88 protein-coding genes and 8 pseudogenes (1 of these 96 running past the window's edge) are annotated in these 115,343 nt (G+C 71.4%); 42 read left to right on the top strand and 54 right to left on the bottom strand.

Features of this window, described 5'->3' with window-relative positions:
• Positions 1 to 504: the 3' portion of a DUF305 domain-containing protein gene (locus tag ACFVT1_RS27440; RefSeq protein WP_389800125.1), read on the top strand. It extends 183 nt beyond the left edge of the window; the window shows 504 of its 687 coding nt (coding positions 184-687); its start codon lies beyond the left edge, outside the window; the stop codon is at positions 502 to 504.
• Between the two features lie 270 nt (positions 505 to 774).
• Here ACFVT1_RS27440 and ACFVT1_RS27435 read toward each other — a convergent pair whose 3' ends face one another.
• The 5 genes and pseudogenes from ACFVT1_RS27435 to ACFVT1_RS27415 form a co-directional block, all read right to left on the bottom strand.
• Positions 775 to 1,155: an ArsR/SmtB family transcription factor gene (locus tag ACFVT1_RS27435; protein WP_389800124.1), complete on the bottom strand. Its 381-nt coding sequence runs from the start codon at positions 1,153 to 1,155 to the stop codon at positions 775 to 777.
• 149 nt (positions 1,156 to 1,304) lie between these two features.
• Positions 1,305 to 1,721, bottom strand: a complete 417-nt coding sequence (locus tag ACFVT1_RS27430) for an acyl-CoA thioesterase (protein ID WP_389800122.1) — start codon at positions 1,719 to 1,721, stop codon at positions 1,305 to 1,307.
• Positions 1,722 to 1,948: 227 nt separating this feature from the next.
• A complete protein-coding gene (locus tag ACFVT1_RS27425; RefSeq protein WP_389800120.1) occupies positions 1,949 to 3,046 on the bottom strand; it encodes an NADH:flavin oxidoreductase/NADH oxidase in 1,098 nt (365 codons plus the stop codon).
• Between the two features lie 110 nt (positions 3,047 to 3,156).
• Complete coding sequence (locus ACFVT1_RS27420; protein ID WP_389800119.1) at positions 3,157 to 3,537, bottom strand: hypothetical protein; 381 nt, start codon at positions 3,535 to 3,537, stop codon at positions 3,157 to 3,159.
• Between the two features lie 424 nt (positions 3,538 to 3,961).
• Positions 3,962 to 5,116 (bottom strand): annotated as a pseudogene (locus tag ACFVT1_RS27415) (glycoside hydrolase family 3 C-terminal domain-containing protein); the annotation flags it as partial.
• A 91-nt stretch (positions 5,117 to 5,207) separates the two neighbouring features.
• Between ACFVT1_RS27415 and ACFVT1_RS27410 the strand changes: the two are divergent.
• Positions 5,208 to 5,390, top strand: a pseudogene (locus tag ACFVT1_RS27410) (GNAT family N-acetyltransferase); the annotation flags it as partial.
• Positions 5,391 to 5,491: 101 nt separating this feature from the next.
• Positions 5,492 to 6,580, top strand: a complete 1,089-nt coding sequence (locus ACFVT1_RS27405; protein WP_389800117.1) for a WD40/YVTN/BNR-like repeat-containing protein — start codon at positions 5,492 to 5,494, stop codon at positions 6,578 to 6,580.
• 326 nt (positions 6,581 to 6,906) lie between these two features.
• Here ACFVT1_RS27405 and ACFVT1_RS27400 read toward each other — a convergent pair whose 3' ends face one another.
• Positions 6,907 to 7,584: a uracil-DNA glycosylase gene (locus tag ACFVT1_RS27400; RefSeq protein WP_114243183.1), complete on the bottom strand. Its 678-nt coding sequence runs from the start codon at positions 7,582 to 7,584 to the stop codon at positions 6,907 to 6,909.
• Between the two features lie 230 nt (positions 7,585 to 7,814).
• Between ACFVT1_RS27400 and ACFVT1_RS27395 the strand changes: the two genes are divergently transcribed.
• Both ACFVT1_RS27395 and ACFVT1_RS27390 read left to right on the top strand, forming a co-directional pair.
• The gene (locus tag ACFVT1_RS27395; RefSeq protein ID WP_389800183.1) at positions 7,815 to 8,939 is read left to right on the top strand and encodes an N-acetylglucosamine kinase; all 1,125 of its coding nucleotides are present in this window, start codon (positions 7,815 to 7,817) and stop codon (positions 8,937 to 8,939) included.
• Between the two features lie 11 nt (positions 8,940 to 8,950).
• Positions 8,951 to 9,874 (top strand): sirohydrochlorin chelatase, encoded by a 924-nt coding sequence (locus tag ACFVT1_RS27390; RefSeq protein WP_389800115.1) that lies wholly within the window; start codon positions 8,951 to 8,953, stop codon positions 9,872 to 9,874.
• A gap of 140 nt (positions 9,875 to 10,014) precedes the next feature.
• On the opposite strand, the gene ACFVT1_RS27385 is transcribed toward ACFVT1_RS27390, so the two are convergent.
• The 4 genes from ACFVT1_RS27385 to ACFVT1_RS27370 form a co-directional block, all read right to left on the bottom strand.
• On the bottom strand, positions 10,015 to 11,085 hold the full coding sequence (locus tag ACFVT1_RS27385) for a lactonase family protein (RefSeq protein WP_389800182.1): 1,071 nt from the start codon (positions 11,083 to 11,085) through the stop codon (positions 10,015 to 10,017).
• 143 nt (positions 11,086 to 11,228) lie between these two features.
• Positions 11,229 to 12,734, bottom strand: coding sequence for an FUSC family protein (locus tag ACFVT1_RS27380; RefSeq protein WP_389800113.1), 1,506 nt, complete (start codon positions 12,732 to 12,734; stop codon positions 11,229 to 11,231).
• 690 nt (positions 12,735 to 13,424) lie between these two features.
• Positions 13,425 to 14,585, bottom strand: a complete 1,161-nt coding sequence (locus ACFVT1_RS27375) for an acyltransferase (protein WP_389800111.1) — start codon at positions 14,583 to 14,585, stop codon at positions 13,425 to 13,427.
• On the bottom strand, positions 14,578 to 15,081 hold the full coding sequence (locus ACFVT1_RS27370) for a hypothetical protein (protein WP_389800109.1): 504 nt from the start codon (positions 15,079 to 15,081) through the stop codon (positions 14,578 to 14,580). Before ACFVT1_RS27370 ends, ACFVT1_RS27375 begins: the two co-directional genes overlap by 8 nt.
• Before the next feature lie 231 nt (positions 15,082 to 15,312).
• On the opposite strand from ACFVT1_RS27370, the gene ACFVT1_RS27365 reads away from it, so the two are divergent.
• The 5 genes from ACFVT1_RS27365 (at position 15,313) to ACFVT1_RS27345 (ending at position 22,602) form a co-directional block, all read left to right on the top strand.
• Positions 15,313 to 15,798: an Lrp/AsnC family transcriptional regulator gene (locus ACFVT1_RS27365; protein ID WP_362206624.1), complete on the top strand. Its 486-nt coding sequence runs from the start codon at positions 15,313 to 15,315 to the stop codon at positions 15,796 to 15,798.
• A 25-nt stretch (positions 15,799 to 15,823) separates the two neighbouring features.
• Entirely contained in the window at positions 15,824 to 16,549 is a 726-nt protein-coding gene (locus ACFVT1_RS27360) for an HAD family hydrolase (RefSeq protein WP_389800107.1), read from the top strand.
• A gap of 328 nt (positions 16,550 to 16,877) precedes the next feature.
• Complete coding sequence (locus tag ACFVT1_RS27355) at positions 16,878 to 18,125, top strand: serine/threonine-protein kinase (RefSeq protein WP_389800180.1); 1,248 nt, start codon at positions 16,878 to 16,880, stop codon at positions 18,123 to 18,125.
• Positions 18,126 to 18,312: 187 nt separating this feature from the next.
• Positions 18,313 to 18,876 carry a hypothetical protein gene (locus ACFVT1_RS27350; RefSeq protein WP_389800105.1) on the top strand — a complete coding sequence of 188 codons (564 nt, stop codon included), beginning with the start codon at positions 18,313 to 18,315 and terminating at the stop codon, positions 18,874 to 18,876.
• Between the two features lie 243 nt (positions 18,877 to 19,119).
• Positions 19,120 to 22,602 carry a M28 family peptidase gene (locus ACFVT1_RS27345; RefSeq protein ID WP_389800178.1) on the top strand — a complete coding sequence of 1,161 codons (3,483 nt, stop codon included), beginning with the start codon at positions 19,120 to 19,122 and terminating at the stop codon, positions 22,600 to 22,602.
• A 61-nt stretch (positions 22,603 to 22,663) separates the two neighbouring features.
• Here ACFVT1_RS27345 and ACFVT1_RS27340 read toward each other — a convergent pair whose 3' ends face one another.
• Complete coding sequence (locus ACFVT1_RS27340; RefSeq protein WP_389800104.1) at positions 22,664 to 24,109, bottom strand: helix-turn-helix domain-containing protein; 1,446 nt, start codon at positions 24,107 to 24,109, stop codon at positions 22,664 to 22,666.
• 856 nt (positions 24,110 to 24,965) lie between these two features.
• Here ACFVT1_RS27340 and ACFVT1_RS27335 point away from each other — a divergent pair.
• The 4 genes from ACFVT1_RS27335 (at position 24,966) to ACFVT1_RS27320 (ending at position 29,077) form a co-directional block, all read left to right on the top strand.
• Complete coding sequence (locus tag ACFVT1_RS27335) at positions 24,966 to 25,628, top strand: DedA family protein (protein ID WP_389800102.1); 663 nt, start codon at positions 24,966 to 24,968, stop codon at positions 25,626 to 25,628.
• Positions 25,629 to 25,720: 92 nt separating this feature from the next.
• Positions 25,721 to 26,938, top strand: coding sequence for a sensor histidine kinase (locus ACFVT1_RS27330; RefSeq protein ID WP_389800100.1), 1,218 nt, complete (start codon positions 25,721 to 25,723; stop codon positions 26,936 to 26,938).
• Positions 26,938 to 27,573, top strand: a complete 636-nt coding sequence (locus ACFVT1_RS27325) for a response regulator (protein WP_389800176.1) — start codon at positions 26,938 to 26,940, stop codon at positions 27,571 to 27,573. Before ACFVT1_RS27330 ends, ACFVT1_RS27325 begins: the two co-directional genes overlap by 1 nt.
• A gap of 157 nt (positions 27,574 to 27,730) precedes the next feature.
• Entirely contained in the window at positions 27,731 to 29,077 is a 1,347-nt protein-coding gene (locus tag ACFVT1_RS27320; protein ID WP_389800099.1) for a geranylgeranyl reductase family protein, read from the top strand.
• Positions 29,078 to 29,107: 30 nt separating this feature from the next.
• On the opposite strand, the gene ACFVT1_RS27315 is transcribed toward ACFVT1_RS27320, so the two are convergent.
• Positions 29,108 to 29,881, bottom strand: a complete 774-nt coding sequence (locus ACFVT1_RS27315) for a LysR family substrate-binding domain-containing protein (protein WP_389800097.1) — start codon at positions 29,879 to 29,881, stop codon at positions 29,108 to 29,110.
• A gap of 58 nt (positions 29,882 to 29,939) precedes the next feature.
• On the opposite strand from ACFVT1_RS27315, the gene ACFVT1_RS27310 reads away from it, so the two are divergent.
• Complete coding sequence (locus ACFVT1_RS27310) at positions 29,940 to 30,362, top strand: DUF5997 family protein (RefSeq protein ID WP_389800095.1); 423 nt, start codon at positions 29,940 to 29,942, stop codon at positions 30,360 to 30,362.
• 374 nt (positions 30,363 to 30,736) lie between these two features.
• Here ACFVT1_RS27310 and ACFVT1_RS27305 read toward each other — a convergent pair whose 3' ends face one another.
• Positions 30,737 to 31,915 (bottom strand): PucR family transcriptional regulator, encoded by a 1,179-nt coding sequence (locus ACFVT1_RS27305; protein ID WP_389800094.1) that lies wholly within the window; start codon positions 31,913 to 31,915, stop codon positions 30,737 to 30,739.
• Between the two features lie 190 nt (positions 31,916 to 32,105).
• Here ACFVT1_RS27305 and ACFVT1_RS27300 point away from each other — a divergent pair, with 190 nt between their 5' ends.
• Positions 32,106 to 33,833 carry an aldehyde dehydrogenase family protein gene (locus ACFVT1_RS27300; protein WP_389800092.1) on the top strand — a complete coding sequence of 576 codons (1,728 nt, stop codon included), beginning with the start codon at positions 32,106 to 32,108 and terminating at the stop codon, positions 33,831 to 33,833.
• Between the two features lie 178 nt (positions 33,834 to 34,011).
• Here the strand turns inward: ACFVT1_RS27300 and ACFVT1_RS27295 are convergent, their stop codons facing one another.
• From ACFVT1_RS27295 to ACFVT1_RS27285, 3 genes are all read right to left on the bottom strand, one after another.
• Entirely contained in the window at positions 34,012 to 35,166 is a 1,155-nt protein-coding gene (locus ACFVT1_RS27295; protein WP_389800090.1) for a glycosyltransferase family 4 protein, read from the bottom strand.
• Positions 35,167 to 35,182: 16 nt separating this feature from the next.
• Positions 35,183 to 35,917 carry an FkbM family methyltransferase gene (locus ACFVT1_RS27290; RefSeq protein ID WP_389800088.1) on the bottom strand — a complete coding sequence of 245 codons (735 nt, stop codon included), beginning with the start codon at positions 35,915 to 35,917 and terminating at the stop codon, positions 35,183 to 35,185.
• A 327-nt stretch (positions 35,918 to 36,244) separates the two neighbouring features.
• The gene (locus ACFVT1_RS27285) at positions 36,245 to 36,457 is read right to left on the bottom strand and encodes an MbtH family protein (RefSeq protein WP_389800086.1); all 213 of its coding nucleotides are present in this window, start codon (positions 36,455 to 36,457) and stop codon (positions 36,245 to 36,247) included.
• Positions 36,458 to 36,711: 254 nt separating this feature from the next.
• Here ACFVT1_RS27285 and ACFVT1_RS27280 point away from each other — a divergent pair.
• Together ACFVT1_RS27280 and ACFVT1_RS27275 are read left to right on the top strand one after the other, a co-directional pair.
• Positions 36,712 to 37,425: pseudogene (locus ACFVT1_RS27280) on the top strand (alpha/beta fold hydrolase); the annotation flags it as partial.
• Between the two features lie 131 nt (positions 37,426 to 37,556).
• Positions 37,557 to 37,940, top strand: coding sequence for a hypothetical protein (locus tag ACFVT1_RS27275; RefSeq protein ID WP_389800084.1), 384 nt, complete (start codon positions 37,557 to 37,559; stop codon positions 37,938 to 37,940).
• A gap of 47 nt (positions 37,941 to 37,987) precedes the next feature.
• On the opposite strand, the gene ACFVT1_RS27270 is transcribed toward ACFVT1_RS27275, so the two are convergent.
• From ACFVT1_RS27270 to ACFVT1_RS27260, 3 genes are read right to left on the bottom strand one after another with little or no spacing between them, the layout of a single operon-like run.
• Complete coding sequence (locus tag ACFVT1_RS27270) at positions 37,988 to 38,659, bottom strand: response regulator transcription factor (RefSeq protein WP_362206605.1); 672 nt, start codon at positions 38,657 to 38,659, stop codon at positions 37,988 to 37,990.
• Positions 38,656 to 39,960 carry a sensor histidine kinase gene (locus ACFVT1_RS27265; RefSeq protein ID WP_389800082.1) on the bottom strand — a complete coding sequence of 435 codons (1,305 nt, stop codon included), beginning with the start codon at positions 39,958 to 39,960 and terminating at the stop codon, positions 38,656 to 38,658. Before ACFVT1_RS27265 ends, ACFVT1_RS27270 begins: the two co-directional genes overlap by 4 nt.
• A 38-nt stretch (positions 39,961 to 39,998) precedes the next feature.
• Complete coding sequence (locus ACFVT1_RS27260; protein ID WP_389800080.1) at positions 39,999 to 40,961, bottom strand: alpha/beta hydrolase; 963 nt, start codon at positions 40,959 to 40,961, stop codon at positions 39,999 to 40,001.
• A 494-nt stretch (positions 40,962 to 41,455) separates the two neighbouring features.
• On the opposite strand from ACFVT1_RS27260, the gene ACFVT1_RS27255 reads away from it, so the two are divergent.
• The 5 genes and pseudogenes from ACFVT1_RS27255 (at position 41,456) to ACFVT1_RS27235 (ending at position 45,315) form a co-directional block, all read left to right on the top strand.
• On the top strand, positions 41,456 to 41,731 hold the full coding sequence (locus ACFVT1_RS27255) for an ACT domain-containing protein (protein ID WP_389800078.1): 276 nt from the start codon (positions 41,456 to 41,458) through the stop codon (positions 41,729 to 41,731).
• Between the two features lie 103 nt (positions 41,732 to 41,834).
• Positions 41,835 to 43,667, top strand: a complete 1,833-nt coding sequence (locus tag ACFVT1_RS27250; RefSeq protein WP_389800076.1) for a serine/threonine-protein kinase — start codon at positions 41,835 to 41,837, stop codon at positions 43,665 to 43,667.
• A gap of 27 nt (positions 43,668 to 43,694) precedes the next feature.
• Positions 43,695 to 44,097, top strand: a pseudogene (locus ACFVT1_RS27245) (hypothetical protein).
• Between the two features lie 246 nt (positions 44,098 to 44,343).
• Complete coding sequence (locus tag ACFVT1_RS27240) at positions 44,344 to 45,066, top strand: alpha/beta hydrolase (protein ID WP_389800074.1); 723 nt, start codon at positions 44,344 to 44,346, stop codon at positions 45,064 to 45,066.
• Positions 45,067 to 45,090: 24 nt separating this feature from the next.
• Positions 45,091 to 45,315, top strand: a complete 225-nt coding sequence (locus ACFVT1_RS27235; protein ID WP_389800189.1) for a hypothetical protein — start codon at positions 45,091 to 45,093, stop codon at positions 45,313 to 45,315.
• Positions 45,316 to 45,340: 25 nt separating this feature from the next.
• On the opposite strand, the gene ACFVT1_RS27230 is transcribed toward ACFVT1_RS27235, so the two are convergent.
• The 4 genes from ACFVT1_RS27230 to ACFVT1_RS27215 form a co-directional block, all read right to left on the bottom strand.
• The gene (locus tag ACFVT1_RS27230) at positions 45,341 to 48,895 is read right to left on the bottom strand and encodes an indolepyruvate ferredoxin oxidoreductase family protein (protein WP_389800072.1); all 3,555 of its coding nucleotides are present in this window, start codon (positions 48,893 to 48,895) and stop codon (positions 45,341 to 45,343) included.
• 511 nt (positions 48,896 to 49,406) lie between these two features.
• Positions 49,407 to 51,107 carry an FAD-dependent monooxygenase gene (locus ACFVT1_RS27225; RefSeq protein WP_389800070.1) on the bottom strand — a complete coding sequence of 567 codons (1,701 nt, stop codon included), beginning with the start codon at positions 51,105 to 51,107 and terminating at the stop codon, positions 49,407 to 49,409.
• On the bottom strand, positions 51,104 to 51,619 hold the full coding sequence (locus tag ACFVT1_RS27220) for a VOC family protein (protein ID WP_389800068.1): 516 nt from the start codon (positions 51,617 to 51,619) through the stop codon (positions 51,104 to 51,106). The genes ACFVT1_RS27225 and ACFVT1_RS27220 overlap by 4 nt, the downstream gene beginning before the upstream one ends.
• Before the next feature lie 96 nt (positions 51,620 to 51,715).
• Positions 51,716 to 52,282, bottom strand: a complete 567-nt coding sequence (locus ACFVT1_RS27215; RefSeq protein WP_389800066.1) for a TetR/AcrR family transcriptional regulator — start codon at positions 52,280 to 52,282, stop codon at positions 51,716 to 51,718.
• A 100-nt stretch (positions 52,283 to 52,382) separates the two neighbouring features.
• Between ACFVT1_RS27215 and ACFVT1_RS27210 the strand changes: the two genes are divergently transcribed.
• Entirely contained in the window at positions 52,383 to 53,324 is a 942-nt protein-coding gene (locus tag ACFVT1_RS27210; protein WP_389800064.1) for a fumarylacetoacetate hydrolase family protein, read from the top strand.
• Positions 53,325 to 53,601: 277 nt separating this feature from the next.
• Here the strand turns inward: ACFVT1_RS27210 and ACFVT1_RS27205 are convergent, their stop codons facing one another.
• Positions 53,602 to 54,576: an NAD(P)/FAD-dependent oxidoreductase gene (locus ACFVT1_RS27205; RefSeq protein ID WP_389800062.1), complete on the bottom strand. Its 975-nt coding sequence runs from the start codon at positions 54,574 to 54,576 to the stop codon at positions 53,602 to 53,604.
• Positions 54,577 to 54,668: 92 nt separating this feature from the next.
• On the opposite strand from ACFVT1_RS27205, the gene ACFVT1_RS27200 reads away from it, so the two are divergent.
• A complete protein-coding gene (locus ACFVT1_RS27200; RefSeq protein WP_389800060.1) occupies positions 54,669 to 55,319 on the top strand; it encodes a helix-turn-helix domain-containing protein in 651 nt (216 codons plus the stop codon).
• Here the strand turns inward: ACFVT1_RS27200 and ACFVT1_RS27195 are convergent.
• On the bottom strand, positions 55,272 to 57,149 hold the full coding sequence (locus tag ACFVT1_RS27195) for a transketolase (protein ID WP_389800058.1): 1,878 nt from the start codon (positions 57,147 to 57,149) through the stop codon (positions 55,272 to 55,274). The genes ACFVT1_RS27200 and ACFVT1_RS27195 overlap by 48 nt on opposite strands.
• Positions 57,150 to 57,283: 134 nt before the next feature.
• On the bottom strand, positions 57,284 to 58,054 hold the full coding sequence (locus ACFVT1_RS27190) for a dienelactone hydrolase family protein (RefSeq protein WP_389800057.1): 771 nt from the start codon (positions 58,052 to 58,054) through the stop codon (positions 57,284 to 57,286).
• 275 nt (positions 58,055 to 58,329) lie between these two features.
• On the opposite strand from ACFVT1_RS27190, the gene ACFVT1_RS27185 reads away from it, so the two are divergent.
• Entirely contained in the window at positions 58,330 to 58,728 is a 399-nt protein-coding gene (locus ACFVT1_RS27185) for a DUF6221 family protein (protein ID WP_389800055.1), read from the top strand.
• A gap of 86 nt (positions 58,729 to 58,814) precedes the next feature.
• Here the strand turns inward: ACFVT1_RS27185 and ACFVT1_RS27180 are convergent, their stop codons facing one another.
• The 8 genes from ACFVT1_RS27180 to ACFVT1_RS27145 all read right to left on the bottom strand — a co-directional run bounded on the left by ACFVT1_RS27180 (position 58,815) and on the right by ACFVT1_RS27145 (position 75,167).
• On the bottom strand, positions 58,815 to 60,215 hold the full coding sequence (locus ACFVT1_RS27180) for an MDR family MFS transporter (protein WP_389800053.1): 1,401 nt from the start codon (positions 60,213 to 60,215) through the stop codon (positions 58,815 to 58,817).
• Positions 60,212 to 70,186: an amino acid adenylation domain-containing protein gene (locus ACFVT1_RS27175; protein ID WP_389800052.1), complete on the bottom strand. Its 9,975-nt coding sequence runs from the start codon at positions 70,184 to 70,186 to the stop codon at positions 60,212 to 60,214. Before ACFVT1_RS27175 ends, ACFVT1_RS27180 begins: the two co-directional genes overlap by 4 nt.
• Position 70,187: 1 nt before the next feature.
• Positions 70,188 to 70,973: an ABC transporter ATP-binding protein gene (locus ACFVT1_RS27170; RefSeq protein ID WP_389800050.1), complete on the bottom strand. Its 786-nt coding sequence runs from the start codon at positions 70,971 to 70,973 to the stop codon at positions 70,188 to 70,190.
• Positions 70,970 to 71,899, bottom strand: a complete 930-nt coding sequence (locus ACFVT1_RS27165; RefSeq protein ID WP_389800175.1) for a FecCD family ABC transporter permease — start codon at positions 71,897 to 71,899, stop codon at positions 70,970 to 70,972. The genes ACFVT1_RS27170 and ACFVT1_RS27165 overlap by 4 nt, the downstream gene beginning before the upstream one ends.
• A 62-nt stretch (positions 71,900 to 71,961) precedes the next feature.
• Positions 71,962 to 72,984 carry a FecCD family ABC transporter permease gene (locus ACFVT1_RS27160; RefSeq protein ID WP_389800049.1) on the bottom strand — a complete coding sequence of 341 codons (1,023 nt, stop codon included), beginning with the start codon at positions 72,982 to 72,984 and terminating at the stop codon, positions 71,962 to 71,964.
• The gene (locus ACFVT1_RS27155; protein WP_389800047.1) at positions 72,981 to 73,979 is read right to left on the bottom strand and encodes an ABC transporter substrate-binding protein; all 999 of its coding nucleotides are present in this window, start codon (positions 73,977 to 73,979) and stop codon (positions 72,981 to 72,983) included. The genes ACFVT1_RS27160 and ACFVT1_RS27155 overlap by 4 nt, the downstream gene beginning before the upstream one ends.
• Before the next feature lie 100 nt (positions 73,980 to 74,079).
• Positions 74,080 to 74,931, bottom strand: a complete 852-nt coding sequence (locus ACFVT1_RS27150; RefSeq protein ID WP_389800045.1) for a siderophore-interacting protein — start codon at positions 74,929 to 74,931, stop codon at positions 74,080 to 74,082.
• Positions 74,928 to 75,167, bottom strand: a complete 240-nt coding sequence (locus ACFVT1_RS27145; RefSeq protein ID WP_389800044.1) for a phosphopantetheine-binding protein — start codon at positions 75,165 to 75,167, stop codon at positions 74,928 to 74,930. The genes ACFVT1_RS27150 and ACFVT1_RS27145 overlap by 4 nt, the downstream gene beginning before the upstream one ends.
• A gap of 772 nt (positions 75,168 to 75,939) precedes the next feature.
• Between ACFVT1_RS27145 and dhbA the strand changes: the two genes are divergently transcribed.
• The 8 genes from dhbA (at position 75,940) to ACFVT1_RS27105 (ending at position 85,744) form a co-directional block, all read left to right on the top strand.
• A complete protein-coding gene (gene dhbA / locus ACFVT1_RS27140; RefSeq protein ID WP_389800042.1) occupies positions 75,940 to 76,770 on the top strand; it encodes a 2,3-dihydro-2,3-dihydroxybenzoate dehydrogenase in 831 nt (276 codons plus the stop codon).
• A gap of 89 nt (positions 76,771 to 76,859) precedes the next feature.
• Complete coding sequence (gene dhbC, locus ACFVT1_RS27135) at positions 76,860 to 78,074, top strand: isochorismate synthase DhbC (RefSeq protein ID WP_389800040.1); 1,215 nt, start codon at positions 76,860 to 76,862, stop codon at positions 78,072 to 78,074.
• On the top strand, positions 78,071 to 79,711 hold the full coding sequence (locus tag ACFVT1_RS27130; protein ID WP_389800038.1) for a (2,3-dihydroxybenzoyl)adenylate synthase: 1,641 nt from the start codon (positions 78,071 to 78,073) through the stop codon (positions 79,709 to 79,711). The genes dhbC and ACFVT1_RS27130 overlap by 4 nt, the downstream gene beginning before the upstream one ends.
• A 62-nt stretch (positions 79,712 to 79,773) precedes the next feature.
• Complete coding sequence (locus tag ACFVT1_RS27125) at positions 79,774 to 80,421, top strand: isochorismatase family protein (RefSeq protein WP_389800036.1); 648 nt, start codon at positions 79,774 to 79,776, stop codon at positions 80,419 to 80,421.
• A gap of 505 nt (positions 80,422 to 80,926) precedes the next feature.
• Entirely contained in the window at positions 80,927 to 82,723 is a 1,797-nt protein-coding gene (locus tag ACFVT1_RS27120) for a glycoside hydrolase family 15 protein (protein ID WP_389800173.1), read from the top strand.
• Between the two features lie 504 nt (positions 82,724 to 83,227).
• On the top strand, positions 83,228 to 84,481 hold the full coding sequence (locus ACFVT1_RS27115) for a serine hydrolase domain-containing protein (protein WP_389800034.1): 1,254 nt from the start codon (positions 83,228 to 83,230) through the stop codon (positions 84,479 to 84,481).
• A gap of 263 nt (positions 84,482 to 84,744) precedes the next feature.
• Positions 84,745 to 85,182, top strand: coding sequence for a glutaredoxin domain-containing protein (locus ACFVT1_RS27110; protein ID WP_389800032.1), 438 nt, complete (start codon positions 84,745 to 84,747; stop codon positions 85,180 to 85,182).
• A 58-nt stretch (positions 85,183 to 85,240) separates the two neighbouring features.
• Positions 85,241 to 85,744 (top strand): transposase, encoded by a 504-nt coding sequence (locus ACFVT1_RS27105; RefSeq protein ID WP_389800030.1) that lies wholly within the window; start codon positions 85,241 to 85,243, stop codon positions 85,742 to 85,744.
• 235 nt (positions 85,745 to 85,979) lie between these two features.
• On the opposite strand, the gene ACFVT1_RS27100 is transcribed toward ACFVT1_RS27105, so the two are convergent.
• On the bottom strand, positions 85,980 to 86,396 hold the full coding sequence (locus tag ACFVT1_RS27100) for a hypothetical protein (protein WP_389800028.1): 417 nt from the start codon (positions 86,394 to 86,396) through the stop codon (positions 85,980 to 85,982).
• A gap of 222 nt (positions 86,397 to 86,618) precedes the next feature.
• On the opposite strand from ACFVT1_RS27100, the gene ACFVT1_RS27095 reads away from it, so the two are divergent.
• Positions 86,619 to 87,584, top strand: coding sequence for a helix-turn-helix domain-containing protein (locus ACFVT1_RS27095; protein WP_389800026.1), 966 nt, complete (start codon positions 86,619 to 86,621; stop codon positions 87,582 to 87,584).
• A gap of 71 nt (positions 87,585 to 87,655) precedes the next feature.
• Here the strand turns inward: ACFVT1_RS27095 and ACFVT1_RS27090 are convergent, their stop codons facing one another.
• The 3 genes from ACFVT1_RS27090 to ACFVT1_RS27080 all read right to left on the bottom strand — a co-directional run bounded on the left by ACFVT1_RS27090 (position 87,656) and on the right by ACFVT1_RS27080 (position 92,005).
• The gene (locus ACFVT1_RS27090) at positions 87,656 to 88,201 is read right to left on the bottom strand and encodes a hypothetical protein (protein WP_389800025.1); all 546 of its coding nucleotides are present in this window, start codon (positions 88,199 to 88,201) and stop codon (positions 87,656 to 87,658) included.
• Between the two features lie 296 nt (positions 88,202 to 88,497).
• Entirely contained in the window at positions 88,498 to 90,741 is a 2,244-nt protein-coding gene (locus ACFVT1_RS27085) for a serine/threonine-protein kinase (protein WP_389800023.1), read from the bottom strand.
• A 649-nt stretch (positions 90,742 to 91,390) separates the two neighbouring features.
• On the bottom strand, positions 91,391 to 92,005 hold the full coding sequence (locus ACFVT1_RS27080) for a TetR/AcrR family transcriptional regulator (RefSeq protein WP_389800021.1): 615 nt from the start codon (positions 92,003 to 92,005) through the stop codon (positions 91,391 to 91,393).
• A gap of 121 nt (positions 92,006 to 92,126) precedes the next feature.
• Between ACFVT1_RS27080 and ACFVT1_RS27075 the strand changes: the two genes are divergently transcribed.
• Positions 92,127 to 92,972: a class I SAM-dependent methyltransferase gene (locus ACFVT1_RS27075; RefSeq protein WP_389800020.1), complete on the top strand. Its 846-nt coding sequence runs from the start codon at positions 92,127 to 92,129 to the stop codon at positions 92,970 to 92,972.
• 1,018 nt (positions 92,973 to 93,990) lie between these two features.
• Here ACFVT1_RS27075 and ACFVT1_RS27070 read toward each other — a convergent pair.
• From ACFVT1_RS27070 to ACFVT1_RS27060, 3 genes are all read right to left on the bottom strand, one after another.
• The gene (locus ACFVT1_RS27070) at positions 93,991 to 95,475 is read right to left on the bottom strand and encodes a DEAD/DEAH box helicase (protein WP_389800018.1); all 1,485 of its coding nucleotides are present in this window, start codon (positions 95,473 to 95,475) and stop codon (positions 93,991 to 93,993) included.
• A gap of 168 nt (positions 95,476 to 95,643) precedes the next feature.
• On the bottom strand, positions 95,644 to 95,847 hold the full coding sequence (locus ACFVT1_RS27065; protein ID WP_361458513.1) for a cold-shock protein: 204 nt from the start codon (positions 95,845 to 95,847) through the stop codon (positions 95,644 to 95,646).
• A 616-nt stretch (positions 95,848 to 96,463) separates the two neighbouring features.
• Positions 96,464 to 96,847 (bottom strand): hypothetical protein, encoded by a 384-nt coding sequence (locus ACFVT1_RS27060; protein WP_389800016.1) that lies wholly within the window; start codon positions 96,845 to 96,847, stop codon positions 96,464 to 96,466.
• Between the two features lie 296 nt (positions 96,848 to 97,143).
• Here ACFVT1_RS27060 and ACFVT1_RS27055 point away from each other — a divergent pair, with 296 nt between their 5' ends.
• A complete protein-coding gene (locus ACFVT1_RS27055; protein ID WP_389800014.1) occupies positions 97,144 to 97,728 on the top strand; it encodes a peptidase inhibitor family I36 protein in 585 nt (194 codons plus the stop codon).
• A gap of 389 nt (positions 97,729 to 98,117) precedes the next feature.
• Here the strand turns inward: ACFVT1_RS27055 and ACFVT1_RS27050 are convergent, their stop codons facing one another.
• From ACFVT1_RS27050 to ACFVT1_RS27000, 11 genes and pseudogenes are all read right to left on the bottom strand, one after another.
• Positions 98,118 to 99,245 (bottom strand): hypothetical protein, encoded by a 1,128-nt coding sequence (locus ACFVT1_RS27050; RefSeq protein ID WP_389800012.1) that lies wholly within the window; start codon positions 99,243 to 99,245, stop codon positions 98,118 to 98,120.
• On the bottom strand, positions 99,242 to 99,550 hold the full coding sequence (locus ACFVT1_RS27045) for a helix-turn-helix transcriptional regulator (RefSeq protein ID WP_389800010.1): 309 nt from the start codon (positions 99,548 to 99,550) through the stop codon (positions 99,242 to 99,244). The genes ACFVT1_RS27050 and ACFVT1_RS27045 overlap by 4 nt, the downstream gene beginning before the upstream one ends.
• Entirely contained in the window at positions 99,547 to 100,287 is a 741-nt protein-coding gene (locus ACFVT1_RS27040) for a hypothetical protein (RefSeq protein ID WP_389800008.1), read from the bottom strand. Before ACFVT1_RS27040 ends, ACFVT1_RS27045 begins: the two co-directional genes overlap by 4 nt.
• Positions 100,287 to 100,568 (bottom strand): hypothetical protein, encoded by a 282-nt coding sequence (locus ACFVT1_RS27035; protein WP_389800007.1) that lies wholly within the window; start codon positions 100,566 to 100,568, stop codon positions 100,287 to 100,289. Before ACFVT1_RS27035 ends, ACFVT1_RS27040 begins: the two co-directional genes overlap by 1 nt.
• Complete coding sequence (locus tag ACFVT1_RS27030) at positions 100,565 to 101,368, bottom strand: hypothetical protein (protein WP_389800005.1); 804 nt, start codon at positions 101,366 to 101,368, stop codon at positions 100,565 to 100,567. Before ACFVT1_RS27030 ends, ACFVT1_RS27035 begins: the two co-directional genes overlap by 4 nt.
• Positions 101,369 to 101,477: 109 nt before the next feature.
• The gene (locus ACFVT1_RS27025; RefSeq protein WP_389800003.1) at positions 101,478 to 102,272 is read right to left on the bottom strand and encodes a Crp/Fnr family transcriptional regulator; all 795 of its coding nucleotides are present in this window, start codon (positions 102,270 to 102,272) and stop codon (positions 101,478 to 101,480) included.
• Between the two features lie 66 nt (positions 102,273 to 102,338).
• Positions 102,339 to 106,790 (bottom strand): hypothetical protein, encoded by a 4,452-nt coding sequence (locus ACFVT1_RS27020; protein WP_389800002.1) that lies wholly within the window; start codon positions 106,788 to 106,790, stop codon positions 102,339 to 102,341.
• A 670-nt stretch (positions 106,791 to 107,460) separates the two neighbouring features.
• Positions 107,461 to 107,775 (bottom strand): annotated as a pseudogene (locus ACFVT1_RS27015) (hypothetical protein); the annotation flags it as partial.
• Positions 107,750 to 107,920, bottom strand: a pseudogene (locus ACFVT1_RS27010) (SseB family protein); the annotation flags it as partial. The pseudogenes ACFVT1_RS27015 and ACFVT1_RS27010, both read right to left, overlap by 26 nt.
• 137 nt (positions 107,921 to 108,057) lie before the next feature.
• Complete coding sequence (locus tag ACFVT1_RS27005) at positions 108,058 to 110,274, bottom strand: condensation domain-containing protein (RefSeq protein ID WP_389800001.1); 2,217 nt, start codon at positions 110,272 to 110,274, stop codon at positions 108,058 to 108,060.
• Entirely contained in the window at positions 110,196 to 110,729 is a 534-nt protein-coding gene (locus ACFVT1_RS27000; protein WP_389799999.1) for an AMP-binding protein, read from the bottom strand. Before ACFVT1_RS27000 ends, ACFVT1_RS27005 begins: the two co-directional genes overlap by 79 nt.
• 198 nt (positions 110,730 to 110,927) lie before the next feature.
• Between ACFVT1_RS27000 and ACFVT1_RS26995 the strand changes: the two genes are divergently transcribed.
• Positions 110,928 to 111,410: a hypothetical protein gene (locus ACFVT1_RS26995; protein ID WP_389799997.1), complete on the top strand. Its 483-nt coding sequence runs from the start codon at positions 110,928 to 110,930 to the stop codon at positions 111,408 to 111,410.
• A gap of 412 nt (positions 111,411 to 111,822) precedes the next feature.
• Here the strand turns inward: ACFVT1_RS26995 and ACFVT1_RS26990 are convergent.
• A pseudogene (locus tag ACFVT1_RS26990) lies at positions 111,823 to 112,008 on the bottom strand (IS5/IS1182 family transposase); the annotation flags it as partial.
• Positions 112,009 to 112,372: 364 nt separating this feature from the next.
• A pseudogene (locus ACFVT1_RS26985) lies at positions 112,373 to 113,071 on the bottom strand (transposase); the annotation flags it as partial.
• Between the two features lie 140 nt (positions 113,072 to 113,211).
• Between ACFVT1_RS26985 and ACFVT1_RS26980 the strand changes: the two are divergent.
• From ACFVT1_RS26980 to ACFVT1_RS26965, 4 genes are all read left to right on the top strand, one after another.
• Positions 113,212 to 113,574, top strand: coding sequence for an ArsR/SmtB family transcription factor (locus ACFVT1_RS26980; protein WP_389799996.1), 363 nt, complete (start codon positions 113,212 to 113,214; stop codon positions 113,572 to 113,574).
• Positions 113,575 to 113,576: 2 nt separating this feature from the next.
• A complete protein-coding gene (locus tag ACFVT1_RS26975; RefSeq protein WP_389799994.1) occupies positions 113,577 to 113,846 on the top strand; it encodes a hypothetical protein in 270 nt (89 codons plus the stop codon).
• A gap of 286 nt (positions 113,847 to 114,132) precedes the next feature.
• Positions 114,133 to 114,399, top strand: coding sequence for a hypothetical protein (locus tag ACFVT1_RS26970; protein WP_389799993.1), 267 nt, complete (start codon positions 114,133 to 114,135; stop codon positions 114,397 to 114,399).
• Positions 114,400 to 114,508: 109 nt separating this feature from the next.
• Positions 114,509 to 115,219 carry a DUF4097 family beta strand repeat-containing protein gene (locus ACFVT1_RS26965; RefSeq protein WP_389799991.1) on the top strand — a complete coding sequence of 237 codons (711 nt, stop codon included), beginning with the start codon at positions 114,509 to 114,511 and terminating at the stop codon, positions 115,217 to 115,219.
• The last annotated feature ends 124 nt before the right edge of the window (positions 115,220 to 115,343 follow it).

The following is a 115,343-nucleotide window of genomic DNA, read 5'->3' as shown; positions in this document are numbered from 1 at the left end:
GAGCCCGCGCGGACCCTGTCCGCGGAGGAGGCCGTGGAGGCCGCCGGGGACGACACCCCCAACTCGGCCGACTTCCGCTACGCGCAGATGATGATCCAGCACCACGCCCAGGCGCTGGAGATGGCCGGACTTGCCCCCGCACGCTCCGACTCCACCGCCCTCAAGCGCCTCGCCGAACGCATCGTCGCGGGCCAGAAGCCGGAGATCGGCGCCATGGAGGGATGGCTCAAGCATCACGGCGGAGAGAAGCGCGAGAACGGCCACGATCACTCGGCGATGCCCGGGATGGCGACCCCGGCGCAGCTGGAGCAGTTGCGGACGGCGGACGGCGCGGCCTTCGACAGGCTCTTCCTGAAGCTGATGATCACCCATCACCAGGGGGCGGTCACGACGGCGACCGACGTGCTCTCGCAGGGGAACAACGTGCAGGTGGAGGAGATGGCCGGGGATGTCGTCGCCCAGCAGACGGTCGAGATCGGCAGAATGCGCGCGATGTCGTCCTGACGACGCCGCGGCGCTCGCCGCGCACCCGTGGGCGCCTGCCCCGGGGCCGCATTGCGAGCGCCGGGAAGGGCGCCCGGTGAGGGTTGGGCGGCCGGCTGCTGTGCGTCGTACGGGGAGGCCGCGCCGAAGCCGGAGGCCGGTGAGGGTCCCGGGCCGGTCGGGGCCGCCGAGCGCCGCGCGGAGTGGCGATCGGCGCGGACCATGAGCCGACGGGCGTGGAGCGCGAGACGACAGGCTTGGACCGCGAAACGACAGGCGTGGACCGCGAGGCTATCCGCCCTCGCCGACGCGCCGTGCCTGCCGGTTCGCGGCATCGAGGATGCTGTCGAGAAGCCCGGGGAACAGCGCTTCCAGATCGTCGCGGCGCAGCCCGTTCATCTTGGCCGTACCGCGGTAGACCTGCTGCACGATGCCGCTCTCGCGCAGCACCCGGAAGTGGTGTGTGCTCGTCGACTTGGACACCGGAAGGTCGAAGCGGGAGCAGGTGAGCTCCGCGTCGGCGGCGGCCAGCTCGCGGACCACGCGCAGCCGCATCGGGTCGGAGAGCGCATGGAGCACTCCCTCGATGCGGATCTCGTCCCGCGCGGGGTGGTCGAGCGCGCGGCCGCCGACCGCAGCTGCGCTGGCGGCGGGGGCGCCGGCTGGGGTCACGAGGGCTCCACTTCCTGGTACGGTCCGACCTCCCATAATACGAGATTCATCGTAGTTCGAGCTTCACCATGCGCCGGATTCGGCCCGAGCTGCGGCAAGGTCACCGCACCGGCACCGGATCCGGCGCCGAATAGCCGTCCGGGGACCGGTCAGCCGCTGAGCAGGTCCGGGTTCTCGGAGAGCGAGGCAAGGTGCCCCGCAGGATCCTCGACCAGTTTGCGGGCCTCCAGGTCGAGCATCCCCACCACGCCCGTGACCTGCGCCGCGACCGTGCCGTCCTCCTTGAGGATCTGCTGTGCGACCTTGAACGTCTTTCCCTCGCCGTATACGAACTGACAGGTCACCCGCACCCGGTCCCCGCCCCGGAGTTCCCGCAGGAACTTCACCGTCGTTTCGAGGGCCACCGGCCCCACGCCACTGGCCAGCAGCTTCTCCTGCGGCAGACCGGCGGCGCGCAGCAGTTCCCAGCGTGCGTGCTCGGCGTACTGCAAATAAACGGCCTGGTTCAGATGCCCCTGGGTGTCGAGCTCGTAGCCCCGGACGGTCACATCAACAGAAAAGGTCATGGACGTCCCAACATCACGGAGGATTCCGCCATTCCCCGCGCCCGGGGTCGCGGACGATCCGGGCCCGCGTCCGCCCAGGAGCCGTCGTGGGTACGGCCGTTGCTCTCCTGCACCACGGAGCCGGGATCGCCCTGCCACACGACCTCTTCCGCGCCCGGCGCCGTTCCCGACCGCGCTCACGGCTCGGGAACGGCGCCGCGGCCCCCGGTCGCCGCGGCGCCGCCTGGTCAGACCGCGCGGAGGTACTGCTCCGGTGTGCGGAGCTCACCGCCCAGTTCGCGGGCCGCGTACTGGGCCCACGACGGGCTCCGCAGCAGTTCGCGGCCGAGAAGGACCGCGTCCGCGCGGCCCTCGGTGATGATCTTCTCGGCCTGCTGCGGCTCGGTAATCAGGCCCACGGCCGCCACGGGCAGCGAGGTCTCCGCCTTGACCCGCGCGGCGAAGGGAACCTGGTAGCCCGGCCCGGTCTCGATGCGGGCGCGCGGGGCGTTTCCGCCGCTGGAGACGTCCAGCAGGTCGACGCCATGGGCCTGGAGCTGTTCGGCAAGTCGCACGGTCTCTTCGACCGTCCAGCCCTCGCGCTCGTCCTCGTCGTTCTCCGTGAGCCAGTCCGTCGCGGAGATCCGGAAGAGGACGGGCAGTTCCTCCGGCCAGACCTCCCGCACCGCGTCGACGACCTGCAGTGCGAAGCGGACGCGGTTCTCGAAGCTGCCGCCGTACTCGTCGTCACGCCGGTTGCTGTGCGGGGAGAGGAACTGTCCGATGAGGTATCCGTGGGCCCCGTGCACCTCGGCGACTTCGAAGCCCGCGTCGAGCGCGCGGCGCGCGGCCTCGCGGAACTGGTCGACGACGCCCTGGATCTCGTCCGCCGTCAGCTCGTGCGGCACGGGGTGGCCGTCGTCGAACGGCAGCGGGCTGGGCGCGACGGGCGTCCAGCCGTGCGCGTCCGGGCCGACGGGGCCACCGCCGAGCCAGGGGGCCGCGGTCGACCCCTTGCGCCCGGCGTGGGCGAGTTGGATGCCCGGAACCGATCCCTGCCCCTTGAGGAAATCGGTGATCCGCCGGAAAGCCGCCACCTGCGTGTCGTTCCAGATGCCGAGGTCCGCCGGGCTGATCCGGCCCTCGGGGCTGACGGCCGTCGCCTCGGTGAGGACGAGTCCGGTTCCGCCGATGGCGCGTGCCGCGAGGTGCGCGAAGTGCCAGTCGGTCGCGACACCCGCGTTCGGCCCCACCGGTTCCGCGCTGTACTGGCACATCGGCGCCATCCACACCCGGTTGGGAATGACGAGCGACCGCAGGGTGTAGGGCTCGAAGAGGGCACTCACGTCGGACTCCGTTTCGACGGGTACGGAAGAATCGCTAGTACGATACATCTCGTACTACGACGTTCGTCAAATTACGACGTCCCTCGTACAAGAGTGCCGCCGTACGCGGTTCAACCGCGCCGCCTGAGCGTGAGGGCGGCGTCCGCGTCGTACCCCTGGGTCCAGCTGCGTCCGGCGCCCGACTTCCAGGTGACATGGGCGGTCGCGCCGTCGACCCTGACGCTCTCCACCGTCATGGCACGGTCGCCGTCCCGGACATCGCCCCGGCGCAGCTCGCCCGCCTTGACGGTGACGGGCTCCGTCGACTGCGCGCTCTCGGCCTCGTCCGCCGCCAGGGCGAGAGCCTCGGCCAGTTCCCGGGCGCGGGCAGGGGTGCAGACCACGGTGAGCTCTCCCGACGGTGCCACACCTCTGATCTCGACCCCTGCCCCGACGGCTGTCACCTCCAGGGCCGCGCTGCCTCCGTCGCGGTCCTCGATCTCATTCGTCATCGCTCTGCTCTCCCCTTTCGTCCACCCGGCCGCACTCTCCGGCTCGGCGCAGCCGGAGACTCTCCGGCGGGCCCGGACGGCCGGAGCCGGGACCGCCGGCGCCGGCCACCGGGCCCCGCAGCACCACCGCCGGGCCAGCCATCCAGAATTTGAGCACATCCACACCGGGCCGGCCGATCCGGTGCGTGGTTCACCGACGGAAGCGGGCCCCCGGGAAGGGCGGTCGGCCCCTGCCGGAGAAGGGCGGCCCCGACCGGGGCCGGCCCGTGTCGGATGCGAGGGTGCGGAACGGGGGGCTCGACACGGGACGCCGAAAGTTTCGAGAACCTTCCGCGCCGCCGACGGGAAGGCCGGACTTCCGCGCGGGGAGGCTCTCGGAACGGGAAAGGACGGCGTGCCAGTTCCCCGACGGGGCCTGAGCCGCCTCCTCGACGGCGGTTTCGCAGACCAGCCGGCGCCGGTGATCGACCGTGCGCTCGGGCCCGGCGAGCCTCAGCCGTACCGTGTGCCGGATGTCACGGACGGCACTCGACGCGGCGAGCCGCAGTTCCAGGTCGCCGGGTTCGACGACCCGTCGGCCGCCGATGCCGGTGAAGGACACCAGATCGGCATGGAATCGGAAGCGGACCTTCCGGGCCTGCCCGGCCGCGGGTTCCACCCGGGCATAACCGGTCAGCCGGGCCTGCGGACGGGTGGTCTGGGCGACCGGGTCGTGTACGTAGAGCTGCACGGCCTCGGCCCCTTCGCGGTCGCCGGTGTTGCGTACGGTGACCTCGATGTCGGCGGAGCCGTCGGTGGGGATCGCGGCCGGAGCGGGCTCGCCGGGCTCCCAGGAGAAGCTGGTGTACGAGAGCCCGTGCCCGAAGGGGTGGAACGGTGTCGGGTCCAGACCGCTGACCTCGTTCGCCAGGCCGAGCAGCGGCTGGAGGTACGTCCATGGCTGGCCGCCCGGACCGTACGGGACGCCGACGGGCAGCCGCCCGGAGGGGTTGACCCGCCCGGAGAGCACACCGGCCGGCGCCGGGCCGCCTTCCTCCCCCGGGAAGAACGCCTGCACCGTGGCAGCCGTCCGGTCGTCCCAGCGCGTACGGACGTCCCGTCAGCAGAACCAGGATCACCGGCGTTCCGGTGGCCAGCAGCGCGTCCAGCAGCTCGCCCTGGACGCCGGGCAGGGACAGGTCGGCGGTGTCGCAGCCCTCGCCGGAGGCGCCGCGGCCGAAGAGTCCGGCCCGGTCGCCGAGCACGGCGACGCAGACGTCCGCGCCCCCCGGCGAGCGCCGCGGCGGCCGGGATGCCGGAGGCGTCCGTACCGTCCGCCTCGCAGCCCTGTGCCCGAGGACAGCGTCGCCCCGGGGAGCTCCGCACGCAGCGACTGGAGCACGGTCGGGATGTCGATCCCCATCGGCGTCCCGGAGTGAGCGAGACCGACGTGGCTGGGGAAGGAGTAGCAGCCGAGCATGGCCAGCGGGTCGTCGGAGCGCGGCCCGACGACCGCGATCCGGCCGTCGCCGCGCAGCGGCAGCGCCCCGGCGGGGTTGGCGAGCAGCACACATGCCTCTTCCGCCGGCTTCCTGGCCACCAAGCTGGTGGTGCGCAGCAGCACCGCCCCCGGCCGCCGACCCCTCCCGCCCGCGCCCCGCTCACCCGGTCCGGCCCGCGCCTCCATTGCGTTGCGGGCCGGACCGGCCCCGGCTACCGTCCCGCGCACCGGGCGGCTGCTCCTGGAGCCGTACACACCCGCAGACGAGGACGGCTTCGTGGCGCTCTTCCAGGACGTCCGAGTGTCCCGGTGGACGGGTGGCGGACCGCAGACGGAGGCCGAGGACCGCTCCCTGTTCGGGCACGTCTTCACCGCAACAGGGTCCGGGTGTCCGGGCCGCCCTGCGGGCCTCTGTCAGTGGCGGGGTGCAGACTGGCCCGTATCCGGCACAAAGGCGTTTCGGGAGGTTCGGCCATGACCGACGTACTGCTCACCGTGGGCACCCGCAAGGGACTCTTCATCGGCCGCAGGCGCGCCGGCACATGGGAGTTCGGCAACCCGCATTTCAACGCCCAGGCGATCTATTCGATCGCCATCGACACCCGCAAGCGGGTGCCCAGGCTGCTGGTCGGCGGGGACAGTGCGCACTGGGGCCCCTCGGTCTTCCACTCCGACGACCTGGGCGCCACCTGGGTCGAACCGAAGCAGCCGGCCGTGAAGTTCCCGCAGTTCACCGAAGCCTCGCTGGAACGGGTCTGGCAGTTGCACCCGGCAGGTCCCGAGGCGCCCGATGTCGTGTACGCGGGGACGGAGCCGGCCGCGCTGTTCCGTTCTCAGGACGGCGGGAAGTCCTTCGAGCTGATCCGCCCGCTGTGGGAGCATCCGACGCGGTCGAAGTGGGTGCCGGGCGGCGGCGGTGAGGGTCTGCACACCATCCTCACGGACCCGAGGGACGCCCGTGCGGTGACGGTCGCGGTCTCCACGGCCGGGGTGTTCCGCACCAAGGACGGCGGTGCGAGCTGGGCTCCGTCGAACAAGGGGGTGTCGGCGGTGTTCCTCCCCGACCCGAACCCGGAGTTCGGCCAGTGCGTCCACAAGGTGGCCCGGGACGCGGTCGATCACGACCGGCTCTACCTCCAGAATCACTGGGGGGTCTTCCGGAGCGACGATTGCGGGGACGACTGGACGGACATCGGCCGCGGCCTGCCCTCCGATTTCGGTTTCGCCGTGGCCGCGCACCCGCACCGCGCGAACACGGCATACCTCTTCCCGATCAACGCCGACGCCGACCGCGTCCCGGCCGAGCACCGCTGCCGGGTGTTCCGCACCGAGGACGCGGGCCGCAGCTGGGAGCCGCTGTCGGCGGGCCTGCCCGAGGAGACGCATTACGGCACGGTGCTGCGTGACGCGCTCTGTACGGACGACGCCGACCCGGCGGGCGTCTACTTCGGCAACCGCAACGGCGAGGTGTACGCGAGCGCGGACGACGGGGACAGCTGGCAGCAGCTCGCCGCGCATCTGCCGGATGTCCTCTGCGTCCGGGCAGCGGTCATCGCTCCCTGACCACCGGCGATCGATCCGGGCGCACGCCCGGTCGAGCGGTTGGGTCGGGCCTGCCATCGCGGCGACGCGCTCGCGCCGGACCGGCACGCGACCGGACAGCCCGTCCCGTCATGGCTCAATTCCACGTCCTGGCCGCGCCGTTGCGCCCGATGCGCGGCGTGAGGCTATCCCCGGGTGGTCAGCACCGTCCTCCGGGAGCGGGGTCGCTGGGGTCCCCGGGGTGCTTGAGCAAGGCCGATGACCAGGAGGACCGTCGTGATCCGCGGGCGTGGCACCGGCCCGTGAGGAAGCCGGTGCCACCCCGGGCCGGCGGGTCGGCCTGGTTTCTACGGCAACTGCCAGTCCACCGGCTGGGCGCCCTGGCCGAGCAGGAGTTCATTGGTACGGCTGAACGGGCGCGAGCCGAAGAATCCGCGGTCCGCCGACATGGGTGAGGGATGCGCGGACTCGATCGCCGGGAAGCCGTCGAGGAACGGCCGCAGGTTGCGGGCGTCGCGCCCCCACAGGACGGACACCAGGGGCTTGCCGCGCGCGGCAAGGGCCCGGATGGCCTGCTCGGTCACTTCCTCCCAGCCCTTGCCGCGGTGCGCGCCCGGCTTGCGCGGCGCCGTGGTGAGCGCCCTGTTCAGCAGCAGCACGCCCTGGCGCGTCCAGGGCGTCAGATCGCCGTTGGACGGTCGCGGAAGCCCCAGGTCGGTGTGCAGTTCGCGGAAGATGTTCTCCAGGCTGCCGGGCAGCTGACGCACCTCGGGAGCCACCGAGAAACTCAGCCCCATCGCCATTCCCGGCGTCGGGTAGGGGTCCTGACCGACGATCAGGACCCGTACCTCGTCGAAGGGCTGCTGGAACGCGCGCAGGACGTTGGCTCCGGCCGGCAGATAGGTGCGGCCGGCCGCAACCTCCGCACGCAGGAAATCGCCCATCGCTGCGACGCGTCCGGCCACGGGGGCGAGCGCCTCGGCCCATCCGGGCTCGACTACTTCATTCAACGGTCGTGGTGCCACGGAACATCACTCTACCGGCGTACGCGACCCTCACCGCCCCGGCGTCGGCCGGGGCGGCCGGTCTTCGGCACCCCTGGCCCCGGTCAACGGAACTAGGGATAGGCTGCCGCCGTCCTTCCCCTTCTTCCTGGAGCCGGTCCATGAGCTCACGCGGGCATTCGCCGGAAAGCAGCGGTGACAGCGTGCGTCCGGGCGCGGGGACGCATACGCCGGGGCCGTTCGTCCTCGGCGTGGACTCGGGCGGTTCCGGGCTGCGGGTGGCGCTGGGCGCGCTCGGCAGGTCCGCCCCGGTGGGTACGACGGTCTGCGCCGCGCCGGTACGCACCGGACCCGGAGGGATCGACGCGGACCATCTGCTGGAACAACTGCTGCCCGCCGCCCGCCTGCTGCTCGGGCGGCACGTCAGCGGTGGCGGAAGTGGTGGTCCGGAAGACTCCGCGATCACAGCCGTGGCGATCGGCGCCGCAGGCATGGCGACGCTCGGCGGGCGGTTGCGCACCGAACTGCCCCCTGCCCTGGAGCAGGCGCTCGGGGTGCGACGGCTGGCTCTCGCCGCCGACGCGGTGACCGCGTACGCGGGTGCGGTCGGTCAGCGTCCGGGGGCGGTCGTCGCGGCCGGCACGGGCATGATCGCGCTGGGTACGGATCTGACGAGCTGGCACCGCGCCGACGGCTGGGGACATCTGCTGGGTGACAGCGGTGGCGGGGCCTGGATCGGGCGGGCCGGTCTCGATGCGGCCATGCGCGCCCATGACGGGCGGCGCGGTGGGTCCGCCGCGCTGCTGGCCCGGCTGGAGGCGGTGTTCGGACCCGCGCCGGAGCTGCCGGGGCTGCTCTATCCGCGTACCGACCGGCCTGCCGTGCTGGCCTCGTTCGCGCCCGAGGTCGCCGCGTGCGCCGGGCACGATCCGGTCGCCGCGGGCATTCTGCGCGAAGCCGCCGGACATATCGCCGAGGCGGCCGCGGCGGTCTGCCCGAAGGCCGGGGCCGACGACGAACCGTGCGAAGTGGCCTTGACGGGCGGTCTGTTCCGGATGGGCGATCCGCTGCTCGTACCGCTGCGTGAGGAGTTGGCCCGGCAGGTCCCGCAGGCGCGGGCGGTCCCCGGTTCGGGTGATCCATTGGCCGGCGCGCTGTCCATCGCCCAGGCGTTGGCCACCGGGGATCTCCTGCTGCCCCGTCATCCGACGCTGCTCTGCGTACCCGGTGACGGGCCTGCGGAGGAGCCTGGACAGGCGCTCGGCCAGGGGCCGACAGAGCAGGACAGTCAGCCGGTAAGCCTCTCATCGGATAAAAGCGGACAGATGACGCCCGACTGCCCCCTCCCCGAACGGAGCGGCACCCAAAACCAGTAGCATGCGGCGCCATGAGCACCCCCACTGGGCCCGCTTCCGGCCTGCCTGTACGAATGCCGCGACCTCGCCAGTCCGGACGGCACCGCCGCCCGGAGCCCGTGGTCGCACCCGAGGGCGCCGCCGCGCTCGTTCTCGCCGTTCCCGGTACCCCCACTTCGGCCACGCGCAGTCTGGCCGAAGAGGTGATCAGCATCGCCCGTTCCGAGCTGCCCGGCCTCAACGCCCTGATCGGCTACCTCGACGGCGACGACGCCGAGTACCCGGCGCTCTCGTCCGTACTCACCCACAGCGCCGCCGAGCGCATCGCGCGCTACGAGCAGGCGCAGGCCGCCGGCCGTGAGGTCGCCGAGCCCGAAGGCCCGGCAGCCGTCGTGGTGCCGCTGCTCGCGGGGCCGGACAGCGCCCTGATCCGGCGGATACGGCAGGCCGTGATGGACAGCGGTACGCAGGTCGAGCTGACCGACGTGCTCGGCCCCCACCCGCTGCTCGCCGAGGCGCTGCACGTACGGCTCTCCGAGGCCGGGCTGGCCCGCGCCGACCGCGCCAGGCTCTTCACCGTGGCAACGGCCGCCGACGGCATCGTGCTGGCCACGGTGGGCGGTGAGGAGGCGGTGCAGGCCGCCGGGATCACCGGCATGCTGCTCGCTGCCCGGCTCGCCGTACCGGTGATGGCCGCCGCACTCGACGTGGAGGGGTCGGTCGCCTCGATCGCCGGGCAGCTGACGGGCTCCGGCTCGGCGCAGCTCGCGCTCGCCCCGTACCTCGTCGGCCCCGAGGTGCCCGAGGGCCTGCTGGACGCCGCCGCGAAGGAGGCGGGCTGTGCGACGGCCGAGCCGCTCGGCGCGTATCCGGCGATCGGCAAGCTCGTACTGTCGATGTACACGACGGCACTCGGCATCGCGCCGGTGACGCCGCAGGGTGCTCAGGCGCACTGACCCGGTGCCGGCCCGCCCGGCAGTGCATCCGCCCCCGACCGCCGGGCGGGCTCGGTTCTCCCGGCCCGTCCGGCGGTCGCGCTGTGTGCGGCGGCATGGGCCGCGATCCCGCCCGGTCGGGATCTCACGGTGCCGGGGCGTCAGGCGAAGATCACGCAGGACGCGGCAGGGGCCTCCAGCGCGCCGGCGCGGTGCGGCACACCGGTCGCCGGGTCGACGGCGAACCAGCTGACGTTCCCGGACCGCTCGTTGGCCACGTAGAGCCATCGGCCGGTGGGGTCGAGCGCGAGGTCGCGGGGCCAGTGCCCGCCGCAGTCCACGGTCGTGACCAGGGTCGCCGTCCCACCCGTCGCGTCGAGCGCGAGGACGGAGATGCTGTCGTGGCCCCGGTTCGCGGTCCACAGGAACCGCCCGTCGTGCGAGACGACCACCTCGGACGGGTATGTCACCGTGTCCGCGCCGCCCGCCGGTTCCCCGGGCAGCAGGGACGTCTCACCGACCGGTTCGAGGACTCCCGCGGTGGCGTCCCAGCTGCACACGGTGACGGTCGGTTCGAGTTCGTTCAGGACGTAGGCGTGGCCGCCCGCGGGATGGAACGCCAGGTGGCGTGGGCCCGTTCCCGGCCGCAGGGCCGTCTCGCCGTGCAGCCGCAGCGCCCCGGTGGCCGTGTCGAGCACGCAGATCCGTACGGAGTCGGTGCCGAGGTCCACGCCGAGCACCCAGTTTCCCGTGGGGTCCGGCAGTACCTGGTGGGCGTGCGGGGCCTGCTGGCGGTCGGCGTTCGGACCGCTGCCCTCGTGCCGGAGCACCGCGGTGACGTCCCCGAGGGAACCGTCCGCCTGTACGGACAGGGCGGACACGCTGCCCGAGCTGTAGTTGGCGGTGAGCAGGTGGCCGCCCGCGAGCGCGAGATGGGTCGGGCCGCTGCCTTCGACCGGTCGGATCTCGCCGATCGGCCGCGGCACGTCGCCGGTGACGTCGAGGGCGGCGGCCGCGCCGTGCTCGGTCTCACTGACCGTGTAGAGCACCCTGCCGCCCGGCCCCGGTCCGTGCCCCAGGACGAGATACGAGGGATCGGGGACCGTGTCCGTCGCGCCGAGGAAGGTCAGCGCCCCGGTCTCCCGGTCCACGGCGGCGGCGGTGATTCCCCGCCCGCCCGCCGAGGTGAACGACCCGATGAATGCCCGCTCCGCGCCGTTGCCGTTGTCCACCGCACTGCTCGTCACCGCATTGCCCCTCTCCGCCGACTGATCACGGCGTGGTCGCCGCCGTGATCTTCCGGGGCGACGGTAGCAGTCGGACCCTCAGGTCTATACCAGAACCCTCGGCTGTCGGCAGGCTCTGCGCGACGGCGTCACACACCGATCAGCGGGGCCCGCGGATCGCTGCGCAGCGGTGCGGCGAGTTCGGCGAGCGCCCGCTCCAGACCGTGCAGATGGGCGAGGGCGGGTTCCGCGGCGGCCGAGTGCGACGGGATGCCCGGTGAACACGCCCGCTGCGGCAGGCCGCGGGCCGTCAGAGCCTCGACGGCCGCCTCGACGCGCCAGCAGGCGGCAGCGAGGCGGGCGTCGTGGGAGGCTTCCGGATCTGCGGCGACCGAGGCCAGTCCGCGCACCTCCCGTGCGCAGGTGTCCAGCAGGGCGACTACCTGTCGGGCGCGGGCCCTGCGGGCGCGCAAGGGGCTCAGCGGGTGCACCAGCGGGGCCAGGGACAGCCGTACGCGTCCGAGGAGCGCCTCCAGTTCTGCGATCCGGGGCGCGGGATCGGCGGTCGGCGATCCCGAGAGCCGCGCTGCGGCTTCCGCCGTACAGGTGTGTACGCAGCGCAGGGCCCGCTGGATCCACGCATCGGTCGTGGCGTGTGTGGTGACCGGCAGCACGAGGAGCACCGCGAGCATCGCACCGAGCGCTCCGGCGGCGGTCTCGGTGAGCCGCAGCACGAGCAGGGCCGGGTCCAGCACGCCGAGGAGTCCGTAGAGCGCTCCGGCCATCACTGTCACCGAGAACACCATCCAGGTGTAGGAGACCGCGGCGGTGTAGAAGATCCCGAAGACCCCGATCGCGACGAGGATCGCGCTGGGTACGGCGGCCCCGTGCAGCGGGACGACGGCGGCCAGGCCGATGGGGATGCCGATCAGTGTGCCCAGGATCCTGCGGAAGCCACGCACCAGGGTCTCGCCGCGCGAGGCGGTGTTCACGAAGACCCACCAGGTGGCACCCACGGCCCAGTACCAGCGCTGCTCGGACAGGAGCAGTCCCGCCGCCAGTGCCAGGGCTCCCCCGGCGGTCGCCTGAATCGCCTGGCGTGTGGTCGCGCGGGCCAGTCCCTCACCGGTCACCGGGGCGGGCACGGCGGCGGGAGGCAGCCGTCGCTCGTAGCACCACAGCCCGAAGCGCACGGTCGACGAGGCGAGCAGGGAGAGGGCGACCGCGGAGTACAGCTCGGGCAGTTGTCCCGGCAGGGTGTGGAGGAACTGCGTGGTGAAGAAGGCCATGAAGGCGAAGACGCCCAGTGAGTGACCGCGCGGCCCCCATCGCCTGGCGTACACGCCCAGGCCCATGACCGCGAGAAAGGCCATGTCCCGCACCCGCGGGTAGTCGTGCAGCCCTGCGGCGAGGGCGAGCACGGGGAAGCCCACGGCCGGCAGCAGGGCGGTGGTGATCGCCTGGGCGCGCACCGTGGTGTCCAGCACCGTGAACAGGGCCAGCAGCGCGGCGAGACCGCCGGTGATCGCCGCGACGAGGGAGTGACCGGCCAGTCCGCACACCACGACGGCCAGTCCGATGCCGAGGACGGCCCGGACACCGCTGCGCAGCCGCAGTCGGCCCGGGTCCGGGGAAACGAACATCCTCTTCAGCACGGCATGCTCCCGCTTCTGCGCACACCGGCCCTGTGCACCGGCATGAAAAAGGCGCCGCGGGGATCCGCAGCGCCATCGACGGGTACATCACAACATCCCTGTGGCCCGTGGCTCAAATCAGAGACGATTCACTGAGCCATTGGCCCAATGAATCAGTGAAGGTATGCACCAGGGGTAGGCCAACGGACCGGAATCGGGCCGGGCCGCGGCTCGGTTCTCACGTACCGGTGCGGGTCCCGCGGCTCGCGGCCGCCCGGCCCACGCAGTGCCGGCGCTCCGCCCGCGCGGCAGGCGGAGCCGGTTCAGGCCCCGGGCCAGGGCATACGGATGTCCGTCGGAAGGCCGCCGGGACCGCTCCTCGGCTGTCTGCGCCTCCTGTGCGACCAGCTGGGTACGGGCCGGCCCGAGGCCGCGCAGCGCGGCGCCGATCACCACGGCGACGACGAGGACCGCGAACCCGAGGCCGACCCGGTCGCTGTGGCACACGGGGTCGGTCGCGCCGCCGACGACACCACCCGTACCGGCCGCCACTCCGGCCGCCTCGGCCGCCCTCGGTACGGGGGCGAGTCGGCCCCCGACGTCACCAGGTCCTCGCGCAGGGTGCGCGGCAGCGCCCGCAGGGCACGGGACGACGCCCGCAGGACCTTGGCAGCCCGCTCCACCGTCTCGCCCCGCCTCGCATGCCTCGTGTCACACACGTCGCGCCGCCGACCTCGATGGGCGCCCCTTGCGGATGACCACGCTCTTCTTCGGCGACCGCCCCTGTTCATAGCCGCGGAACGCCAGCCAGCAGATCAGCAGCGCCGTGATGAACACGGGCAGCCAGGCCAGCCGGGCGAGTACCCAGCCGGGGGCGTCGGGGACGGTGTGCAGGCCCGGCAGGGTCCCGCCCACCAGCAGGCCGGTGGCGGTGACCGCGATCATCGCGGTCTGGTGCCACAGGAACACCGTCATCGCGGAGAGGTTGACCGTCGCCACCGCCGCCCAGACCGCCGGGCGCCGGAGCACCCGGCGCAGCGGACCGAGCAGCAGCAGCGCCGCTCCGCACTGGGCGAGGCCGAAGGTGACCACGGCGAGCGTCGGCGGGTCGAGGTTGGAGATCTCCAGGCCGGGCACTCCGACCATGGCCGCGGGATAGCCGCCCCAGAGGACGAGTCCGGCGGTGGCGGCGGCTCCGCCGATCAGCAGCACCCAGCCGGACCTTCGGCCGCACAGATCACCCCGGGCCCAGGCCGCGCCCAGGCAGTACGGAACCAGCCAGCCGGCCACCACGTTGAGGGAGGCGAACTCGCCGGGGGCGTCCAGGCCGAACCGGTAGAGGTCGGTGATCAGCACGACGGCGAACGGCCACAGCGGATGCAGCCTCGCCACGAGCGGGGTCGCCGCGGTCAGCACCGCGAAGACCAGCAGGAACCAGAGCGGGGACCACACGAGCTTGCACAGCGCGCGCACGGTGTCCTGGTCCACCCCCGCGGCGAGCATTGCGCATGCCACCACCGTCCATACGAGCAGCACGACGGCCACCGGCCGCAGCAGCCGGGTCATCCTTGTCCTCAGCCACCGTCCGTAGCTCTCGCCGCGCGCACGGGCGGAGGCGTAGCTCTTCGCACCGACCTGCCCGCCGACCAGGAAGAAGACGGCGAGGGTCTGGAGCACCCAGGAGACCGGGGTGAATCGGGGCATGTACTGGAGTGGGCTCGAACCGTGCATGGTGCCGCTGTCGACGACCAGCGCGGTCACCATCCAGTGGCCGAGGACGACGCCGAGGATGGCGATGGCCCGCAGGGCGTCGACGGCGCGGTCGCGGCCGGCGGGAGTGGCGGATTCGATCCGCCGGACGAAGTCACGCATGGCACTCTCCCGAGAGCTCTGCGGACGTGGCCGCTCCGGCCACGGTCCGGGCGATGTTCTTCAGCGGTTCGGAATGGGGCTTCGGGTAGTCGCGGTGGCCGCCGCCCCTCGCGAAGTCACCGGAGCCGGAACCGGGCTCGGACCCGGACCCGGACTCGGACGAAAGAGGGTTTCTGCCGAACTCGATGTCCAGCGGGACGGGTTGGAGCTCGACGCGCGGCACGTCGGCGATCCGGTCGACGCCGGCGCGGCCCGCGCGGACGGTGACCCGGGTGTGCCGGACGGTGGCGGCGCGGCCGGGGCCTGCGTACAGGACGATGTCCGCGACCCGCGGTCCGTGCGTGGCCCCGGCGCTGACGCGGGAGGCCGGGGTCGCAGAGCGCGGCTCGCGCAACTCCCCCATGGGCCCGAGCGGTTCGGACACGGCCCCGGCGGCCCGCCCCGGGGCGGCCACCAGCGCGGCGGCCAGGCGGATTCTGTGCGTTCGGGACGGCATGGCGTGGGGCTCCTTCCGTGCCGGACAGCTTCCAGCGCTTCGGATGCAGAAGCTACGGACGGAGCCCCGTAGTTCGCGTCCCGCCGGGGTGTGAACCTGTTTTGTAGCTCTGCAGGACTACGGGTATGAGACGGGGACCGGGGCTGTGCCGGACCGGCATGAATGGGCAACTGCCGGACCATTGGTACAGTCGCAGGCCCGATCGGCCTACCAGGAAGTGACCAACGGACCATGGCGGTGGATGCCCTCGACACCCGTATCCTGCGGTTGCTCATCGAGCAGCCGCGTACCAGCGTCCGCGAGTACGCGCGCATCCTCTCCGTCGCCCGGGGCACCCTCCAGGCCCGTATCGACCGGCTGGAGCGGGACGGTGTGATCACCGGCACGGGACCGGTCCTGTCTCCCGCGGCGCTGGGGCACCCGGTGCTGGCCTTCGTTCATCTGGAGGTCACCCAGGGGCATCTGGACGAGGTCGGTGAGGCGCTCGCCGCGGTGCCGGAGATCGTCGAGGCCTTCTCGACCACGGGCGGCGGCGATCTGCTGGCCCGGGTGGTGGCCCGCGACAACGGCCATCTGGAGGATGTGATCCAGCGGCTGATCCGGCTGCCCGGCGTGGTCAGGACGCGTACCGAGGTGGCGCTGCGCGAGCGGGTGCCGCACCGGCTGCTGCCCCTGGTCGAGTCGGTGGGCCGCACAACCCCCGGCCACCCGAAGTGATCACCGTATTGGCATGCTGGATGCCATGAACTCACGGCGTGATTCCGCTCCTTCGGTCCTCTTCGACCTCGACGGCACCCTGGTGGACAGCGAGCCCAACGCGTACGAGTCGGCGCGTCGGCTGCTCGAACGGTATGGCGTGGCCGACTTCACCTGGGAGCAGAACGCCCGGTTCCTCGGCATCAGCAACCGCGAGGCGCTGACGGTCCTGCGTGCCGAATACGGGCTCGGGGCGTCCGTCGACGAACTGGTGGCGGGTCAGGACGCCCTGTATCTGGAGCTGGCACGGTCGTCGACCGAGGTCTTCCCGCAGATGCGGACGTTCGTGGAGCGGCTGCACGGAGCGGGAGTCGCCATGGCGGTGGCTTCGGGGTCGTCCCCGGCGGCCATCGAGGCCGTGCTCGCGGGCACGGGACTCGACGCCTGCTTCACCCTCCGCGTCTCGGCCGACGAGGTGGCGCGCGGCAAGCCGGAGCCGGACGTGTTCCTGGAGGCGGCCCGGCGCCTCGGCTCGGCGCCCGCCGACTGCGTGGTCGTGGAGGACGCCGTTCCCGGTGCGACGGCGGCCCGTGCGGCGGGCATGCGCTGCATCGCTGTTCCCTATGTGGCCGCCACGGCCTCCGACCCGGTGTTCGCCGCGGCGGATCTACTCTTCCCCGGCGGGCAGGACGAATTCACGGCGGAGGCCGCGTACGACTGGTTGTTCCCGCGTTCCGGGTCCGTGCCCGCCCGGCCGGACCCGTCTTCCTGATCCGGCCCGTGCCGTTCACCGGGAACGCGTGGGCCGCCTCGGCCCCCGGTGTTCCCGTACGGGGACACCGCCGCCGGCATCCCGGCAGCCGGTGAGGAATCCGCGGCGCGGCGGCTCCGGGAAGCCCGCGTGAACAGCGGGGCGACCACTCGGCGTGCCACTGAGGTCCGGCGGCCCGATATCCTGATCATGCCGCGCGCCCCCCACCCCGCCCCGATCCCCATCGGGTCGCCGCCGTGGCAGTCGAAGCGGCCCACAATTCGAGATTGGTGCAAAGGTGCTGGTAGCTGGTCGGTACCGCTTGACGTCCCCCATCGGCCGTGGCGGCATGGGCGAGGTGTGGCGCGCCTCCGACGAAGTGCTCGGCCGGGCGGTGGCCGTGAAGCTGCTGCTGGGTGACCACGCGGACGAGTCGGCGACCGCCCGGTTCCGGCTGGAGGCGCAGACCGCGGCCCGCCTGAGTCACCCTCATCTGGTGGCCGTGTTCGACTTCGGGTCCTGGGAGAACCGCTTCTTCCTCGTGATGGAGCTCGTCGAGGGCAGAAGCCTGGGCGATCTGCTCGCGGCCGAGGAGCGGCTCGGGGCCGAGCAGGTCGCCCGGATCGCCGGCCAGGCGGCCGCGGGGCTCGCCGCCGCCCACCGGCAGGGCATCGTGCACCGCGACATCAAGCCCGGGAACCTGATGCTGGACGCCGAGGGGTCCGTCAAGATCGGCGACTTCGGCATCGCCCAGTTCGTCGACGATCCCTCCGCCGCGCTGACCACCACGGGACAGATCGTCGGGACCAGTCTCTATCTCGCGCCGGAGCGCGCCCTGGGCCGTACGGCCGGTGCGGCGTCCGACATGTACTCCCTCGGCTGCGTGATCTACCAACTCCTGCTGGGTGAGCCACCGTTCCGCTCCGACACGGCCACCGCGACGCTCTATCAACATGTCGACACGGCGCCCGTGCCGCTCGGTCAGCGCGGCGTCGACCTGTCCCCGGCCTTCGACTCCTATCTGCTCGGACTGCTCGCGAAGCAGCCCGAGGACCGGCCCAGCGCCCAGCAGGTCGCCGACTGGTTCCAGAGCGACGCGTGGCGGGGGCAGCCGGAGCCCCTGCCGATGTACGCCCCCACCCCTCCTCCGACCTCCCCGAGAACGCCTCGTCCCCCGGCATCCGCTGCCGCGTTCGACCCGGCCCCGGCGCCTGCCTCCGCGCAGCAGGCCGAGGGTGTGTCGACGTACCGCCTGCCGCAGACCGGTGGACACAGGCGGCGCCCGGTGGAGCGGTCCGCCCCCGTCCGGCGGCGCACCGGTGCCCGCGAGGCGATCAGGCGCCGGCCCCGGGTGGCGAGCGCCATCGCCGGTACGGTCGCCTTCCTCGCGGCCGTGTACCTGGGGATGAGCCTGTTCTCGCCGGATTCCAGCTCGGCCGGCACACCGGACACCGGCTCCACCGCGACCACCGGACCCGAATCACCGGCGCCCGACCAGCCGGCACAGAACGGCGGAAACGCCGGAAACCACGGGAACAACGGGAACAACGGAAACCACGGGGACAACGGGGACAGCGGAGACGACGAGCAGGACTGAGCCGCTCCCCGCGGCTGCCCTGCCCTGCCCTGCCCTGCCCTGCCCTGCCCTGCCCGACGACGGTACCGTCCGCTCGCGGCAGGGCCCGTCGGATGGCCGTCAAGCAGTCGTCAGGACCGGCCGTCCGGGCGTCAGCGGTTTGTCAACGGACGCCGACGGGCCGACGATCTTCCCTAACGTCGCAGCCATGGGAAGACGTGACATCCGAGCCGTGCCCGGTCCTCGTGCCAGCCGGGCTCGCCCTCCGGCCGGCACGACCGCATACGACCACGGCTGGGCCGGGGACCTGCGGTTCGCGGTCCGCTGCGCCCTGACACTCCTCGGGCTGCTCCTGGCCGTCGATGCGACGGCCGGCCACCTCGCCGCGCCGCGCGGCCTGTTGTGGACGGGCCTGGCCGCCCTGCTGCTCATGGTGCTGGTACCGCCCCGGATCCGCGCGGGTGCGGGGTGGCTCTCCTGCCGGGGCCTGGTCCGCGAACGGATCGTGCGCACCGACCGGCTGGTGTCGGTGCGCTGGTCGGACGGTGTCTCCCAGCGCCTGGTGCTCCGTGACGCGGAGGGCGGCCGGGTCGAGGTCGACCCTCAGGTGCTCGTGGCGAATCCCGCGCTGTGGCACCGGCTGGACGACGATGCGCGCGCCTGTGTGAAGCGCGGCACGCTGCGCTGCGGGGTGACGGTGCTGCGGCAGCTGGCCGACCGCATCGACCGCCGGACGGCTCGTACGGTGTTCACAATCTCCGGCCTGGAGTAGCCGGTCCGCATTCCGGAATCGTTGTGCGATCCCACCACCGCGGCTTGACCAAACTTGCCAAGTCGCCCGGCAGTCCCCGCAGTTCGTTGACGAGGCCATGACGACATGTGAGTGTTCGGTCGCTCGATCACGGACGACGGCAGTGCGGGCGGCCGACGGCGGCCGAAGCAGGTATGTCACCGTACGCCGACTGCCCGTGATCGAGGCCCCCCGACTCAAGGAGCCTCGATGAAACGCAGACCGATGACGGCCGGGACGACCCTGGCCGTCCTCGCCGGAATGCTGGTCGCCGTCAGCGGCGGGACAGCAGCTGCCGAACCGTCCCCGCCCGCCCCGACCGCGCTCTCCACCGCGGTGTCCGCCGCCGACCGGGCCGTCGCCAGTGGCCTCGACACCCTGGCGAAGGGGCCCGACGAGCGGTACGAGCGGCAGATGGTGACCCCCTGGGTCAAGGGCATGTACTCCGTCGCGTACCAGCGCACCTACCGCGGGCTCCCCGTCGTCGGCGGGGACGCCGTCGTGGTGGCCGACTCCCAGGGCCGGGTCCGCGGCACCCAGTCGGCGGTGTCCCGGCGGATCAACGTACCGACGACCCCGACCGTTTCCGCCGGGGCCGCCGAGACCACCGCCCGCAAGAGGCTCACCACCGTGAAGCGGGTGGAATCGCACCGCCTGGTGGTGCGGGCCACGGACAAGACCTCCCGGCTGGCCTGGGAGACGGTGCTCACCGGACGCAACGCCAAGGCCCCCAGCCGGCTGCACGTCTTCATCGACGCGGGCACCGGCAAGGTGCTCGACAGCTACGACGACGTCAAGGCGGGCACCGGCAACAGCCAGTGGAACGGTCCGTCCCCGCTGGCCATCGACACCACCGCCTCCGGGAGCAGCTACTCGCTGCGCGACCCGAACCGTCCCGGTCTGAGCTGCGCCGACTACAGCACGGGCAGTGTCTTCACCAAGTCGAGCGACTCCTGGGGCACCGGCAACCCTTCCAGCAAGGAGACCGGCTGCGTCGACGTCATGTGGGCGGCGCAGCACGAGTGGAACATGCTGCGGGACTGGCTGGGCCGCAACGGGCACAACGGCAACGGCGGCAGCTGGCCGGTCGAGGTCGGGCTGAACGACGTCAACGCCTACTGGGACGGCTCCTCGGTCTCCATCGGCCACAACAACGCCAACCAGTGGATCGGCGCGATGGACGTGGTGGGCCATGAGTTCGGCCACGGCATCGACCAGTACACGCCCGGCGGCGCCGACAACGAGTCCGGTCTCGGCGAGGCCACCGGCGACATCATGGGCGCCCTCACCGAGGCGTACACCAATGAGCCCGCCCCGTACGACGACCCCGACTACACCGTCGGCGAGAAGATCAACCTGGTCGGCAGCGGGCCGATCCGCATCATGTACAACCCGGGGCAGATCGGCGACCCCAACTGCTACAGCTCCTCGATACCCAACACCGAGGAGCACGCGGCGGCCGGTCCGCTGAACCACTGGTTCTACCTGCTGGCCGAGGGCTCGAACCCCGGCGGTGGCAAGCCGTCCAGCCCGACGTGCAACAGCTCCTCGGTCACCGGTGTCGGCATCCAGAGCGCCGGCAAGGTCTTCTACGGCGGGATGCTGCTCAAGACGAGCGGGATGACCTACAAGCGCTACCGCACGGCCACGCTCACCGCCGCCAAGAACCTCGACGCCGGCTGCGTGCTCTTCGACCGGACCAAGGCCGCCTGGGACGCGATCAGCGTCCCCGCCCAGAGCGGCGACCCGACCTGCACGTCCAGCGGCAACAACGACTTCACGATGTCGCTGGACCCGGCGTCCGGCTCCGTGAAGCCGGGCAGCTCGGTGACGGCGACGGTGCGGACCACGGTCAGCTCCGGGAGCGCTCAGGCCGTGAACCTCACGGCGAGCGGCCTGCCGAGCGGTGTCACCGCGTCCTTCAGCCCGTCGTCGGTGCAGTCCGGAGCGTCCTCGACGATGACCCTGTCCGCGTCGTCGAGCGCCGCATCCGGCGCGTACACCTTCACGGTGAAGGGCGACGGCACGCAGAGCCACACCGCGCAGTACACCCTGACCGTCGACAACGGGGGCGGCAATCCGGGCGGCAAGGCGCCGGACATCAGCATCGCCAACGTGCAGTCGCACCTCGCGCAGTTGAACACCATCGCCACGCAGAACGGCGGCAACCGCCGGGCCGGCAGCGCCGGTTACACGGCCTCCCTCGCCTATGTGAAGGGCAAGCTGCAGGCAGCCGGCTACACCGTCAGCGAGCAGACCTGCACCAGCTGCACGTACCGCGGGAACAATCTGATCGCCGACTGGCCGGGCGGCCCGTCCGACCAGACGGTCATGTTCGGCGCCCACCTGGACGGCGTCGCGGCCGGCCCCGGGATCAATGACAACGGCTCCGGCTCCGCCACCCTGCTGGAGAACGCGCTCGCCCTGGCACAGCAGAACCCGACCATGACCAAGCACGTCCGCTTCGCCTGGTGGAACGGCGAGGAGCAAGGGTTGCAGGGTTCCGAGTACTACGTCGGCCAGCTCAGCGCGGCCCAGCGCAGTACGATCAAGGCGTACTACAACTTCGACATGGTCGCCTCGACCAACGCCGGCTACTTCATCAACAACGTGAACTCGGCCGCCTCGGCACCGATGAAGGAGTACTGGGACTCGCTGAACCTCGCGCCGGAGGAGAACGTCGAGGGCCAGGGACGGTCCGACGACTACTCCTTCCAGCAGGGCGGCATTCCCACCTCCGGCTACGCGACCGGCGCCAGCGACACCAAGACGTCGGCGCAGGCCGCCAAGTGGGGCGGCACGACGGGCCGTTCCTACGACTCCTGCTACCACTCGTCCTGCGACACCACGGCCAACATCAACGCGACCGCGCTCGACCGCAGCGCCGACGGGGTCGCCTACACGGTGTGGAAGACCTCCGTCGGGACCACCGCTCCGGCCGACGACTTCTCCGTGTCGGTGAAGCCGGTCTCCGGCAGCGTCCAGCCCGGTGGCTCGGTCACCGCGAGTGTGTCGACGGCGACCACCGGCGGCTCCGCCCAGACCGTGAAGCTGACCGCCTCCGGGGCGCCGAGCGGGGTCACGGTCTCCTTCGACCCGGCCTCCGTGCAGTCGGGTTCGTCGTCGTCCATGACCGTCTCCGCCGGGGCCCAGGCCGCGCCGGGTACGTACACCCTCACGGTGACCGGGACGGGTACGGCCACCCACGCCACCACGTACTCGCTCGTCGTCGGTGGCGGCGGGACCTGCCAGGCGCGGCAGGCGGTCGCCAACGGCGGCTTCGAGGAGGGCGTCGCGCCGTGGACCCAGACGGACGGCGTGATCAACAACCGGACGTCGGAGAAGCCCGCGCACAGCGGCACGTACATGGCCTGGCTCGGCGGCTGGGGTTCCACGCACTCCGACACCGTCGCGCAGTCGCTGACCGTTCCGGCGGGCTGCTCGACGTACAAGCTGTCGTTCCATCTGCGCACCGACACGAATGAGTCGGCGGGCGACCCGACCGCGTACGACACGTTCACCGTCAAGCTGGGCACCAGGACCCTCGCGACGTACTCGAACGTGGACGCCACCGGCTCCTACGTCCAGAAGACCTTCGACGTGGCCGAGTTCGCCGGTCAGACGGTCCCCCTCGGGTTCACCAGCAGTGAGGACGCCTATCTGCAAACCAGCTTCGTCATCGACGACGTGGCGCTGAACGCGAGCTGATTAGCCGTCAGAACGGCGCCGGGCGGGGCGTGTACGCACACACGCCCCGCCTCCGGTGTGGTCACCGTACGACGGCCGCCAGCCGGCGGGTGAAGTCGTCGCTCTCCGGCCCGCCGCCGTGCCCCGCCGCCAACCTGCCGTGCAGGCCGCGCAGTTCCTGGCCCAGCAGCGTCGAGGCGGTCACCTCGGTGGTGTCCAGTACCGGACCGGCGATGGCGATCGCCGCCTGGGGGTCGTGGGCGCAGGCATGGGCATCGGCCATCCGCACCAGGAACAGCATCCGTGCCGAGTGCATCCCGGGCGGAAGCAGATCCAGTGCGGTACGGGTCGCCGTGACCGCGCGCAGTGCCAGCCGGCGGTCCCCGATCGCGGCGGCGAGGTCCCGCAGCGCCCCGGCGGCCCCCGACTCCACCCGCAGACGCACGGAGGCGACGGTCAGCCAGGGCGCCTCCGTCTCGTCCTGCTCACCGACCCGGTCCATCTGCGACCAGGCACGGTCGATATGGCGCAGGGTCTGCCGGGCGTCGCCGCGTACCGCATGCCCGCGCGCCTGGTACAGATCGCTCATGGCGCCCGCCCAGTACCGGCCGGCGGCCGCCTGCCGGATCGCCCCGCCGTAGGCCAGGGCGGAGGGGCCGTCGCCTTCCAGCCGCGCCAGTGTGCTCATGTCGCTGAGCGCGGCCACCTGGGTTCCGACGTGACCGGCCAGGCCCGCCCAGCCCAACGACCGGTCCAGCCAGGCCATCGCGGTCGCGTTGCGGCCCCACAGCAACCGAAGGCAGCCGGCCGACTGCGCGTACTCCGCCGCCAGTGGGGCGAGTTGGCGTTGGTAGGGCGCCGCGGGCAGGGCCATCCAGCGGAGCATCGCGTGCAGGGTGCGCTCGACCACGACGGTCGCCCCCGGCCAGGCGCGCTCCTCGTCGGCGCGCAGGCAGACGGCGAGCAGCGCCGTCAGGGCGTGCACCGTGTCGATGTCCAGCGGCGGGCACGGGACGGTGGCCGGGCCCAGGGCGCAGAAGGCGGAGTGCAGGGCGATGACGTCGGCCAGCGCCGGGACGGTGCAGCCGTCACGGCCGTGCGCCGGGCACATCAGCCCGTAGCTGGGCAGGCTCGTGGGCAGGGCGGTGTCCGGCGGCAGCATGGAGAGCAGGGCGCCGCCCGCGGGTTCCCCGGGCAGGGGTCCCGTCCGTGCGGCGGTCGCCGCAGGACGTACGGCCCCGCTCTCCCCGCCCGTACCGCCCGGCCCTTCGGCCTCGGCCGCCTCGCAGGCGTCGAGGAGGTCGCCGCCGGCCGTCAGCAGGTCGTCCAGCCTGCGGGCGAGCGGCAGTGGTGCCTTCCGGGTGCCGTGCTCCAGTTTGCTGATGGCGGTGTGGTCGTATCCGACGCGGGCACCCACCTGGGCCTGGGTGAGCCCGGCGCGCCTGCGCCACTGGCGCAGCCGGGTTCCGAAGGCTCTCCACACCTCTGCGGTACGGACGTCCGGCAGGGGGCCCATGCCCTCGGTCACCCGGAACTCCGCGGAGCCCCACCGGATCCCCCACCCGTGCCGTGCTCATGGCTCATAGCCGGGAGAATAGCGAGCGCGTGTGCGCGCTGTCCCCGGTGCGGCGGGAAGATGGCGCCTTCCCGCGCCCTGCCGGACGTTGCCACGCCCTGCGGCCCCGATCGCCCAACACCCCTTTCCGGTCTTCCGGTTGGGCGGACCGAATGCGCATGAAGGCATGGCCCACCGGGCATATGACGGGTAATCGCCAGGAGGTGGTGGCAGTGGGCCGCATCAGGATCGTTCGACGCCCCCAGCTGCCGTCGCGGCCACGGCCGCTCGACCTGCGGACCCCGTCCGGCCGCCCGCTGCCGTACTGAGCCCGCTGCCGCGACCGGCGGTCCGTGCGGAGCGCGGCGTCGAAGAGGCGGCCCCGGAGCCGCTCCGCCGGTTCGGCCGGGGCTCGCCTCCTCCGGCGCCCGCGCCGAGCTCCTCCCGGCCGTCGGCGCGGCGCCGGTCGCCCTACTGACCGCCGCGGGATCCGGCCCCTCGCCCGTGGTGCGGGGCTGCGAGGAGTACGACATCGGCCGGCCGCGGCGCAGGGCCGATTCCATGACCGCCTTCACCGGCCCGGTCGGCAGGGAGACGGCCCTGGACCCGGGCCAGGTCCGGATCGTCCGCGCGCCGACGTGGCGCGGCCGGTGCCGGTACGACCGGCGCGGGGTGCGGGAATTGTGGAAAACCGCAGGGTGACGGGTGCGGATTGCCCCATCCGGTTCGACGGCGTTCCTCGTACCGCCGCCGGCCGCGGCTTTCTAGCGTTGCCGGTGAGGCGCGACGGACTTCGCGCGCCGCTCCCCCACCGGCCAGGAGCCAGTTCATGGATTTCGTCATTCTGGGCCTCCCCCAGGAACCCGCGGGCGGTGTCGCGGGCTGGGCCGCCGATCTCGTCGACACCATGGGAGGCCCGGGAGCCGGCCTCGCCATCGCGCTGGAGAATCTCTTTCCGCCACTGCCCAGCGAGGTCATTCTCCCGCTGACCGGGTTTGCGGCGGGGCAGGGCGTCATCAGCCTGGCCTCCGCGCTCTTCTGGACCACGCTCGGTTCGGTGGTGGGCGCGATCGCCCTGTACTGGATCGGCATGCTCTTCGGCCGCGACCGCATGCATGCGATCTGGGCGAAGCTGCCGCTGGTCGGGAGTTCCGATCTGGAGCGTACGGAGCAGTGGTTCGCCGAGCACGGCACCAAGGCCGTCCTGCTCGGGCGGATGGTGCCGGTCTTCCGGAGTCTCATCTCCGTGCCGGCCGGCGTGGAGCGCATGTCGCTGCCGCTCTTCGTGACCCTGACGGCCCTGGGCAGCCTGCTGTGGAACACGGTGCTGGTGATGGCCGGGTACTGGCTCGGCGACCGGTGGAACCTGGTGGAGACATATGTCGGAGTCCTCTCCAAGGCCGTCGTCGTCCTGGTCCTGGTCGCCGCCGCCGGGTACGTGGGCCTGCGGTTGCGCTCCCGTTCCCGGGGTCAGCACCGTCGTACGTCATGAGCCTTCGGCCACCGTCCCCCACCCGTCCGGTCTCCCCCGCCCGTCAGGAACGATCTCGCCGTGTCCACGGCGTGCGGCTAGCCTCGGCACCCGTGCAGGGGGATTCCGCGGACAGTGCGACCGGCCGTCGTCCGGAGCCGTTCGGCCAGGAGTCCATGGAAGGGGGCGTACCGGTGGTGCACAGGTCCCCCTGGCACCGCAGAGTCGTCGGCGCCCTTCTCGGCTGCTGCACCGCTCTGCTCGGGCTGCTGTATTTCGTCGTGCCGGGTGTGCTGTCGGGCCCGTTCGTCCTGTGGCCCCGCACGCGCCGGCGCTCCCTCGCCGTGCTGAGTGCCGGAGCCCGTCGGCTCACGGAGCTGGAGCGCAGGCGCCGCAGTGCCTTCTTCGGCGACCTGTTCCCCGAGCACCGGGCGTCCGACCCGGAAGTCCTCCGCTACCTCGCCGTCCGCACGTGCGCGGGCGTGCTGCTCGGTGTCGTGGCCGCGTTCCTGGCATGCGGGGCCGTCCTGGCCGGACTGCTGGCCGTCGGGGTGGCCCACGCCACCACGGGCTGGCAGACCCTGCTGACCCAAGGGCTCCTGGGCGGTGTCCTCCTCTTCCTCAACCTCCAGGGGCTCTTCTCCCTGGGTGCCCTCGACGCGCGGCTGGCACGCGAGCATTTCGGCCCCTCCGAGCGGGAGTTGCTGGAGCGGCGCATCGCGGAACTGGCCGCCAGCCGTGCCGAGGTCCTCCGGGCGGTCGACACGGAGCGCAGGCGCATCGAGCGCGATCTGCACGACGGCGTGCAGCAGCGGCTCGTGGCACTGGCCATGCTGCTGGGCCGGGCCCGCCGCAACCGTACGCCCGAGCAGGCCGGCCTGCTGCTCCAGCAGGCGCACAAGGAGTCCCAGGAGGTCCTCACCGAACTGCGGGAAGTGGCCTGGCGCGTCTATCCGTCGGCGCTCGACAACCTGGGCCTGGAAGAGGCGCTCGGCGGGGTGGCCCAGCGCTGCGCCATCCCCCTGCACATCGAGTTCGATCTGCCGCTGCCGTTGCCCCGGACCGTGGAGACAGCCGCCTACTTCGTGGTGTCGGAGGCCGTGACCAACGCGGCCAAGCACTCCGGTGCCACCCGGATCTCCGTCAGTGTCAAGGGCGACGGCAGGGCGGTGTCACTGTGCGTCCGGGACAACGGCGTCGGTGGCGCGGATCCCACGGGCAGCGGACTGGCCGGGCTGCGCAGCCGGGTGGACGCGCTCGACGGCCGCCTGCACATCGACAGCCCCTCCGGGGGACCCACCACCATCATCGCGGAGTTGCTGTGCGTGTAATGCTCGCCGAGGACTCGACCCTGCTCAGGGAAGGCCTGGTCCGTCTGCTCGCCGAGGAGGGGCATGAGGTGCTCGCCGCCGTGGGCGACGGGACGTCGCTCGTCCGGGCGGCCGAGGCGGACCCGCCGGACCTCGTCGTCGTCGACATCCGGATGCCGCCCACCCACACCGACGAGGGGCTGCGGGCCGCGCTGGAGATCCGCGAGCGCCTGCCCCTGGTCGGCGTGCTGGTGCTCTCCCAGCATGTGGAGCGCAACTACGCGGTCCGGCTGCTGTCCGCGAACGCCGAGCGGGTCGGCTATCTGCTCAAGGACCGGGTGGCGCAGGTCGACGAGTTCCTGGACTCGCTGGAGCGGATCCACGCGGGCGGTGCGGCCATCGACGCCGAGGTCGTACGGCAGTTGGTGGTCCGGAGCACGCACGTCGACCCGCTGGCCAGGCTGACGCCCCGGGAGCGCGATGTCCTGGAGGAGCTGGCGCAGGGCCGCACCAACACGGCCATCGCACAGCACCTGCACATCTCGCTCAGTTCGGTGGAGAAGCACCTCAACTCCATCTTCGAAAAGCTCGATCTGGCGCGGACCACGGGGTACAGCAGACGCGTGCTGGCGGTCCTGCGCTACCTGGAGTCGTAGGCGCGGGCACAGGACCGCCGGCGGTTTCGGCTCTGCTCAGGCGGACACGGGGCAGCCGTGCCTGGTTCCGTACCGGCTCTCCCTGATCGATGATGATGCCCAGGGCCGCCGTCCTCGGTACGGCACCCGCTGTCCCAGGAACAGGAAGGGGTTCCCGATGCGGGAAACGACTCCGGACCGGTCTCCGTCGGACGACCGGTCTCCGTCGGACGATCCGGCCGTGCGCGGCCCGGACGAGGACGCCCAGGTGATCGTGGTGGGCGCGGGGCCGGCGGGCTCGGCCGCGGCCTTCCACCTCGCCAGGGCGGGCGTCGATGTCCTGCTCCTGGAGAAGTCCCGCTTCCCTCGGGAGAAGGTGTGCGGGGACGGCTTGACTCCACGGGCGGTACGCCAGCTCATCAGGATGGGCGTCGACATCGAGGCCCCGGGGTGGACGCGCTCGCGCGGGATGCGATGGGTGGCCGGGAACCATCAGGTGCTCATCGACTGGCCCGCGCTCGGGGGCTATCCGGATTTCGGCCTCTCACGCAGCCGGCACGACTTCGACGACATCCTGGCCCGGCACGCCGTCGCCGCCGGAGCCCGGCTGCGCAGCGGCGTGAAGGTGACCCGGCCCCTGACCGACCGCGCCGGCCGTATCACCGGCGTCGCCGCCACGGGCGAAGCGAAGGAACCGCTTGCCTTCCACGCACCGGTCGTCGTCGCCGCCGACGGCGCCTCCGCCCGCCTCGCACTCGCGATGGGCCTGCAGCGGGACACGAAGAGGCAGATCGCGACGGCCGCCCGCCGCTACTACCACAGCCCGGAACGTTCCCGGGAGGAGTACCTGGAGCTGTGGGCCGACCTCCGTTTCCCGGGCAGCCGTCACTACCTGCCGGGATACGGCTGGATCTTTCCCATGGGCGACGGCCGCGTCAACGTCGGTCTCGGTGCGCTGCCCCACCGACGGCACGGAAAGGCGGACCTGCGCGCGACGCTCGACGAGTGGCTGGCCCGTACCCCGGAGGCATGGGGACTGCGCGAGGAGAACGCCGAGGGCCCCGTCCGGAGCGCGGCCCTCCCGCTGGGCTTCAACCGCCACCCCCTGTACGCCCGGGGGCTTCTCCTCGTCGGCGACTCCGGAGGCATGATCAGCCCCTGGAACGGCGAGGGCATCAGCCAGGCCATGGAAGCCGGTGAGGTCGCGGCCGAGACCGCCACGCTCGCCCTCGCTCTCCCCCGGGGGCCCCGGCGGGAGCAGGTGCTGCGCGGCTACCCCGTCGAGATGAACCGCCGCTGGGGGCGCTACTACCGGCTCGGGAACACGGCCGCCGACCTCGTCTTCAGCCGCTCGGGCTTCCAGCCGTTCCTCAACCGCTACGTCATGGGATCGCCGTTCCTGCTCAACACCCTGGCCCGGCTGCTCAGCAACCTCACGGACAAGCCCTCGCACGACCTGATCGACCATCTGCTCAACGGGGCCATGCGTCTCGTGCCGGAACCGAAGGTGCGACGCCGGCGATGACGGCCCGCGGACGGCGCGGGAGGCCCGTGGCTACGACCGCCGGCGGGGCTTCCCGCGCTTGCCGCCCTTGGCGCCCCCGGAACCGCTCCGCGCGCCCTTCCCGGACGACTTGCCGACCGCCTTCCCGGCGGCGGGCTTGCGCCGTGCGGCGCCCGCATCGGGACGCTTGGCCTTCGGCTGTGCCGGGGCCTTGGGGCGGCCCCGTGAACTGTTGACGGTCCGGCCCCGGACGATCCCGATGAAGTCCTCCACCAGGTCCGTCGTCTCGTCCTCCAGCCACGACAGCGCGACGCCCGACTCGGGGGCGTCCGAAACCGGCCGGTACGTGAGGTCCTTGCGGTGGTGCAGGCGGGCGAGCGACTGCGGGACGACGAGGAGGCCCACACCTGCCGCCACCAGCTCGACGGCGTCCGCCGTCGTGGCGGGACGCTCGATCGCGGGCCGTCCCGGCCGCTGCTCCCATTCGAGGGTGTCGTCGAGCGGATGGAGCACGATGTCGTCGGCGAGATCCCCGGCGGAGACCTCGTCGACCGAGGCGACGACATGGTCCTTCGGGATCACGACGACCGTCGTCTCGGTGTAGAGGGGGATCGCGCTGAGGCCCGTCCGGTCGATCGGCAGCCGCACGAGACCCGCGTCGGCGCCGCCGCCCCGCAGCACGTCGGGCGCCTCGGCGGCCGACACCCCGATGAGGGTCAGGGGGATGTCGGGCAACCGCTCGTTCCAGATCCGCACCCACTTGGTGGGCGTCACTCCCGGAACGTAGGCGAGCCGGAACGACGGGGTTTCTTCCGAGCTTGTCACTCCGCCAGGTTACCGGCCCTGGTCAGAGGTAGCGCACATGCTCGATACCCTTGACCCCATGACGTCGCACAAGACCGCCCAGACGATGAAGCCCGCGACCGCGGCAAAGAAGCTGGGTGTGTACCTAGAGGCCACCCCCGCCGAGTTCCAGGAGGGTGTCGTCTCGCGCACCGAGCTGAACGCACTGCAGTCCGATCCGCCCGAGTGGCTGCGGGAGCTGCGACGCAACGGCCCGCACCCCCGGCCGGTGGTCGCGGCGAAGCTGGGCATTTCCATCTCGGGTCTCGCCCGTGGCGGAATCACGGACGCGCTCACCACGGAGCAGATCGAAGCGCTGAAGAACGAAAGCCCCGACTGGCTGCAGCAGGAGCGCACCACCCAGGCCGAGGTCCGGAAGGAAGCGGTGCGCATCAAGGAGAAGAAGGAGCAGAAGGAGCAGGACGCAGCCCAGGGCGAGCAGCCCCGCGGAACGCGTTCCTGACTTCTGCCCCGGCGCCCGGTGACTCCGGCCACCGCCGTGTCGGCCGGCGTCACCGCGGCCCACGGCCCGCGGCCCGCGGAAGCGCCGGCCCCAGCCGAGATCGACAGGGTGTACCGGCACGGCGCCGACGCGGTGAAGGTCTTCCGGCCGGCACGCTCGGCGCCTCCGCCGCATCGAGGAACCGCGCCCGTAGGGGCCCGGCGTTCCGCTCGCCCCGACGGGCGGAGTCACCCTCGGCAGCGCCGCCGGCCGCCGGAACGCCGGTGCCAGGTCCGGTCCCGGTCCGCGCGGGTCCGTCCTCCCAGGACCGGATTCCCGGACTGCCGCGCGCCCCGACAGGTGGCGCGAGCGGTGACCGGTCTCCGTACGCGGCGCTACCGCTCGTCGCCCGCGAGCCGCCGCGCCCGCAGGGCGACATAGAGCTCTGCGGCGTCCACCGGCCGCGTCGGGGTGCGGCCGGTCAGCTCCGCGATGCGGGTGATCCGGTAGAGCACCGTGTTGCGGTGGCAGTGGAGCCGCCGCGCCGCCTCGGCGGTCGAACCGTCCGCGGCGAACCAGGCGTCGAGGGTGCCGAGCAGAGCGGCATCGCCGCCCTCGCCGGACAGCAGTGGCCCCAGCACGCTCTCGCTGAGCTCGGCCGCGGACTCGGCGTGCGCCGCGACGAGGGTGTCGATCGGCGCGGTGCCGTAGCAGTGGACGCCCACCCCGGCCGGGGCCACGCACTCCAGGGCGATGCGTGCCTGACGTACCGCCTCCGGCGCGGCGGCGAGGACGGTGAACGGCCGGCTCACCCCCACCCGCGAGGTCGCCGCCCGCTCCACGACCCGCAGCGCCGCGGCGGACTCGGTGTCACCGGTCGGGGCGACCAGGCCCAGCCGCTCGCCCAGTTCGGTGGTCCAGACGGACGCCACATCGGCGCTCGCCAGCCGGGCGGTGATGCCGGGCAGCGGGTCCTCGCCCTTGCGCCCGACCTCGCCCGCCACCACGCGGTACGACGCCCGTTCCGGCAGGCCCAGGGCGCGCTGGATGCCTGCGGCGCTCCCGAACCGGACACCGTTCGCTCCCTCGAAGACGCTGAGCAGTGTGACCCGCCGCGACACCCGCTCCTGGCGTTCCCGGTCGTCGGCGACCTGCCGGTACGCCTCGGTCGCGGCCGTGGAGAAGCGGTCGAGCACGCCCCAGAAGTGCGACGAGCGGCGCAGCAGCGCGGCGGACTGCTCGCCGGTCGTGGCGCGGGCGATCGCCCACTCCCAGATCTCCAGTCCGCCGAGCCGGAAGGCGTGCAGCAGCGCGGGGAGCGGGATGCCGTGCTCGGCCTTGATCCGCCCGGCCCGGCGGGCCGACTCGTCGCCGAGGTCCGGGCCGCCGGTCTCCCTGCGCAGGAGGGCCTCGATGTTGGCGTGGACGATGTCACGGAGCAGGTCCGCGGGGAGCCGGCTGCGCGTGTAGAAGGACTCGTCCTCGGTGATCTTTCGGACCGTCACCTCGGTGAGTTCACCGATCGAGGCGAGGATCTCGGCGAAGACGTGTTCGCAGCCCGTGGTGTCGCGCATCTCGCAAAGGTACTCGCCCTCCTCACCTCAATTGTGCTGTCGCACAAAGCAGTTCGAGGGAACTCGCGATGCCCGCCCATAGCAAGGGGTCCTGGTATCCGTCATCTTGGTGTGGCCCCGGGCCCTTGTGCCGGGGACCAGTTCCGCAGCACGGCGCCCGTCCGTGCGGTCGCGATCCAGGGAGATCACCATGACCGCTGCAGCCCCCGCAGGCAACACCCGGAGGATGCCCGAACTCGACGCGGTGCTCTCCGAGCTCGCCGAGGGCGAGCTGCGCTGGGCGGCGACCTCGTCCGCCGAACGGGCCGCCCTCCTCACCCGGGTCCACGCCGCGGTCTCCGCCGAGGCCGAGAACTGGGTACGGACGGCCGGCCGGATCAAGCTCCTGCCGGGCGGATCCCCGCTCGCCGGTGAGGAGTGGCTCTCCGGCCCCTACGCGCTGCTGACCTCCTTGGAGGCGCTCGTCCGCACACTCAGGACGCTCGCCTCGGGGCGCGGCCCGCTCGACGCCGCGAAGCTCGGGCGAGCACCGGGCGGACGGGTGAGCGTCCCCGTGCTCCCGCTCAACACCTACGACCGCCTGCTCCTGAACGGCTTCAGCGCCGAGGTGTGGATGCGGCCGGGGGTCGACGCGGACACGGTGCGGCGCCACGCGGGTCTCGGCGCACGCCGGCCCGAGCACACCACGGGCGTCGGTCTCGTGCTGGGCGCGGGCAACGTCACCTCCATCGCACCGCTCGACGTGCTGTACGAACTGATCGCGCACAACCGTGTCGTCGTGCTGAAGCTCAACCCCGTCCTGGGGGACCTGGAGCCGGTCTACCGGCGGGTTCTCGCCCCGCTGGTCGAGCACGGCGTCGTGCGCATCGTCCCGGGCGGTGGCGATGTCGGCGAATATCTCGCCCGCCATCCGGGCGTCGCACACGTCCACATCACCGGCAGCCTCGCCACCCACGACGTCGTCGCCTTCGGCCCGGGTGAGGAGGGCCGCGCCCGCAAGGCCGCCGGCACTCCGCTCCTCGACAAGCCGATGACCAGCGAACTCGGCGGCGTCTCCCCCGTCATCGTGGTCCCGGGCGTCTGGAGCGCCGCCGACCTCCGCTACCAGGCCGAGCACATCGCGACCCAGCGCCTGCACAACAGCGGCCACAACTGCATCGCCTCGCAGGTGGTCGTGGTCAGCGGCGACTGGCCGCAGCGCGAGGCCTTCCTCGGTCTGCTCCGCGAGGCCCTGCGGACCGCCCCGGCCCGGCCCGCCTGGTACCCGGGCAGCGCGGAACGGCTCACGGACGCGGCGCGCCGCCATCCGGAGGCCGAGTGGCAGGGCGCCGAAGGATCACGCCTGCTGGTCGAACTCGGCGACGGCCAGGAGGCGGCGGAGCTGGGGACGACCGAGTACTTCGCGCCGGTGCTCGGTGTCCTCACGCTGCCGGGCACGGGTGCGGAGTTCTTGAACCGGGCCGTCGAGACCGCCAACCGCGACCTCGCCGGCACCCTCGGGGCGAACATCGTCGTCGACCCGGCCACCATGAAGCGCCTCGGCCGGGCGTTCGACGACGCGGTGACCGCGCTGCGGTACGGGACGATCGCCGTCAACGCCTGGACCGCGGTGGGCTTCCTCACCGCGACGGCTCCGTGGGGCGCCTTCCCCGGCCACACCGTCACGGATGCCCAGAGCGGGATCGGCGTCGTACACAACGCCCTGCTGATCGACGCGCCGGAGCGGACCGTCGTACGGGGTCCGTTCCGGCCCTTCCCGAGGTCGATCGCGGGAGGTGAGCTCGCGCTCTTCCCCAAGCCGCCGTGGTTCGTCACCGCGCGGAGCGCCGCCGCGACCGGCCGCCGGCTCACCCGGCTGGCGCAGCGGCGGACCTGGGCGCGGGTGCCCGCCGTGTTCGCCTCGGCCTTCCGGGCCTGAGCGGTGCCCTCGGACGCACGGCCCGCAGCTCACCTCATGCCGCGCCTCGGCCGATGGGCGGGGCGGTTGCCGCCCCTCGGTACCGGGGGGCGGCTCCCGGGTGACACCGGCGGCGCCACCACGGGGTGATGGCCGGGCCCCTCTCCGCGCCGCGCGGCACACTGCCACCGCCAGGGGCCTACTCCTGACCCGGCGCGGCCACCGGGACGCTCTCGGGGTCCAGCAACTGCGTCAGATGGCGGGCCGACGCGTCCCAGGACCAGGAATCCCGCGCCCATACACGGCCCGCGGCACCCATCTCCGCGGCCAGGTCGGCGTCGAGCAGTATCCGGGTCAGCGCACCGGCGATCGCCGTGGTGTCGGTGCCGTCGACGATGCGGCCGGTCCGGCCGTCGAGCACCGTGTCCGGAGCACCGCCCGAGTCGCCGACGACCACCGGCAGGCCGCTCGCCGCCGCCTCCAGGAACACGATCCCCAGCCCCTCCGCCTCCAGGCCCGCCTTCCGGGTACGGCACGGCATCGCGAAGACGTCCGCCGCCGCGTAGTACGCCGGCGTCTCGGTGTGCGACTTCCCGCCCACGAAGCGGACCGCCCCCTCGCCATGGCGCAGCGCCAGCTTGCGCAGCCGGGCCTCGTCCGGTCCCCGTCCGACCACGACGAGCACCGCGTCGGGCACCTCCCGGCGGATCAGCGGCATCGCCCGGATCAGCATGTCCTGGCCCTTGCGCGGGACCAGCCGGGCCATGCACAGGATCACCCGCTCGTCCCGCAGGCCGAGCTCGGTCCGCAGGTCCAGCCCGGCACCCGCGTCGGGCCGGTACACCTGCGCGTCGACCCCCGGCACCAGACGGCTCATCCGCGCACGCGGGCCGAGGGACGGCTCGATCCGATCGCGTGTGTACTGGCCGAGGTACGTGACGACGTCCACGCCCTCACCGATACGGCGCATCATCCGGCGCGCGCCGGGGGTCCTGGCCCACCAGATCTCGTGGCCGTGGGTGGTCGCCACCATGCGCCGTATACCGCTGCGCCGCAGGGCCGGCGCCATCATGGCGAGCGGTGCGGCGGCCCCGAACCAGACCCGGTCGCAACCGTGGGCCCGGATTATCTCGACCGCCCTGCGGGTGACCCGCCCGGTCGGCAGCAGCATGCCGCTGGTGTCACGCACGACAGGAAACGGGAGCGTCGCGTCGTAGGCGGCGTCACCCGGCTCGCGCGACGTGTAGACCACCACGTCGTCGTCCGGTATCCGCGTCGCCATCGCGTGCACGAAGGTCTCGATGCCTCCCTGGCGCGGCGGGAAGTCGTTGGTGATGACGAGGGTGGGGCCCATGAATGTGTTGGATCCTTCAGCTGAGTGGGGCCGAGCGGGCCGTGAAGAGGTAGTTGCGGCAGTCGTCGGTCACGTCGGCCACACGTGCCCAACCCCGGTTCTGCCAGCGGTACATGTCGTAGTCGAGTCGGGCGAGCCGGCCTACGAGGTGCTCCGCCGCCATGTCGTACTTCTCGAGATGGCGGTCCTCGATCTCCAGCAGGAGGGCGGGCCGGTGGCGCAGCAGCGTACGGCGGGCACCGGACAGCACGGCCGCCTCCGCCCCTTCGACATCGGCCTTGATGAAGTCGACCCGTTCCAGGCCCATGTGGTGGCAGAGGCCGTCCACCGTCCGCACCGGTGTGGTCACGGGGCGGGCGGTGGCGAATTCGGCGTTGGGGCCGGGGCCCGAGGCGCCGTCGGTGAGGTAGGCGCGTCCGTGGACGGGCAGCAGACGGCGCCGGGGCAGACTCATCGTTCCTTCGTGCGCCCGCTCGCCGAGGGCCATGCGGTGAACGGTGACGTTGTCGCAGCCGAGAGCGGCGGCCGCGGTCCTGAGCCATTGTGCGGGGCCGTGCAGCGGTTCGACGCTGTGCACCTTCCCCTCCGGTCCGGCCAGCGCGGACAGGCTCCAGGTGTAGAGGCCGTATTCGGCTCCGATGTCGAGGCAGACGGCCCCCGGCCGCACCAACGGGCGCAGTCCCGCCACTTCTTCTTCCACGAAGTCCCAGCGCGAGGATGCCCAGCGCAGCGCGAGCGCGACCGACCGCACGCGCAGCCCCGGCCGTGGGCGGCCGCCGGGCCGAGGGCGCGAGGGATCCGGCCGACGGGTCAACCTGCCGCTCATCAAACGCCTTTCAGCCTGCACGGGCGCACGGGTTCTGTTGCCGGAGCGACGCCACACGCGGTCGGCGTTCCATCGCATCATCGGATGCGGCGTGATCCCATCCTTCTTCAGAAGCAGATTGGCCGGCATGTCAGACCTGAGATGTACATCTCAGGTCTGTACTCGCAGGTGCGAAAACGTCACGAATGAACGCAGAACATTGCTTCGCATCCCGCCCGGGACAGCGGGGTGCGAAGTCGCGCGGGACGGCCGCTACTTCTGTGCCATGGCTTCGATCAGGCTCTTGGGCCGCATGTCGGTCCAGTTCTCCTCGATGTAGTCGAGGCATTCCTGACGCCCCGCCTCACCGAAGACCGACGTCCAGCCGTCGGGCACATCGACGAAGACCGGCCAGAGGGAGTGCTGGTTCTCCTCGTTGATCAGGACCAGGTAGTTGGCATCGGGGTCTTCGAACGGATTCGTCACCACGTCGTCCTCTCTCGGGTTCGTGATGTGGTTCGTGTCGGTGGCGGGCAGCGGGCAGGCCCCGGCTCGCGCCGTTCCTCTTGTGCAGTGGCTGCCTCGTACACCGGTGGGCCCCACTGAAGATTCACTATGAACCAGGGCACGGTCGGCGAGTCAACAAGGGCGGCCTGCATCGGGCCGGCCGGGCGGGCCGCAGGCGTTCAACTGCGCCGGAGCCTCAGTTGAACAGACCTGGATCAGGGCGTCCGCGTCGCATGGACCGGCGGGCACGGGACTGCCTTGATCGGCGTGGCGCAGCGGTGCCATGGTGGGGGCGCGGCGAGACCGGCCGCGGGCCGGGAGCGGCTGCCGGCCGGCCCTTCGGCCGGGGCCGGGACGCGCACAGGAGCACGCTCCGGCTCTCCTATCAGCGCGCGGGCCGCGGAGAGCCCGTGCTGCTCATCATGGGCTCGGGAACCGCGGGACGGGTCTGGACGATGCATCAGACACCGGCGCTGCATCAGGCCGGGTACGAGACGGTCGTGTTCGACAACCGGGGCATCGGTGGATCGGGCGCGCCCGCCGGGAAGTACGCGCCGGCCGAGCTGGCGGCCGACACCGAGGGCCTGATCGAGGCCCTGGACCTCGGACCGTGCCGCATCGTCGGGTACTCCATGGGCGCCATGATCGCCCAGGAACTCGCCATCGGTTCAACCCACTTGGTGCGTTCCGCGGTACTGATGGCCACCAGGGCGCGATCGGACGCGGCTCGGCGGGCCGTGGAGGCCGCCGAGCCGGCGCTGCTGGAAAGCGGACTCAAGCTGCCTTCCAAGTACCAGGCACTGAGGACCGTCCTGGAGATGCTGTCCCCCGCGACACTGAACGACGAGGCGTCGATCGCGACCTGGCTGGAGATATTCGGGCTGAGCGGCGGCAGCGACAAGGCCGCCGAGGGACAGGCATGGGCCACCAACGCCGGTGACCGGCACCGTGCGCCGCATCCTTCCGTACGCCGTGGGGCACCGTGGGCCGCTCGCCCTGCTGCTCCTGCTCACCATCGTCCACGCGGTGGTCGCGGCCGCCGGCCCGCTGCTGCTCAAGATGATCACCGCGGCTCGCCGTGCGGCAGGCGCTCGACGACGCCCGGGTCGGGGCGTCGGACGTCGTGCTCGTCAACGCCCACGCGACCGGCACACCGCAGGGCGACGCCATCGAGGCCCGGCTCGTCGAGCGCGTCTTCGGACCGGACACCGCGGTCACCTCCACCAAGGGTGTGACCGGCCACATGCTCGGTGCCGCGGGCGCCGTCGAGGCCGCGTTCACCGCCCTGTCGGTCGACCGGGGAGTGATCCCGCCCACCGCCAACTTCCACTCCCCCGGCGCCGATGCCGCCGGGATCGACATCGTCCACGGCGCGCCCCGGCACGCTCCCGTTCCGCTCGCCGTCAGCAATTCCTTCGGCTTCGGCGGCCACAACGCGGTCGTCGTTCTCGGCAGCGTCTGAACCGTGCGGGCCGCTGCTCCGCCCCTGCCCGGGTTGTGTGTGGGGGCTCAGTACCCTCCCGGGCGGACGAGGCCCGTCTCGTACGCGTGGATGGCGGCCTGCGTCCGGTCGCGCAGGCTCAGCTTGACCAGGATCCGGCTCACATGGGTCTTGACGGTCTGCTCCGCCACCACCAGGCGCTCGGCGATCTCCGCGTTCGACAGGCCCTGCGCGATCAGTGACAGGACCTCGGTCTCACGTTCCGTGAGGTTGCCGGTACGGCCCTTGACCGGGCCGCGGGGGGCGTCGGACATCCGGGAGAACTCGGCGATGAGGCGTTTGGTGATGTTCGGTGCGAGCAGGGCCTCGCCGGCCGCCACCACCCGTACCGCATGGGCGAGTTCCGTCGCGGACGCGTCCTTCAGCAGAAACCCGGACGCCCCGGCGCGCAGCGCCTCGTAGACGTACTCGTCGAGGTCGAACGTGGTCAGCACGAGGACCTTGGTGGTGACGGCGGGTGACGCCATGATGCGGCGCGTCGCCTCGATGCCACCGACCCCGGGCATCCTTATGTCCATCAGTACGACGTCGGGGCTCAGTTCGGCGACCTTGGCAACGGCGTCGATCCCGTCCACGGCCTGGCCGACGACCTCCATGCCGGGTTCGGCATTGAGCAGCACCGTGAAGCCCTGACGGACCATCACTTGGTCGTCGGCGATCAGCACGCGGGTGGTCGTCACTGGTTTTCCTCCACAAGCTCGGCGGGTTCGGCGGGAAGCTGCGTGGGCAGCGTCGCGATCACTTCGTATCCTCCGTCGGGGGTGGCGCCGAAGGCCAGCGTGCCACGCAGCATCGCGGTGCGTTCCCGCATCCCGAGCAGGCCGTGGCCGGCGCCCGGCGAGGGCTGGGCGGGCCCGGTCGGCGCGGTGTTGGCGACCCTGACGGTCACGCCGGAGGGGCGATGGGCGATCTCCACCCGCACCTCCGCCCCGGGCGCGTGCCGCATCGCGTTGCTGAGCGCCTCCTGGATGATGCGGAACGCCGACAACTCGATGCCCGGTGCCAGGTGGACGGGCTCGCCGGTGGTGTGGGTACAGACGGTGAGCCCGGCGCTGCGCACATTGGCGACCAGTTCGTCCAGCCGGTCGAGGGTGGGCTGCGGGGCGTGCCACTCGCTCTCCGACACCGAGTGCTCGGAGCGCAGTACGCCGAGTACCTGGCGCAGTTCGGTGAGTGCCTCCTTGGCGTTCTCGCGGATGCTCGCCAGGTTCTCCTTCAGCTCCGCGGACGGGTTCTCCACCAGGTGCGGGGCCGCCTGCGCCTGGATGGAGATGACGGACATGTGGTGGGCGACGACGTCGTGCAGTTCGCGGGCGATCCGGTTGCGTTCCTCCAGAAGGGCGCGCCGGTTGCGTTCCTCGGCGGTCTGCTCCTCCAGCGCCACCAGTTGGGTACGGGCCACGTTGCGGCCGCGCAGCGCGGCGCCGACCAGGGTGGCGATCGCGAGGACCACCACGGTGAGCGGGGCGTAGCCGGTCTGGTCGAGGGCGACGACGAGGAACAGGCTCGTCAGCAGACTGATCACCAGCGCCTCGACCGCGGCGCGGAGACGGGACCGCAGCGCGAGCATGAAGAGCACCCAGGCCTGAAGGGCGAGTTCGGAGCTGTTCCAGAGGGGCCTTCCGCCGCTGAAGCCGTGCGCCTCGAACATGGCGAAGCCCACGGCCGTCTGGGCCGTCGTCGCCGCCCACCAGGCCGGGACCGGGCGGTAGGGCGCGGCGACGAGTGCCGCTGTCTGGATCCCCGCGAGGAGAAGGCCGATCGCGCCGATCTGATCCCCGGCCCCGTACTTGAGCGCGTTGAAGACGAACAGTATCGCCGCCAGCAGCACGAGCCCGGAGACGGCGACGACCCGGAGCCAGCGGGGCCCCACCGTGCGGGGGTCCGCGTCGGCGACTCCCGTCCAGAGGTCCTCGCGCAGGTTTCGCGACACCGCTCGCAGGCCCCCGGCCAGTCGTTCCACCATGTCCGGCTTCTTCATGGGCACCACCCTAGACACACCGTGGCAGGCCGGGCGGATCAGGCACGAGGGGCATCGGGGGTCCGCCCGTCCACGATCCGGGCGAGGTTCCTCAGGGAGACGGAACCGGGCTTCAGGTAGTCGCTGTGGCCACCGGAGCCCGCCTCGAAGACGTGGGCTCCGAATCCGTCGGAGACCGGGTCCGCACCGAAACCGACGTCCGTGTCGGGGAGTTGCAGGCGCACGTGCGGTACGTCCGCGATCCAGTCGTCACTGCCCCGGCCCGCCCAGACGGCGGCCGGGGTGTGCAGAGCGGCCACGTCGTCGACCCCGGCGCCGGGGCTGCCGTACAGCACGATGTCCGCGACCCGGACTCCGGCGGCGGCCCGTGCGCAGACCACGGAACCGTAGGAGTGGCAGAGCAGGGAGGTCCGGGCGGCGGGTTTGATGCTGCTCAACTCGTCCAGGAATGCGCGGAGTTCGGGAGCCGCACCGTCGGCGCGCCGTGAGGTCGCGGCAGCCAGGCTCACCGTGGCCGGGGTCTCGTAGCCGAGCCAGGCGACGACGGCGGCCCGGTCGCCCAGTTCTCTGCGCAGCGCCTGGGCGCCGCCCTTCAACCGCCAGTAGTTGTCGACGCTTATGCCGGCGCCCGGGACCAGCACGGCGATCCGGTCGGCCCGCGACAGGTCGCCGACCACCTCGACGGTGCGGCCTCCGTGGCGTCCGTCGAAGGAGAGGAGGTGGCGTGCGGGGTCCGCCATGACGCGCAGCGCTCCGGCCCGTTTCGTGTCGCCGTGGTCGTCGGCCATCCTCGCGGCCGCTCCGATGTCCGCCCGGGTCGCGGCGTACCGCTCGGCGAGGGCGGTCGGGGTGGCGGCGGGCAGCGCGCCCGGGACGGTCGGTGCGGGCGCCGGTACGTCGGCGGGCCTGACCGCCCCCGAGACCGGCACGGTCACCGAGGCGACGACCAGTGCCGTGAGCAGGGCGCGGCACAGGCGGCTTCTGCGTGGGCGGGACGCCATGGCAGATGGTTCCTTCCGTACCGGATGTCTTTCGTGCTTCCGGTACCGAAGCTATGGATCACACCCCGTAGTCGGCGTCCCGCCGGGGAGTGAACCCTCCGCGTAGTTCTGAAGTATGAGAGGTAGGGGTCGGGTTCGGCACCACCGGTCCGCCCGCCCGGCCGGTCAATCGGGTGTTCGACCACGGTCCGGCCTTTCGTACGGTGCTGTCGGCCGTCTATGGTCCCGTCTGACCGGGCGTCCGGTGCGCGAGCACGGGGGTGCCGGTCCGGTCCGTACTCGGGATCCGGGCCGCTGCGTCGCTGTTCAACCCAGGGAATGGACACTGCCGTTATGCACTCCGCGTTGGTGGCCGGCACGGGACTCGTGGGCACGTCGGTGGCGTTGGCTCTCCGGGCGCACGACGTGACCGTGCACCTTCGGGATGTGGACTCCGAGGCGTTGCGCACGGCCGTGGCACTGGGGGCCGGGACGGCGCGGAGATCGTCGAGAGCATGCTGCGGAAGGGCCGGTCCGGCCGTGCCCGGATCTCCGGCAAGCACGGGCCGCAGCCCGAGCGGTTCGACGTGGTGACCGTCGTGGTCGGCGATCAGCCCGGCGAGCTGGCCCGGCTGTTCGCGGCCGTCGACCGCGCGGGGGTCAACATCGAGGACGTGCGCATCGAGCACGCCACCAGCCAGTTGACCGGGCTGGTCCATGTCAGCGTCGCCCCCGGCCTGGCGGTGTCCCTGAAAGAGGCTCTCCAAACCCGGGGTTGGCGGCTGCACTGAGTGCGAGAGGCGTCCGGTCGGCGAACACGCCGCCGCGCACGGAGGGAGGCTGCGCACCGGTTGCGTCCACCGGCCCGATCGAGCGAGCGGATGTGGCACAGTCATGCCGGTGGATGTGCTGCGACCTCAGGACCCCGCGCGCATAGGCGCGTACACGATTCTCGCCCGGCTCGGCGCGGGCGGTATGGGACAGGTGTACCTCGGCCGGTCACCCGGCGGACGGCTGGTGGCCGTCAAGGTGATCCGCGACGAGATCAGCGATCACCCCGAGGCGCTGGCCCGGTTCCGGCGGGAGGCCGCGACCGTGGAGACGGTACGCAACGCCTACACCGCCCAGTTGATCGAGGCGTCGCTCGGCGCGTCCCCGTACTGGCTGGCCACCGAGTACGTACCGGGTCCCACGCTGCGCGGTGCCGTGGGTAAGGGCGGCCCGTTCCCGCCGGACAGCGCCCTGCGGCTGTTCGCGGCGCTCGCCGAGGGACTGGCCGCGGTCCATGTCCACGGGGTCACGCACCGGGACCTGAAGCCGCAGAACGTCATCCTCGCGCCGCAGGGACCGCAGCTGATCGACTTCGGCATCGCCCGGGGTCTCGAACAGACGATCCTCACCCGGGACGGGATGGCCCTGGGAACGCCCGGGTACGCGGCACCCGAGGTCGTCCTGCGCAACGAGGCCGGCCCGGCCGCGGACATCTTCGCGCTGGGGGCGACCATCGCCTACACCGCGACCGGCCGGCCCCCGTACGGCACGGGTGACGCGACGGCGGTGAGCTACCGGGCCGTGCACGAGGACATCGACGTGGCGGGGGTACGGCCCGACCTGGCCTCGCTCATCCGGCGGTGCGTCGCGAAGGATCCGACGCAGCGGCCCGGACCGGCCGCCGTGATCGCCGGATGCGCGGTGGACTCGGCGCTGGCCACGGACGCCCACTACCGCTCGCTGACCCGCGACATCGAACCCCTGCCCGTGCCGGGACCCGGGCCCCTGGGCCCGCCTCCCCCGTCGTCCGACGGGCTCGCACCGTCCAAGCCGGAACCGGAACCGGAGACCGAGGCCGTGACACGGCCGGTGGACAGCAGGCAGGCGGATCGCCGGCCGGCGGAACGAATACCGGAACGGGTATCGGAACGGGTACCGGCGGCCGGGCCCCGGGTGCCGCCGGGCACCACCCCGTACGACGGGCCGGAGCTCCGACGGCGCACCGCCCGCACCGCACGTCGCAGGGCCTGGCTCGCGGCATGTGCGGTGGCACTCGTCGTCCCGGCGGTGATCTGGCTGCTCCCCGAACAGGAGGACAAGGAACCCCCGACCGCCGCGCCCGCGACCGATGCCACCGCTTCCCGGCCGCCCACCGGCTCCCACCGTCCGAGCGGCCGGGCCACCGGCTCCGGCGGTCCGGCCGGCCGGACGCCGGACCACATCCTCAACGACCGTGTCTCGCAGGACCGTTGGACCCTGTCGGACGATCCCGAGCAGGCCTCCCAGGGCATCGGCTCCTGCGACCTGGCCAGCTACGCCGGGGCCTCACCGCCGATGTCCCTCCAGTCCTCCGTTTCGCACACCACCGGCTCAAACACCGCGTCGGTGGAGCTGCGTCCCAAGAACACCGGAGAGGGCAGACGCCCCGCGCCGTACTACGTCTCCGTGGGGGTGCGGCCCCCGCACGAGACCGACCGCTCCAGCGGCCGGCCCCTCCGGTCCGTCTCGAAGGGCATCGGCTTCACCAGCAAGCCCGTCGACATCTACTCCCGGTGGTCGTCGGGCGGAACCATCAGACTCAAGTACCCCGACGACTTCCGGGCCCACTTCGGCGAACGGACCGTCGACGCGATCCCGGTCGGCGACGACAGAGGTGACTGGACCGTGGTGCTGTATCACGTCGAGGGCGGTCCCACGGCGTACACATCCGTCGTCTGCAACGGCTTCCATGCCTGAGGGCTGTCCTGTGTAGGGGTCGGGTCGCTGGGCTGTTCATGGGGGCGGGATACATGGAGTGGGATTGTTCCGGACGGGCGGCGGGAGATCGCGGAGCCGCTGATCCCGCCGTCGAGAGTGCGTCCGCAGGGCGGCGGGACGCAGGACACGCCTGATGAGACGCTGTTCGCGGCGATCATCCCTGTCCTGGTCGGCGGGTGCGCCTGCCGGGCCCTGCCGCCGTGCTTCGGGACGCGTGCGCATCGCCCGCAGGGGCGTCGAGTCCAGCGAACGATCAGGACGCCGCGGACGGGTCGTCGAGCGGACCGTGTCCTGGCTGACCGGCTACCACCGACTCGACCACCGCCACGAACGCCACCCCCAGCTGGCCTTTCTCGGCCTCGCCGCCGCCCTCTGCTGCTGCAAACGCTGCCACGAACCCACCACGTAGGACACCGTCCTCCTGCACGGCCTTGGCCTTTGGGCGAGAGGCTCCGTGGCATCCGGCCACGGAGCCTCCGCAAAAACCCGTTGGCCAACCACGGCGACCACTGCTACTTTTCCGGAGGCCGTGCGAGAGAACGAGGAGGTGGTACCCGTGAACGCAGTATCGACATGGGTGCTCCCCTCCGGGGTCACGGTCGGACGATAGGTCGTCCGGGAGCGCCGTTCAAGAGCACTCCCGAAAGGCACGACCATGCAATTCACTTCCGAACAGCGCCTCGACGACGGCGTCCTCGAACGCGAATTCACCCTCGGTGAGATCCCCGGCATCCTGTGGACGTCTGGATCCGCACCTGCCCCGCTGATCCTGATCGGCCACAACGGCGGCCTGCACAAGCGGGAATCGCGGCTGGTGGCCCGGGCCCGGCACTCCGCGGCGGAGTACGGCTACGCGGTGGCCGCCATCGACCACCCCGGGCACGGCGACCGGCCCCGTTCCGCCGTCGATGTGCAGGCCCGCGCCGACCTCCGCCGGGCGATGGCGGCCGGCGAGCCGGTCGACGAGATCTTCGAGTCCTTCATCGTCCCGCTGGTCGAAAAGGCGGTCCCGGAATGGCGGACCACCCTGGACGCCCTCCTTCCGCTGCCCGAGATCGGCGGCCCGGTCGGGTACTCGGGGATGACCGCCATCGGCATTCGGCTGGCGGTGGTCGAACCACGTATCTCGGCCGCCGGTTTCTTCGCCGGGGGTTTCGTGCCCCGCGCCCAGCGCGAGGAGGCCCGGCAGGTCGCCATTCCGCTGCAGTTCCTGCTGCAGTGGGACGACGAAGGGAACGACCGGCAACTGGCCCTGGACCTGTTCGACGCCTTCGGCACCAAGGAGAAGACGCTGCACGCCAATATGGGCGGGCACGCCGGCACCCCGTGGTTCGAGGTGGACGACGGGGACCGGTTCTTCGCCCGGCACCTGAAGTGAGGCCGGGCGGACAGCCCTTAGGCGGTGCCGGCCAGGCTGCCGCTCATCGAGGACAGGCCCCGGCCCTCCTCGGTGAGCGGCAGCCGGCAGATGCGCAACCGCCCCGATCGCGGCGGTACCGGCCGCTACTTCTGGTGCTCGGACGGACTCGTCGTCCGCGACGCCGGCATCAGCAGCATGACCGAGGTCCTGGTCCGCCTCGTTGAGAAGGACGAGTTCACACAGGTACTTCAGCGCCTTGATACCTGACCACGGCTGCCGCAGCCGAGCAATCTCATTCTGAAACGATCAGTTGGTCTTCTGAGTCGGGAACAGGCCGGATCAGGGAGTGCAGACGGCCGACGAGTTCCTCGGACCGGGCCCTGTACCGCGCGACGGACGCCATCTTGATCTCCTCGTAGCCGCGCACGAGGTCGGGCAGTGAGGCGATCTCGACGGCCAGGCCGTGGGTGTTCTCGTCGAGGCTCCGGCAGACCTCGGTGATCGTGGCCTCGTACTCGGCCACGAGGGCCCGTTCCGTGCGTCGCACGCGCGCCGCCCCAAACGGGTCCAGGCGTGTGCCGCGGAGGCCGCGCGCCGCGGCGAGGGCCCGGAAGGCGGGCTTGAACCAGGAGCCGAGTTCGATCTTGCGGGTCATCCCCAGGGCCCGCAGGACGGGCGGGTGGAGACGGTAGGACATCCGCGCGCCCTCCCCGAAGCGGGCCCGCACCTCCCGCTCGGCCTCGGGGTCGAGGGAGAGCCTGGCCACCTCGTACTCGTCCTTGTACGCCATCAGCTTGTACAGGTATGTGGCCACGGCCTCGGTGAGGGCGGTCGAGCCGGGTACGCACGCGCACTCGGCCCGCCTCACCTGCTCGACGAAGCGCGCGTACCTGCTCGCGTAGGCGGCGTTCTGGTACGCGATGAGATCCGGAACCCGGATCTCCAGGAGCCGGGCGAGCTCCGACCCCGCAGCGGCCCCGACCGGCGCGAGGATGCGACGGGCCGCGGCGGACTGACTGCGCCCCGGCCCCGCCGAAGCGGCACGCTCCTTCAGGAGAGCGGCGAAGGGGTCGGGGTCGGCGACGGACCGGCGGCCGAGGCGGAACGCCTTGAGGTTGGCTTCGACCTCGACCCCGTTGAGGGTGATCGCCTCCTCGATGGCGGTGGCTGGCAGCGGAAGCCCGCCTGTCTGGTAGGCCGCGCCGGTGAGCAGAAGGCCGGCGAACTGGTCCTCGCCCAGCAGGTCGCGGGCGAGCCGCCGCGCGTCCAGGAAGACCACGTCCCTGGACTCTGTCCGGATCCGTTCCTTGAGCGGTTCGGCAGGGGGGAACGGCACGTCCGGGTCGACCACCATCTGTCCGGTCGGGACCTGTGCCGTGCAGACGACCGCCACCGTTCGCGCCGGGGCGGCCGCCGAAAGGTTTCCGGGATCCGCGGCAACGAGAAGGTCGCAGCCGAGGTAGAGATCGCACTCGTCCAGGGCCGCCTTGCCCGCCTGCTCCGTCGGCTCCGTGGTGAGCTTGATGTCGGAGACCACCGCGCCGCCCTTCTGGGCCATGCCCGTCTGGTCGAGGGTCCGGACGTGCAGGCCCACGAGCGAGGCCGCGGTGCTGAGGATCTGCGCGAGGGTGACCACCCCGGACCCTCCGATGCCGGTGATCCGGACGGTGTGCGACGCCCGTACGGAAGGCTCCGGATCGGGCAAGGCGGCGCCGTCCGGCATCGGGGCGGCGGTGAAGGCGGGCTTCCCGCCGGCGGGAACGACCGTGAGGAAGGCAGGGCAGTCCCCCGCCAGGCAGGCATAGTCCTTGTTGCAGGAGGACTGATCGATCCGGGTCTTGCGGCCGAACTCCGTGTCGACGGGCTGTACGGAGAGGCAGTTCGACCGCCGTCCGCAGTCGCCGCACCCCTCGCACACCCGCTCGTTGATCACCACGCGCTCGGTTGGTTCGGGTGCGAGGCCGCGCTTGCGCTTGCGCCGGAGTTCCGTCGCGCATTCCTGGTCGTGGAGGAGCAGGGTGACGCCGGGAGTCCGGGCGAGCACCTCCTGGGCCTCGGCCAGCCGATCGCGATGCCAGACGGCGACGCCCTTGGGAAGCGTCACCTTCCGGTAGTGCTTGACGTCCTCGGTCGTGACGATGACGCGCTTGACTCCCTCCGCCAGGAGCCCCTGGACGATCGCGGGCACGGGCATGACGCCGGTGGGCTGCTGGCCGCCGGTCATCGCCACCGCCGAGTTGTGGAGCAGCTTGTAGGTGACGTTCACACCGGCCGCGACCGCCGCCCGGACGGCGAGGCTGCCGGAATGGTGGAAGGTACCGTCGCCGAGGTTCTGGATCAGGTGGTCGCGTGCGAGGAACGGTTGCATGCCGATCCACTGGGCGCCCTCTCCCCCCATCTGCGTCATGCCGATCACGTCCCCGGCCTGGGCGGGGTCCATGAGTGTGACCATGGCGTGGCAGCCGATCCCGGCCCCGACGGCAGCGCCCTCGGGTGCCTTGGTCGAGAGGTTGTGGGGACAGCCGGAACAGAAGTAGGGGGTGCGGGTCAGCACCGGCAGGAGTGGCAGTGCTTTGCGCCGGGTCGTTGCCCGCGTGGCGTCCAACCAGCTTTGTACGGTGGGGAATTCGGCCAGTTCGTTCAGCCGGGGTGCGAGCCGTGCGGCCACGGTGTCGGGATCGAGTTCTCCGTCGAGGGGGAACAGGGCCGAGCCGTCGGGGGCGCGCTTGCCGGAGACGGACGGACGGTCACCGCTCCCGTAGAGCAGATCCTTGAGAGCGGTCTCGATCAGTGGCCGCTTCTCCTCCACGACGACGATGTGGTGCAGTCCGCTCGCGAACCGCTCGACGACCGCGGGTTCCAGGGGGTGGATCATGCCGAGGTGCAGCAGGCGCACGCCGCGCCGCTCCAGTTCGGCGTCGTCGAGTCCGAGGATGCGCAGGGCCTGGCGGACGTCGAGGAAGGTCTTGCCTGCCGCGACGATTCCGATGCGGTCGTCGGGGCCCGATCCGGTGATCCGGTTGAGGCCGTTGGCGGCGGCGTAGCGACGGGCGATCTCCAGGCGGGCGCCGTCCCTGCTGCGTTCCAGATCGCCGAGGGCCGGTTGCACCATCCGGGTACCGACGGTGTGGCGGTAGGGCACTCCGTCGACGGTGAGGTCCGGGTCGACCGGTGAGATCCGTCCGGCGCTCACGTCGACGGTACCGGAGCCGTCCGCGACCGCCGTCACGATCTTCAGCGCCACCCACAGGCCGGCTGCCCGGGACATCGCCATGCCGTGCAGTCCGAAGTCGAGCGCTTCCTGCGGGTCGGACGGGTAGAGCGTGGGCAGTCCGAGGTCGGCCAGGAGCAGTTCCGAGGCACCGGGGACGGTGGACGACTTGGCGGCGGGATCGTCACCGACCAGGGCGAGCGCGCCACCGTCGGGATGGGTGCCCATCAGGTTGTTGTGCCGGATGGCATCCGAGGCACGGTCCAGGCCCGGGGACTTGCCGTACCAGATGGCCGTGATCCCGTCGACGCGCTTGTCCGGCTGCGCGGCGGCCAGTTGGGTGCCCTGGACGGCCGTCGCCGCCAGCTCTTCGTTGACACCGGGGCGGAAGACGATGTCGTACTCGTCGAGGAGGAGGCGGCAGCGCGCGAGTTCCATGTCGTATCCGGCGAGCGGCGAACCCTCGTACCCGGAGACGAATCCCGCGGTGCTGCGGCCCGCACGGCGGTCGGCGCGACGGATGTCGAGCGGCAGCCGGGCGAGAGCCTGGATGCCGGTGAGGTGGAGGGTGCCTTCTTCGCGTACGTATCGGTCCTGAAGCGTGGGGCGGGGGCCGGTTGGTTTCTGAGGGGTCACCACTGTGTTCCTCCGGATGGACGTCTGTGGTCGGCGGGGCGGGCACGGAGTCGGCGCGGTACGACGGGGCGGGCGCCCGAGACGGCCGGGCCGGCGGGGCGCGGCCACGGCACGCCGGGCACTGTCGGTCGACGGGGGCCGGCGCCGGGCGGTGGCGGTCGAATCGGTCGTCCACTGGCCGGAACGCGGCATCCGTGGACCGGGCGTGACAGACCGAGGCGGCTGAACTCCGTTTTCGGAGCCGGAAAGCCGGAAAGCCGGACCGCCGAGGAGCCGGGGCACGGGAATGACGGACGGACACGCGCCCGTCCGTCCGTCGGCCCGGCGGAGTGAGAGGGAACGCCGCACGCGGTCCCGTCGGCCGCCGACCGGACCACCGAGCGGGGCGAGGAACGGGGACGGAGAGACAGGGGCGGAGGGACGGGGACGGGAGCGCCGGGCGTGCCAGGCACTCCGCACGCGGTCCGCGGCGGGACGGGGCCGTTGCCCTCCGGCTGCGGTCGAACAGCTCCTAGGCGGGCGGTTCGGCCCCGTGGAGCAGGGCGGCGAGTGCCGACGCGGGGGACGATCCCCCGGCGCTGTGCCACGCGATGTGGCCGTCCGGTCGGACGAGAAGGGCCCCCTCCTCGCCGATCCCGAGCAGCTCGGGGCACTGGCCGTCCGGGCTGGTGACGTCCCGGCCGATCACGACGGTCCGTTTCGGCACGCCTTCCCCGCTCTCCACGGTCTCCGCGGCCGCTGCGGTCTCCGCGGTCTCCGCAAAGGCATCGGCCCAGGCGGTTCCCCCGGCCCCCGTGATGAGGGTGAAGCCCGGCACGAGGAGGTCGTGCGTGGACACCCGTTCCCCGTCACGTTCGACCCAGGCATGCGGAAGTCGTGCGCCGGGGGTGCCGGCCGGTGTGTACTCGGTGGCCGCGAGCGGGGCGCCGGCGTGCCGGGCCGCTCCGTAGACGTACCCGATCTCCTGGTTGAGCGCGTCGAAGTGCGGGCGCTGTGCGGGGATGGCCGCCGCGATCCGTCGGCGTTCCGCCGCGGCGACCACCGGGTCCGGGCTTGCGAGGCGTGCGGCGGTCCCGTCCGTCTCGGGCCCTGTCCCGACCTCTGCCATCCTGACGGCGTTGGCCATGCTGTGGCGGGCGTTGTCGACGGCGACGGGGCGGCGTTCCCGCTCGTAGCTGTCGAGCAGGGTGTCGGAGGCGTAGCCTCCCAGCACCGCGGCGAGTTTCCAGCCGAGGTTGTCCGCGTCGGCGAGGCCACTGTTCATGCCCAGGCCGCCCGTCGGCGGGAACTGGTGCGCCGCGTCGCCCACGAGGAACACGCGGCCGCTGCGGTAAGTCTCGGCGGTCCGGGCCGTCATGGTCCACGACCCCACGGAGCGGATGTCCACATCGAGTTCGCCGGCCCCGACGGCGTCCCGGACGATTCCGGCGCACCGTTCGGGCGGATAGTCCTGCGGCGATTCGACAGCCGGGTCGAAGCTCCGCTGGAAGGTCCACCTCCGGATGCCGTCCATCCCGATCAGCAGTCCCGGGGAGGCGCTGTTGATCAACCAGATCAGCAGGGCGGGATCCTGCCGCGTCCACGGGGACAGATCGGCGTGGAAGTAGATGTTCAGCTGGTGGCCGAGGACCGGAGAGCCGTCCGTGGCGATGCCGAGGCTGTCGCGCATGCCCCCGGTCGCCCCGTCCGCCGCCACGGCGTAACAGGTGCGCAGGATCTGCCGCTCGCCCACGCCTTCCACGGTGACGTCGACGAAATCGCCGTGGTCGGTCACCTCCACGACGGTGGTGCCGTAGCGGACGTCGGCCATGCCCTGAGTGAGGACCGCGTCGAGAAGGTGTTGCTGCACACGGTCCTGGGCGCAGGAGGTGAGCTGCTCGGCGGAGGCGTGGAGCCGGCGCAGCAGCTGGTCCTCCGGGCCTTCGCCGACGCCGATGCGGCCCAGTGGTTCCCCGGCGAGGGTCTGCTTCCACAGGATGGTGCCGGCCCATGCCGGGTCGACCGCGTCCGCACGGACGGCGTCCGCGATGCCCCAGGTGCGGAACAGCTCCATGGACCGGGTGTTGACGACATGGGCCCGGGGGTGCGGATTGATCCCGCCGTACTGTTCGAAGACCACGCTGCGGACGCCGTGCCGGCCCAGGACGAGCGCGGTGGCCAGCCCCACGGGGCCGGCTCCGACGATGACCACCGGGGCGTCGATGCCGGTCATGCGCGCCTGACCAGTTCGGTGAAGGACTCACCCGAGTCGAAGCGGCGCGCCAGGTCGTCGGGGTCGAACTCGACCCCGATCGGATTGGCTTGGAAGGCTCCGGACCGGAACCACTCGTCGAGGGCTTCCGCGGTGGCGAAGTTGTCGATCTGGAGCTCGATGTGATTGCCGTCGGGGTCCTCGAAGTACATCGAGGTGGTCGGCCCGTGGTTGATGCACCAGAAGGGCACGATGCCCTCTTCCTTCAGCCGCCGGTACGTGCCGAGCAGATCTCCGATCGTGTCGTAGGTGAAGGCCGCGTGGTGCAGACCGGTGTGCGCGTCCGTCGGACGCTCGGACGCTCCGGTGGCGACCAGCGCGACACGGTGGTGCTCGTCGTCGTAGGTCAGGAAGGCGAGGGCTTCGTTGGCGAAGGTGACACGGCCTTCGAGGACGCGTACGTACCACGCGGTCATGACTGGCAGACGGCCGGTGCGCAGGACGATGTGGGCAAGTTTGCCTGGAGAAGCCATGGGCGGCGACCTCCTTGTCGAGGGCACGGCAACCCTCTTGGTCGCCATACAAGAGAACTGTAGGCAGCTTCTTGTATGGCGGTCAAGAGATCGCGGTCAGCGTGCCGCCGCGACGGCCACCAGCGCCTCCACGAGGAGGTCGACGAACTCCTCGGTCGGCCGGTCCAGCCCCCGGACACTGACCAGCAGCCCTTCGAAGAGCACATGGGCCATGTCCGCCACGGGAGCGGCATCGAGCCCCTCGGGCAGCCCGCTCGCGACGGCCGCGAGCAGGCGGCCCTCCAACCACTCCCGCAGGCGGGAGTAGACATCGGCGAGGGCGGGCGACTCGTCCATGCGGTCGTACGCCTCCCGGTGCAGACCGCGATACGCCTCCAGATCGACCAGGAACGTGACCAGTTGCCGCCGCGGGTCGCCCCCGATCACGGGATCCGCCTCGACGCGCTCCCGCTCGCGCAGGAAGAGGCGGTCCAGCGTGGCGGCGAAAAGGTCGTCCTTGGTCGGGAAGTACCAGCGCACGGCGTTGGCCGCGACGCCGGCCGCCTTGCCGACCTCGGCCAGGCTGGTCCCCTTGTATCCCTTGACGGCGAAGAGCTCCCAGGCGCTGTCGACCAGGACGGCCTCACGCTCGGCTTTCGGGATCTGCTGACGGTTCCGTGGCATAACAACCCAGCCTAAGGGCCGTCCCGCGACCCCCGCCCACGGCACCGGGAAGCAGCGGCCCGGCAGCCGATGAACTCTTGACTTTCAGACAAGAGCACTCTTGACTCTTAAGCAAGAGAACGTGCTCTTCTCCACCACTCGGGAGTCCGTGATGCGTCTGTACAGCACAGCCCTGGGCATCGCCAGGGAGGAGAGCCCCGGCGAGCTCTCCCTGCTCGATCTCCCCTCGACCGACCTGGGCGCCCTCCTGCGCGGACCCGGCATCGAGGCGGCCCGCGCGGCGGCGGTCGTCCGGCGCGTCGCTCTCGACGAGGTCCGTGTGCATGCCCCCGTTCCCCGGCCCGGAAAGATCCTGATCGTCGGCCTCAACTACCCCAGCCACGCGGAGGAGGCGCGGGAGATGTTCGCCGCGATGGGGCGGCCCGGCATCACCCTGCCCACGGAGCCGAATTTCCAGGTGGTCGCCGGCTCCGCGGTCACCGGCCCCGGCGACGACATCCGCCTCCCCACGGTCGCGGCCGGACAGGTCGACTACGAGGGCGAGGTGGCGGCCGTCATCGGCCGGCCCGCGCGCGCCGTCGGCACCACCGACGCGGCGGGCCACCTGGCCGGCCTGACCATCGCCAACGACGTCTCGGCACGCGACATCCAGCAGCGCGCGATGTCGGGCGATCCGACCGCCTCCATCGGCGTGGCCAAGAGCTTCGACACCTTCAAGCCACTCGGCCCCTGCCTGGTCACCCCGGACGAATTCGCCGAGCCGCTCGATCTGCGGCTGCGCACAGTGGTCAACGGCGAGGTACGCCAGGACGATCGCACCAGCGGTTTCATTCACGGTGTGGCCGAGTTGATCTCCTGCCTCTCGCACTACCAGACCCTCGAACCCGGCGACGTGATCCTCACCGGAACGCCGCGCGGCGCCGGCGTGTTCTCCGGTCGCCATCTGCGCCCCGGCGACGTCGTCGAGGTCGAGGTCGAGCACATCGGCACGCTCCGCAATCGCGTGGCGGCCGCCCCCGAGGGCAACAGCGCGGGCGCGTGACGGCCGGAGAGCGGAGAGCACCGTACGGCGGAGGAGCCCCGCCCCGCCCGGCCACCCCGGCCGACTCCCGCGCGAACGAGACCGTGGCACTCTCCGGTCGCAGCACGCAGGGTCGTCCGGGCCGCAGGCATGCGGAGCGGTCTCCGCGCCTTCACGGATGTGCTCACCCGGGAACGGTGTCGGCGTGGCAGCACGAGCCGGGCTTCCAGGGGCCCCGGGGCGCGAGGGCGCGGACGGGGTGCCGGCCGGGACAGGCCGACGGGGCGGCGCGGCGGCCTCAAGCACCCCCTGTGCCGGCGCGGCGCCGCTCCACGGCGCGGTCGACGTCCTCCTCCAGCAGGTCGGCGTTGAGGGCGAAGCCCGCGGCCGACCCCATTCCGGCGGCGGTGACGACCTGGGCGCGCGGGTCGACGACGTTGCCGGCCGCCCAGACGCCGAAGACACTGGTACGGCCGGTGCGGTCGGTGGCGACCCAGCCGTTGTCGTCCTTGTCGCAGCCCAGGTGGGTCAGCAACGCGTCGTTGGGGACCGGGCGCGGGAAGAGGAAGGCGACGCCACGGGGGACGATACGGCCGTCGGTGATCGCGATGCCGCGCAGCCGGCCGCCGTCGACGACGAGATGCTCGATCTCCCCCTCGACGGTGCGCACACCGCGCGCCGCCAGCCGTTCCGCGTCGTCCGCCGTCAGATCCAGGGTGTGCCGCAGGAGGACGACGTCGTCGCTCCACTGACGCAGGAGCAGGGCCTGGTGCACCGCCCCCGGGTGGGTGCCGAGCACGGCGAGGGGCTGGTCCCGGACTTCGTAGGCGTGGCAGTACGCGCAGTGCAGCAGATCCTTGCCCCACCGTTCACGCACTCCGGGGATGTCGGGCAGCCCGTCGCGCAGCCCGGTCGCGACCAGGACGCGGCGCGCCCTCAGCACCGGCCCGCCCTCCAGGCGGACGTGGTAGCCGTGGTCGATCTGTTCCACCCGGCCCCGGATGAGCCGTACGCCGTACCGGGCGATCTCGGCGCGGCCGAGTTCGAGCAGGGTCGCCGGGGGCAGCCCGTCCCGGGACAGGAAGCCGTGCATGTGCGCGGCGGGCGCGTTGCGCGGCTCGCCGGCGTCGATCACCGCGACCTTGCGGCGGGCCCTTCCCAGGAGCAGGGCCGCGTTCAGGCCGGCCGCGCCGGCGCCGATCACCACCACGTCGTGGACCTCGTCACCGGCCCGCTGCGTGTCGTCGTTCTGTTCGTTCGTCACCTTGGTCATGACGATCACCTCCGAGCCCGATGCTGCGTCCCCTGTTGGTATATCGACAACTCCTGTTGCCATTTTCGGGAAATGGGAGGTGAAATGAGGGCATGGAAGAACACTCCCCGATCGCCGCCGCGCTGGCCCAGGTCGGCCCCCGCCTCAAGCACATCCGCACCCGGCGCGGCGTGACGCTGTCGGCGCTGGCCGAGGCCACGGGCATCTCCAAGAGCACCCTGTCGAGGCTGGAGTCGGGTCAGCGCCGCCCGAGTCTGGAGCTTCTGCTGCCCCTCGCGCAGGCCCACCAGGTGCCGCTGGACGAATTGGTGGGGGCGCCCGAGGTGGGCGACCCGCGGATCCGGTCCACGCCCCGCGTCCGCAACGGACGCACGGTGATCCCCCTGACCTCCCATCCGGGGCCTCTGCAAGCCTGGAAGTCGGTCATCCCCGCCGAGCAGAACCGGCCCGAGCCGTGCACCCACGAGGGTTACGAGTGGCTGTACGTCCTGTCCGGGCGCCTGCGGCTGGTCGTGGCCGACCACGACCTGGTCATGGGTCCGGGCGAGGCAGCCGAGTTCGACACCCGCCTGCCGCACTGGTTCGGTCCCACGGGCGACTCCCCCGTCGAGATCCTCAATCTCTTCGGCCGCCAGGGGGAACGCATGCACGTCCGCGCCGCGCCCCGCTCCCGCACCAGCCCGGGACAGCAGCGCTCAGCGACGGGCGAGGTCCTGGGCGGTCCGGACGATGTGGGCGCGTGAGATGCCCGCGGCGTCGAGGAGTTCGGACGTCGTGCCGGAGCCCGGCAGATTGCGTACGGCGAGGTGGGCGACGGCGGGAGCGAGTCGCTGTGCGGCGAGTGCGGACAGCACGGCCTCGCCGATGCCCCCCTCGGGGTGGTGGTCCTCGACGACGACCAGGGCGCCCGTCTCCCGGGCGGCGCGGGCGAGCGTGTCGAGGTCCAGTGGCTTGACGGAGTACAGGTCGATCACCCGGACGGGGACGCCGTCGGCGGCCAACCGGTCGGCGGCTGCGAGGCATTCGTGGACGGTGACGCCGGCGCCGATGAGAGTGACCCGGTCGTCGTCGCTCGCGCGCAGGGTCTTGGACCCGCCGACGGGAAACGTCTCGTCGGGTCCGTAGAGGACGGGATAGGAGCCCCGGGTGGTGCGCAGATAGGAAATGCCGTCCAGGTAGGCCATGGCGGCGGTCAGGGCGGCGGCGGATGTGGCATCACTGGGGTAGAGCACGGTCGACCCGTGGACGGCACGCATCATGGCGAGGTCTTCCAGGCCCATCTGGGAGGGGCCGTCCGCGCCGATCTCGACACCGCAGTGGGTGCCGCACAGGCTCATGGAGATCTGGGAGACGGCCGCCATGCGGATGAAGTCATGGGCTCGGGTGAGGAAGGCCGCGAAGGTGGTGGCGTAGGGCCGGTAGCCGCGTGCGGCCATGCCGACGGCACTGGCGATCATCTGCTGCTCGGCGATGTACGTCTGGAAGTACCGCTCGGGGTGCGCCTTGCCGAAGTCCTCCGCGTGGGTGGAGTTGCCCACCTCGGCGTCCAGGGCCACGATGTCGGGCCTGGCGCCGATCGCGGCGAGCGCCTTGCCGAAGGCGACACGGGTGGCGACGGATTCGCCCGTACGGAATCGCGGCAGCGTCACCTGCACAGGAGCGGCCGGGGCCGGGGCGGAGGCGGCGGGCGGGCGGTGGCCGTGAACGGTGAGGTGGCGTACGCCGCCCAATTCGGTGATGGCGCGTGCGGCGAGGTCGTCGGGCAGCGCCTTGCCGTGCCAGCCCTCGGCGTCCGCGACCTCGGAGACACCCTGCCCCTTGACGGTTCTGGCGACGACGACGGTGGGAGCCTGGCCGTCGCCCGCGGTGACCAGGGCCTGCTCGATGTCCGCGAGGTCGTGGCCGTCGACGACGAGGGCGCGGCAGCCGAAGGCTTCGGCCCGGCGGGCGTAGGCACCGGTGTCCCAGCCCAGCTCCGTGGGGCCCCGCTGACCGAGACGGTTCACATCGATGATCGCGACGAAGTTGGCCAAGCGGTGGCGGCCCGCCTTGTCCAGGGCCTCCCACACCGACCCCTCGGTCATTTCGCTGTCGCCGCACAGCACCCACACGCGGTACGGCCGGTGTTCCAGGTCGCGTCCGGCGAGCGCGATGCCGACGCCGTACGCGATCCCCTGGCCCAGCGAACCGGTGGCGGCGTCCACCCAGGGCAGGACCGGGGTGGGGTGGCCCTGCAACCGGGCGCCGTTGCGGCGGTAGGTGGTCATCAGCTCCTCTTCGCCGATCGCCCCGGCGGCGAGGAACATCGCGTACAGCAGGGGGGAGGCGTGGCCCTTGGAGAAGATCAGGTGGTCGTTGTCCGGGTTCTTCGGGTTCTGCCAGTCGTAGCGCAGGTGGCGTGTCATGAGGACGGCCATCAGATCCGCCGCGGACAGACTGGAGGTGGGATGGCCCGAACCGACGGCAGTGCTGGCGCGGACGGAGTCCACTCGCAGTTGCTGAGCCAGCTGGAAGACCTGGTCGAGGCCGCTGTCGGGCCCGAGGGACACGGTGTGGGTGTTCTGGGCCGTCATCGCGGCCTCCTCTCTCGTCCTGCCTGCGCCGGTCCGGGCGTTCGACGGCCGCGGGCTCGCGGGCCGCGCGCAGGGGCTGCGCGCGGCGTCTGTGCCCCCTGCCGACCGTATGTCCATGGCGCGGGGGCCGCGATTCAGGCGCGTGCCGGTCCGATGGTGCGGTCCAGGAGCGAGGTCAGGGCCGCCCAGTGGCGATCGTCCGCCGTCCTGTCGTACGCGGCGGTGTCGGCCTGGGTGAAACCGTGATGTGCACCGGTGTAGACCTCACTGCGGTGGCGCACGCCCGATGCGGTGAGAGCCTCGTCGAGGCGGTCGATCTGCTCGGGAGGCAGCGAGGGGTCCTGGTCGGCGTGGCCGAAGTACAGCTCCGCGGTGATCCGGTCGGCGAGCAGGTGCGGGCTGTCGGCGGAGTCGGTGGCCAGGCGCGCGCCGTGGAAGCCGGCCGCTGCCGCGATCCGCTCCGGGTACGTGCCCGCGGTGCGCAGGGCGAGGCCGGCGCCCATGCAGTAGCCGGTGGCACCGACCGGCCCGTCGGCGGCCAGGGGGCAGTCGGCGAGCCAGTCCAGGTAGGCGCCGGCGTCGCGCATCGCCGCGTCGGGTGTCAGCGACTGCAGGATCGGGCCGAGACGCTCGAAGACCTCGGGGCGTCGGGCCGGGTCGATGAAGTCGGGCAGCTCGACCACCGGCGCTCGCCCATGGCGGTAGAAGACATTGGGGAGCAGGACGGTGTAGCCGGCTCCGGCGAGGCGGTCGGCCAGCTTCCTCAGTTGGGGGCGGATTCCGAATGCGTCCATGTAGAGCAGGACCGCCGGGTGGGGGCTCCCGTCGTCGGGACGGACCAGGTAGGCATCGGCGACACCGTCCTGTGTGGGGATGTCCACGGATGTTCCACGCACGGAGGGCATGGGCGGGCTCTCTTCTCTCGGCTGGTGCTCCTCCGTACCCAGGGCAGGAGGGGCGCGGTTGCGGTCAGTGATCGTAGACGACCGGCAACGCCCTGACCGGTGTGACCGGCCACGACCGGACACGGGCGGACAGCCGTTGCGGACGATATGCGGGTCTTCCGAATCGGTATCGTCGTCCGGCAGCCCCGGTGAACGAGGCGGACGGACAGCACTCGAGCGGACTGTAGGTGCAGTTCCCGGCAGGGAGCCAAGACGGAGAAGGACTCGAACCCGCGATGACAGACAACTCCGACATGATCGATTTTGTGCGGGCGCGCCTGGCCGAGGAAGAACAGATCGCGCAAGCGGCGGGCGGAGACAACTGGCGGCGCCCGGCCGACGTGCCCGGCGAAATCCACGACCGCTCCGGCGGCATCGCGTTCACCGTCCGGAATCGCGGCTTCGACGAGCACATCGCCCTGCAGGACCCCGCGCGCACCTGTCGCCGCATCGAGACGAGCAGGGTTCTCCTCGACGAGTACGCGGAGGTCGCCGACAGGGACACCGACCGCCCCGAGCACGACTTCTCGTCCGGCCGCGCCGTCGGACTGGGCTTCGCCGTCCGGCAGATGGCCGCAGAGCACGCCGGCCACCCCGACTACCGGGCCAGGTGGCTGCCGCGGTTCATCCAGTAGCGTCCGGCGCCGACCGCCGCCGTCCCCGCCTGCCGCTGCGGCGACCTCGGCAGGCGGCGGTCAGCGGTCAGCGGTCAGCGGTCACATCATGGCTTCCCGACCCGGGTCCGGGGCAGCCGCGTGGCCCCGGCGGCGGCGAACAGGCAGAAACCGAGCACCCACCAGAAGGTGTCGCCGAACGCCCCGGAGATGTCCGGGCCGCGGGCGGACAGCCGGTTCTGCAGGACCACGGCGAGGGCCGCGGTGCCGACCGAACCGCCCACGGTGTTGAGCAGGTTGAGCGCTCCGGACGCACCCGGGAGCTGCTCGGGCTCGATTCGGCTGTAGACGATGTTCATCACGGGTGCGCCGACCATGGCCATCCCGAAGCCGCGGACCGCGAGCGCCGAGGCGATCACGGCGTCCGGGAGCTCGTGGCCGAGCTGGGTGAACGGAACCGTGCCCGCGAGAATCAGCACGATGCCGGTGACCACCAGGGTCCGCGGCGCGACCTTGTTGATGGTGCGGTTGACCAGCACCGACCCGGCCGCCGCGCCCAGCCCCTGGGGGGCGAGGAGCAGCCCGGCCTCCCACGCCGACATGCCGCGGCCGGTCTGGAAGTACAGCGGCAGCAGGAACATCGTGCCGAACACCGACGCGCCCAGTACGAGCAGGGCGACGGCGGCGGCACCGAAGGGCGGCCGGGCGAACAGCCGGGGGTCGACCAGCGGTGTGCGGCGGCTCCGCAGCCCGTGCACGGTGAAGCTGGCCAGCATCGCCAGCCCCGCAGACACACCGGCCGTGGCCGGAAGGGTGCGGCCGTGGGCGACCTCGGTCAGCCCGAACACCAGCATGGCCAGGCCGGGCGAGAGCAGCAGGGCCCCTCTCAGATCGAACGCCGTCCGCCGCGTCGACGGCGGCAGTGCGGGCACATGGCGGCGGGCCAGCAGGGCCGCGACCGCACCGATCGGCAGGTTGACCAGGAACAGCCACGGCCAGGGCGCCACTTCGAGGATGGAGCCGCCGATCAGCGGGCCGAACACCGGTGACAGCAGCGGGACGACCGCGACGACGCTGATCACCCGCCCGGTGCGGCCGGGGCCCGCGACGCGGGCCAGCAGCGCCTGCCCGGTCGCGGGCAGCAGTCCGCCGCCGAGGCCCTGGACCACCCGGAACACGATCAGGCCGGTCACCGACCGGGCCGACGCGCACAGGACCGAGCCGAGCAGGAACACGCCCACGGCGGCGAGCCATGTGCGCCGGCCGCCGAACCGGTCGGCCAGCCAGCCGGACGCGGGTACGGCGGCGACCACGGCCAGCAGGTAGGCGGTGGTGACCCACTGGATCTCCGCGACGGACGCGCGGAACTCGTCGGTCAGGGCGTCGATTCCGACGCTGACGATGGTGGCGTCCAGTGTGGCCATGAAGGTGCCGAGTACCAGGATGAACGCGACCCGCAGCAGTTGTCGGTCCACCCGCTCGGCGGGCGGCGCGACGTCCCCGCTCATCGGTCCTCCAGGAGGTCGAGCACGTCGTTGTCCAGGTGCTTGTCCAGGGTTCGGAGCAGGTCGAGCAGTTCCCCGGCGAGCCCGTCGGCGTCCGCCCCGGCCCGGTGGGCGAGCACGCCGGTCCAGCCGTCGCCGTCCGGCATGACGGTCAAGGTCACCGGGTGGTGCGTGGCCTCGCGGAAGCGGGTTGCGACGACCGTGACCCCGGGGGCGGGTTCACGGAGGCGGTCCGGGTCGACCGGGTAGTTCTCGAACACCACCATGCTGTCGAACAGCCTGCGCCGCCCGGTCAGCCGTTCCAGGTCGGACAGGGCGACGTGGTGGTGCTCGACCAGGGCCCGCTGCCGGGCCTGCAGGTCGGCGAGTGTGTCGGCGAATGTGCCACCGAGCCGTGCCCGTACGGGCACCGTGTTCGCCAGCAGTCCGATGATCTCCTCGACGCCCTCCAACTCGGGGGGACGGCAGGAGACCATGGCGCCGAAGCAGACGTCCGCGTGACCGGATCGCCGCGCGAGCAGCACCGCCCACGCGCCCTGCACCAGCGTGTTCCGGGTCAGGCCGCGCCGGGCGGCGAGGCCGGTGAGGTCGGCCACCAGTGCCGCGTCGAACTCGATGACCTCGGGTTCCTGCCAGGCCGGACCGGGTTCGCCGTCGCCCAGGTAGTCGCCCTCGGGCAGACCGTCCAGCTCGGCCGCCCAGGCGCCGAGGTCGGGCTCGTGGTCGGCGCACCAGCGCAGGTAGTCGGCGAACGGCACGGGGGCGGGCAGGTCCGGGGCCTCGCCGTGGATCCTCGCCGTGTAGAGGGCGAACAGCTCGGTCAGGATGCGCGGGGCCGACCAGCCGTCGGAGAGCACGTGATGGCTGGTCAGGACCAGGTCGGCGCGCTCGGATCCGTGCCGGACGACGGTGAGGCGGAAGAGCGGGCCCCGGGCGAGGTCGAACGGCTCGGCCAGATCGGCCGCCAGCACCTCCTCGGCCGGCCCGTCGGCGACGCGGAAGTCCGGCCGGGGCGACGTCGGGATCACCGCCAGGGCCGCCGGGAACACAGCGCCCAGGTTCGGGTGACGGGTCAGCAGGTCGGCGCCCGCGGCGCGCAGCGCATCGAGGTCGAGCCGGCCGGCGAGGGAGAACGCCGACTGCACGGTGTACGGGTCGGGGTGCTCGGTGCGCGAGTGCCGCAGCATCACCTCCTGCAACGGCGTGAGCGGCTGCACGCCGGCGACCGGGCGGTCGCGGTCGAGCGCCCTGATCTCCGGTGCGGCGGCGGTGCGCAGGAGCGCGGTCCGCACGTTCTCGGCCAGGTCCTCGACCTCGGCGGCGGTGAACAGCGCGGACGGCCAGGTGATCCGGACCCCCAGCGCGTCGTCGCGTACCAGGGCGTTGACCATCAGGCTGTACGGCAGGGGCATCGCGTCGGAGCCGTTCGAGCCGAGTGGGTCGGCGTCCGGAGGCGCCTGCCACGGCGTCTCCCGAGCCGGGGCGCCGGGGTACTGGCCGAGATAGTTCCACGCGATCTCCGGTTGCACGGGGTCCAGCAGACCCGCCGCGGTGAGAATGCCGTGACCGAGGCCGTCGCCCTGCGCGCGCAGCCGCTCCCTGACCGCCTTCACGTCGTCGCCCGCGTCGAGCCGCACGGGGTGGACGGCGGTGAACCAGCCGACGGTCTGGGACAGGTCGACCTGCCGCGGGCGGCCGTGGCTCTCCAACGCGACCAGCACCTCCGGGGTCCCGCGCCAGGCCCGTACCGCCTGCGCGAGCGCCGTCAGCAGCACGGCGTCCGGCGTCGTGCGGTAGGCGGCCGGCAGGGTCGTGATCAGGGCGCGGGTCGAGTCGGCGTCGAGCCGGATCTCGTGGTGGGCCGCGGTGGCCACGGTGTCCCGGGCGGGATCGAGCGGGCGGGCGAGCGCCTGTGTGGCGTTCATCCGCTGCCAGTGCGGCAGTTCGGCCCGCCGGTCGGCGTCGCGCAGCGAACGCGCCCAGCCGAGGAACGACTGGCCGTGCCGGTCCAGTGATCCACCGGAGTACGCGTGCTCCAGGTCGTCCAGCAGGACGCGCCAGGACACGCCGTCGACGACCAGGTGGTGCGCGATCAGGACGAGCCGGCCCGGCCGGTCCGGCCCGGCGTTCACCCACACCGCGCGCAGCAGAGGACCGGTGCGCGGGTCCATCGAATCCCGGGCCGCGGCGATCCGGGAGTCGACCGGGGCCCGCAGGTCGTCCGCCGCCTCTACGCAGGTCAGCACCTCGGCGCCGGTCACCGCGCCGACCGGCGGGATGCGCAGCGTGTCGTCGGTCAGGTGGGCCCGCAGCACGTCGTGACGGGCCAGGAGCGCGTCGAGCACGGCCCGCCAGGCCGTCTCGTCGCCGCCCGGCGGGACGCAGATCTCCACCCATTGGCAGAATCCGTCCGCGGCGGCCCCTGCGCGGCGCAGCAGGTCCCGCATGATCGGGGTCAGCGGCGCGTCCCCGACCGCGGGTGCCTCGCCGCCGTCGAGGGCGCGAGCCCGCGCCGCGATCCCGGCGACCGTCTCTCCCTCGAACACGTCCCGCGCACTCAGGCCGAGCCCTCGGCGCCGGGCCCGCGACACCACTTGCAGCGACACGATGCTGTCCCCGCCGATGGCGAAGAAGTCGTCGTCGGGGCCGATCTCGTCGGTGCCCAGGACGTCCCGGAACACGCCGAGCAGCAGCGCTTCGGCCTCGGTGGCGGGTTCGCGCCGCGCGGCGGCCGCGGTCTCGGGAGCCGGCAGTGCGGCGGTGTCGAGCTTGCCACTGGGGCTCAGCGGCAGCCGGTCGATCGGCACGAGCGCCGTCGGCACCATGTGGTCGGGCAGCTCCCCGCCCAGGTACTCGCGCACCCGCGCGGTATCCAGGTCGGCGCCGTCGGTCGGGACGATGTAGCCGACGAGCCGGCCCTCCCGCATGATCACGGCGCAGGCGCGCACGTCGGGATGGCTGGTCAGAGTGGACTCGATCTCGCCCAGCTCGACCCGGAAGCCGCGGATCTTCACCTGGTGGTCGGCGCGGCCGAGGAACACCAGCTGCCCGTCCGGCCGCCACCGCACCAGGTCGCCCGTGCGGTACATCCGCTCGCCCGGCGGGCCGAACGGGTCGGCCACGAACGTGGCGGCGGTCAGGCCGGGTCGGCCGAGGTAACCGCGCGCCAGGCTCGGCCCGGCGAGGTACAGCTCGCCCGTGACGCCGACGCCGACCGGCTGGAGCCCGCCGTCGAGGACGTAGGCGCGGACGTGGGGGTCGGGGCGGCCGATCGGCAGCGGCCCGGCGTCGTCCGGGTCGTAGTGCCAGGTCGTGGAGTTGATCGTGACCTCGGTCGGCCCGTAGGCATTGAACAGCGCCCTGCGGCCCTCGCCCCAGCGTCGCGCCAGCTCGGGGTCGAGGCGCTCGGCGCCGACGACGAAGAACACGTCGGGGTCGACGGTACGGTCGTCGGGCATCGCGGCCAGGAACGACGGGAGCAGGTTCACTCCGGTCACCCGGTGCTCGACGATGTAGTCGAGCAGTTCGTCGCCGGGGACGCGCACCTCCTCGGGCGCGATCACGGACGTGCCGCCGGAGAGCAGCGGCACCATGGTCTGCCAGAACGCGACGTCGAAGCCGGTCGACGCGAAGTGCAGGTACCGGTCGTGCTCGGTGACCCCGACGACCTCCTCCTGCAGGGCGATCAGGTCGGGCACGCCCCGGTGGGTCACACCGACGCCCTTGGGCCGCCCGGTGGTGCCCGAGGTGTAGATGACGTAGGCGAGCGCGTCCTCGGTGAGCCTGGCGCGTGCCTCGGCCGGGTCGGTGTCCGGCACGGAAGCGAGTGTGGCGGGGTCGTCCAGCCGCAGGACCGGGATCTCGCGGTCGACGGGCAGTTCGGCGCCGGTCGTCACGGCGGCTGCCGGGGCGATGTCGTCGAACATGTGGGCCAGCCGCTCGCGCGGGTAGCTCGCGTCCATCGGTACGTACACCGCGCCCGCCTTGGCCACGCCGAACAGGGCCACGGTCATCTCGATGTCGCGTCCGAGCAGGACCGCGACCGGGTCCTGGGGCCGTACCCCGCGCGCGATCAGCGCTCGGGCGAGCCGGTTGGCCTGCCGGTCCAGTTCGGCGTAGCCGAGGCTGCGGTCGCGGCAGACCAGTGCCTCTGCGCCGGGCTTGCGGCGCACCCAGGCGGCGAACTCGTCCAGCCAGTGGCCGCGGGCCCTGGCGGGGACGGCTTCGGTACCGGTGCGCAGCATTCGCGCCCGCTCGTCGGGGTCGAGCGCGGGCAGCCGGATCGCGGGCCGTGCCGGGTCGTCGACGATCTCCCGCAGGAGGTTGTGCAGCCAGCGGCCGTAGTCGCGCACGGTCGCCGCGGCGAAGGCGCGCGGCTGGTAGCCGAGGCCGATCGTGATCTCCTCGTCCGGAATCACGATGACGGTCAGCGCGTAGTGCGTGGCGTCGGTGATGTCCACCCCGGCCAGGTCGAGCCCGGGGGCGAGCGGAGTGCGCTTCCGGCTGGACAGCGGGAAGTTCTCCATGACCAGCATCGTGTCGAACAGCTCGCCGATGCCCACCGCCCGCTGGATCTCGGGCAGGCCGACGTGGTGGTGCTCGGCCAGTGCGACGCTCTCGGCGTGCACGTGTGCCATGAGGTCCAGAGCGGTCCGGTCCTGGCTGTGCCGGACGCGCACCGGGATCGTGGTGCCGAGTTGGCCGATCATCGACTCCACGCCGTCGACCTCGGCGGGCCGCCCGGACACCGGGCAGCCGAACACGACGTCGCGGCGTCCGGTGAGCCTGCCCAGCAGCAGGCCCCATGCCGTCTGGAGCACCGTCGTCAGGGTGACGCCCTGTTCGCGGGCGAACGCGCGCAACCGGTCGCTGAACTCGCGGCCCAGCCCGACGGTCTCGCGGCCGGGCCGTTCGACGCCGGTCCCGGTGGTCGCGGGTGCCAGCCTCGTCGCGTCGTCGACGCCGGCCAGCGCGTCCCGCCAGGCGGTGAGCGATGCCTCGCGGTCCCGGCCCGCCAGCCAGCGGAAGTACTCCGACAGCGGCGGGGCGGCGGGTGCGGCGGGGCCGCCGCTCAGCTCGGCGTAGACGGCGAGCAGGGTGCGGCCGACCAGCGGCATCGACCAGCCGTCGAGCAGGGCGTGGTGGTTCGTGATCACCAGCTTGTGCTCGGCGGGCCCGACCCGGGACAGCAGGAAGCGGATCAACGGCGGTCGGGCCGGGTCGAACGGGCGTTCCAGCTCGGCGCGGGCCGCTTCGGGGAACCGGTCGTCCTCCCGCCAGTCCAGGGCGACGTCCGCGGGGACCACCTGCACCACGTCGTCGCCGGCCGTGCCCAGGTACACGCGCAGGGCGGGGTGGCGGCGCAGCAGTTCGCGTGCGGCCTCGGCCATCCGGTCCGGTTCCAGCTCACCGGCCAGGGTGGTCACGGCCTGGACGACGTAGACGTCGGTGTCCTGGTCGTCGCGGACCAGGGTGTGGAAGGACAGCCCGACCTGCAGCGGGGTGGCGGGCAGGACGTCGGCAACGCGGCCGGTGCGTTCGAGGGCGTCGATGGCGGCCTGGTCGAGGCCGACCAGCGGCAGGTCCGACGGGGTGAGCCCGCCGGGGGTGTGGAGCGCGTGCGCGGCCAACGCGTCCAGAGCCGCGGCCCAGGCCTGCTGGAGGTCCTCCACCGCGTCGGCGCCGAGCACCCCGGTCGCGGCCGTCCACTCGACGGCGAGCCGTGGCGCGCCCTCCTCGTGGACGAAGCAGTTGAGCGCCAGCACCTGATCCAGGGCCTTGGCGCCGGGCTCGATCACCGAGAAGGCGTCGTGCTCCGGCAGGCGCCATCCGGTTCCGGACAACGGGGCGAACCGGCCCAGGTAGTTCAGCAGCACGTCCGGTGGCGGGGTGGCCGCGAGCTCGCGGCCGGCCTCCGGGTCGAGGTGGCGCAGGACGCCGTAGCCGACGCCGCCGTCGGGGACGCCGCGCCGGGCCTCCTTGGCGGCGCGCAGCGCCTGCCCCACGTCGTCGGACGCGGGAACGCGCACCGGGTACTCGCTGGTGAACCAGCCGACCGTGCGGGACAGGTCGAGGTGTTCGCGGCCGTGGCCCTCCATCGAAACGGTCACCGCGTCGCCGCGCAGGCCCCAGCCCCGCAGGGCGAGCACGAGCGCGGCCAGCAGCACCTCGTCGACACCGGCGCGGTACGCCGCGGGCAGCGTGGTCAGCAGCGCCTCGGTGGCCTCGGCCGAGGCCACCGTCACCGACCGGTGGGCGGTCGACACGGTGTCCCGCGTCCGGTCCAGCGGGCGGGCGCCCAGCCGGGACGCGGAGCCGAGCGCGGTCCGCCAGTGGTCGAGTTCGCCCCGTCGCGCACCGGACTCCCCCTGATTGGCAAGGAGCACGGCGTGCCGCCGCCATGACGTCCCGACCGGGTCGAGAGTGCCGCCCGTGCAGGCCGTGTACAGGTCGGGCAGCAGGATGCGCCAGGACACGCCGTCCATGGCGAGGTGGTGCACGACGACGACCAGCCGGTCCGATGCGTCGTCGCCGGTACGGAGCAGGGCTGCCCGCAGCAGATCTCCCGACCGCGGGTCGAGTTCCGCCGCCAGCCGCCGGGCGAGGGCGGTCACGTCCTCGCCGTGGACCTCGTCGACGACGGCCCGCACTGCGCCGCGGGGCAGTACCTCCAGACCGTCGCCTGCCCGCAGCCGCAGCGCGTCGTGGTGGTCGAGCACCGCCTGCACGCCCGTGACGAGGTCGGCGTGGTCGAGTGCGTCGACCCGCAGGGCTGTCCACTGCGCGTATCCGGCGACGGTGTCCACGTTCGGATGCGGGTCGAGCAGGCCGCGCGCGATCGGCGGCGCGGGAACGGGCCCGATCGGGTCGTCCACCGGCTCGGGAACCTCCTCCAACAGGTCGGCGGAGGCTGCCAGAGCGGCGAAGCTGCGGCGCGCGAGCAGATCCCGTGGCCGCAGCCCGAGACCCACGGCCCGCAGCCGGCTGCTGACGGTGATCGCGGTGATGCTGTCCCCGCCGAGGGCGAAGAAGTCGTCGTCCACGCCGACCCGTTCGACGTCGAGCGCCTCGGCGAGGACGGCGCACAGCAGCCGCTCCCGCTCGGTGCTCGGCTCCCGGCCGCCGCGGGGCAGCGCGGGCGCGGGCAGGGCGGCGCGGTCGAGCTTGCCGTGGGGTGTGACCGGCAGCCCTGCCAGCACCACCACCGCCGCGGGCACCATGTGCTCGGGCAGCCGCTCGGCCAGGTGGGCACGTACCTCGTCCCCGGTGACCGAGGTGGACACGGCGTAGCCGACCAGCCGGGACGACCGCACCGCGACGGCCGCCGCGGTGACCCCGGGCACTGCGGCGAGCGCCGCCTCGACCTCACCGGTCTCCACCCGGTGGCCGCGGATCTTGACCTGCCCGTCGCCCCGGCCCCGGTACTCCAGGCCCCGGCCGGGCACCCACCGGGCCAGGTCGCCGGTGCGGTACATCCGCTCGCCCGGCGCGCCGAACGGGTCGGCGACGAAGCGCTCGGCGGTCGCCCCGGGCCTGCCGAGGTAGCCGCGGGCCAGGTGCGGCCCGGCCAGGTACAGCTCGCCCGCGGTGCCGTGCGGCACCGGCTGCAGCGCGCTGTCCAGCACGTAGATCCGGGTACCCGCGAGGGGGTGGCCGATCGTCGGCTCGCCGCCGTCGATCCGCGCGGTGGTGCTGTCCACGGTCGCCTCGGTCGGCCCGTACATGTTGCGCGCGGTGATCCCCGACTCGGTCACCCGCCGCCACAGCGCGGGCGGGGTGGCTTCGCCGCCGAGGACCAGCAGTGCCGGCCGCCGATCCAGCAGCCCGCCGTCGACCAGCGGCGAGGCCATCGACGGCGTGGTGTCGACGATGTCGATGCCGTCGCGGGCGTACGCGGCGAGCAGGGCGTCGGCGTCGCGGGCGGTCTCGGCGTCGTAGACGTACAGTGCGTGCCCGCACAGCAGCCACACCAGGTGGTCGAACGCGGAGTCGAAGGCGAACGAGTAGGTGTGCGCGGCGCGCAGCCGCCTGCCCGCGGCCCGTTCGGCCTCGGCGACGAGCGTCGACCGCTGGTGGTGCAGCAGCGCGGCCAGGCCGCCGACCCGGCCGAGCACGCCCTTGGGGCGTCCGGTCGACCCGGAGGTGTGGATGACGTAGGCGAGGTGCTCGGGGTGCCGGGGCTCGGCCAGCTCATCGGCCGTCAGGGGCGCGCCGGACAGCCCGGCGGCCTCGCGGAGCAGGGTGCTCCACGGCAGACCGCCGACCGCGCCGGCGGTCAGTACCAGCGCCGGGCGGGCGTCGTCGATCAGCTCGCGCAGCCGCTCGGGCGGGTGCGCGGCGTCCAGGGGCAGGAACGCGGCGCCCGCGTCCAGCACCGCGAGCAGCGCGACCACCGAGTCGGCCGAGCGCGGCAGCGCGAGCGCCACGACATCCTCGGCGCCGATCCCGCGGGCCCGCAGCGCACGGGCCAGCCGGTGCACCCGGCGCGCCAGCTCCGCCGCGGACAGCCGGTCGTCACCGCACACCAGGGCCGTACGGTCGGGACCGGCGGCGGCCATCGTGTCGAAGGCGGTCGGCACGTCCACCGGCGTGCCGGGCAGCGCGGGCGGGCACCAGTCCGCCGGCAGCCGGTCCGCGTCGTCGCTCAGGGCGATCCGCCCGACGGGCAGGCCGTCGGTCAGCCCGGAGAGCAGTGCCCGCAGCCCGGACAGCAGGCCGTCGACGGCGGCCTGGTCCTTGGACCGGGCGTCGACCTCGAAGCCGAGCAGCAGCCCGCCGTCGCGGGTCGGCAGGACGCTCAGGCCCATGTCCTCCGGCGGACCGCCCGCGACGTTGCGCATCACACCGCCGGCCCCGGCGAAGTCGATCGCCAGGTCGAACGCCTTGAGGTTGATCCCGCGCCCGTGCAACAGCGCGCCCGCGCCGGGCACGTTGAGGTCCCGCGGCAGATCCTCGCCCCGGTACCGCTGGTGGTCGCGCATCTCGCGCATGGCGGAGGCGACCCGCCGGCTCAGTTCCCCGAGCCCGTCTCCGCCGCGCACGGTCACCCGCAGCGGCAGCACATTGACGGCCATGGCGGGGGTGCGCAGCTCCGTCGCGCCCGCCCGGCACATCAGCGGCATGGCGAACACCACGTCGGTGCGGCCCAGCATGCGGTGCAGGAAGGCGGCGTAGCCGGCGATCAGCGCCTCGCCCCAGGTGACGCCCTCCCGGTCGGCGAACGCGCGCAGCCGGGCCGTCTCGTCGGGTGTGACGACAGCGCGGGCGGTCAGAGTTCGGTCGGGCGCACCGGCGGCCGGGTCCAGTTCGTCGAGGGAGCCGAGTTCAGGCAGCGGGGTGAACCGCTCGACCCAGTAGGCGCGGTCCTCGGCGAACCGGTCGCTGTCGCGGTAGGCCCGGTCGGCGGCGACGAGGCCGGCGAATCCGCCGAAGGCCGGCCGCGGCGGCTCGGTCCCGCGCACCAGGGCGGTGTAGCGGGCCGCGGTGCGGCGGGCGAGCATCGCGGCGGTGTAGCCGTCGAAGACCAGATGGTGGCCGAGCTGGGTGTACCAGACCTCGCGGTCGGACAGCCTGATGACGGTGCGTGCGTACAGCGCCCGGTCCACCATCCCCCGGCATGCCTCGGCCGCCCGCGCCCGCTCGGCGTCGACGAGCGCGTGGGCCGCGGCCACGGGATCGGCCGCACCGCGGACGTCGACCACCTCGGGCGGCTCGACCGGTTCGTCACTCACCGCCTGGCGTGGCCCGTCCGGGGTGTCGTACACCCGCAGCCGCAGGGTCTCGGCCTCCTCGGTGGTCGCCCGGACCGCCTCGGCCAACGCGTCCACGTCGACCGGTTCGCCGCCGGATATCTCCACCACGTCGCCGACCAGGTAGTACGGCGAGTCGGGCTCCAGGCGCTGCGCGTTCCAGATGCCCAACTGGGCACCGGTCAGGGCGAGGAGGCCGTCCGAGGACACGCTTGCGGGGCTCAACTTACTCTCCTAGAAGTGTGGGAACGACCATCGGTGTGCCGGTCACCGGGTCGGGGACGACGACGCTCGGCAGATCGAACACGTCCTTGATCAGCGCAGCGTCCACGATGTCCCCGGGGTCTCCTTCGGCGACCACCCGGCCGTCCTTCATGGCGACCAGGTGATCGGCGAACCGGCACGCCTGGTTGATGTCGTGCAGGACCGCGACCACCGTGCGGCCCTCGTTGCGCAGCCTCGCCAGCAGGCCGAGCAGCTGGTACTGGTGAGTGATGTCGAGAAACGACGTCGGTTCGTCGAGCAGCAGGTAGGGCGTCCGCTGGGCGAGCACCATGGCCATCCACGCCCGCTGCCGCTGTCCGCCGGACAGCTCCTGCACCGGCCGGTCGGCCAGGTCCTCGACACCGGCGGCGGCCATCGCCTCGTCGACGGCCTCCTCGTCGTCCGCCGACCACAGCGCCAGCATCGACTGGTGCGGGAACCGTCCCCGGCCCACCAGCTGCCGGACCTTGATGTCGTCGGGTGCCAGCGGGTCCTGCGGCAGGAAGCCGAGCTTCTTGGCCAGTGCCTTGGTCGCGTAGCCGCCGACCTCGCGGCCGTCGAGTTCCACGCGCCCGGAGTCCGGGCGCAGCAGCCGGACCAGCGCGCTCAACAGGGTCGACTTGCCACAGCCGTTGGGGCCCACGACGGCGGTGAACGCGCCGTCGGGGATGTCGAGGCTCAGCCGCGTGGCCACGATCCGGTCTCCGTAGCGCAGGGTGATCTCCCGCGCCGTCAGGCGTGCGGTCACGCGCGCCTCACCTCCTTGGTCAGCAGCCAGATCAGATAGCAACCGCCGATCGCGGTACTCACCACGCCGACGGGCAGCGCGACGGGCGCCAGCAGCATCTGGGCGATCAGGTCGGCGCCCTGGAGCAGCACCGCTCCGGTCAGCGCGGCCGGGAGCAGTGGCACGCCGGCCGCGCCCGCGAGCCTGCGGCCGATCTGCGGGGCGGCCAGGGCGATGAACGCGATCGGGCCGGCCACCGCGGTCACCGTGGCCGTACAGCCGACGCCGACCAGCACCATCAGCAGCCGCAGCCGGTCGAGCCCGACCCCGGTGGTCACCGCGATCGCGTCGCCGAGTGATGCCTGGTGCATGGCGTGCGCCCGCGTGGTCATCAGGATCAGCAGCACGGCGATCACCGAGAACGGAATCCCCAGGTCGGCCCAGCCCACGCCGTTGAGTGAACCCGCGCTCCAGCCGACGGCGGCGATCGCCACCTCCAGCTCGGCGCGCAGCACGATCCACGAGTTGATCGCGGTCACCATCGCGTTGAAGGCGATGCCGATCACCACCAACCGCAGCCCCGAGAAGCCCCGTTCGAACGACAGCAGGTAGATCGCGGCCGCGACGACCAGCCCGCCGAGTACCGAGCCGACGGCCAGTTGGGCGGAGGTGCCCGACAGCACGGTGAGGGCGACCAGGGCGCCGGTGTAGGCGCCCGCGTCGAGGCCGATGACGTCGGGGCTGCCCATCGGGTTGCGGGTGAGGTTCTGGAAGATCGCCCCCGCCACACCGAGCGCGGCACCGAAGACCAGCCCGGCCAGCACCCGCGGCAACCGCCAGTCCCGGATCACCACGGAGTGATCCGACCCGGTCAGCACGGCGAACACCTTGCCGGGGGAGGACCATGACGCCCCGTAGCACAGTCCGAGCAGGCCCAGGCCCAGCATCAGGGTCACCAGCACCGCGACGAGCACCACCGTGCGGCGTTCGGCCCTCGGTCCGAGCGCGGTCACAGCGATCCCGCCCCGTAGCGGCGCACGGCCCAGATCAGCATGGGGCCGCCGAGGAACGCGGTCACGACGGCCACCGGTACCTCGCCGGTGGGCAGCAGCACCCGCGACCCGATGTCGGCGACCAGCAGCAGGATCGGGCCCAGCACCATCGTGTAGAGGATCAGCCACGGCACCGAGCCCGCCGCCGGCTTGCGTGCCAGGTGCGGCACGATCAGCCCGACGAACAGGATCGGCCCGGCCACCGCCGTCGCCGCCCCGCTGAGCACGGTGATCAGCACCAGGGCCGCGGCTCGTACCCGGCCGACGCCCGCCCCCAGTGTCTGCGCCACGTTCTCGCCCAGCGTCAGGGCGTTGAGTGCCCGGCTGAGCAGCAGCGCGCCGAGCAGGGACACGGCGATCGCGGCCAACGGCAGTGCCAGCGGCGCCTGTTCGCGGGCCGCGAGCGACCCGACCGACCAGAACCGGTAGGCGTCGAAGACGTCCGGGAGCATCAGCCGCATACCGAGCGCGACGCCGCCCAGCACCGCGGTCAGAGCCACGCCGGTGAGCACCAGGCGCAGCGGTGAGCGCTGTCCGACCGCGGCGACCAGCAGCGCCGCGAGCACGGATCCGGCGATCGCGAAGCCCAGTTCGCCGGTCTGCCCGGCGGCCAGCCCGAGCGCCGAGCCGACGGTGACGGCGAACCCGGCGCCGGCGGTGACCCCGAGGATGCCGGGCTCGGCCAGCGGGTTGCGGGCCAGCGTCTGGATCAGCGCGCCGGCCACCGCGAGCGCGGCGCCCACCGCGATGGCCAGCAGCGCGCGCGGCGCCCGGACGTCGCGGACGATCACGTGGTCGTCGGTGCCCCGGTGGTCCAGCAGTGCCCGCACGACCTCGGCGGGCGGAACGTGACGGGCCCCGACGCCCATGCTGAGCACGGCGACCACTGCCAGCAGCACCAGTCCGCCGACGAGCAGGCCGATCTGCGGAACGGCCCGCCCGGTTCTCGCCGCCTGGGACGCGCGGCCCGCGACGGTCACCGGTCGAGCAGCGGAGCGAGCGACTTGTCGATCGCGTCCAGGGTCTGAACGGCCTCGCCGTAGGTCGCGGCCTCGGTGTAGCGGAACGGGAACGCCTTCCCGGCCTTCACGGCGGGCAGGTTCTTCCAGAGCTTCGAATCCAGGACGTACTGGACGGACTTGGGGATGCTGCCGTCGGCGTTGACGGAGTAGGTCATGACGTCGGCCTCGCCGAACGCGGCCGGGAGCTCCTCGATGGACGGGTATTCGCTGACCGAACGCGAGCCGGGGCCGGGCTCCTTGACCTTGCCGTAGTACTTCGCGCCGAGGTCCTCGGCGATGTTGGTGCCCCACGAACCGTTGAACTCGCGCTGGAAGGTGCCCTTGGCGACCTCACCGTACGCGCCGACGTGACCCAGCTTGAGCTGGGGCAGCACACCCTTGTACTTCTTGGCCAACTCCGCTGCCTTGGCCTCGTACGCGTCCTTCGCGACGTCGAACTGCTCGAGCGCGCCCGCGGCGTCGGCCTGCCGGTGGGACAGCTCGCGCCACGCAGAGGGCACGGTCGGGCCGATCGCCACGACCGGGGCGATGGACTCCAGCCGCTTGATGTCGATGTCGCCGAGCACCGGGGCGGGCACACCGATGACGATCAGGTCGGGATCGGCCTCGGCGACGGCCTCGTAGTTGGTCTCGGCGGCCTGCTCGCCCGCCACCTTGGTGAGCTTCTTGTACGTGGCCAGGTCTTCCTTGGTCATCATCGGCTCACCGCGCTTCCACGACGAGATCCCGACCAGTGGCGCGTCGGCCTCGATCATGACGGGCACGGCATAGCCGGTGGCCACCACACGCTTCGGGTCGGCCGGGATGGTGATCTTGCCGTTGTCGGCGGCGAACACCCGGGTACCGCCCTTCTCCGAGGCCTCCGATCCGCCCTCGGACGAGAACCCGCACCCGGTCAGGATCAGGGCCAGCGATACGGCGCCGACCCGGCCGGACGATCTGCGTAGGGACATGCAACACTCCTCGATACTTAGGTAAGGCTAACCTTAGTTGATGGCTTTTCGGCAGGACAATCGGGGAGCGGCTCGCCCCTACCCCCGTCCGGCCGGTCGGTCAGTGGTCGTCCTCGTCGAAGTCGGCGACGCCGCGCTTCCAGTAACCGGTGATGTCGTGGTCGGCCTTCTCCAGCCGCAGCTCGTCGCGGGCCCAGCGGCGCAGCGGCTTGACCTGCCCGGCCTCGCCCGCGGCCCACACGTACACCCGCTCCCCCTCGGGCACGGCCACCGCGGTCACGGCCCGCGCCAGCGCGTCGCCGGTTCCCGCCGACAGGCCGCCGCGGTGCAGCCAGCGCACCTCGACGCCTTCGGGCGCGGACAGCTCGATCTCCTCCGCGGCGTCGGCGACTTCGACGAATGCCCAGCCCCGCGCGCTCCTGGGCAGCTCCTCCAGCCAGCGCGCGATCGCCGGTAGGGCCGTGATGTCGCCCGCGAGCAGGTAGCGGTCGTAGGTGTGCGGGACGATCAGCCCGCCGGGCGGCCCCGCGACATGCATGACGGCGCCCGGCCGGGCCTCACGCGCCCAGTCCGACGCGAGGCCGCCGTCGTGCGGGGCGATGTCGATATCGATCTCGCCGGCGACCGGGTCGTAGCGGCGCACGGTGTACTCCCGCGAGACGAGCGCCGGCCGCGGCCAGCGCAGCATCGCCCCGTTGGGCTCGGGCAGCCGCAGCGAGCCGTCCGGATCCGGGAAGATCAGTTTCACGTGTTCATCCGGCGAGTGCGCCTCGAACCCCTCGGTGCCCGCCCCGCCCAGGGTCACTCGGAGCAGGCCGGCGCCGACCATGACGGTGCGTACGACCTCGGTCTCCCGGATGCCGATCGGGTAGCCCACCTTCTCGGCATGGAGGCCCGACCGGACCTCCGCGATCCGGTCCAGGTGCCGGTGGCGGTGGTCGACCCGGCTCATGCGGTCCCGCCCGTCAGCAGCGCCGTCCAGTGCGCCAGTTCGGGCTGTTCGGCCAGGTCGGCAAAGTCCAGCGTGGCCGCCCCTGCGGCGCGCCAGCGCTCGACCAGGGTCATCATCCGCACCGAGTCCAGGCCGAGGTCGACCAGGTTCTCCTCGGGGGCGATCTCGGCGGGGTCGCAGCCGAGCAGCTCCGCGACGTCGGCGCGGACACGTTCGGGCGACAAGGTCTGGTTCATCGGATACCTCCTGCGGGAATGGGTGCCGGCAGCGCGGTCGGCGTGCCGGCGGTGGTGGTTACGACGCCACGGCACCGGGCGGCGTACGCGCACGCCCGGCCGTGGCGTGCGCGGGAGAATGCGGCGACCGCGTCGGCCGCCGGAACCGTTCGGGGGTGACGGTCACCCGCGCACGGTCGCCCTCGTCCGCCCGACGCCGCGTCGGGGTACCGGAGTGCCGGTGAAGCCCGGCGAGAGCGTGTTGCATCGGATGTCGTGGCGGGCAACTTCCAAGCCGACACGCCCCCCACTCACACTCAGGCAAGGCTAACCTAACCCATTGGCGCGGGGCAGATGAAAGCAGGCCCGGCGTCACGCACCCTCTCCATGACCGACTCCGCCCCATGTGACGCTTCGTCACATCACTGCGCAGTTACGCCGACCGGCCTCGACCGGAGCGGCGACACGACCGACGGCGACGGCAGGCACATCGGGGCGGCAGTACGGCGACCCGGGGCCGGCCGCCACAGAAGGGAAGTGCGATGCCGGGACGGGGACACCAAGGCCGGCGGGCGGCACCTTCACCCACCGCCACACTCCCCCCGCCCAACCGGGCGGCGCGGAAGCCGCGTTCAGAGGCCGGGACCGCAGCCTCCGCACCCGACGCCCACAGGGGGCAAGGCCGGCCGAGGCAACGCCAAGGCCGTCCCGAGCGATTTCGGCGGCTCACCACCCCCCGAGGAGCCGACGTAGGTTAGGTTACCCTTACCTAACATCCCGTAGGAGGTTGCTCATGCCTGAGCACATACCGGGCAGAAGTGGTGAGTTCGACGGCCGCACTGTCCTGGTGACCGGTGCCGCACAAGGCATCGGGGCGGCCGTCGCCGACCTGTTCGCCACCCTCGGCGCCCGCGTGGCCGCCACCGACCGCGCGCAGGGCGGCATCGGCACCCGGGCCGCGGAGTGGAACCGGCGGCAGGCGAAGAAACCGGGGAGCGAGCGCTCGGCGGGTCGTCTGGAGCCGTACGTCATGGACGTCACCGACCGGCCCTCGGTGGAGCACACCGTGGCACGCGCCGAGCGCGAACTCGGCCCCGTCGACGTGCTCGTGAACGTCGCGGGCATCCTGCGCACCGGCCCCGCGGCCGAACTCTCCGCCGAGGACTGGTCGGACACCTTCGCGGTGAACACCACCGGCGTCTTCCACGTCTCGCAGACCGTCGCACCGCTGATGGCCGACCGGGGCAACGGCTGCATCATCACCGTCGGTTCCAACGCCGCCGGGATTCCTCGCACCGGTATGGCCGCCTACGCCGCATCGAAGGCGGCGGCCGTCATGTTCACCAAGTGTCTGGGCCTCGAACTCGCCCGCAGCGGCGTACGTTGCAACGTCGTCGCACCCGGGTCCACCGACACGGCGATGCAACGCGCCCTGTGGACCGACTCCGGCGCCGAGCAGCGCGTCGTCGACGGGGACCCGGCGACCTACCGCACCGGCATACCGCTGGGCCGGATCGCCGCTCCCGAGGACATCGCCGACGCCGTCGCCTTCCTCGCCTCCGGCCGCGCCCGCCACATCACCCTGCAGGAGCTGTACGTCGACGGCGGCGCGACCCTGCGCTGAACCGTCCCCGGCTCCTCCGTACCCCCCGATCACCCGCACCCGCACCCGCACCCGCACCCGCTGACGGAACCATCGAGAATGGAGTCCCCGTGTCGACGGCACCCCAGGTCGCCACGCATGTACCCCCGGCCGATCCGGCCCATCCGGCCCATCCGGCCGTAGGAGCGGCCACCTCGCTTCTGAACGCCTACACACCGGGCGCCCGCTTCCTCGCCACCCCTGGCCGCACCCTGCTGGCACACGGTGCGGGACGCCATGTACCGCACGACGAAAGGCCCTTGCACGAGCGGGTGAACGCCACCCTGGCCGAAGCCGGCGCAGCCGGACAGGAATCGCCGGTGGTCATCGGCGCCGTCCCGTTCGACCACGCCGCACCGGCCGCCCTGAGCGTGCCGACAGCACTGCGCATCGCGCCGCCGCTCGCCTCCGACCCACTGATCGCTCTGCCCGTCGGCGTGTCCGGCCCGGCGGACTGGCGGATACGACCGGTGCCCGAACCCGAGGCCTACGGAGCGGGCGTAGCCGCGGCCGTAGAGCGCATGTGGCGCGGGGAGTTCAGCAAGGTGGTCCTCGCCCGCACCCTCGAACTCACCTCCCGCACCCCTCTCGACCTGCCCGCGATGCTCCAGCGCCTGGCCCGCCGCGACCCCCTCGGCCATACCTTCGCCCTGCCCACCGGGGCCGGTCGCACCCTCATCGGTGCCAGTCCGGAACTGCTGGTCTCCCGCCAGGGGCAGCGGGTGGTCGCCAATCCGCTCGCCGGGTCCACCCCCCGCAGCACCGACCTCGCCGAGGACGTCCGCCGTGCCGCCACCCTGCTGGAGTCCGCCAAGGACCTGCACGAACACGCCGTCGTCGTGGACGCCGTCCACCAGGCCCTGGCCCCGCACTGCACGGAGGTGACCGTCCCCGCGCGGCCGACACTGATCCGCACCGCCACCATGTGGCACCTGTCCACCACGGTGACCGGCACGCTCGCCTCCCCCGACACCTCGGCCCTGGCTCTCGCCTGCGCCCTGCATCCGACCCCCGCCGTGTGCGGCACCCCCACCACGACGGCCCGTCAGGTCATCGCGGAGACCGAGCCGTTCGACCGCGGCTTCTTCACCGGAGTGGTGGGCTGGGGCAACGCCCGGGGCGACGGCGAGTGGATCGTCACGATCCGCTGCGCCGAGGCCGAGGAGCGCACCCTGCGCCTCTACGCGGGCGCCGGCATCGTGGCGGCATCCGAGCCCGAGGCAGAGACCGCCGAGACGGCAGCCAAGTTCCGTACCTTCCTCAGTGCGGTGGGGGCCGAACTGTGAGCCCGGACGACGACGCACCCACCTGGCCGTCCGATTTCACCGAACGGTACCGGGCGGCAGGCTGGTGGCGCGGAGAGACCTTCGGCTCCGTACTCCGGGACCGTGCCGAGGCACACCCGGACCGGATCGCCGTGGTCGATCCCGTCGCGGGAACCCGATGGAGCTACGCGGAACTGGACCGGCGCGCCGACCGGCTGGCTGCGGGACTCCTCGCCCGGAACATCACCAAGGGCGACCGCGTGGTGGTGCAACTGCCCAATATCGCCGAGTTCTTCGAGGTCGTCTTCGCGCTGTTCCGGATCGGCGCGCTGCCCGTCTTCGCGCTGCCGGCCCACCGCGAGACGGAGATCTCGTACTTCTGCGAGTTCACCGAGGCGGTCGCGTACGTCATCGCGGCAGAACACGGCGGTTACGACTACCGCGAGCTGGCGGCGAAGGCCCGCGCCGCCGCGGGCACACTGCGGCACGTGTTCGTCGCCGCCGGGGACCCGGGCGAGTTCGAGGCGCTGTCCGACGTGGCGGAGGAGCCGGTCGGCCACGGCGTCCCGCGCCCGGACGACCTGGCCTTCCTCCAGCTCTCCGGCGGCAGCACCGGCGTACCGAAACTGATCCCGCGCACCCACGACGACTACATCTACTCGCTGCGCGGTTCCAACGAGATCTGCGGCGTCGACGAGGACAGCGTCTACCTCTGTGCGCTGCCCGCGGCGCACAACTTCCCGCTCTCCTCGCCCGGTTCGCTCGGCGCGCTCTACGCCGGCGGGCGCGTGGTGCTGTGCCCGCAGCCCTCCCCCCAGGTGGCCTTCCCGCTGATCGAGCGGGAAGGCGTCACCATCACCGGGCTGGTCCCGCCGCTGGCCCTGTTGTGGACCGAGGCGGCCACCGCCACCGCGCACGACCTCAGCAGCCTGGATGTCCTGCTGGTGGGTGGCGCCAAGTTCAGCGAGGAGGCGGCGCGGCGGGTCGGGCCGACGCTCGGCTGCACCCTGCAGCAGGTCTTCGGGATGGCCGAGGGGCTGGTCAACTACACCCGGCTGGACGACCCGGCCGAGGTGATCGCCACCACCCAGGGGCGGCCCATCTCGCCGGACGACGAGATCCTCGTCGTCGACGACGAGGACCGCGAGGTCGCGCCGGGTGAGACGGGCCACTTGCTGACGCGGGGGCCCTACACGATCCGCGGCTACTGGAGGGCGCCGGAACACAACGCCCGTTCCTTCACCGAGGACGGTTTCTACCGTACGGGCGACGTCGTCCGGGTCGCCCGGAGCGGGCACATCGTCGTCGAGGGACGTGCCAAGGACCAGATCAACCGGGGCGGCGAGAAGATCGCCGCCGAGGAGGTGGAGAACCACATCCTCGCCCACCTGTCCGTGCACGACGCCAACGTGGTGGCCGAGCCCGACCCGTATCTCGGCGAACGCGTCTGCGCGTACGTGATCCTGCGCCCGGGAGCGGGTCCGCTGAAGCCGGTGGACATCAAGCGGTTCGTACGGGAACGGGGCCTGGCCGGGTACAAGGTGCCGGACCGGGTCGAGTTCGTGGACGCGTTCCCGCAGACCGGCGTGGGGAAGGTCTCCAAGAAGGACCTGCGGACCGCCGCGGCCCGCAGCGCATCCGCCTCCCCGAACGCCTGAAGCCCCCCGGGCCCGCCCCACCGGCCCGGCTTCCCAGCGAACCTGAACGGAATACCAGCATCATGACCCTGCCCGCCATTGCCCCGTACCCCATGCCGACCGCCGACGAGATGCCCGCCAACCGGGTCGAGTGGGCCGTGGACCCGTCACGCGCGGTGCTCCTCGTCCACGATCTGCAGAACTACTTCCTGTCGGCCTACGACCTCCGGTCCTCACCGATTCCCGAACTGCTCTCGCATGTGGCGGAGTTGAAGAGGGAAGCGGCGCGCATCGGCGTACCGGTGCTCTATACCGCTCAGCCCGGCGGCCAGAGCCCGGACGAGCGCGGTCTGCAGCAGGACTTCTGGGGGCCGGGCCTGCCGGCGGACCCGTTCGCCGCCGCCATCGCGGATGCCGTCGCACCCGACGAGGGTGACACGGTGCTCACCAAGTGGAAGTACAGCGGCTTCGTCCGCACCGACCTCCTGAAGCTGCTGCGCGAACAAGGCCGCGACCAGATCGTCATCACCGGCGTCTATGCCCACATCGGCGTCCTCATGACCGCGTGCGACGCCTGGATGCAGGACATCCAGGCTTTCGTGGTGGCCGACGCGGTGGCCGACTTCTCCGCCGAGGACCATGCGATGGCACTGCGCTGGGCGGCCGGCAAGTGCGCGGCCGTCACCAGCACCCGCGCGGTCTTCGAAGGGAACCGGCCGCCGCGGCCCTGAATCCTGAGCGGCTGCGGGTGGACATCACCGTCAGGCTCGCCGACGTGCCCGTCGACGTCGGAGAAGACCCTCGCCGATGCCAGGGCGGGGAAGGGCGGGAAAGGGCGGGAACACGGCCCTCGGACGACCGGTGCACCCCCACATGCGCTTGCACGGACCGGACCGCTCTCTCCACGTGCCCCCGGCCGCGGAGATCGCGCCCGGCAGTGGCGGAGGATGCCGGCACGAACCCCTGTACACCGCGGTTCTGCCCCCGCTTCCCCATCGACGCGGCGAAGCCCCGGCCCGCACTCGGGTGCGGGTACAGGATGACGTCCCCCTCGCCGAGCGGCACCGCCGGGCGGGGTGCCGAACCCGCTCCCGTTGTCCTGCGCGTCGACGACTGGTAAGCCTGAAGGGCGGGGCAGTGGCGCAGGGAGGTCCGGATGTGACCAGGGAGGCCAACACGAACCCCGGGGCGTTCGGCGCCTTCGACGGATCCCCGGGCGCCGGTGCGCCCCGCTACGTGCCGGTCGCCGAGCACGGCCTGATCGGCGATCTGCGCAGCGCGGCGCTGGTGGACAGCACCGGCACCATCGACTGGTACTGCTGTGCGCGCTTCGACGCGCCCAGCATCTTCGCTTCGATCCTCGACGCCGACCGGGGCGGATATTTCGAGCTCGCCGCGGACGCCCCGACGAGCACCAAGCAGTTCTACTTCCCCGACACCAATGTGCTCATCACCCGTTTCTTCGCGGAGGACGGAGTGGGCGAGGTCCAGGACTTCATGCCGGTCGTCGACGATTCGCGCGAGGCCGACCGGCACCGGCTGATCCGCCGCGTGGTGTGCGTGCGCGGATCGCTGCCGTTCCGCGCCCGTGTGGCCCCCCGCTTCGAGTACGGGACGCAGCCGCACACCGTGCGTGCCCAGCACGGTCAGGCGATCTTCGAATCGCCCTCACTCACTCTCGCCCTGACCTCGAGTGTGCCGATCGAGGTCGCCGGCCCGGACGTGTGGTCGTTGTTCAAGCTGCACGAGGGCGAGTCCGCCGTCTTCGCCCTCGATCGGGTCGGCGGCGGCGTGGTGCCCCGGTTCTGCCCGTTGTCCGAGGCTGAGCAGCAGTTCAATGCCACCGTGGGGTACTGGCGGCGGTGGCTGTCCCAGTCGCGCTACCGCGGTCGCTGGCGGGAGATGGTGCACCGCTCCGCCCTCACCCTCAAGCTGCTCACCTACGCCCCGACCGGAGCGATCATCGCCGCGCCGACCACCAGCCTGCCCGAACGCATCGGTGGTGAGCGCAACTGGGACTACCGATACGTATGGATCCGTGACGCCGCGTTCTGTGTGTATGCGCTGCTCAGGCTGGGGTTCACGGACGAGGCCGAGGCCTTCATGGGCTTCCTCACCGAACATGTCCGCCTCGAAACGGACGGCGCGAACAGTGGCACCGGCCCGCTGCAGATCATGTACGGCATCGACGGGCGCCGTGAGCTGCCCGAACGCAAGCTGACCCACCTCGAAGGCTACCGGGGCTCGGCCCCCGTACGTGTCGGCAACGACGCCGTCGGCCAGTTGCAGCTGGACATCTACGGGGCGCTCGTCGATGCCCTCTACCTCTACGACAAGTGGGGCCAGCCCATCTCCAGCGCGCACTGGGACGGCATCACCGAGCTGGTCGACTGGGTCTGCACCCATTGGGACCAGCCCGACCAGGGGATATGGGAGTCCCGCAGCGGGCGCAAGAACTTCCTCTACTCGCGATTGATGTGCTGGGTGGCCATCGAACGTGCCTTGCGGCTGGCCCGGCACCGCGGCCTGCCCGTCGACGTCGTGCGGTGGGGGCGCGCCCGGGACGCGATCTACCGCCGGATCATGAGCCATGGCTGGTCCGACGAGCGGCACGCCTTCGTCCAGTACGAGGACGGCCACGTCCTGGACGCGTCCCTGCTGATGATGCCGCTGGCGAAGTTCGTCTCCCCCACCGACCCGAGGTGGCTCGCCACACTGGACGCGCTGGGCGAGGACCTGGTGTCCGACTCGCTGGTCTACCGCTACGACCCGCAGGCCAGCCCGGACGGGCTGCGGGGCGACGAGGGCACGTTCTCGATCTGCTCGTTCTGGTACGTCGAGGCGCTGACCCGCGCAGGCCGCCTGGACGAGGCCCGGCTCGCGTTCGAGAAGATGCTCACGTACGCCAACCACCTCGGTCTGTACGCGGAGGAGATCGGCCACACCGGGGAGCAGCGCGGGAATTTCCCGCAGGCCTTCACCCACCTGGGCTTGATCAGCGCGGCTTTCAATCTCGACCGCAGGCTCGGTTAGGGCGTCGGCGGCTTCTCGCCCCTCTCCTCCTGCCCGACCGGGAGGATCCGCCTCTCCGCGTTTCTACGCGCCCGTGGCAGGGGGAATCCTGGGGTTCGGTCCCGGTGGTGGTGTCGTCGGGTGGGGCTCCGATGCGGCGCAGGGAGCGGTCGACGACGGCCACCGCCGGGGACAGGGCGCTGACAGCAAGCAGGAACCGGGCGAGGTGGTGCAGGCTGCCGGCGTCGGCGCCGATCGGTACCAGGGAGACGGAGGTGACGGAGGAGTCGACCGGGTTGCGTATCGATCCCGGCATCGTCGGGGCCGGCAGGCGTCGGTCGAAACCGTCCGCCGTCCTCTTGCCCCCACCGGGGCGCAGTCGTGTCGGAGCCTGAGGTCAACCATGGCCGCACCGCTCGCGGTCTCTATCCCCGAGCGCGGATCGCGAGCGCGAGATGACGGACTGAGCACTGCGACCGCCGTGGTCCGTGCGGGGGGCGGTGCCGGGGATGACGAGGAGCACACATGACTGCACGTCGGTCCAGGTCGCACAGGTACGTGGTGGGGTTCGCGGTGGTGCTCGCGATGGCCACGACCGCGTTCACGGCGCCTGCGCGGGCGTCATCGGGCGGCAGCCCCGGTCAGCCCGCCGGCCGCACCGGCCATGAGGAAACCCGGCAGGCAATGGACGCCGTCGTGCGGGCGGGCATCCCCGGGGTCACCGCCCAGGCACGGTCCGAGGACGGCATCTGGAAGGGGGCTGCGGGCGTGGGCAACCTCGGAACCGGCGCACCGCGCGGGGCCGACGACCGGTTCCGGATCGCCAGCATCACCAAGACCTTCGTCGCGACCGTCATGCTCCAGCTGGAAGCCGAGAGACGGCTCGATCTCGACAGGACGGTGGACTCCTGGCTTCCCGGAATGGTGCGCGGCCACGGCCACGACGGCCGGAAGATCACGGTCCGGCAGCTGCTCAACCACACGAGCGGCATCTTCGACTTCACCGACGACCCGGAATACGCAAGAAGGTATCTCGGCACCGGCTTTCTCAGGCACCGCTACGACATCAGGCCCCCGAAGGTGGCAGTGGACGCCGCCATGGCGCACGCGCCGGCCTTCGAGCCCGGCACCCGGTACGCGTACTCCAACACCAACTATGTGCTCGCCGGATTGATCATGGAGAAGGTCACGGGCCATACCTACGAGCACGAGATCCGTACGCGGATCATCACACCGCTCAAGCTGCACGCCACCCTCATGCCGGGTGACAGTTCGCGCATGCCGAAGCCGAGCAGCAGGGCGTACTCGGCACTCGATGACGACACCGAGGGAGCCAGGGTCCATGACGTGACCGTCCAGAACGCGTCCCAGACTTGGGCCGAGGGCGACATGATCTCCGACGCGGGCGATCTCCATCGTTTCTTCAGCGCCCTGATGCGGGGCAGACTGCTCGCCCCGGAGCAGCTGAAGGAGATGAAGACCACCGTTTTCGACTCCGGCTACGGTCTCGGGATCGAACAGCTGACGACGAGCTGCGGCACCACGGTATGGGGTCACGGCGGTGGCTGGATCGGCTCGCTCTCCTACGCGGCGACGACGGATGACGGCCGCCATGCCTTCGCCTTCAACCTCAACGGGGACTGGAGTTCCGCTGGGATGGGCGGAGTGCTGGAGGCCGAGTTCTGCGGCGCCGCCATCGCCGGGACCGCGTCGCAACCAGCCGGACCCGGGCAGCGAGAGCAGGGCTGGGCCCCGCCGTCGCTCGGGCATGCCTCCTGAGGGCTGTCGCGTGATCCCCGGCGGGCGCACGACGTCGGCTCCGGCACCTCGCCGCGTTGTCGCCGCGCCCGTTCGACGTCCGGGCGTGGGTGGCGGGACTTCCGGGCGGGTGGCGGGACTTCCGGGCGGATGGCGGGACTTCCGGTCGGGTGGCGGGACGGCGCCGTCTCGGTGACGGGACCACCGCGAGGTGATCGATGCGATCGTCCGGCTGAGCCCCCTGGTTCGAGGAGTATCCCGACTCATCGATAGCCTGCGTCATCATGATGCGCGCGTGGAATGTGCCGATGCTGCTTGTGCTCTGCGGCTCAGTCGTTGCGACCGGGCTGATCTTCCGGGGAAGCCCTGGGGAAGCCGCAGCAATCCTGCTGGTGTTCGTGCTGCTCGCAGGCGTGAACTCACCTCTGATCTTTCCGAGGTCGATCGGCGCGCTGGAGGCACAACGCCGCAGCGCGGTCGACGGCCGGCCGGTCGTCTTCTGGCGGTCGGGCTGCAAGTACTGCCTGCGACTGCGTATCCGGTTGGGCCGTAGCGCCCGCCAGTTGCATTGGGTCGACATCTGGCGTGACCCGGATGGAGCGGCAGTGGTCAGGGCGGCCAACGAGGGCAACGAGACCGTGCCGACTGTCGTCGTGGCGGGCCGGTCCCATGTCAACCCGGATCCCGAATGGGTGCGCGAACAGCTTTCTCCCTCCACGTGATCGGCAGCGATGCCGTCTCGCCAGGGCGCCCGCAGATCCCCGAAAGCCGTCAGCCGGATTGACGCGGTCCGAGGCCCTCTGGCTGCGCTGTACGGCACGGACGGAGGTCCAGAGACGAGCCAAGGGCTGTCCCGTTGGTCCCTGGCGGGCGTGCGACGACAGCTACGGCACTTCGCCACACTCGGTCTGCGGCTCGCTACTGGTCGCGGATGCCGGTTACGGAGCGAACGCCGACTTCCGCCACGGCCTGGAGGACCGGGGACCGGCCTACGCGCTGCAGGCCAAGGGCGAGATGACCACGCACGCCGAAAGCGCTGAGCCTCATCGGCCGGCCTGTGGCGGGCTCGGCTCCAGGCCACCGCCCCGCTACCGCAACCGGCCGGTGAGCCTGTGCGAACACGTCCTGGCCGCAGGACGCGACAAGGCCGTGAGCGTCACCCGGCGCAAGGGCTCCAGAACGGCGATGACCTCGCGTTTCGAGTGGCGGTGGCGCATCGAGCACGGCTACCGCGAGCTGAAGACCACCCTGACCACGGCCTCCGTACGCGCCGGTAACTCCTGAGTTCATCCGTCAAGTCGCCGCCGACCTGGGAATCAGCGCGACTGTTCGACGAGGTACCGGGTCGTACCGCGGGCTCGGGACGGGGTTCGACAGTGCTGCTCCTCGTCCTGCGGCGCCGCGCTCCCCGAAGGCCGAGCGCGGCGCCGAACAGCCGACGGTGGTGGGCCTCTCCTCAGGCGTGTGGGCCTCGTACCTGCCGGGTGGGATCGACCCACTCAGCCGGCCTGCCGGACCGCTACCAGGACCATGCCGAGCAGAGCCTGGTGTTGACCCATCCGGTGGCGTCGCCGATGCAGGTTCGGAACGTCACGTTCTTCACCGGGTAGTTCGAGCTGTAGTAGGGAGAGATGACCTGGCTTTCGTTGGGGCTGCAGTCGATGGCGGGAGATCGGGAGTCGTTCTTCCATGTGCCGTTGATCTGGACGTCGTAGTCGATGACGGTGACGGCGCACTCCCCCTGGCTTCCCGCCAGAAGTTTGGCTCCGGCGTGTACCTCGACCTTGGTTCCGCTCCAGTCGACGCGGCCCCATCCTTCGACCTGGTTGCCCGAGTCGTACATGTAGCCGGTCGACTGGTGGTACGGCAGGCCTGTGCGGTTGGGAATCTGGTGCCACTGGTCAGAGGCATGCGCGGGGATGGCTGTGGCAGCCATCGCCAGGACACCGCCGGCCAGGATCACGGAAAATTGCTGCAAACGCGTCACTGAGTTCCCCTGCTTCGTCGGACGGCTCGAGCGGTCTCGGCCGAAAGGTCCGTGCGCCCGCCGTGCACGGGCGCCTTGCATTAAGACAACTACCGTTCAGAGCAAGCCTGTTAATGATTCGAACTGCTTCGAATGAGGCATGCACGCCTACGATCCGCAGGTGTGATATCTGTGCATATTGACGCGGCGAGTCTGAGCAAGGCCCGGTTCTCACCGTCTCCCGCGTACGAGGCGGTGATGTGGCTGCGGCTCGCGGCGGCGGGGCGCCGTCATCCGGTCTTGGGCGATCTGGGGGCTGCGGCGCGGTGGGCGCTGCGCAACCCTGACGTCGCTCTGATCGCGCAATGCCAGCCCGACGGGGCGAACGGGCTCACTTATATGCCGGACCTGCTCACACCGAAGCCATCCTTCGGGCCTTCGGGACGCACGTTCGCCGAGCAGTTGGCCATGATGGACGCGACGTCTCAGGAGGCAGCCGCCCACCAGGTCGCCACAGTGCGGTTCGGCAACGGCCGGATGCCCGCGCCGCTGCGGTCGGCGCTTGAGGCGGGAGAGTTCGGCCGACGGGCCGCCAACGGCATGCGGCAGTTCTGGAAGGACGTCGTCGCCGACGAGTGGACCGGGATGCGTGCTGCCCTCGAAGCGGACATCGCCGCGCGTTCCCGCGCGATGGCCGGGCTCGGGATCGGGCATCTCCTCGACACGCTGCATCCGCATGCCGGTTGGTCGGGCTGCCGGCTCAACGTGCACAAGGGTGCCTACGAGGAAACGATCCAACTGACCGACAAGGAGTTGGTACTGACGCCCACAACGCACGGCTCGGATGTCGGCGTGCAGCTGGAAGCCACCGGCGACTTCGTCCTGCTCTACCCGGCAGCCGGCCTTGGCTCCGTGCTCGACCGCCCCCGCACCTCTGCGGTGGGGAGGCTGCTCGGACAGAGCCGGGCCGCCCTTCTGAGCGACCTGGACACCGCACGGTCCACCGGTGAGCTGGCGGCACGGAACGATCTGGCCCCTGCCACCGTCTCGTACCACCTGGGGGTGCTGCACCGCTCCGGCCTGGTGCTGCGTGAACGTGACCGGCATGTCGTCCGCTACCGGCGCAGTGCGGAGGGCGACACACTGCTCGGACAGTAGCCGCCCGCGGGCGACGTCCCGTGAGCGTCGTGTGTCCGCCGGCGAGTGCGTTTCCGACGGCTGCCCAAGGATCAGAGATCAGCCGGCGGCAGGCCGAGGTGGTCGTGCCATGCCCGGCCGCCGGTGGCGGTCACGGCGAACGCGCGGGTCGTGCCGATCCGCGTGACCCAGCCGGCGGTGAGGGCGTGGCTGCACAGGGCGGCACCCACCGCGCCCGCCAGGTGGGGGCGGCGCTCGGTCCAGTCCAGGCACGCACGCACCAGCGGGCGGCGCGAGCCACTCGGCACCGTGATACCCACCTCGGCCGGCCAGGCCGCGCCCCCGCTGGTCAGCCCCGGCTCGGGCCCCCACTCCAGCAGGCCGCGCCCGACCATCGCGTCGGTGATCGCCAGCGCGACGGCTCCGGCCAGGTGGTCGTAACACAGCCGTGCACGGGCCAGTGCCTGCTGACGGCCGGAGGCCGACAGCGAACGCGGTCGAGCGGTCCGCTGACTGTTCTTCGTCGACCTCTTCTTCCTGCCGCCCGAGCTGCGCGGCAGCGGGCCGGTCGGGGAGATCCTTCGGCAGGCCGAGGACGGGGCTCGCGCTCGCGGCTGCCGCGCGGCCGTGCTCTGCACGATCACTTTCCAGACACCCGGCTTCTATCGGAAACAAGGCTGGAAGCGCCTGGGACAGGTCCCCTGCGATCCGCCCGGCACCAGCCGCGTCTTCATGACCGAAGAACTCGCTGCCCAGACCGGCAACGAAGTTCGATCAGCAACGGGGCGGACATCGCCTGATGCGGCGCTGGCACCACAAGCGGTACGGGCGTGGCGCACTCGCACAAGACGCGACCCCGCTGCGTAGCCGACCGAGTGAGCCGCTGAAGTGTCCGCGCGGCAAGGAAGGCAGCCGACGGCCGGTTCCGCCGGGGTCAGCCCGACTTCGGCGGCTTCTGCGCGTCGAAGGCGAAGAGAGTGTTCTTGGCCGCGGCCACGATCACTGCACGCCCCGCGACGGTCACGCGCGGGCTTGCGCCCTGCTCGCCCGTCAAACCATCGGCCTGCGGATCTGTTGTCCACAGGGGTTTGCCACCGTACGGCGACAGCGCGACCACCCGGCCGGTGGCCGAGCTGAAATACAGCGCGTCGGCTCCCGCCGCCGGACCCGACGCTCCCTCCACGCCCGTCTGCCGGGACCACTTCTCCCGGCCGGTCGCGGGGTCGAGCGCCGTGACGAGACCGATCTGCGTGCTCACGTAGAGGGTGCCGTCCGCCATGCCGGGCGTCCCCGAGTATGTCTTGGCCAGCCGGGAGTACGTGACCTTCCGCGAGGCCGGGTGGACCCGTGCCACCCCGTCGTAGCCGGCCAGTGCCGTTCCCTCCGTGTGCTCCTGAAAGAGTACGAGCCTGCCGTTGGCGACGCCCATCGGCACGGCGGGGCCGTTGACCGCGATGGGCCTGCCCAGTGTCCCCGAGGCGCGGTCGACCGTGTACAGAGTGGGGTGGCGCACCTCTGAGGCATCCACCTCCGCATCCGTCGCGCACATCGCGAAGAACTGCGGGCCCACCGGGACGGGAGCGCACTGTGTGCCCGCGGGGAACGGCGTCTTCCAGGTGACCGTACCGGTGTGCGCGTCCCGGGCCTCGAAGCGGGAGTTGGAGGCGTCGACCGTCACAACGGCGGAGCCGACCACGATGGCGTCCTGGGTCCGCCCCGTGACGGCCCTCGACTGGGCGCCGGACGGTACGGACCACAGCTCCCGGCCATCGTGCGCGTCGACGGCCACCACCTCACTGGGAGGGTCCTGCGGGGCGTCCTGGGCGGCGAAGCGGTAACCGAGCACCGTGTCGTCGGTGGCGCCCACCAGGTGCATGCCCTGAACGGGGACGCCCGGACTCTTCGCCGTCCACGCCCGCGAGCCGTCCGAGGCCCTGATACGGGTCGCGACAACACCGCCGCCCCCGCAGAACAGCGCGTCGCCGCGCGCGACGCAACGCAGCTCGTCGGGGATGTCCTCACGACCGCCCTGCACAGTCGTGCGCCACGGCCCGAAGCCGTCCGGAAGTGCGGCACCCGGCGCCGCGACGCTGTTGCCCTTGTTGCCGCCGCTGTTCCCCCCGAAGCCGCCCGCCTTCAGCACGGTGACTCCTCCGCCGATCGCTGCCACCGCGACCGCGGCCGCGAGCACGGGACGCCATCGGCGATGCAGACGGCGGCCGATGGGGGTGCCCGTGCTCCCTGTATCAGGACCGGCCGGAGCGGTCGCCTGGGCAGCCGGCGCCGGGGTGTCCCTCATCGCGAAGTGATGCTGAGTGATCATGTCGCGAGTGCGGCCCGCACCAACCCCGTTCGCGGCGGTCCCGCCGAGGTCGGCCGGCAGGTCCCGCAGCAGCACGAGGAGTTCGTCCGCCGAAGGGCGTCCCTCGGGCTCCTTGGCCAGGCACGACTCGACGACCGCGCGCAAGGCCGCCGGCACGGCACCCAGCGACGGCTCCTCGTGCACCACCTGATATGCCGTCAGGTATGGGCTGTCCGCGTCGAAGGGCCCGTGGCCCGTCGCTGCGTACACCAGCAGCGTTCCCAGCGAGAAGACGTCGGACCGCGGCCCCACACCACGCGGCGCCTGCAACTGCTCCGGCGACATGAAGGGCGGCGTACCGATGACCCGCCCTGTCATCGTCAGCGTCTGCTGGTCCACGGCGCGCGAAATGCCGAAGTCGATGACGCGCGGACCCTCGGGCGAGAGCACGACGTTCGAGGGCTTCAGGTCACGGTGGACGACCCCCACGCGGTGGATGTCGCGCAGCGCCTCCGCCAGCCCGATGGCGAGCCTCCTCAGCTCCGCTCCGTTCAGCGGGCCTTCCGCCGCGATGCGCTGAGCGAGCGTGTGCCCCTCGATATAGGTCGTCGCCATCCACGGCTGCTCGGCCTCAGGGGCAGCGTCGACCACGGCGGCGGTGAACGCACCACTCACCCGCCTCGCCGCCGCCACCTCCTGCCGGAAACGGATGCGGAACTCGTCGTCCCCCGCGAACTGCTGGTGGATCAGTTTGATCGCGACAGGTCGCCCCGAGCTCGTACGGGCCAGAAAGACCGTGCCCATGCCACCCGAGCCGAGCCGCGCCTCAAGCGGATAACCGCCGATCTCGGCTGGATCACCTCCGCGCAGCGACACTCTTCCCGACCTCCCGTCCCCCGTGCACCTCTGCCGCCACGGGCCTGCGTACCTGTCCTGCACACAAACTAGCCGCAGGGCAGTACGGCAGAGCAAAGCGGGTGACGAACAGGGAGCCCAGGGCTGCTCCCGTGCCGCACACGACGAAGCCCCGCCAGGACGTGGCGGACCTTCCTTGCCTCACACGCTTTCACGCAGTTCTCACAGATCTCTCACCACGTGTGCGCACTCTCTTGGACAAAGGCGCCCTGAACTGGACATCAAGCACCGCTCATGGACGGGCTGGACGCCTTGGACGGTCGTGACGACATGTGCTGTGAAGTACCAAGAGAGGGCCCCGAAAACAGGATCGGTGCGTCTTCCGGCCCGTCAAAGCAGTACTGCGGGGTTTCAGCCGTCGCCCCGCTCACCTGCCCACGCTCCCATATTTCCTATTTTCTCGACAGAGAGGTCGGGACACCGGACCTCGCCGCCCACCTCGCCGCACTCCAGGGCCTGCCCGCCCAGGCCCGTCGGTTGGCCGCGGCCCGTGCCGCAGCCCTTGCCTCCACGCTCGGCGCAGGACTCACTCGGGCCTTCCTGGAGCCGAGCCGGGCGGGGGTGCCGTCGCGGGAACGGGTCCGCGGCGCCTCCCGTTCCTCGCACCGGCTCACCCGGCGACCTCGTCGGGCCCGCGCCGGAGGGCGGTTTCGAGCAGGGCCACCAGTCGCCCGACCTGCTCCTGCGCGTTCCGTCCGTCGTGTCCGCCGGTCATGAGCAGGTGGTGGAGGGTCCCGACCAGGGCGAGGGCCGCGGAGGCGGTGTCGGCCCGTACCGCGATCCGACCGCCCCGCCGTTCCGCGTCCAGGTAGTCGGCGATCGCGTCCTGGACCGTGTCGAAGCCCGGCGCACCGCCCTCCAGGGCCTCGCGGATCCGCACGGACGCCGCAGGGCGGGTGAGCGCCAGGCCGGCGACGGTGGGGCCGGCCGAGGCCAGGAGCGCGAGAGCGATACCGAGAAGGTTCTCCGCGACGGTGCCCCGCCCCACCCGCTCCCGGAGCTCTTCGGCGTGCCGGGCCACTCGCGCGAAACGGTCCAGGACCAACTCCGCGACGAACTGGTCGAGTCCGGAGAAGTGCGCGTGCAGAAGGCCTTTCGCGCAGCCGGCCTCACCGGTGACCGCTCTGCTCGTCAAGGCTCCCGGCCCCTCACGCTCCAGCACCCGCTCCGCGGCGGCGAACAGCCGCTCACGGACGTCCGGAGTCGTCACACCACGCGGTGACATGGGTCCCTCCCTCTCGACGTGTTTACAGTATGGGCGATTGCCCATACCTTGTATGGGCGCCCGCCCATACTAGTTGTCCAAACGTCTCCGGGCGCCTGCATCCATCGGGGAGCAACACCACATGCGACGCATTGCCAACAGGGACCAGGAAAAGGCATGGAACGGTTACGAGGGGACCTACTGGGCCGACAACCAGGACCGCTGGGACGGCGTGAACGAAGGATTCGACGAACCGCTCATTACCGCTGCGGCGATCACTGAACGGGACCGCGTCCTCGACATCGGCTGCGGGGCGGGGTGCACCACCCGTCTTGCCGCACGGCGGGCGAGTGGCGGCCGGGCGTCGGGCCTGGACCTGTCTGCCCCGATGCTCGCCCGTGCACGGGAGTCCGCGCGGTGCGAGACGCTCGGCAATGTGACGTTCGAGCAGGCGGACGTCCAGGTCCATCCGTTCGGTCCCGGCACCTTCGATGTCGCGATCAGCCGCTTCGGGGTGATGTTCTTCGACGATCCCGTCGCCGCCTTCACCAACATCGGGCGGGCTCTGCGCCCCGGTGGCCGCATCGCCTTCGTCTGCCCTGCGGAGCCCGGCCGGACCGAGTGGCTGCAGGCCATCCAGGGGCTGCGAGACATCCTGCCCGTCGGCGGTCTGGGTGCCCCGGGTGGCCCCGGCATGTTCTCGCTGGCGGACCCGGCGACCGTGCGCGACATACTGTCCCGCGCCGGGTACGAGGCCATCGGCGCCGCACCTGTCGAGGCGTACGGGACATGGGGCCGGGACGCCGCCGACGCCGCCGCCTTCCTGTTGGACTCCGGCCCCGGCCGGCACCTGATGAGCCAGGCCGGGGAGGATGTCCGGGATCGCGCCCGGCAGAGGCTCGTCGACCTCCTGCGACCCCACGAGCGGACAGGAACACTCCAACTGCGCAGCTCCGCCCTGTTGGTCACTGCCCGCAGGCCCGGGTGACCGAGGGGCGGCGTCCGCTGCCGGGGCGGACACCCGCCCTCGGCAGCGGGCGCAGGCCCGGCCGCAGTCGCCGGAGAACAGTGGCCCCTTTTCAGGCTGCGGCCTTTCCCGGCTGGTCGCCGCTGCCCGCACTCTCGGCGGCGGGTGCGGTGCGCAGGGTCAGCAGGGCGGCGAGGGCGCCGGTCACCGCGAGGGCCGCGGCACCGAGAAAGACGGCGGGCCCTGCAGGGCGTGGGCGCCGCGCTGATCGCCCCGTCTGCCCTCACCCTGCTGATGGACGCTGTGCAGCCCCCGAAGGCGACGACGTAGGCGTTGAAAACCTACGACAGGTTCTCCCGGGAGAAGCCCAGGTCGGCGAATATACCCCCGGGTATACATGGCCGGCCTGCTTGAGGACCCCGTGAGCGAGCACCTCGACGGAGCCCGTGAGAAGCCGCACCCCGGCCTGCCCAAGGACCGCTCATTCCCAAGGGAGTCGACCGAACCCGGATGGCCCGCTGAGCCTCTGTTCGACAGTTTCCACAAGAGACTTGACGGAATGTCAGTTGTCTCGATCGCCCGTTGGGTCGGAACCCGCTGAGGTTCACAGCGTCGGGTGCGGGTGTCCTGGTACGCGGTGGTCCTGGTGGAGGGCGTGCCGCTCTCCCGATTACCGGCGGCCGACAGGGGTCGTTCGGTCCCTGCCCCGATCCGCCCCCTCGAACAATGCCGCTGCGAGCGCGGCGGTGCCCGAGGATCGTGAGCACGGCAGGCAGTGGGGTGGCCGGTGCGAGCCAGAGCGACATGCCGCCGCCCAGCGCCAGCGCGCTCCCGGCGACCACCGGCGGCATCCTGGGACCGCGCCGAGCATCAACTCGCTTCGCCTGCAGGCGGAGGCCAACACCATGGCACTCTCGCCTTCCTCGCCGAACTCGCCGGAGACGACCGGGCACTGGAATTCACCGTCGGAACCGAACGCGTGGGTGGGGCCGGCGGAACTCGACCGCACGCCCGCCGGGGACTACGGGACAGCCCTTGGCTATGCGCCGCGACGGACCCGGGCGGCCTTCCGGGCCTCGGCAATCTGGCGGGCCTCAGCGGACCGGCGAGAATCGCCACCGCCGCCGGCCCGCCCCGGGCGGGTGCCCAGACCGCGGAAGGGGGCGCCGCCGCGCTTCGGGCGCTCCGCGACCGGCCCGCTGCCGCCGACGGGGACACCGGAGGGAGCCTGGGCGCCAGTGATGCGGCTCAGCTCGGCCTCGCCGGAGCGGACCTGCGTGATCTGCGGCCTGATGCCCGCGTCGGACATGAGACGGGCCATGTCCCGGCGCTGGCCGGGGAGGACCAGCGTGACGACGATGCCGGACGCGCCGGCGCGGGCTGTACGGCCGCCGCGGTGCAGGTAGTCCTTGTGGTCTTCGGGCGGGTCGACGTTGACGACGAGATCGAGGTCGTCGATGTGGATGCCCCGAGCCGCGACGTTGGTGGCCACGAGCGCCGTGACGTCGCCGGTCTTGAACTGTGCCAGGGTGTGGGTGCGTTGGGGCTGCGGCTTGCCACCGTGCAGCGCCGCGGCCTTCACGCCGCTGCTCAGCAGGTGCTTGGTGAACTGGTCGACAGCATGCTTGGTGTCCAGGAACATGATCACGCGCCCGTCGCGGGCAGCGATCTCGGTGGCGGCGGCGTACTTGTCGGCGCCGTGCACCTGCAGCACGTGATGCTCCATCGTGGTGACCGCACCCGCCGACGGGTCGACCGAATGGACCACCGGGTCGTGGAGGTGACGACGGACAAGTAGGTCGATGTTGCGGTCCAGCGTGGCCGAGAACAGCATGCGCTGGCCGTCGGGACGTACCTGGTCCAGCAATTCGGTGACCTGCGGCATGAAGCCCATGTCCGCCATCTGGTCGGCCTCGTCCAGGACGGTGATCTTCACCCGGTCCAGGCGGCAGTCCTTGCGCTCGATGAGATCCACGAGGCGGCCAGGAGTCGCAACGACCACCTCGACCCCGGCACGCAGTGCGTCGGCCTGCCTGCCGATCGACATGCCGCCGACCACAGTGGCCAGCCGCAGCTTCAGCAACCGGGCGTACGGGGCGAGCGCATCGGTGACCTGCTGGGCCAGCTCGCGCGTGGGGACGAGGATCAGGGCCAGCGGCTTCCGCGGCTCGGCGCGCTGCCCGGCCGTCCGCACGAGAAGCGCCAGACCGAAGGCGAGCGTCTTGCCCGATCCGGTGCGCCCGCGGCCCAGGACGTCACGCCCTGCGAGGGAGTTCGGCAACGTGGCGGCCTGGATCGGGAACGGCTCGTTCAGGCCGAGGCTTGTAAGCATCTTCAGCAATTCGACTGGCATGTCCAGTTCACCGAAGGTCGCGGCTGCGGGGAGGGCCGGGGTGACGGTGACCGGCAGCGCGAACTCCCCCTGTGGTGCGGAGGAGCGGCGCCCGGTATCGCCTGGACTGGCGCCAGGGCGCCTCTGGTCCTGCGGGCGGAAACGGTCGTTCGTGCGAGCTGAACGGCTCATGGAGAACCTTCCTCGGCAGGGCGCGCATCGAGGAATCCCCGACAGGATGAGCCGGATGAATTGCAAGAACGAGCCGAATATGAGAATAAAAAATCCACTGGAATGCAGAAAAAAGAAAGCCGGGCCCCAACGCAAGGCGGGGCCCCAGCCATCCCATACGCTTCGGCGTCAGGCGGGAGTGATGTTCTCCGCCTGCGGACCCTTCTGACCCTGCACGACGTCGAAATTCACCTTCTGGCCTTCCTGAAGCTCACGGAAGCCCTGCGTGGCGATGTTCGAGTAGTGGGCAAAGACATCCGGGCCGCCGCCGTCCTGCTCTATGAAGCCGAAGCCCTTTTCCGAGTTGAACCACTTGACGGTGCCAGTAGCCATGTCACATCTCCTTGGGGCAGTGCCCGCGGGCCCACGCCGTGTGAACCCCTGCGTTGCCACAATGAACCCCATCCGGATAAGCACCGGAGATACAGAAAATGCCCGACGACATACAGCCGCCAAGGCACTTGAAGTTTCGGGAACCACAACTGCAACTACATATAATTCTAGCACGACAGAGGCATCCGAACCACTTTCACCCGTGTCGTAAAGCCTCAACTTCGCGGCAACACCGGATCAATATGTCGGCCGGCGTCAACTCGAGTACACGCGGAAGGCGAATTTTCAGATTACCCAAAGGGCGACCAATGAGAACTCGCCCTCTCCAGCGACGGACACCTGACCTCCACGAGTCTTTCTTTTCCAGAGGAAAGTCAAACGTACCTCTCGACCGGGATCATCTCGATTTATTTCCGTAAAAGACAGGCCCGGAATTACTCGGTGTCGCCCGGAATTACTCGGTGTCGAGCTGCTCGCAGCCCTCCCGCCACCAGGCATCCCCCCTCCTCGCGCAGTTCGACGTCGCTCGGTCGAACTACCGGGCCGTGGTGAGGGGCTTGGCACACGAGAACGTTGGCAATCACGTCGTAAGGGTGGGCCCAGACTCAGTGTGCCCCTACTCGGTGTCCCTACTTGCTGCCGAGATGCCCGTTCTGAGGACGGCCTCCGGCTCCACGGCTTCGACGCCGGCGCCCACACCGTGTACGGAGGTCCCGTCGCTCCGCGCCGCACCCCTGTTCGGAAGAGCGCCACACGGAGTGCAGACCGGCGAAGGCAACTTGGCCCGGTCCTTGACATCGGATCCGAGGCCTTTCAGCTTCTCGGTGTGGTCGAACCGAGGGGCGTCCGCCTCGAATGACTCGTCGCACTCGTCGAGCAGGATCAGCAGGCGGCGCGAATCCCCGTCGGACCAGCTGCGGATTCCCGCCCGCACGCAGTTGTGGCTCTGCTCGTACGAGTTGGAGAACAGGGCGGGTTGCCGCTCTTGCCTGATGGCCACGAGGTCGCGAACGAACAGCGGGGGAGTTCCTGGACGGGCGGCATCAGCAGCCGCACGGATCGCTGCGCGTCCGCCTGCTGAGGTGCTCAAGCCCCGCCTTACCCCCCGATGCAAGGGTGCGGCTGGGCTTTCGCCGTAGTGACGGGAAAGTGACGCAACTACCTGCATACAAGCGACACATCACACTACTTCGTTTATGGATCATTTACCGTTCACAGACGCGCGACCAGTGAACTGATCGCGGCCATCAGGCAACACGGCCGCCAGAAACAGTTGACCGTTCTCAGGAGATTCCCATGTCCTCTGCACGACGCGCAGCGATCGTGATCGCTTCAGCGACCCTGGCGATCGCGGGTACCACCGCCACCGCCACCGCGACTCCTCAGAGCAGGACCGGCGCCCACTGCGTCGCCAACCTCGCCACGCACAAGACCACGTGCTACGGCACCTTCCGCGAGGCGATCGCCGTCGCGACCAGCGGCCGGGTCACCGATGCCCCCACGACGCCGGAGAAGGCCGCGAAGGACAAGGCGTTCGCAGCCGAGCTCAACGCTCCCGCCAGATCGCACAACACAAACGTCGCCGCCAACACCGAGGACTCCATGGTGGGTGCCATCCTCTACAACGACTGGAACTACGGCGGCGGGACCTACACACTCTCGATCCCCGAACCGTGCAAGAACGACGGGCAGTGGGACTACGGCTATGACGAACTCGATGGCTTCAACGACCGGACCAGCTCCGTGCTCCCGGCGAACAACTGCTGGATCGCGCTGTACTCGGACATCTACTACAACGGCACGAGCCAGGAGTACCACGGCTCCACGCCGTATGTCGGCGACGCGATGAACGACCAGGCCAGCTCGGTGAAGCTGCTGTAGAGCCCTGGGTGAAGCCCGTTCGACCGTCGGCCGGGAGTGTCCTGGCCCATGAGCGACACCCTCACCTCTACGGGCTCGCCCTCCACCACCCGCGACGAGCCGCTCGCCCACACCAGGCCCATCGAGGTGGGGCTTCTCGGCTGACGCGCGCCGATGCGCACTTGCGGGTGTCTGCGACCTCGTTCGTACGGTCCCGACACCGCTCGAAAGCGGCATCGGGACCGTTTGACGGATAGGAAGAAGCTTGCGTGCCTCCGCCGCAGAAGGGCGGGAGACCCGCAGATCAATCGGATGGCAGGCGCCCGCGAGTGCGTGTGCGTGTGCGAGCAGCATGCGTGACGGCACAGGACCCGGGCCTCAGAAGAGGTCCGGGTCTCTGCGAGGAAGTGTCACTCAGTGGCGTTGCGCGCCAGCGCGCGGGCCTTGGCCGCCCACTCCCCCATCCTCGTGATGGCGGAGGTCAGTTGCTTCACCGCAGCGGAGATCTCCTTCGCCGGCTTGCGGAGATGGCGGCTCAGCCGTACCAGGGCGCCCGCCGATGCGCCGAAGGAGCCGATCTGCGCCAAACTGTCCTGCGCGGCATCGTCCAGGGACATCAGCTGCTCCAGGAACTCCTCCGCCCCCTCGCCGCGCTCCTCGGGCAGGGTCGTCTCGATGAGGCCCAGCGCGGCCCGAACCCCACTGTCCAGTGTCGCCATCCGCTCTGCGAACGCCCCCGCGACCGCGTTCAGCTCGCCGCCCGGCGCATTGATTGTCTCCGCATACCGGGCCACAGCCGCGAGCCGGGCGCTCATAGGCGCGTTCGCCCGGGTGAGTTCGAGGATCTCGGTGCCGGACTGCTCGGTCAGCACTCCGATCGTCTCGATCGTCTTCGTGATCGCCTCCATGTCAGCGGTCATCTCGTCCAACCCGTCCTCGATCACGGCGAAGTCGTCGAGCAGACCGGGCGAGTCCTCGTCCTCCCCGTTCCCGTCGTCCGCGACGGACGCCGGTCCGTCGCCGGTCTGGAACCCGCGCAGCACCCGTGCCGGCGTGAGGAGTTCGAAGCCGTCCCGGAGCCCGGCCTCCAGGGCGCTCTCGATCTCCCGGCGCGCGGCGGCCAGATGGCTGCGCCTCCGCTGGTAGCGGATCGTCCGGATCGACGCGATGTCGAAGGGCAGCTGCCCGGCCTCCCCGATGTGGATCGTCGGCTTGCCGGTGATGTGCCGCAGCCCCAGCTCGTACATCACGTTGGGATTGCCGCCGCTGACATCCGCGACCACCAGGTCGGACTCGACGACATGCCGGCAGATCTGCTCGTTGATGTCACCGGCGTGCGCGATGCCGTCGGCGCGCAGGGCGGTAATGGCGTACTTCTCGCAGGCGGGGGCAATCACCTGCTCGAAGATGCCGAGGTGGTGCTCGTACGCCTCCTGCTCGGGGCTGCCTTGTGCGGCGTGCGGGTCGCCGATGGGGCCGACGACGAAGCATCGCAGGGACTGTCCGGAATCCTGTCGGAGCGTCTGTGACGTGATCATGCGGATGCCTCCGTTGTATGAGGGTGGGTGTTGTCGGGCCGGGCCTCGGCCCCGGCCTCGCTCTCCAAGGGGACGGCGTAGACCGGCAGTTCCTCGATGCCGAGAGCGCGCAGCAGGTAGGCGGTGGGGATGCGGAAGCGCCTTCCGAGACGCAGCACGGGGCAGGGGAAGGCCCCGAGGTGGATCAGCTTGTACGCCGTCGCGGGGCAGATACCGAAGGCGCGGGCGGCCGTGCGCAGGTCGACGCTCAGGGGCAGATCGAGAGCCTCCGCGAAGCCGAGCGGCGGGCCGGACCGCGGGCTCACCGCCGGGCCCCGGTAGGACTCAGAGCCAGTGTGCCGATGAGGTCGGCCTCCTCGTGGCGGCGGGCCCGGAACACCAGGTCGGGCAGACGGGTGTCGGCTCGCGGACCGCCCCGCCGGGGGCGCGGCTCGGCGAAGCGGAGCGTGGTGTGCAATCCTTCGTGGCGAGGAGGGGGCGTGATGTGCAGTTCCCAGCCCTCGGCCGGGCGTGGCTGCTCCTCCGGCGGGACGGTGGTGTTGCGCGCTTCGGCGAAGGCACCGATGTCGATGACGGGGATCTCCCGCGTGACGCGCTTCGCGTAGGCCCACATCCGGTTCACTGCCTCCTTGACCAGGCGGCCGCCAGTGTCCGGGCCGTCCGGGTCCGTCGCATCGAGAGCGGCGAGCACGGCCAGGACGGCCTCCGCCTCAAGGTCGGCCCGGTCGACCCGCCACAGGCGCAGGATCCGGTGCAGGTTCCGGTACAGCCCGGGAAGGGCCAGCCAGACGACCAGCAGCCGTCCGGCGCCTTCACCGTTCCGGGGCTCCCGCCGTGCCTCGGTGACGGCCTGTCGCCAGACCGCCGCGCCCAGCGCCGTGTCCCGTCGTGGTCCGTAGAGGGTCGTCCTGCTCTCCTCCGGGGAGAGCAGGACCGTACGGGAGCCGACGCTCACCTCAAGGGACGGGCGCGGGCAGCCCGGCAGTCCCAGGACGCCCTTGTCGATCCGGGCGAAGACGCCCCCGGGTCCAGTCGATGTCATCACTCCTCCTTTCCGGCCTCGTCGGGCCGGAGGTACGACAGAGCTGCGGCGGCTCGTCCGCAGGCGTGTGCGAGGTCGGTCAGGGCCGACCGGACGGCCGCGTGGCGTGTCATGCGGGCCAGGGGCGCGCTCCCACGCCGGCCTCTGGACGAGGCCGCTTGCGAGGCCGGCGGGTGGAAGTGAATGCCGCCGTAGACGGCGTGGCCGACGTTCACCCCGTAGTCCGCCCGCTGGCCGTCGCTCCGCTTGCGCCAGTGCGATGCCTTGTAGGGGGCCGTCACCTCGCGGGCCCGGTCGGCGGAGGAGGCAGGGGCAGGGGCAGGGGCAGGGGCAGGCCGACGGTAAGGCCTCCGTGGACGTCCCCGCCGACGGCGGCACCCTGATGGACGTGCTGGGACAGGGTCGTCCGGCTCGGGGCACGGCCCTCCGGCGAGGGCAATGGCTCCGGCGCCTCAGCCATGGAGGACCGCACCTCGTCCGGCGTGTGGCCCGGCACGCGAATCCAGCCGTAACCGCCGAATCCCTTCACCTGCACGTGGGCCCGCACGTATTGGGCCGGGTCGAGACCGGGCCCTCCGGACCGCACGACGTCCTGGTACAGCCGGTCCGACACGATGACGGCGAGATCCGCCACAGTGAGGGCGGCCAGCACGGCCCGCAGCTGGTGAGCGTTGACATAGCGCGCCACGGCGACCGGGGCCGGGCCGGCATGGCCCAAGGCGGCGTCCGCCACCACGCCGGTGTCCACGGCCAGTCGCAGCCTGACCCGCGGGACGGCCAAGCGGGTGTTGCGGTCCCGGAGACGGACCGCCAGGTGCTGCACGAAGGGCCCCAGAACGGAGGCCTCCTCCGTGGCCTCCGGGAGAACGGCAAATTCCAGGTCGCCCTGCGGCTGGCGCGCCCAGGCGGCACGGTCGAGCCCGGTCAGCAATGCCGCCTCGTCCAGCATTCGGACCAGGTCGGTCTGGACGGCCGACTGGGCCCGGGTGTCGAGGCGGCTGTACTGCTCCACATCTGCGGCCAGGCACAGCCGGCGGTGCGGCACGTCGTGCAGCCGCCGAGGAAGACTCAGTTCGTTCACTACAACTCGCGTCCTTTCGGGAGGTGTTGGGTGCGGTGCACGCCAACTGTCCGAGAAAGGGGAGGAGACGCCAACAAAGTCGCATTAATGCGGCTTCGTGGCCGCGGCCCTAGAAAACCGACACACTCAGCCGGGCTGCCCTCCGCAAGCGGGGCAGGTCCCGTACGTAGGTCTGCCGGAGGCCGGTGCTGATGATGCCTTCGTCCCGCAGCTGGGCGAGTGCCTTGTGCACGGTGTGCGTTCTGGACCCGGTCAGGGCGGCGAACTCGGACTGGGACAGGTTCACATCGATCCGCACCGAGTTCCGCTCGGGTCGCCCATAGGAGGTCGCCAGTTCGACGAGTACGCGGGCCAGCCGGACCGCGACCGGGTACTCGCCGAACTCCAGCCGCCGGCGGTCGGACCGGCGCAGCCGGCCGCAGAGCATGCGGTTGATGGCCATCGAGGTCTCGGGGTTGGTGGAGAGGAATGGCTCCAGTTCGTGCCTCGGAACGATCGTGGCGGTCACATCACCGCAGGCGGTGACCGTGGCCGACCTCGGCCCGAGATCCATCGCCGCAAGCTCGCCCACGATGTCCCCGGCGATCCTGATGTCCATGAGCGACGCCCGGTCACCGTCCAGCCGTGCGGTTACCTTCACGAAGCCTTCGTGGAGGACCACCAACTCCTGTGCATGGTCGCCCTCGTGGATGAGTATGTCCCCCACGGCATAGCGGCACCGCGTACCGAGCTTGGCGAAGGCCGCGCGTGCCTCGTGCGACAACGTGTCGAGGAACGCCGCGTGGCCGTCGGGGTTCGAGCCGTGCATCATCTGCACAGCACAGCACTTGGCCTCCATCGTGGCGTGCGTTTCCGCCCGGTCCGCCGGTGCGCCGGACGCACGCCACGGCGCGCGACGGCGCACAGCCGGAGCGTCGGCCGTAGTCCCTGCGAGCCGGCCCGGCGGACGCCGGGGAACCGCTGATCGCATTCAGTCGCGATCGGCGTCGCCGATGGCCCTGGCCACACCGTGGGAGCCGAGGAGCAGCAGGCGGTCCAGCACGTCGAGGATCTCGGACCGGCGCGCGGCCGAGGGCGCCTGGACGTACGACCGGACCAGCAACCCACCGATGTGGTGGGCGTCGGCCGCTGCGCCGCGCGCCAGATCGGCCGAGGCAGCTCCGAACACCGCGAGGAAACGCCGCACACACGTCAGGGCCAGTCCGTCGACGCGGTCAGGGGCGTGCTCGAACGTGATCAGCAACTGGGGCAGGGCGGTCTCGAAGGCGCGGGAGTCGATCAGCGCGGTGAGCGTCCTGCGGTGCGGTCCCAGTCGTCGGCCCCGCAGCGCGCCGGCTACCTCGGCGGCGGCTTTCCGTACCTCCTCGTCCGGATCGTGGAAGAACCGGACAAGCGCGTGGTGGGCGAGCGCCGCGTCCCCGGTGTTCACGAGACGCCGGGCGCACACATCAGCGGCTCCCTGTCGCTGCGCGGCGTCGTTCCCGGCGAGCACCTGAGCCAGCAGGCCCGGAGTCTGCCACTCCATCGCGGCCAGCGCGGCGACCTGTCCACCGATCCGGCGCACCGCCACCACCGGGGAAGCCAGCATCCGTTCCGTCAGAGGTCCAGCCGTCTTCGGAGCCCCGTGCATCAGGGCCACGGCCAGGCGGGACACGTGCGGTGACGCCAGTAGCTGGTCGGGAGCCCGGACGAGCACTTCGAAGGCGTCGGACACCGCCGGGCGGTCATGGCGGATCGCGGCACGCAGCACGTGGGCCACGCACGCCCGGACGTCGAGGGAGGGGTCGGCGGTCAGTCGGCCCAGTCGGGGGACGACCAAGGCGGCGCGGGACCCGTCCGTATCGTGGACGAGCAGGTCTCCCAGGCTCTCGGCCGCGCTGCCCCGTACGGTGTTCATGCCCGCGGTGAGCAGGTCGCGCGTCATGTCACCTTCGTCCGCGCCGAACACAACCTCGGTGTCACTCGGCTCGCCGGAGCCGAGAGCGCGGCTCAGGAGCGCCTCGACCAGATCGAGCGGCACGTGGTCGAGGTACTTCCGCAGGGCGTGTCCCAGCCATCGGTCTTGCCCCGGTCTGCCCTGGCCCGCGAAATGACGTACCGCCGCGAAGACGGTCTCCGGGTCCTCGTACGGCTCCGCCTCCCCGAGGCCGAGGAGCAGCGAGGCGCCGTAGGCAGGGTGCGTTCCGGCGTCCATCCGCAAGGAGAGCCGCGCGAACCGGCCGGGGTCCGCCACCGTCATGCTCCGCAACACGTAGGACAGTTCGCGCGCCCCACCGGTGAAGGCCGCCCAGTCGGTCCGGTCCCGGCTGTGCTTCCTCATGGCCCTCAGCCATTGGTCGTCACTCATGTGCTGAGCAGCTTCCGGCGGGATGGGCGGCCCGACGAACCCGCCCGTCGCTCCCTCGGGCTCGTCCGGCTCCCGCCGGTCGCCGTGGAGTCGGCGGAGTTCGCCGAGCCGACGCACCGCCCGCTCGGAGAGCCGCCCTTCGGGAAGCGCCGTCAGCAGGGTGAACTCGTGCCAGGGCGAGAGCTCCTCGTCCGGGGGAAGGCGCAGGTGGAGCAGTGACTGCTCCAGCCGACCGAGGGTGTCGTCGGGAAGGGCACCACTGACGGCGCGCAGGACCTCGCGCGCGCCCCACACGACATTGGCCGCGTAGCCGGACAGGAGACGGTGTCCGCCCTGGAGAAGGATCTCTGCGGACCAAGGAGCCAGGGCGGGTCCCCCTGCGGCCAGTGCTTGGTAGAGGAGCCACTGTGCCGTCTCGTACGGCATGTCGGCGAGCCCTTCCACGAGCCCACGTGTACGCACGGCGTCCCGGCCCGCCATGATCCGCAAGGCCTTGGCCGCGCCTTGCACCAAGGCGTCGCCCAGATCGCCCGGGTCGTCGCCTGGATGGCGGTACGAGAAGTGCCGGTCGCAGACGGGCCATCCGGTCCGCGCGGGGTAGGCCGTCACCCTCACAACGGCCAGCAGGACCGGCAGCAGCCGGACGCAAAACTCCTCCGGTGCGCCGAGCGCAGCGACCTCCACCGTCTGGAGTGCGGCGTGGTCCGAGGTCAGCAGCACGGCGGCCCTGCCGCTGTCGTCGAGTTGAAGAGCCTTCGGGCGTTCCGCCAGCAGCACGCCCAGCAGTTCGACTGCCCATGTGGGTTCTTCGGCCGCCAGGTCGCCCGCAAGGGCCCAGAGGACGTGTTCGACGTCTGTGAGGAAGCCGGCTCGGATGCCGTCGAGCGCAAGGTCGAAGAGCAACCGGCTGTCGGCGAGGCCGGCACGGGGAACGATCCGCTTCAGCCAGGATCCGTACAGCGGATCCGCGGCGTGTGGTTCGAGGAGGCGGGCCACCCGGTCGGGCAAGGCGCCGACGACTGACATCAACAGCTGTACCGCCCGGTCCTGTTCCCTTGTATCAGCACTGGCCAACCAGCTCTCGACGACCGCCTCGGCGTCCGCGCGACGGAACCACGCCGGGGTGCCGACCACGCCGATGAGGTGGTCCCGGAAGGCGGGGCGGGTGTCCAGTACGCGCGCGACGGCACCCCACTCCGTGGCAGTTGGGACGTCCAGCGCACGCAGCACGGCCAGGGTCAGGTCTTTGAGGTGGTAGCGGACCTCCGGGCTGGTCAGCAGCGCCTCGACATCCTCGGCGAACCTCTCCGGGTCCAGGTCCCGCAGATGATCGAGTACCTGCCGAAGCTGACCACGTCGAAACAGCTCCTGCTCCCCGGCGGTGAGAAAGGCGACCAGGCTCTCGTCGCGACGGAGCCAGTCCCGCGCGAAGGCGTAGTCGAAGAAACTCTCGTGGAAGAAGGCCAGTTGCCGGCCGTCGCGCACACAGACATGTTCCGACACCAGGATCTCCCGACTGGCGGCGAGGTCATCCGTGTCGAGCATGCTGTACGGCACGAACAGTCGCTGTCGCGCACTCATGGCGCCCGCGACGGCCGATACCGCCTCGTGGAAGCGCACGGAGGGCCGGCGGCGCTCGCAGTCCTGCCGTTTGGTGTTCCAGAAGGCGTCGAACAGTTGCCGGGTGGTGTGGAAGGAGAGAGCCTCCTCCTGTTCCGCGACCTCGGCGAGGAGGACGAGATGCAGTGGTGACCGCAGCAATGCCCGCTGCGTCGCCGTCAGTCGGGAGGCATCCAGGCCCATGCCGGTGACGGCAGCGTCGACCTGGGGGTCTGAGAGCGACCCGACTGCGACGCGTGCGCAGTGGTCCGGGGCGGCGAGCAGGCGAATGCGGTGATCGGCCTCGGCGTCGAACGCGCGGCAGGCCAGGACTACCCGCATGCCCGGGTGTGCCATCGCCTCGTCCACCAGGTCGGCCACCGCGTCGAAGGCCAGGGGGATGCGTCCCGACGCCATGCTGACGGCGTCGAGCTGGTCCACGACGAGCACGCAGGGCCGCCCGTCGGCCATGGCGCCGAGAGCGCCGACCGGGGAGATGTCCAGGCCGATGCGCTGCCCCAGGGCATGGGTCGAGTCGAAGGAGTCCAGCCGGTCGAGGCGGAAGGCGAGCACGGGAGTGGCCGCGTCGTCGAGGGCGGTGAAGACCTGGTGCAGCACGGCACTCTTCCCACCGCCCGCGGCGCCGGTCAGGAGGATGAACTGCCGGGTGTCCACCCTGACCTCCTCGATGAGCCGGACGGCCTCCTCACGAGGGATGGTGGGCGTGAGCAGCTCACGTTCGACGGTCGCCGCCCACCGGCTCGTCACCCTTCTCACGGCGTCGGACACCGCGACACCGTCCACCCGCCCGACCCGCCGCAATCCGTACGGTGCCAGCCGGGCGGTAAGGGCCCCGGCGTCGAGCGTGGTTCCCAGGTTGTCGAGCAGGAGTTGGCCGAGGCCGACGGCCGCCAGGCGGCCCGGTGCTCCCCTCAGGACCTGCTCGGCCGAAACCGCGTTGGTGAGCACGAGGTCCCGTTCGTCGCGCCGCTCCACCCGGAGCCCTCTCAGCATGCGCCAGGCGGTCGTGGCCGAACCATAAATGTCGCCCGAGGCAAGGGCGTCGAAGGGACCTCGGAGTTCGTCCGTCAGCCACTCGCCCTCGAAAGAGGCGACGTCGTCGCAGCGCCGGGCGCGATCTGCGAGTTCGTCGATCGCACGGGCGGGGAGCGCGGAGACGAAGCGGAACGTCCGGCCGGCCGCGACGTGGGACCGCAGGTGCCCCCAGACCCCCTTGTCGTGGAGGGAGGCCACGCTCCAGCTGTTGGCGTTCCGGTTCTGCCGTTTGACTTGGTGCGCCTCCGACTCACCGTTGTGGCGGTAGACGAACCCGACTCCATCGCCCAGCGGCCCACCCGGCTCCAGGGAGATCGACGTCCCCATACCCAGCAGCACGTACAGGGCATGCCTGATCGTCCAGGCCCCCTCGAAGCAGTTGCCGAACTCGTCCGTCTCCCCACCCGGCCGCGGTGCCACAGCGCTCCTTACGTCTCCTGGACGAACTCGTCAGCCGCGCGCGATACCGCATGCATGCTACGCGCGAGGGCCGTCGAGCGAGCCCCATCGAGCAGGGCGTGCGGTGATCGGCCTTCCACAACAAACTGCGCGACGTGCCTTGCAAAGAAGCCGGAAGGGCACGCGCTCCTTCGACGAACCGAGCTCCCTTCATCCCACGGCAACCCGCCACGCCGTCGCCCGGGACCCCGTCGCCATCGAATGCACCACGCTGCACGTCCTGTCTGTCGAACTGTCGGCGCTCGCGTTGGGCGAGGAGTGCGTGGTGGGATCAAACCGCGTCATCAGCTGCAATACGGTGCGCTACTCGACCCCGCCGGGCCACGCCTCCACCAGGTGTGGTGCCGGGCGGTCGGAGAAGAACTGGCCACCGACTGGCCATTCCACAGGCGCTGCGTCGAGGTCCGGCGGGTGCTCGTGCCACGCACACCGGACCGCGGGAAGCGGCCATGTCGGCCCTGTCGACACGCGGTTGGATCAGACTTCCGGCCAGAGCGTCGTCCGAGCCTCAGGAATCCCGAACGACGCATCGCCGCATCGCCCGCGAGACCATCACAAACCCCTGAACTTGCAGGTCGGGCAAGTCTGCATGACCTGAGCGCTCAGTCGACCCGTTCCGCGAACGTAAACAGAAGGAACCCGCCGACAACCCGACCCCGAGCGCAAAGCCGTTCCCCTTCCGCGTCAGGGCCCGCACACCCCACTCCCAGCGGTTGCAGGACGTCTCGAACTCCGACGTCAGCCCGCCGTGCCCCAACTCCAGCCCCGACAAAGCAAGATCCGAGAACCCCCGGCCCGTCGACACCTGACCGATGAACCCGAGATCCTTCAACTCCGCATGCGCCAGATCGATCCCCTTCGCGATCGCAGCCAAAGCCTCCGGCGGCACCTGAAGATCGGAACTCTCCCCGCTCACTGCATCCCCCGAGATCCACCGCAACCGCATCCGGCACGATCCCCGCCACCGGCGGAAACAACATCCCGCCCTCACCACCCGCATCCAGCGCCACCCCCGCAGGCCCCGGCAGCAGCGGCACCATCACATCCAGCAACCGCGCACCCAACACCGTCCGGTACACCCACTTGTCGCCTTGAGCACTCCGATCAGCTTGTCCGATCTACTCAAGCGCCCCGGACAAACCCCGCCCGCACCAGCACGACTGCGTTCCGGGCTGCCGCACGGCGTGGTGCGGCCCGAGGGACCGCACCACGCCGTCCATGCCCGCTGTCAGGAGGGCATAGCACCGTAGCCGCCGAACTCGGCGAGGAGGCGGTAGCGCTCCTCCAGCGACAGGAAGTCGACCCTGGCGGCAGGTAGGTCCGGCTGGGCGACCATATTCTGCAGCAGGCGTTCCAGCCGCGCGAGGTACGGCTCGGCCTCCGCCGGGGCGAACGCGTCGGTGCGGTAGCCCAGGCGCAGGGTCAGCCCGGAGCCGGGGATCACGGACAGGGCGAGCGGGTAATGCGTCGCGTCCGCACCGGCGATACCGACCAGCTTCAGCCCCTCGGCCGGGGAACCCCAGGCCGACGCGTCCAGGGGGTAGCTCTCGAAGACCATCGTCGTGTCGAAGAGGTCCCGGCTGCCGGCTTGCCGCTGCACCTCGGACAGGCCCAGATGGTGGTGGCCCATCAAAGCCGCCTGCTCCTCTTGGAGCCGCTTCAGCAGCCCGGCCACCGATTCGCCGTCGCGCAGCCGTACGCGGACAGGGAGCGTGTTGATGAAGAGGCCCACCATGCCCTCGACACCGGGCAGCTCCGGCGGACGGCCGGAAACCGTCATGCCGAAGACGACGTCCTGCCGGCCGGTCATGCCGGCCAGCAGCAGACCCCACGCCGCTTGCACCAGGGTGTTCAGGGTGACGCCTTGCCGCCGGGCGAACTCGCCGAGCCTGCCCGTCAGCTCCTCCGACAGGGTGCTGGTGAGGTGCCTCGGCAGTTCGAGGGCCCGGTCGGCCACGTGGGGGGCGAGGAGGGTGGGGCCTTCGAGCCCGGCCAGGGCGGAGGCCCAGGCCGCGCGGGCCGCGTCGCGGTCCTGGGCGGTGAGCCAGGCCAGGTAGTCGCGGTAAGGGGCGACCTTCGGCAGCCGGGAGTCGTCGCCACCGGTGCCGTAGAGGGAGAGCAGCTCACCGATGAGCACTGATGCCGACCAGCCGTCCCACAGGATGTGGTGGTTCGTCAGCAGCAGGCGGTGCCGGACGCCGCCGAGCCGGATCAGCGTCAGCCGTAGCAGCGGCGGGCGGCCGAGGTCGAACTTCCGCCGACGGACCTCGTCGGCGATGCGGCATGCCTCCGCCTCACGCTCGGCGTCGTCGAGGCCGGAAATATCCGCCTCGGTCCAGTCCAGGGGGACGTCGTGCCGAACGATCTGCACGGGGCGATCGAGGCCGTCGTGCCGGAAACCGACGCGCAGGTTGGCGTGCCGGGCCAGCAGCCGCTCGCCGGCGGCCTTCAGCGCACCGGCGTCCAGCGGGCCCTCGAAAGCGAACGTGATCTGTGCCGTGTAGATGTCCGTGTCCGCCTCCTCCAGGATCGCGTGGAAGAGAAAGCCCTCCTGGAGCGGTGCCAACGGCAGGACGTCGTCGAGATTGGGTACGGCGCCCTCGCATGCCTCGATCTGATCCTGGGTGAGGTCGACGAGTGTCAGGTCGGAGGGGGTGTGGCCGCCGGCTCCGCCGGACTCGACGCCGGCGGCCAGGCCGTGCAGGGCCTCGCACCACAGCCCGGCCAGCTCGCGCACGTCGTCCTCTGCCAGCACACCGCCGGCCCAGGACCAGGTGGCCTCCAACACCGGCCCGCCGGCCAGGTCGTGCGTGATCGCGTTGACCTCCAACACGTGCTTGAGCGGCATGGCGGCGTCGGCCCCACCCCCCATGCCACCGATTCCGGGCAGGACCTCCCAGTCCTGGCGGTCGCCGGTGGCCATGCGGCCGAGGTAGTTGAAGGCGATCTGCGGGCTGCCGTACACCGCGAGTTCGGACGCGGTCTTGGGGTTGAGGTAACGAAGCAGACCGTAGCCCAGGCCATTGTCGGGGATGGCCCGCAACTGCTCTTTGACCCGCTTCACCCACCCGCCGACCACAGGACCCCCCGACATCAGGGCGTCCCAGGCCACCGCGCCGGGATGGAGGCGGACGGGGTGCACGCTGGTGAACCAGCCCACCGTACGGGAGAGATCCGCACCCGCCAGCTCCTCACGGCCGTGCCCCTCCACATCCACCACCACACCAGGAGCAACCACCACATACGCCACAAGCCGCTTGTCACCAGGCCGGTCCTCCCGCGCGACCACCACCACCTGACCCACCGACCCGTGCCGGACCAGCACCGACTCGATCTCACCCAACTCGATACGGAAACCCCGCACCTTCACCTGCTGATCAGCACGCCCCACATACTCCAGCGCACCCTCACGGTTCCACCGCACCAGATCCCCGGTGCGATACATCCGCTCCCCGCCCCACCGAACGGACACGCAACAAACCGCTCCGACGTCAGCGCCGAACGACCCCAATAACCCCGAGCCAACCCAGCGCCAGCGACATGCAACTCACCCACCACACCCGCCGGCACCAACCCCAGACGGTCGTCCAGCACATACGCGCACGTGTCGTCGAACGGGACACCGATCGGCGGCACCTCCGGCACCTCACCGGCCGACCGCTTCGGCCAGTGCGTGACGAACGTCGTCGTTTCCGTCGGCCCGTACACGTGTCCCAAAGCCATCCCGGGGCACGCCTCCAGCACCCGACGCATCGCCGCGGGCGAGGCCGCCTCACCGCCGGTGAGCACTTCCCGCAGACCCGAGAACGCCCCCGCGTCCTCCTCCGCGATCAGATTGAACAACGCCGTCGTGATGAAGATCGCCGAAAGGCCCTCCTCCACCACCAGGCTCCGCAGCACGGGGCATCCAGCGCGCCGACGAGGGCGACCTTCCGCTCCCGTGACGGCAAGCTGGAGCGACTTCCCGTTCCCACCGGGGCACACGACGTCATCGCGACGGCCGTCACGGCGCGGGGGGACATCTACGGCTACGGTTACGGCGCCGACGACAACAACTACACCAAGGTGTACTTGTGGCCCGCCGACAATCCCGGCACGGTGGTCGAACCCACCGGCTTCCCGCGCGGCAGCAAGGTGGAAGGCGTCGATGCCGACGGCGCGGTCGCCGTCACCGCGGTGTCCAACCCCGAGGGCACCTGGCGCCCGTACGTATGGGAGGACGGCGTCGCCAAGGCCCTGCCGCTGCCCTCCGGCGCGCCGAACGCCAATATTTCGGCAATCTCCAACGGCCGCGTCGTGGGCCACGACCTCACCGCCGACTTCGGCTACTTCGCCGTCCTGTGGGACAAGGACGGCAAGGTCGAGAAGCTGCCGGGCGGCACTGACACCACCGCCATCAACGCGGACGGCCTGATCATCGGCACCGGCAAGACCAACCTCTGGCAGCTCACCCAGGCCAAGCCTGCCCTCACCGGCGCGGGTTCCCTCAACGCCGTCACCGCCGATTCCACGATCGCCGGCTCCGCACCGACCGTCGGCAGTAAGTCCCCCATCCTCCCGGCCGTCTGGCACTGCAGCTGACGACGGGGCCCAGCACAACGGCCACAGATGACACGTGAACCTTCGGACGTACAGACCGCTTCCCGTTCCTCCCGCAGCGGTCACGAGATTACGAGGGGTTCACGTCTGAAAAGTACGCGCCTTGTGTCCTCAGTTTGAAAATGAAGCTCAGAGAAAAAGGCTGCCCTACTCCGCCTCCAATAGCATCGGACTCAGGACCGTGATCAGTCAGGGGCGAGGGGGCGGCCTGGCGGACGGTGATGTCGTGGTCGGCAACGGCGCGGAGCAGCTCGACGGTTCGCGCTCAACGCTGCGCGGGGCCGTAACGTCGGTCCCAGCCGTGATCAGCCGAGCGAAAAGTCACGAGCCGTCGGCCACGCAGCGGTTGAGGTTGGTGACGGCCGTGTGATTCGCCGCCGCTCCCCTAGCCTCGCGGCGCCACCTGCCGCAACGTGAGGTTCGTGCGCCAGTACGTCGCCACCGGCAAGACCCGGTCTTCCTACGGCAGCCGCCACGGCCGGCCGCGCTGCACGTCACCACCACGACGCCGCACCAACGCCACCAACCTGGCGAACTGCGCCTCGGTCAGCCCAGAGAACGGCCCGTCGCTGATCAACAGGCCAGCGCCGACCCTGTCGAGGCTCACTCGGTGCGCTGCCGTGGGTGGTCCGGGTCGAGCGGCACGTAGGCGACGCTGGCCTTCCATCTGGCGAGTAGCAGGTCGGGACCGTGGCGCAGCACACCGCGTCCTGTGTCTCCAGTCCGGCGCCGCTGTCCCGCACGGACCGCGCAAACCGGCTGGCCTAACGGTCCAGTTCCGGGTAGGCCAAGCGTGGTCTCGTCGGCGACCATCATGGTGCACTCGGGGTGGCCACGGCCTGACGGGCCGATGAGTGCCTTCGTGGCGAGTCTCGCGAAGTCAACGGACCTTTTCGCCTTCCGGGGCGGGTGCGGGCCAGTGGCCCGACTGGCGCGTCGGGCGGGCGCCGGGTTCTCTTCGGGAGCGGAACCAGGGCCGTTGGGCGGGGTGATGTGGTCGGCGGCCGTGTGCGAGCCCGCGTTCCCCGGTCTGAGGAGGAGGGCGAACGGCTCGCCGGTTCCGCCCGGGCCGTGGTCGCCGAAGGCTGTCAGGGGGTGATGACCCGTAGGTCTTGTTCCAGGTCGCGGCCGCGTCCTCCCTGTCGGAGTGCGCGATCACGAGGACGCCGTCGAGGTCGCCCGTGGCCTGTCCATCGACGTCCGGGGCATTCTTGTCCGCCAGTGGCCAGATGCGGTTGCGGTTGCGGACTGGGACGTGCCGACCGGGTGGCCTGCGGAGGCGGCGAGAGTGTCGATCAGGCGGGAGACCCTCGGGTCAAAGGCGACCGGGCCGAAGACGGCCGACTCGCACCGCAGCATCGCGACGTCCGCGAGGCAGTCCCCGCCGAGTGCGACGGTCGGGGCGACGTCCAGGAGGATCTTGCCGGGACCGTGGACGGCCCGCGGTGTGCGCGACGGAGCTAGAGTTACGGATACAGCCTGGTCAAGGCAGTCTTGCGGACTGTTTCGACGAGCAGGGCCGACCCGGCCTGGGAGACGACCTGACGGCCGTCGTCTCGAACGCGGACACGGCGATAAGACCCAGTAGGTGGCTGTACCGGGGAAGTGCCCCTGGCTTCAGTGGGAACAAGGACCTCAACAATCCTCGTTCTTGCAGGTCAGAGGCACTTCCTGTTTCCCTGACCGCCTATCAGACATCCCGCTCCATGAAAGCCCGAGGTCAAGGCCGAAAACCACCTATGCCGTTGATCGACCCTCCTGGCACCTGCTAACTTCTGTTGGCATGAGCAAGGAGGACAGTGCGACCTCCGGTCTGACCGGGGACGACCTGATGCGGGTCATGGCAGCACTCTCCAGCCCGCATCGCCTGCGGGTCGTGGCTGCCGTCGCCCAGCAACGGAACTATGTGAGTCGTCTCGCGCGTGAGCTGGGCATCAGCCGGGCGCTGTTGCAGATCCATCTGCGCAAGCTGGAAGCCGCCGGGTTGGTGTCCGCCAAGCTCGAACTTTCCGAGGACGGCAAGGCGATGAAGTTCTACGAGTCGACGCCCTTCGCCATCCACCTCACCCCGCAGAGCATCGCGACCGCTACCGAGACATTGCACATCGAGGGCGCGTCAGACGATAAAAGCCACCAGAAGGAGTAACCGTGAGGTTCTACGACCCGGACACCATCGTCTGGACGCTGGGCGCCCTCCTCCTCGTCGTCCCGGTGATCATCGTGGCCATTCGTCAGTCCGGCGCTACGGCTCGAGCGAAGGCGAAGCTCGCCCGTGAGCAGGAATACCAACGGCTGGCCGAACTCACCGTGAACACTCAGCAACTAACGCACCACAAGCTCGCTGAGATCAGCATCGCGCTCGCGGACATCAGCAAGCGGGTGGCATCGACGGAACGAGCCCTCAAGGAAATCGAGTAGGCCGAAGACCAGTGCACGAAAAACTGGGCCGCCGGGCTGCCACCCGACGACCCAAAACAGAGAGCAACGCGTCCTGCGTCCAGGACAGTTCCTGTCGAACGCATCTCTCCGCGAAAGGGGGAGCAGTCATGCTGCTCAAAGCAAGTCTCTCGATCACGGCCTCGGCGGCACCGATCTGCGCGAGCTGTCCCTCCCGCTCAGCGGCTGGTCCCTGCGGATTGGCCGAGGCGACCGGGAACGCGCCTCGTTGGCAGTTTACGACACCGAAGGAGACTGCGTCGACGCGATGGTCTCCTCCTTCCTCGCGCCAACGCTGCTGCGCGACGTGTGGTGGGGCGAACGCAACGGGCGGCGCTGGACCCTGGCCTGGGGCAAGGTTCCGGACAATGTCCAGGACGTGCATGTCGCATTCCGGCAGTCGCGCCGGCGCCGTCCGGTTCCGCCTGTCATCATCGCGGAGCGCTTCTGGGTGGCCGAGACGACAGGCCGTTGCCGGCACGTCGCCGCGTGCGCGGACGGCTCTGCCTGGCGCCTGATGTCCCGCGCGGCCTGACCGACGCTTCCGACGCCGGCGCCACCTTTCCTCTCGTCCACGAGACACCGGCCCGTTCACAGTCCGCAGACAACACCCGTCTGTGTCCAGCAGAGAGACCACCTTTCCGATGACCAAGCCGCTCTCCCGCCGCCTCGCGACCGGGGCGACGACCGCCGCCCTGTGCGCGGCCACCGCCTCTGTTTTTCTGACGGGCTGTTCGAAGGAGTACACGACCGACCAGTCGTCGTACGACATCAAGGGCACCATCACATCCTTGCGCGTCGACGACTACGCGGGTGCCATCGAAGTGGTCCCCGGCACCGGCAGCGCCGCCAAGGTCACCGAGAAGTACGCGTACACCGACGGCCGGCCGCAGACCACACACTCCGTCAACGGCGGCGAACTCGTGCTGAAGCACTCCGGGTGCGGCTCGGACGCCGGCAAGTGCTCGGTGCACTACCGCGTGGAGGTACCGGCGAACGCCACCACCCATCTGACACTCCTCGGCGGCGACATCACCGTCCGGGGCCTGTCGGGTACCACCTACGCCAAGTCGGAAGGTGGTTCTGTGGAGGTCGCCGACTCCTCCGCCAAGACCGTCACGGCGCGTGTGGGCGGCGGCGACGTCACCGTCACCTTTACAGGGGTGCCGGACAAGGTGGACGCGAGCACGGAGGGCGGCGACGCCACCGTCCGGCTGCCGCAGGGTACGTACGCCGTGGACGCCACCACGGAAGGCGGCCACCGCTCGGTGGGCGTGAAGACCGACCCCTCCTCCCCGCACAAGGTCAAGGCACACACAGAAGGCGGCGACGTCAGCGTGGAGGCCACTGGCTGAAAGCCACAGGGCTGGTCAGCACCGGCCTGACCTCCCAGCGGCGGGGGCGGGGCACCCCACCGGCGGGGGGCGGGGGGGGGGGTGGGGGCTACCGCCACAGGGGCCCCGGGTGGGGGGCCGGGGA

Origin of the sequence: Streptomyces sp. NPDC057963 (assembly GCF_042887155.1) — a bacterium.
GTDB lineage: Bacteria > Actinomycetota > Actinomycetes > Streptomycetales > Streptomycetaceae > Streptomyces.
This window is presented reverse-complemented; position numbering and strand designations above follow the sequence as displayed.

Coding starts and splice junctions, on each gene's coding strand:
- ACFVT1_RS27430 (WP_389800122.1), bottom strand. CDS start 1,721: ATGACCTTTTCTGTTGATGTGACCGTCCGGGGCTACGAGCTCGACACC.
- ACFVT1_RS27420 (WP_389800119.1), bottom strand. CDS start 3,537: ATGACGAATGAGATCGAGGACCGCGACGGAGGCAGCGCGGCCCTGGAG.
- ACFVT1_RS27405 (WP_389800117.1), top strand. CDS start 5,492: ATGACCGACGTACTGCTCACCGTGGGCACCCGCAAGGGACTCTTCATC.
- ACFVT1_RS27390 (WP_389800115.1), top strand. CDS start 8,951: ATGAGCACCCCCACTGGGCCCGCTTCCGGCCTGCCTGTACGAATGCCG.
- ACFVT1_RS27375 (WP_389800111.1), bottom strand. CDS start 14,585: ATGCGTGACTTCGTCCGGCGGATCGAATCCGCCACTCCCGCCGGCCGC.
- ACFVT1_RS27370 (WP_389800109.1), bottom strand. CDS start 15,081: ATGCCGTCCCGAACGCACAGAATCCGCCTGGCCGCCGCGCTGGTGGCC.
- ACFVT1_RS27365 (WP_362206624.1), top strand. CDS start 15,313: ATGGCGGTGGATGCCCTCGACACCCGTATCCTGCGGTTGCTCATCGAG.
- ACFVT1_RS27360 (WP_389800107.1), top strand. CDS start 15,824: ATGAACTCACGGCGTGATTCCGCTCCTTCGGTCCTCTTCGACCTCGAC.
- ACFVT1_RS27355 (WP_389800180.1), top strand. CDS start 16,878: ATGGGCGAGGTGTGGCGCGCCTCCGACGAAGTGCTCGGCCGGGCGGTG.
- ACFVT1_RS27350 (WP_389800105.1), top strand. CDS start 18,313: ATGGGAAGACGTGACATCCGAGCCGTGCCCGGTCCTCGTGCCAGCCGG.
- ACFVT1_RS27345 (WP_389800178.1), top strand. CDS start 19,120: ATGACGGCCGGGACGACCCTGGCCGTCCTCGCCGGAATGCTGGTCGCC.
- ACFVT1_RS27335 (WP_389800102.1), top strand. CDS start 24,966: ATGGATTTCGTCATTCTGGGCCTCCCCCAGGAACCCGCGGGCGGTGTC.
- ACFVT1_RS27325 (WP_389800176.1), top strand. CDS start 26,938: ATGCTCGCCGAGGACTCGACCCTGCTCAGGGAAGGCCTGGTCCGTCTG.
- ACFVT1_RS27320 (WP_389800099.1), top strand. CDS start 27,731: ATGCGGGAAACGACTCCGGACCGGTCTCCGTCGGACGACCGGTCTCCG.
- ACFVT1_RS27310 (WP_389800095.1), top strand. CDS start 29,940: ATGACGTCGCACAAGACCGCCCAGACGATGAAGCCCGCGACCGCGGCA.
- ACFVT1_RS27305 (WP_389800094.1), bottom strand. CDS start 31,915: ATGCGCGACACCACGGGCTGCGAACACGTCTTCGCCGAGATCCTCGCC.
- ACFVT1_RS27300 (WP_389800092.1), top strand. CDS start 32,106: ATGACCGCTGCAGCCCCCGCAGGCAACACCCGGAGGATGCCCGAACTC.
- ACFVT1_RS27295 (WP_389800090.1), bottom strand. CDS start 35,166: ATGGGCCCCACCCTCGTCATCACCAACGACTTCCCGCCGCGCCAGGGA.
- ACFVT1_RS27265 (WP_389800082.1), bottom strand. CDS start 39,960: ATGAAGAAGCCGGACATGGTGGAACGACTGGCCGGGGGCCTGCGAGCG.
- ACFVT1_RS27260 (WP_389800080.1), bottom strand. CDS start 40,961: ATGGCGTCCCGCCCACGCAGAAGCCGCCTGTGCCGCGCCCTGCTCACG.
- ACFVT1_RS27255 (WP_389800078.1), top strand. CDS start 41,456: ATGCTGCGGAAGGGCCGGTCCGGCCGTGCCCGGATCTCCGGCAAGCAC.
- ACFVT1_RS27250 (WP_389800076.1), top strand. CDS start 41,835: ATGCCGGTGGATGTGCTGCGACCTCAGGACCCCGCGCGCATAGGCGCG.
- ACFVT1_RS27240 (WP_389800074.1), top strand. CDS start 44,344: ATGCAATTCACTTCCGAACAGCGCCTCGACGACGGCGTCCTCGAACGC.
- ACFVT1_RS27225 (WP_389800070.1), bottom strand. CDS start 51,107: ATGACCGGCATCGACGCCCCGGTGGTCATCGTCGGAGCCGGCCCCGTG.
- ACFVT1_RS27220 (WP_389800068.1), bottom strand. CDS start 51,619: ATGGCTTCTCCAGGCAAACTTGCCCACATCGTCCTGCGCACCGGCCGT.
- ACFVT1_RS27215 (WP_389800066.1), bottom strand. CDS start 52,282: ATGCCACGGAACCGTCAGCAGATCCCGAAAGCCGAGCGTGAGGCCGTC.
- ACFVT1_RS27205 (WP_389800062.1), bottom strand. CDS start 54,576: ATGACCAAGGTGACGAACGAACAGAACGACGACACGCAGCGGGCCGGT.
- ACFVT1_RS27200 (WP_389800060.1), top strand. CDS start 54,669: ATGGAAGAACACTCCCCGATCGCCGCCGCGCTGGCCCAGGTCGGCCCC.
- ACFVT1_RS27195 (WP_389800058.1), bottom strand. CDS start 57,149: ATGACGGCCCAGAACACCCACACCGTGTCCCTCGGGCCCGACAGCGGC.
- ACFVT1_RS27190 (WP_389800057.1), bottom strand. CDS start 58,054: ATGCCCTCCGTGCGTGGAACATCCGTGGACATCCCCACACAGGACGGT.
- ACFVT1_RS27185 (WP_389800055.1), top strand. CDS start 58,330: ATGACAGACAACTCCGACATGATCGATTTTGTGCGGGCGCGCCTGGCC.
- ACFVT1_RS27180 (WP_389800053.1), bottom strand. CDS start 60,215: ATGAGCGGGGACGTCGCGCCGCCCGCCGAGCGGGTGGACCGACAACTG.
- ACFVT1_RS27165 (WP_389800175.1), bottom strand. CDS start 71,899: ATGCTGGGCCTGGGCCTGCTCGGACTGTGCTACGGGGCGTCATGGTCC.
- ACFVT1_RS27155 (WP_389800047.1), bottom strand. CDS start 73,979: ATGTCCCTACGCAGATCGTCCGGCCGGGTCGGCGCCGTATCGCTGGCC.
- ACFVT1_RS27150 (WP_389800045.1), bottom strand. CDS start 74,931: ATGAGCCGGGTCGACCACCGCCACCGGCACCTGGACCGGATCGCGGAG.
- ACFVT1_RS27145 (WP_389800044.1), bottom strand. CDS start 75,167: ATGAACCAGACCTTGTCGCCCGAACGTGTCCGCGCCGACGTCGCGGAG.
- dhbA (WP_389800042.1), top strand. CDS start 75,940: ATGCCTGAGCACATACCGGGCAGAAGTGGTGAGTTCGACGGCCGCACT.
- ACFVT1_RS27125 (WP_389800036.1), top strand. CDS start 79,774: ATGACCCTGCCCGCCATTGCCCCGTACCCCATGCCGACCGCCGACGAG.
- ACFVT1_RS27115 (WP_389800034.1), top strand. CDS start 83,228: ATGACTGCACGTCGGTCCAGGTCGCACAGGTACGTGGTGGGGTTCGCG.
- ACFVT1_RS27110 (WP_389800032.1), top strand. CDS start 84,745: ATGATGCGCGCGTGGAATGTGCCGATGCTGCTTGTGCTCTGCGGCTCA.
- ACFVT1_RS27100 (WP_389800028.1), bottom strand. CDS start 86,396: ATGGCTGCCACAGCCATCCCCGCGCATGCCTCTGACCAGTGGCACCAG.
- ACFVT1_RS27080 (WP_389800021.1), bottom strand. CDS start 92,005: ATGTCACCGCGTGGTGTGACGACTCCGGACGTCCGTGAGCGGCTGTTC.
- ACFVT1_RS27075 (WP_389800020.1), top strand. CDS start 92,127: ATGCGACGCATTGCCAACAGGGACCAGGAAAAGGCATGGAACGGTTAC.
- ACFVT1_RS27070 (WP_389800018.1), bottom strand. CDS start 95,475: ATGAGCCGTTCAGCTCGCACGAACGACCGTTTCCGCCCGCAGGACCAG.
- ACFVT1_RS27065 (WP_361458513.1), bottom strand. CDS start 95,847: ATGGCTACTGGCACCGTCAAGTGGTTCAACTCGGAAAAGGGCTTCGGC.
- ACFVT1_RS27055 (WP_389800014.1), top strand. CDS start 97,144: ATGTCCTCTGCACGACGCGCAGCGATCGTGATCGCTTCAGCGACCCTG.
- ACFVT1_RS27050 (WP_389800012.1), bottom strand. CDS start 99,245: ATGATCACGTCACAGACGCTCCGACAGGATTCCGGACAGTCCCTGCGA.
- ACFVT1_RS27040 (WP_389800008.1), bottom strand. CDS start 100,287: ATGACATCGACTGGACCCGGGGGCGTCTTCGCCCGGATCGACAAGGGC.
- ACFVT1_RS27005 (WP_389800001.1), bottom strand. CDS start 110,274: ATGTATCGCACCGGGGATCTGGTGCGGTGGAACCGTGAGGGTGCGCTG.
- ACFVT1_RS26980 (WP_389799996.1), top strand. CDS start 113,212: ATGAGCAAGGAGGACAGTGCGACCTCCGGTCTGACCGGGGACGACCTG.
- ACFVT1_RS26970 (WP_389799993.1), top strand. CDS start 114,133: ATGGTCTCCTCCTTCCTCGCGCCAACGCTGCTGCGCGACGTGTGGTGG.
- ACFVT1_RS26965 (WP_389799991.1), top strand. CDS start 114,509: ATGACCAAGCCGCTCTCCCGCCGCCTCGCGACCGGGGCGACGACCGCC.